Origin of the sequence: Salinivibrio proteolyticus, assembly GCF_027286365.1 — a bacterium.
In the GTDB taxonomy this organism is placed as follows: domain Bacteria; phylum Pseudomonadota; class Gammaproteobacteria; order Enterobacterales; family Vibrionaceae; genus Salinivibrio; species Salinivibrio proteolyticus.
This window is the reverse complement of the sequence record NZ_CP114585.1, coordinates 115343-230685: the sequence shown is the minus strand read 5'-3', so window position 1 is coordinate 230685 and position 115343 is coordinate 115343. Positions and strand designations below refer to the sequence as shown.

The window sequence follows — 115343 nt, the reverse complement described above, 5'->3', positions numbered from 1 at the left end:
CTACAGCTATGTGTCATGGACAGTCCACTATCGTTATTAATGGTTAACTGGCAGAGGCTTCTACGGCTTGTTTCACCACAGGTCGTGCGCCTCGATCAGACCATTTCATCCATACCAAGGAAGCAAGGATCAACCCAATACCGACCCACTGCATGGGCTGAAGTGTCTCATTAACCCACAAGACCCCAAGAGTGACAGCAGTCAGTGGGTTCAAAAACATAATGATCGACTGGCGATTGGGGCCTAACACGGTAATCGAGCGTATATAAGCCCAGTAACCTACCGCGGTATTCAACACAATTACCCAGATCAAACCCGGAACGGCATGGAGGCTGATTGCCTGTGGCGGTCCTGCCAGCAACCACGCAAACGGGATCAACATCACGCCACCAATGACTAACTGCCACGCGGTTAAACCAAAGATATCTTTGGCCTCCCAGCGCTTCATCCACAAGGTCGACTGCGCGACAAAAACGGTGGCGGCTAACATCGCCCCTGCACCAACCCAATCAATGTCGGTAGAAGGGTTAAGGAGTAGCCCCACCCCAGCCAAACCGAGCAGTGCCAACATCAACATCTTTAACTGAGGGCGTTTCCCTTCCGTTAACCACTGCAACAACATCAATACGAGCGGTAAGGTCGCTCCTAACGTCCCAGCGACAGCACCCGGTAAACGATAGGCGGCCACGAATAACAACAAAAAGAACGCGGCGATATTAAAAAAGCTCACCGCGAGCATGCGCGGCACGCTCAACGGTAAGCCTCGACGACTAATCAATAGCATCAGCAGGCCTGCTGGCAATGCGCGCCATACTGCCATCCAATAGGGAGACAGATCTGCCAAGAATAGTGCCACAGCGGAGTAGGTGCTCCCCCAAAAAATCGGTGCCAACACCGCAATCAAATAATGCATACCTTGCCCTCACTTATCTTAATGTGAAGATATATTAGTGCTCCAATTGATTTATATCAAGTATCTTTATGTAATGATAATAACTTGTGCGATGGACCTCGGCGAGAAAAAATCCGTCCTGCTACGCTTATTACTTCGTGAAAACAAAAGGATAGTGTGATGATTAATACAGAAAATGCTGTCGTCATTCTGATTGACGTACAAGGAAAACTGGCGCAAAAAGTGGTAAATAGCGATGCGCTACACCAAAAGACCGCGCAACTGCTTCGCGCCTGTCAGCATTTTGATGTGCCCGTTATTTGGATGGAGCAATTGCCAGATAAACTCGGCCCAACTTCTCCATCGCTCTCCGCGCTATTGCCTGATAACACTCCGATTGCGAAGCAAACCTTCAGCGCTTACGCCCACCCCGATGTGCAGCAACAACTAACAACGCTCAACCGTAAACAAGTGATTTTATGTGGCATCGAAACGCACATTTGTGTCTACCAAACCGCTTGCGACCTCTTACGTGCTCATTATCATGTTCACGTGGCAGTCGACGCGACGTCTTCGTGCCATGCCAACCACCATCAAGCAGGCCTGAGCATGATGCAACAACATGGTGCATGGATAACCGTGGTTGAGTCTTTATTGTTCGAGTGGCAACAACAAGCCGGTGGCGACGACTTCAAACGCTTTTTATCGTTGATCAAATAAGCGCAGGTCAGCGCCATGCGAAGCCTTCTACTGCTTTGACAGATGCTTGTGGTAATTTCGATCGAGCCCGCGGCACATCGTGATCCATCTGACGTGCCATGCACTAACAATTTGGTTAGTGGTCTAATATTATTGGGAATGCGTGTAAAAGAAGAAGGGAAGCACTATGTACAAGCGAATCATTGCCGCCAGCCTGTTAGCGGTAGGCGCGCTACCTGTGAATGCGGATGATCACACCTGTGGCAAAGTGACCATTGCCGATATGAACTGGAACTCTGCAAGCTTAATTGCCAATATCGACCGTTTTATTCTCGAGCATGGTTACGGATGTGATGCAGAGCTGGTGCCGGGTGACACCATGCCGACCGGTACCTCGATGGTCGAAAAAGGAGAGCCCGATATTGCGCCGGAATTTTGGAGCAACTCAATGCGTGAAGGGCTGCAACGTGGCATCGACGAGGGCCGGATTCGCTATGCAGGCAAAGCCTTGATTGACGGCGTTGAAGAAGGATTCTGGGTGCCGCAATATCTCGTCGATGACTACCCTGAGCTGAAAACCATTTCCGGGGTGAAGGCTAATGCCGAACTATTTACTCACCCTGAAGACCCCTCTAAATCTGCATTCTATGGCTGCCCCGCCGGTTGGAATTGCCAGATCACGTCAACCAACCTCTTTCGCGCCCTCAACCTTGCCGATAGCGGCTTTGAAATGGTTGACCCGGGCTCTGGCGCTGGTTTAGCGGGTTCGATCGCCAAAGCTTATGAACGCCAAGAGCCTTGGTTCGGGTATTACTGGGCGCCCACGGCCGTGCTCGGCAAATATGACATGGTCAAAATAGACTTTGAATCCGGCACCGATATTGATCACTACAAACAATGTGTGACCGCAAATGACTGTCTCAACCCAAGGGTCACTATGTATCCCGCAGCTGATGTTGATACCGTGATCACCGAACGATTCGCAAAGCGTGCACCAGACGCCGTGGCTTATCTAGAAACACGAGGCTTTACTAACGATCAAATGAATACACTGCTTGCCTGGATGGAAGAAAACCAGGCCGATGGCGAATATGCCATGACACACTTTTTAATTGAGCACCCTGAGATCTGGACATCATGGGTGTCCGACGATGTCGCCGATAAAATCAACAATGCACTTTAACCTCACTCAGCGCAGTCTTTGGCTGCGCTGCGCTTTCCCCGCAGTAAAGGAACCCCCTGAAAATGGCAAATTCATGGCTAACTGATGTGCCTGAAATGAGCAGACGAGATCTGCTTGAAATACGTAAAACCCTCGACGGTGCCTATCGCAGCTTCTCCCGTGAATACGGCGAATCTATCGAGTCTTTTTTCGACCCCTTACTTAACTTTCTGGTTTGGTTCGAAGATTTGTTGCTGTCGACACCGTGGTGGTTGGTGATCGCAATTCTGGCCGGCGTTGCCTATCTGGCCAGCCGCTCTTGGAAACTTCCCCTAGCTGTGGTGGTCGCATTCACTGCCATCGGGTATTTAGGGATGTGGGAAGATACCATGAGCACCATGAGTATTATTCTCGTCTGTACCCTGCTCGCTATTGGTGTCGGTGTACCGATTGGGATAGCCATGTCGAAGTCAGACCGTACCCAAGCGATTGTCACGCCACTTTTGGATGTGATGCAAACCATGCCGGCATTCGTCTATCTGATTCCGGTGGTCATGTTGCTTGGGATCGGGAAAATTCCCGGCGTCATTGCCGTGGTGATTTATGCCATTCCGCCGGTGATCCGATTGACCAATTTAGGCATCCGATTGGTCGATAAAGATGTTCTCGAAGCCGCTACCGCCTACGGTGCCAGCGGCATGCAGCGGCTTTTTCAAGTTCAGCTCCCCTTGGCAATGCCCACCATTATGGCCGGTATTAACCAAACCATCATGATGGCCTTGGCCATGGTTGTTATCGCATCCATGATTGGTGTGGCAGGCTTGGGACAACCCGTTCTCAAATCCATTACTAATCAATACTTTACCCTAGGTCTTCTGAACGGTTTAGCCATTGTCGCGCTCGCCATCATTTTTGACCGCGTTTCACAAAGCTACGCCAAACGTGCGCAGCAGCATTTAAAAGGAAGTGAGCATGACTGAGCCAACCCATGACACGCTGATTGAAATTGAAGGCCTGTACAAGGTGTTTGGTAAACACCCTCACAAAGTGATGGCCAGTGTGAAAGACGGAAAAAGCAAAGATGACTTGCTTCAGCAAACTGGGCATACCATTGGGTTAAGTGATATCAACCTCTCGATTCGACGCGGTGAAGTCTTCGTGATCATGGGCCTATCGGGGTCAGGGAAGTCGACCCTTATCCGTCACTTTAACCGTCTGATTGATCCTACCGAGGGCGCGATTCGCATTGAGGGCACGGATATTATGCAATTCTCTCAACAAGAGTTGCAGCAATTCCGCCGTCATAAAATGTCGATGGTCTTTCAACGATTTGGCCTATTACCGCACCGGACCGTTAAAGAAAATGTCGCGTTTGGATTACACATTCAAGGCGTGGCCAAAAAGGATCGTGATGCCACAGCCCAACAGTGGTTATCAACCGTTGGTTTGGAGGGTTACGCGGACCAATACCCTGCGCAATTGTCAGGGGGCCAACAGCAACGAGTAGGACTCGCGCGTGCTTTATGTACCGATGCCGATATATTGCTCATGGACGAAGCCTTCTCTGCGCTGGACCCGCTTATTCGCAGCGAGATGCAAGATCAATTGATTGAGTTACAAGAGAAGCTCCATAAGACCATTGTGTTTATTACGCATGATCTGGATGAAGCCTTACGCTTGGGCGATCGCATTGCGATTTTGCGCGATGGTAAACTCGTACAGGTTGGTGAGCCCGTCGATATTCTATTGCGTCCAGCAGATGACTATGTGGAAGCCTTTGTCAAAGATGTGAATCGCGCTCGCGCACTCACGGTGGAGACGGTGATGCAGCCGCAGATTTGTCGCATAAGCGCCAATACCATTGGCGATGCCATCATGCAAATGCGTCGACAGAAAGCCAGCTATGGCTATTATGTCACCGAGGATGGCTATCAGGGCACACTGAGCGAAAAAGCGCTCAGCAAAGCTGATCCCAGTACACAAATTGATGCCAGCATGATTGAAGATGTGCCTGCTATCGACCAAGACTCCTTGCTTGAACAAGTGATCCCAGACACGCTGGCATCGAAATGGCCGCTTCCTGTTTTTGATAAAGAAGGGGAGTTGATTGGCCACCTTTCGCGCCAAACGGTTGCCACGATTCTCAGCGAGAAAGCCGCTTCCACAAGGGATCCTGACTCGCCCGCGATTGCGAGTTGACCGGTGACAGCGGCTATTGGGTTAGCCGCTGTGTTCATTAAACTAAACAGTGACATCAGTCTCAAATCACACTATTGAGACAGGTGTCATTCCCCTGCAACAGTCGCTGCCTAACCTGCCCCTCATCCGAACATGAGTAGTTGGTAGGAAACAACATGAGTGTACGACAGCGACTGTTAATCGCATTTTCCCTCTTTATTGCATCCACGATTGGGCTAGGAAGCTTATCGCTGTGGATTTCATCCCGCTCTGCGCAAGCCTCTTCGGAGTATGTCAATCAGCAGCTGCCTGAAGTCTGGGCGTTGCTCGCGCTGGAACGCGATCACCGCAACTTGGTCAACTTATCGCAAAAAATCAAAGCACAGTTGCTGTTCTGGAATGAAATTCAGCCGCAGTTTGAACAACTTCATCAAGACTATCAGCAAAGCTGGCAAGCACTCTCTCACTCTCCGTCGCTCACAATCTGGCGCGCGCAGCATCAAGCCGATAAGCAGGCATTCGATGACTATCTCGCCCAGCTAGAAAAAACCATCGCGGCCAAAAGCTTCTATGATGCGGGGAGATTGGTCGACTTTGATATGTATCCGGCCGTTGATCCTATGCTGCTCGCTATCAACGAGAAGCTGACCGAAAGACAAGCTCATGCGAAACACTCTGCAAGCGGGCTGATCACCTTTCTAAACCAACAAGCCCATACCGTGTATATTGGTTGTGGCGCCACCTTACTCTTAGCATTGGTATTGATGACATGGTTGCGCAAAACTGTGGTGGTTCGCTTGGATCATATTGCTAATGCCTTAACAGATATTGACCAGCGCTCCGATCTGAGCACCCGCCTCACCGATAGGTACAGTGATGAGGTCAGTGCAGTGGCTCGGGCCTCGAATAACTTACTCGACAAGTTTTCGCATTTTGTCACTGACATTCAATCACGAACCGCCGAGTTAGATGGTCAATCTGACACGCTCGATACCCAAAGCAAACAAGTCGCAAAGATTAACCAGCAGACCCGTCGTCAAGTCGACGATGTCGCCCAATCTCTCAGCGTCATGGAAAGTGCCACCACAGAAATTGCCAGTGCCATTCATGATACGCGCGAGTACATTAGCAAAGTGTCTCACGATAACGACGAGATCCAGCAACAAATGCGGGCTACCGACGCCGCTATCGCACACAGTGTGGGTATCGTAGAGCAGGTGTCGTCGACCATGGCAACACTGAAACAAACCAGTGAACAAATTGCAGGGGTCATGGATGTGATTGAAGGGATTGCGGAGCAAACTAACCTACTGGCATTAAATGCAGCCATTGAAGCCGCGCGTGCCGGCGAGCATGGCCGAGGGTTTGCGGTCGTTGCCGATGAGGTCCGAGGCCTGTCACAGCGCACGGCGCAATCGACCGGTGATATTCGCAATTGGATTAACGATCTCTTAGGACAAGTTGATACCGCCAGTTCACTGCTCACAGAAACACAAACGGCCAGTGCCTCCAACCAGCAAGCCAGCATTCGTCTTCAAGGCTTTCTCAGTGATATGCATGCCACATTCCAAGGCTTGGAACAGTTGAGTGCCGAGGTAGAAGCCGCCCTGGCCTCACAGCATAAGGAGATAGAACATCTCACCGCCGGCCGTCGTGCGCTTAAGCAAGGCAGCCAGTCACTCACTGAAGCCATCAATACCACCAGCGACGTCAGTGGCCAACTGAGTCATCAATCGAGTGCACTCACCACGCTGACCGACCAGTTCCAGACTTAAACCGACATCAAAAAGCCACCTTCATCAACTTAAGGTGGCTTATCCGCTTTTACTGGGCCGCTTTAATGCGTTCAAAGCCTGCTGCTAAGTCAGTGATCAAATCCTCTACCGCTTCCAAACCAATGTGCACACGGACTAAGGTGCCACTGAAACTTACCTTACCGGCAGGACGAATACGGTTGAGTTGTTCAGGTTGATTGGTCAACAGCAACGACTCAAATCCACCCCATGAGTACGCCATGCTGAAATGCTGTAAATGATCACAGAACGCTTCCAGCTGTGCATCGGTAAGTCTTTGGTCAAAAACAAACGAAAACAAGCCATTACTACCAGAAAAGTCTCGCTCAAAAAAGACATGTCCGGGGCAATCAGAAAATGCAGGGTGAAGGACATGCGCAACTTCTGGCTGCTCTTTTAGCCATTGCGCAATTTGTAGAGCACTTTGTTGGTGTTGCTTTAAACGCACGCCTAGGGTACGCAACCCTCTTGCCGCTTGATATGCCGTCTCGGCATCAATGGTTTGCCCCATCAAATAAGCACGTTCTCGTAGCTGCGGCCAACAGCGACGATTCGCTACCGCGGTGCCGAGCATATGATCGGAGTGGCCAATAATGTACTTGGTGCCCGATTGGATCGAAATATCGACCCCATGTGTTAAAGGCTGATATAAAACGCCAGCAGCCCAGGTGTTATCAATCATAATGATCGCGTCTGGGACTTTGGCGCGAATCGCTTGCACCATGGCTGGCGTATCATGGACTTCCATGGTGTACGACCCAGGCGACTCGAGAAACACAATCCGAGTATTAGGCCGAATACGCTCAACGATTTGGGCTCCTTCAAGCGGATCGAAAAACTCAGTCTCAATCTGCATATCGGCAAGGATAGTTTGGCAAAAGTCTTGTGTGGGCTCGTAAGCCGAGCCAGTCACCAGAATATGGTCGCCCGTTTTCACAAATGCCAAGATACTGTTGGCAATGGCTGCGGCGCCACACGGAAACAACGCACACCCTTCACCTTGTTCGAGCTCTGTCATCGCATCTTGCAGGGCAAAATGCGTCTGGGTGCCACGGCGGCCATAAAACAAGGTGTGCTGGTGTCGATGCGCAATCGCATGTTTTTTGTCGGCGAGCGTGTCAAAAACAATGGAGGAAGCACGTTGGATCACAGGGTTCACACCTTGTTGGGTATAACGTTTGTCGCGCCCCGCGTGAATCAATTGTGTGCTCAGGTATTTTTTTTCCATAATTCCTTACCCAAATATTTGCTCCATGGATACCTTACCCTAAGCATTATTTCTTTAGCAGTAAAGACATTTAGCCATCTATTTAAACGGGTTCAACCACTCGTCTCCTTGTTATTTATGGCATGGATGACGAAGCCCCGCAGCTACAATGTCGAATTGTATGCAAATAACTGTTTAGATCACTAAACAGATCACAAATTAAGCACACTAGGTGGAAAAGCGAAGAAAGTGTATATACATTGTATATCCAAACGATAGGCAAATGCAGATGACAAAAAAAGAAAAAAGCAAAAAAGACAGTCAGTTACTCATTCGCATTAATAGTGAGCAACGCGATGCCTTCTTGTCAAAATGCGAGGATCTCGACACATCAGCCGCTAGAGAGATCCGTCGATTTATCAAACAATTTTTAAAAGAACACGAAGAAAAAAAGAGCTCATAATCACAGTTTTAGGTGCAACTTGCCGGCACCTGTCCACGGCATTGAAGCCGTATTGCGGTGGCGAAAACACCGGCAATGACATAGAAAGGAGAAAACCGATGGCTAAAGCATCAAAGAAAGATCTGAAAAAATCGATCAAAAAGACCAAAGCAAAAGTTGCTAAACAAGAAAGCAAACTGAAAAAGCTGAAAAAACAGCTGAAAAAAGCCTAAATACAGCGCCTCCACTTATCGAGGCACCCGGTTAGCTAGGCATAGCGCGTATCACGCGAAAAAGCTCGGGACATGATGCCCGAGCTTTTTATTTGGCTCAATTAAACCAGAATGGCAAACAACGCCTAGTGGCTCGACTCCGCTTCACCGGCCGGTTCTACCGTAAAGCGACCGACATCAACACCGATCACCCGCACTTTGTCACCTGCTTGCAAGCTCGCATCATGACAGCTGCCACTGAGCACCAACTGCCACGTGACACCCGAATACTTAATTGTCGCTGGATGTGCGGACGTTAACGGCTCAGTCAATGTCAGCGTCAAGCCAATAAAGTCACTGTGCGTATTGTCAGGACTACGTGCACCACGTTGTAGCCGCTTTAACGGCTGCCACAGCGCGGCGGTTAACAGCCCAGCCCCGATCCCGGTTGCGCTGAACATCACGGTCACAGTCTCCGGCAACACACCAAGCATCGCTAAAAGCCCCGCCAGTACCGCAGCAACCCCGGTCGCCAGTAATACGATGGTCGATAAGCCCAGCAACCACACTTCGACCACGAGCAGTAACAGCCCGATAATCATCGTCATCTCAGCTAGATGGGTGGTAAACCAGTTTTGCATATTAGCCTTTCACTTTGTTCAATGTTTGAATAATGGTCATCGCTTCAGCAACCGTACTCGCCGCGCCAGTCCCCGACTCTGGAAGCAATACGACAGAAGACTCTTTCGCGATCGCTTCTTTCGCACTGATGGCTTTTTCTGCCAAGTCTAACTGGATAGCTTTCTGACCTTCTTCCGTGATCGCTCTTGAACCGACAATTTCAAGCGCTTCAGCTTGTGCTTCCGCGACCGCGATAATCGCTTTCGCTTCACCTTCCGCTTTCAAGATCTGCTCAGACTTTTCCGCTTCCGCGGCAAGCACACGTGCTTGTTTTTGCCCTTCTGCAACGTTGATATCCGACTGACGTGCCCCTTCTGACTCAAGGATCACCGCACGTTTTTCACGTTCGGCTTTCATTTGACGCTCCATCGCATCCAATACTGAACGCGGCGGATCAATATCCTTAATTTCATAGCGGAGGACTTGTACGCCCCAAGGCTGAGCGGCTTCGTTAATCGCCGAGACGATTGCCGTGTTGAGGCTTTCACGCTCCTCGAAGGTCTTATCCAATTCCATCTTACCCACTTCACTACGCATTGTGGTTTGCGCCAGTTGAGTCACGGAGTAGATATAGTCATCGACGCCGTAGCAAGCTTTGTAAGGATCCAGCACTTTGATATAAAGCACACCATCTACGACTAGAGAGATGTTGTCTCGGGTAATGGCCGACTGACTCGGCACATCGAACGCTTGCTCTTTTAGCGTACGTTCATAGGCTAGACGGTCGATAAAAGGCACAATAAAGTTCAAGCCCGCTTCCATCGTTTTGTAATATTTACCAAAACGCTCAATCACATAGGCGGTGTTTTGCGGAACAAACTTTACCGAGCCACGCAAGAAAACAATCACTAGGATTGCGAGTACAATCCAAACGCTAAACGCGCTAGTAAGAGAGACCATTTCGTTCATTAGGGTTCCTATCAGTAGAGGATCGACAAACAGCAACGCGCTGCTACTCGTAGAAAGCATTAAGAGTACGTCAATGTCGATGAAAAAAGACAGCGTCCGATAGCATCTTTGACATCCGTCCCAATACAGGACGCGGTTTTCGCCATTGATTTGCTTAACCCTGACAAAAATCTCGGCGCTTGATCTCACTTTCAATCATTCACTCAAAATAAACCGGATATAAAGTGCGAAAAGAGATTTACCTCACATTCTTTTGCGTGTATTCTCGCTACTGTTCAACCGTGTTGGTTGACGTTACTGAAAGCTGAAAGGCGACCATCGTCACAGCCAACAGTAAACTGACGCGCAAATTACGCGTAGTCCTCTTGGAGCTGTTAAGCGGCTTCGCTAATCGGAAATTTATGCAGCAATTGAATATAGAAACATCGAAACACCCTACCGTTTGGCTGGAAAGTTAGTTGTCCTGAAGATATTCGCTACATTTGCCCATAGAACGATTAATGGCACTCGCGTCACTGCTACACCTAGTTAATATATTCAGGAGACATCATGTCTAAAGCTAATGGTACCGTTAAGTGGTTTAACGAAGAAAAAGGTTTCGGTTTTATCCAGCAAGAGAACGGTCCAGACGTATTCGTTCACTTCCGCGCCATCGTTGGTGAAGGCTTCCGCACTCTAGCTGAAGGCCAACAGGTTGAGTTCGATATCGAGCAAGGTCAAAAAGGCCCACAGGCAGCGAACGTAACTCGCCTGTAAGCTAAACCAGATTTAAGAAGAAAAGGCGCCTTTTAGGCGCCTTTTTTTATATGCGCAACCTCTCACCCCCCACAAAAACGCATAAAAACTCAACAAATCATTCAGCAGCAAAACTCGCCGTTTACTATGCTTTTAAAACAGTTAGCGCTTTGGCAGGAGGGAGTATGCTATCTCGGTGTTTAGTGGTAGATGATCATGAAATGATTCGAGATACCATAAGTTTGATGGCACAAGCGCTAGGGATCAAATCCGTTATCACGGCGGCCGATGGCGCTGAAGCCATATCACGAGCCTTTCACGAACAACCTAGCCTAATTATCACCGACCTACAGATGGAGCCTATCGATGGTTTGGAAATGCTAAGGCTTATCCGTAGCGGTCGCTACCACCTACAGCACGATGTACCGATCATCATTCTCACCGCAAATGCCTCTCAGTCAGTGATTAGCGAATGCATCCGTTATGATGTTGACGCATTCATGGTCAAGCCAGTTAGAAAACAAGACCTCGAAAATCGTGTTCAACAGCTAGCCAAAGATACCAAATCCAAAAAGCCACCAAAATACTACTTTGAGATGTATCAGGCCGATCCAGCTAAATCGACCGATTTTGAGCACAATGGGGCCATTGTCTTCACTGAAGAAGAGCAGGAGAAAATCGAAAAAATTTCGGACACAAGCCCGACAATTGATACAACAGCACCCCCTGTTACGCCTGAACAAGCGACAGCAAAGAGCAAAGACAGAAAGTTTATTCGTTGGCAGGACAAATACTCTGTGGGGCACTCAGAACTCGATGCCAGCAACAAGCAATTACTGGCTATCATCAATGACACCTATGAGGCTATCGCGTACCACCATGCCGATGGTGAAAAAGGAGATTTTGATGATCTCGCCCAGCGGTTTCGAGACTACATTGTGTCCCACTTCCAACTAGAAGAAGACATTCTTCACGATCTCGCCTATCCCAAATACAAACAACATGCGGTCATCCATGAGCGTTTATCACGGCAAGCGCATTATGTGTTGCTTCAGTGCCAGGCGGATCCTGAACTGTACTCTTCAGAGTTTTTCAAGTTTTTGCGTTACTGGTGGGTACACCACGTCGTAAAAGAAGACAGACAATATCGTGAATTCCTTAGCCAATCGCCTCAATCCGCCTAGTCACCCTATTAGATTCACAAGCAGCAAAGGTGACTAGGCTTTTTGTCTATTAAAATCTATTTTTAAAGCCAATCTTTTCACCTCATTCAACTCCAACTGAGACGAAGTCCAAGCCGCTCCTCCATCTTTGTGGCATGAGTCACACCAGATTGAAAATCGTCAATACATTTAGTCCAGTAAATGTTACGCATCAAAGTATTATGGTTAATAAAAATTTTAACATTAACAAATTTTATTAATATCAGTTACTTATTGAGTAGTGATAAACCGATTAGCGAAATCCGGGGTTGATAAACAAAATTCAGCACCTATTATATATAACGAATTCGTTAGAGCACAAAACAATTATGTGGCGATCAAAAACGACAGATACGGCAGTTCTTGAAAACGAAGTCCTTGACCGTAAACAGATAAAACCGAGCACGCGGTTTGTGTTTCGTAAGCCATCGATTCGTGATGGTGGCGACATCTATCGATTAATCACCCAGTGCCCTCCGTTGGATGTGAACTCCGCCTACTGCAACTTTTTACAGGCAACGCACTTCAAAGAGACCTGTGTTGTGGCAGAGCGTGACGGCGACATTCACGGCTTCGTCTCTGGCTACATTCGTCCAGAGCAACCAGACACATTTTTTGTGTGGCAGGTAGCCGTATCGCCCAAAGCACGTGGAGAAGGGCTTGCCCTATCAATGGTCGAAGCGTTACTAGCGCGCAAAGTGTCACAAGACATCCGATTCATTGAAACCACAATCACTGAAGACAACGCTGGCTCTTGGGCGTTGTTCAAAAAGGTAGACCGCCTCTACGGTACAGGTGGTCAGCGCTCAGTGTTCCTTGATGAACAAGAGCACTTTAACGGTGAACATGACACCGAATACCTTTTCCGAATTCCACTCAAAAAATAACAGGATGAGTTATGGATATCTTTAAATCGCAGGAGTCAAATGTTCAATGTTACGCCAACAACTTCCCCGTCGTGTTTGAAAGCGCGAAGGGCTGTTGGATCACTGGCGTTGACGGCAAGCGCTACCTCGATTTTCTTGCTGGCGCCGGTTCGCTTAACTATGGACACAACAACCCGACGCTAAAAAAAGCGCTGATTGAGTACATCGAGAAAGATGGCATTACCCACGGCTTGGATATGCACACCGGTGCAAAAGCACGCTTTCTCGAGGTATTTAAAGAGCACATCTTGGCACCACGTAACTTGGACTACAAACTCCAGTTCACCGGTCCAACCGGTACAAATGCTGTTGAAGCGGCGATGAAGCTGGCACGAAAAGTGACAGGTCGCCCGAACATCGTTTCATTTACGAACGGCTTCCACGGCTGTACCTATGGCGCACTCGCTGTGACCGGTAATCATCATCATCGCGGTGGTGGCGGTATGCCAGTGAATAACGCGGTAACACGTATTCCGTATGACGGCTATGCCGATGTTGACGGTCTCACACTGTTCGAAACCATGCTAAACGATGCCTCAAGCGGTCTAACAGGTGGAGATAAACCCGCCGCTGTCTTGCTTGAAGTCGTTCAAGGTGAAGGCGGTCTCAATGCGGCCTCTAATGAGTGGCTGCAACGCCTAGAAAGCATCTGTAGAGAACATGGCATCTTGATGATCGTCGATGATATTCAAGCTGGCTGTGGTCGTACTGGTACTTTCTTTAGCTTTGAACCATCAGGTATCAACCCAGATATCGTGACCTTGTCGAAGTCGATTGGTGGTTATGGCCTACCAATGGCACTGGTTCTGCTGAAACCTGAGCTGGATCAATGGGCACCTGGCGAACATAACGGTACATTCCGTGGTAACAGCCATGCATTTGTGACAGCCGCAGAAGCGATTGAAACTTACTGGCTAGATGGTCAGTTCCAAACCCATATCCAAGCGCGTGCTGATCAACTCAATAAAGTGTTGAAAGACGTCTTAGCGAAAAATGGTGACCTGTTCGACACCATCAAAGGTCGTGGCCTGATGCAGGGTATCGCATGTAAAAATGGTGATATCTCTGATGCCATTACAAGCCTTTGTTTCGAGCACGGTATGATCATCGAAACAGCTGGCCCTGATGATGAAGTGATCAAATTCTTCTCACCACTGACAGTTAGCGAAGCTGAAATGGAGAAAGGCCTGCAGATTTTTGTTAAGTCGGTTGAGCAATACAAAAAAGACAAATTGAAAAAAGCGTCTTAATTCAAAGCTCTCACCCATTAACAAACAGACGTATAAAGGATTGACATGATTGTTCGCACATTAGAAGAATGCCAAAACAGTGAACGCCGCGTAGTGGCTGAAAATTGGGAAAGTGTCCGTATGTTGTTGCGCGATGACAACATGGGCTTTTCGTTCCACATTACCACCATTTACGCCAATACTGACACGCATATCCATTACCAGAATCACTTAGAGTCTGTGTATTGCATGTCAGGTGAAGGTGAGATTGAAACGACCGACGACGGTAAAGTGTATCCAATCAAACCTGGCACACTGTACATTCTTGACAAACATGACGAGCACCAGCTTCGCGCAAATAAAGGTGTTGATATGGTCATGGCCTGTGTCTTCAACCCACCGATTACTGGGCAAGAGACACATGACGAAAACGGTGTTTACCCTCTGGTCGATTAACCGTCTTGGGGCAGCGGGATGCTGCCCCTGTAAACCCAATCGACGACTTCAATTCATAAAAGCCCACAAGGAGCTCACATGAATCATACCGTTGAAAAGATCGGCGGTACATCAATGTCAGCGTTCGACGCTGTCATGGATAATATCTTTTTGTACCCGTCTAACCCTTATAACCGAATTTTTGTGGTTTCTGCTTATGCTGGCATCACGGATGCATTGCTGGAGTGTAAGCGTTCTGGCAAGCCGGGTATCTATCGCCTACTCGCCGCCAATAATCCGAAGTGGCGCGATGCTATGGAAGAGCTGGAACAACGTATGCTGCTCATTAACAGCAACATGTTCCCAGACCCTGTTTACCGCGAGCGTGCAGACAACTTCATTCGTCAACGTATGGAGAAAGCACACAGCTGCATCGAAGGTATTCTCGAAACCTGTAACTATGGGCAGTTTTCTCTAGAAAGCTATTTGCCCCAAGTGCGCGAGTTCCTCTCGTCAATTGGAGAAGCTCACAGTGCGCACAACTCTTCTCTTTTGCTTGAGAGCGTGGGAATTAACTCACGGTTTGTTGACCTTTCTGGCTGGGACAACCCCGACGAAGCACAGGGTGATTTAAACACCGTGATTGCGCGCGCCATGGAAGATATCGATCTCAGCAATGAGCTGCCCATCGTTACCGGCTACGTATACTGCGATGAAGGTTTGATGAAAACATACGATCGCGGTTATAGCGAAATGACGTTTAGTCGTATTGCGGTATTAACCAAAGCAAGCAGCGCGGTGATCCACAAAGAGTATCATTTAAGCAGTGCTGATCCGCGTATCGTCGGTCCAGAACGCGTTCAGCCGATGGGCTTGAGCAACTACGACGTGGCTGATCAGCTTGCCAACTTGGGGATGGAAGCGATTCACCCTAATGCCGCATCAGGGATGCGCGCGGTCGGCATCGAACTTGTGGTGAAAAATACCTTCGAACCCGATCATCCAGGTACGGTGATTTCCCACAAATATCGTCCTAAAGACAATGAAATAGAGATCATTGCAGGTCGTGATAAAGTGCTAGCGCTGCATATCTTTGATCAATCAATGGTTGGCCATGTCGATCGCGTCAGCTACGACGTGATGGAAATTATTCGTGAGGAAAACGTTCAGCTAATCAGTAAAGAGATGAACGCCAACTCGATCACTTACTATTTGGATGGCAAGACAGCCAGCCAAGACAAAGTGATCAATCGCGTAGAGAAGCTATATCCTAAAGCGAAGATCACTGGCGAGATGGTTGCGTTGATTTCGGTCATTGGTAGCCGGATTGACTCCAACCAGACCATGAGCCGAGGTATGCTCGCGCTACTGGACGCAGAAATTAATCCAAAAGCCGCACACTCCTCGATGCGTGACGTGGATGTACAGTACGTGGTACTGGATAAATTCTATCATGCGGCGATTTGCGCACTACACGCATGCTTTATTGAGAAACCGGCCCCAAAGCCGACCATCAAAGCCGCGTAACCGCAGTGCTAAGCGATTAATTGCTCAGTCAATTTTTCTTCCATTAAACGCCTCTTTCGAGAGGCGTTTTTTTATGCTTATCACATTAATTTTCCACTCCTGTTTACACTAATTTTAGTACTAATGATCATCACAATAGATAAGTTCCGTTGATCCTTTTGCTTAACCGGGTAAAATGCCGCGTTTTATTTTGTCAGTGATACGCGCATTCTATGATTGATCCAACCTTGCTCCCTGTTTATTTAACGGCCGTTGTGGCACTGCTTCTTATCCCCGGTCCCGACATGCTACTGATCATTAGTGCAAGTCTTAGTTATGGAAAGCGAGTCGGTTTTGCAGCAAGTTTAGGGAATGCGACATCCGGATTGATTCTGACCCTCTTGGCAGCTACTGGCGTGTCGGCGATGATTGCAATGTCGCCTATGGCGCTCACTGTTTTAAAGTACGTAGGCGCCGCTTATCTGCTAAAAATGAGCATCGACACATGGCGAGCTTCGCCAACGGATAGTGAAGCGCTTGCTCATCGTCAAAAGATGGGCCGACACCTTTATAAACGCGCGGTGATGACCAACTTACTCAACCCCAAGGCTCTACTCTTTTTTGTTCTCTTTTTACCTCAGTTCATCTCGCAACAAATCCAAGCATCCTCAGGCATGCAGCTTTTGAGTCTTGGCCTATTGCTCAATATTCTCGGATTGGCGTTTAATGTCTTGCTTGTTGTGATAGTTGGTCGTCTAGGTAACGCTTTATTCACACGTCCTAGCGTTCAGAAATACCAGCATAAATTGATGGCGATGATTTTTGCGACTCTCGCTATTTGGCTATTTTTACAACAGAATAGTATTTAGTGGTTTGTCGAAAATACATTGAATAAAAAACCACCGAACCCTCGTGGTGCCATAAAACTTTCCCTCATTGTCTGGTATATTGTACGTAAGCTCGTCTTCAACGTGCGGGCTTTCCTTGCCTAGCATCACGAGTTTAGGCTGTTGTATCGGATGGATTCGAGTACGTGTTTGACCTTCATTTACCCACGCTAACACTAGCCTGTATCAGTATATTTTGGTTGCTAACGGTCGCTGTTTTATTGATTGGTTGGCAGTTTAATCAACACAGAGATATAAAGCTGTGGGGCGTAGCGTGCTTGTTGATCTCAGCAGGCACGTCCGTGTATAACCTCGGAAATAGTACAGAGATATCAGGGCTTGTTTGGCTCGGTGTCGTAGCAGCCATAAGCGCCCAAGTTTTCGTCTGGTGGGGGACCCAATCACTCGAAAAACAGCCACCTTGGTGGCGTGTCGGCGGGTTGGTCTTTACACTGGCTGTCGGGATATACTCATTACTCCTTGTCAATGATGCGCCCCTTGCCATACGCATCAGTTTTTATTGCCTATTCTATGCGGTTATACACCTGATGGTGCTTCGTATACTGCTCAAAAGCCCGTATCGCGCACGCACTGGCTATCGCTTATATGCTGGTATCGCTTCTATCTTGTTGGTTCTGTATGGCCTGCGCATCCAGTTTGCGTTTGATACACCATTCAACGAAACCACGCTGTCCCATCGCTATATCTTCGTCTACTACATGATTTTGATGGCCGAGTTCGTCAAATTTGTGACCTTTATTTATCTTTGCTTCGAACGGCTCGAATACACCTTATGCCAACTGGCTTTGCAAGACACGCTCACTCAACTCCCCAATCGTCGTGCCTTCGTGACCCAAACCACTCAACGTCTTGAAGACGATACCGCTCACGCCTTGTTATTGGCTGACTTGGATAACTTTAAAAGTATCAACGACGTCTATGGCCATCTCGCCGGTGACCAAGTCCTGATCGCCTTTAGCCAGCATTTACAACACATCGCGCAACAAGTAGGCGCCTTGTGTGCGAGAACGGGCGGAGAAGAATTTATCCTGTTACTCAGTGGTGATTCAGTTAAACGCGTTCAGCACATCGCATTGCAGCTTCGCCGACAAATTGAAGCCTGCCAAGTCAGAACAGAACAAGGACATATTATTCGCTTTACCGTCAGTGTGGGTGTCGCCACCCATCGCCGCCATCAGCCTGTGACAATAAACCAGCTATTCGAATGTGCCGATGGCGCGCTTTATGAGGCAAAAGCACGTGGCCGGAATCGGATCGAATTTGCCCTCACCGAGCATCAAGCCGCGCCGTCAAGTGTCGCCCCCATGCGAGCCACAACCTCTGTTCCTTGCGAAGAGTCGAACACAGATCTTCCTAAACGTTATCTCACACGACAATCTTTGACATAATGGGGAGTCAGACATCCTAAGGAGATCATGTAATGGACGAAAATGCCGACACGCTGCTGAACTTGCGTGTGATAGAGGTAGGTGATTACCAGCCACTTGCAGAACTGATGGATCTCGTTTTTCCCGATGTTGGGGGCGCGTGGCCCAAGAGTACTATCATGCAATTGGTGACCGCGTTTCCGGATGGACAAATCTGTATTGAAGACAATGGTAAGATTGTCGCCGCGGCACTCACGCTAAAAGTGGCTTATAACCGCTTTTCTATTCCTCATACTTACGCGGATATCATCACCGATGATGGGGTGGTATTTCATGATGCCAAAGGGGATGCGCTCTACGGCCTCGATGTCTTTGTTCACCCTGATTATCGTGGTCACCGCTTGGGACGTCGGCTTTACGAAGCACGTAAAGATCTCTGCCAAGCGCTTAACCTCAAAGCTATTCTTGCCGGTGGGCGGATTCCCGGTTATCACAAGCATAATGACCTGACGGTCACTGAATACATCAACAAAGTGCGTCGTAAAGAAATCCACGATCCGATTTTGTCGTTTCAACTATCAAATCATTTTGATGTGAAACGTTTGATGAACCGATATCTTCCAGAGGATGGTAAATCCGCAGGCTACGCCACCCTATTAGAGTGGGACAATTTCTTTTATGAAGAGGATGCCTCATCCGTCCACGATATAGAGAAGACTATTGTTCGTATTGGGGTGGTTCAATGGCAAATGCGTCATGTACTCTCCGTCGATGACCTGCTCAATCAAGCGGAGTTTTTTGTCTCATCGCTATCGAATTATCAATCGGACTTTGCCCTATTCCCTGAGTTTTTCTGTGCGCCTTTGATGGGGCTTGCCCCAGAAAAAGGCTCTGTAGAAGCAATCCGTTTTTTAAGTGAATTCACACAGACAATTAAGCAACGCTTCTCTCAACTCGCCGTTACTTACAACATCAATATCATTGCAGGCAGTATGCCTGTATTAGAAGATGAAAAGTTGTACAACGTGTCATACCTGATGCATCGAGACGGCAGCATCGATGAGCAATACAAAATACATATCACGCCGCATGAACAGCGAGACTGGGTGATTGATGGCGGCGAAACCGTCAAAGTCATTGAAACCGATGCCGGACGTGTGGGGATCCTCATCTGTTATGATGTCGAATTCCCTGAACTGGGACGCATCCTCGCGGAACAAGATGTGCAGATCCTCTTTGTTCCTTTCTGGACCGACACCAAAAACGGCTATTTACGCGTTCGTCTCTGCGCTCAAGCGCGTGCGATTGAGAACGAATGCTATGTCGCCATTGGAGGCAGCGTGGGCAACCTCCCTCGAGTAGATAACGTCGACATTCAGTATGCTGAGTCAGCAGTATTCTCGCCGTCTGATGTGTATTTCCCCCACGATGCAACACTCGCCGAAGCGAATGCCAATACAGAAATGATGATCTTTGCGGATGTCGATTTAGACAAACTTAAAATGCTGCACGAGCGAGGTTCAGTCACCAACCTCAAGCACCGTCGACCAAAACTGTATGCCAATCACCTGAGTCAGGAGTAAAGGCTTTTGCCCCGTAAATTGCGGGGCAAATCACTTCTATTTATTGGCCTTGCTCACACTGTGAACAAAAAAAAACACAACAAGCGCCCAATTTTTACGACACGCCTGCCAATCACTAACTACTATTGATTAAAAAGCAACCAATTCGGCTTGCCTATCCAATCGGCTAATTAATCATTGAGGTGAAAGGCCATGAAGCTCAAACATAGAATGCTCGTCAGCTTGCTTGGCGTGGGCATCGTGCCTGCGTTGGTGATCACATTGCTGTCGCTTAATACGGCATCTTCCTCGCTCGAGACCCAAACGTTTAACCAGTTAGAAGCACTGCGAGAGGTGAAAAAATCTGCGGTCGAGCGTTATTTTAAAACCGCAGAAGGGCAGATCATTACCACTGCGGAAATCCCTTCTATCGCTGATGCCATGGCTTCCATGACCCAAGCCTTTACCAACTTAGCCCGCCCAGAAAACGCCGCGTCATCATCGTTAGTCCGCTATTATCAGCAGAACCTAACCAGTAAACTACAAGCGACTGGCAACACTGGCTTACCGAGTGTACAGGAGCTCGTCGCACAGCTTTCTCCACAAACTATTGCCCTACAAAACGCGTATCTGGTGAATAACCCCAGTCCCATCGGCGAAAAAGGGAATTACCAAACCAGTCGCCAATTGCCCGCTTACGATCGCGCTCATCAAGCTATCCACCCCTTTTTAAGAGACGTCCAAGCGAAATTTGGCTATTACGACATTTTTCTCATTGAAGCGCAGCGGGGCACGGTGATTTACTCGGTCTCCAAAGAAGTCGACTTTGGCACCTCGCTACTCACCGGGCCTTTTCAACGCTCAGGGCTTGCCGAGGCTTTTAAACAAGGCCGTCAACTTAGCAATGGCGATGCCGTGATTGTCGATTTTTCGCCCTACTCCGCATCCGCCAATGCACCAGCAGGATTTATGGCCTCGCCTGTCTACCGTAATAATCAGTTACTGGGTGTGTTAGCGTACCAATTCCCCATTGATCGATTGAGTGAAATCATGACCGAGCGTGATGGCTTAGGCCAAACCGGTGAGACCTACCTGGTGGGCAGCGACGGCTTAATGCGCTCCAACTCATTTCTAGACCCAGAACACCGCACCGTGTTCGCTTCGTTTATGAACCCCGCTGAAGGTGCCGTCAACACGCAAGCCGTTCAACGTGCAATTAACGGCGAAAAAGGCATTGATGTCATTAGCGATTATAATGGTAATCCTGTTTTGTCTGCTTATGCACCGGTGACCGCTGGAGGGCTAACCTGGGCGATCATTGCAGAAATGGACGTTAAAGAAGCCTTTGCTGCTCTAAACGCGCTCGAGCTTTCTGTCGCGGTCATTTTTGTGATTGCCGTGATGGGTATCGTTGCAACCGCCATTATCTTTGCCCGCAAAATTACTCGTCCGATTGGCGGTGAACCTGAAGAAATGGAAAAAATTGTGCAAACCATTGCCGATGGCGATCTCACCGTCTCCTTTAATCAAGATCCGAACGCAACTGGTGTTTATCGCTCAATGCGAGAAATGACCAAAAACCTCACCGCAATGGTGTGTGATATTATCGGCGCTACCAGCCAACAAGCCGCAGCGGCAGAACAACTGTCAGCGTCAACCGTTGAAACCTTGACCAACTTCGAAGCGCAAAATGCACGTACTGAACAGGTTGCGGCAGCGATGGAGCAGATGACCGCGACCGCCAATCAAATCTCATCCAGTACCTCTTCCACGGCCGATGCCGCGGAGAAAGCGCGTGAGATGATCCACGATGGTGACAGTCAGGTCTCACTCGCCGTCGACTCAATGCGCGACTTAGTCGCGCGATTACAAAGTGCGCGCACCAAATCTGACTCGTTAGTCCGCAGTGCGGAAGACATTTCAGGCATTTTACAAACCATTGGACAAATTGCCGATCAAACCAATCTACTCGCGCTTAATGCGGCCATTGAAGCGGCACGTGCGGGTGAGCAAGGACGCGGATTTGCGGTAGTTGCCGACGAAGTGAGAACCCTCGCGCAAAGTACACAAGACGCGACGGGTGAAATTGCCCAATTGATTGAAAACTTGCAACGCGATTCCAGCGATACAACGCAAGCAATGGTCGACAGTGCGGATGCTGCGGGCAATGTCTCGGAACGGGCAGAGTCCAGTATTGCATCGCTAAAACAAGCGGTGATGGCCGTCGAAGAGATCGCCGATATGTCACTGCAGATGGCGAGCGCCTCTGAAGAGCAATCCTTGGTCGCGACAGAGATCAATCAAAACCTCGAGGAAATTAACACCATGACAGGTGAAAACCGTCAAGCCATGGACCAGATCACGCAAGCAACACAAGACTTAAGTGCCCTTTCCCAAGTGCTCAAAGGCCATACCAGTAAATTTCATTGCCAAGGCAAGCTTGCCTAACGCTCACGCTCGGCACCTTATGTGCCGAGCACCTCTCTTCTCCCAAACAATCGCCTGACCTCGCGCAAACTCTCAACATTCGCTAGCACATAGAATGGCTATCTTGATAGAATCACCGCATTTCTGCGTAAGCGTAACAAGAGAGATTCCGAATGGGACGTAGTTTTGAAGTTCGTAAAGCGTCGATGGCCAAAACCCAGGGCGCAAAAATCAAAGTGTATTCAAAGTACGGTAAAGAGATTTACGTGTGCGCCAAAAATGGCGGTAGTGACCCAGACAGCAACCTTTCACTACGCCGTTTGATTGAAAAAGCGAAAAAAGACCAAGTGCCTGGCCATGTGATCGATAAAGCCATTGATAAAGCCAATGGTGGTGGCGGCGAAAACTATGAAGTAGCTCGCTACGAAGGATTTGGTCCTGGCAATTGTGCCGTTATCGTCGATTGTCTGACTGATAACAACAATCGTACCTATATGGACGTGCGCCAATGCTTTGTGAAGAATGATGCCAAGATTGGCTCACCGGGCGCCGTGTCACACATGTTTGAGCATCAAGCGGTATTTCAGTTTGCGGGCGACGATGAAGAAGGCGTTCTCGAAGCGCTAGTAATGGCAGATGTCGACGTGACCGATATTGAAGCAGAAGATGGTGTGATGACCGTATTTGCGCCGCATACAGAGTTTTTCAAAGTGAAAAACGCACTCAGCGATCACCTTGGTGATACACCTCTGGATTTGGAAGAGATTACCTTTGTTCCTCAGACCAATACAGAAGTCAGTGGCGAAGACGTTGAACGTTTTGAAAAGTTCCTCGATATGCTAAACGACTGTGATGACGTACAAAACGTTTATCACAATGCTGAGCTCGTTTAAGCCGTTCACTCAAGGCGCCTTTGATAAGGCGCCTTATTTCTCACCAAGTTGCTTGAGCAGCATTTGAGAGAACAACGCCCAGTTTTGCCGGAACTTATCTTCCCCCTGTAATAAATAGCTTTGCAAGCCAACCCCTAGAAAAAAGGCATCTACAACACGGATTGCGGTATCAATTTGGTGCTGAGGAATTTTGCCTTGATAGAAGTAATCTATCGCCCGGGTGTACTCTGCGAGTCCATGCTGAGAAAAACGCTGTATTGACGCTCTGAACTGATCGTCAAATAACGCTTGCGCGGTGAAACTGTACATGGCTTTCATCGCATAAGGTTCGCATTTCATGGTGAGATACAAGGTATCACCCGTCACTTCGAGATAACTCTCAAAATCATCAAAATTCGCGGGCTCTGCCACCGCGAGAAACATTGAAATCAGCTCATCTACCGCAGCGTGTTTTACCGCATCTAGATTATCAAAATGATGATAAAGCGCCCCTTTGCTGATCCCCGCCTTCTTACCTAACTTTGTTGCAGTTAATGCTGCAAGCCCCTCATTTCCAACAATTTCTAAAGTCGTCGAGAGAATTCTTTGCCGCATCGCCTGAGAAGCAATTTCGTTCTTATTCATCGTTATTTGATCAAAAAATGAAAGACTAGTTGAAAAAATAAAACATACCGAATGTTCATTCAATTTTATTTGCATAAAATGTGACCAATAACCGAATGTTTTTTCGACAGATCTTGGTGGGCAATTTGGAAGTAATTGAAAGTTATAGCATTAAGGACAGATCAGTCAGTTAGGTGATCAAAAACAGCCTCCGAGTCCGTTTCTAGACGATCATTGTTCGGTGACACATTACGCATAACACTCAGATAAAAGGCGGGTTAGCGAGAGGAATAACACACATTGATCGCCAACAGGGCTAACCTGTAGTTAAATAACAGGATGACAAGAAAGACTTTCAGAATGAGGAAAGGAGCTGTGATCGCATTAAACAACAGCAATGGTATCTACATTGGGTGGCGACACATCGATTGTTAAGACTGCTGATCAGATTTAACAAGTTGATATACACGCGAATACGATGCCGCCCACAGACACTTCTAGAGCCAAGGTCTACAATAGTAATAGTGCAATGAGTCGGTGACGTACGAATGAAATGGCAATGGTGTTTACTACTGACAATACTCGCTACACTTCCTGTAGGTGCGAATCCCACCTACGTGATTGGCGTGCAAAATTTCTCGCAGTATTATCCGTATTCCTCCTATGCAAACCGTAATTACTCTGGCTTCAATCGGGAGTTGCTCGATATGTTTGCCAAAACCCAAAATTACCGTTTTATCTACAAGCCTCTTCCTTTAAAGCGCTTATATCACCGCTTTGTCGACGGAGCTGTCGATTTTAAATATCCCGATAGTCCAAAGTGGAGCCCAGAAATCAAGCGTAAGTCGAATATTATTTATAGCGAGCCTGTCGTCAACTATATTGATGGCGTCATGGTCATTGATGACAACTATGGCAAGTCTCTTAACCGGCTTAAATATTTAGGTGTTGTGGCAGGGTTTACGCCTTATCCCTACCAGTCTCGGATCAGCGCCGGTCAAATTCAGGTTGATGAGAGTTACAAATACGACTCACTGTTGATGAAAGTGGTGAGCGGTCGCGTTGATGGCGGATACGCAAACGTTGCCGTTGCGCAATTTTACTTAGAGCAAATGGGATTTCAAAAAGGCTCGGTACGGTTTGACGATACCCTGCCACACAGCAAGGGCACTCGCCACCTTTCAACCATCAAGTATCCCGAAGTGATCGCCGAATTCAATCGGTTTTTAGTTGATAACAAAGAGGATGTCGAGGCATTAAAAGCCCGCTACGGACTCGAGTAACGAGTTTATCGCCATCCATCTGTATTCCCACTTCATTTCGCGCTCGGGTGTTGTATACTCGTAATCCTTCAAGATGCTGGTTGTTACAGCGACCAGCTTTCTGACTGTGCCCAACAACATGGATAGATATCGCGAAGGAGCCCCTTGAGTAACCAACTGATTAGTCTGGACCTGTTTTACGCGATTGAGCATTTGATGCCAGGGAAACGTACTGTCGCCCTATTCCGTAAATCCGTCAAACACCTTCCAGTAACAACCTTGCCTTTAACTCATTATGATTCTGCGGCAGGCTTACAATTGGCATTGTTTCGGCACTGCCGCAACTATGTCGCATTTACACAAGGCCACCCTATCTCTCCGGATTTTGATTTTTCGGGCAGTGCGGAGCAGATCTTGGCAGCAGAATCCATCATGAAGGCCTTTATTCGAGGCGCTTACTGGTGGGTGGAGTATCACATGGCTCACTACCGTGACGATTGGAGCCACGAGCAAACCCAACGTTGGCTAAAAGACCTACGTTTACTCGTGCAAGTGGTTATCGGTATTGGCAATTGCACCAACGCGGAGTGGATCCTCACGCATAGAGGCCCCATTCAGGCTCTGACCTACGATACCCATTTAGAGCCATTTCTCGCGAGCTACGACTAGTTAGACTCGGCGCCTTGCGTCAGTGTGTTCACGCTGACGCTCTCCCACTCATTCGTTACGATAGTTTCGTTTTTTCGTCACCTTAGTTGCGTAACCTCGTTCCAAACAGGCAATTAATTGGGCGACTGTGAAACGATTAAAGCGATATCAATACGAGCGTTATGCCATTTTATGCCGCGCGTCCTATCCGAGCTATTTTGATCATACCCATTATGGATTTAGCCCAAACGGACGACGGGATATCTATGATCGCTGGGGACGGTGCATTATTCGCGTGCTCTGGCGCGATGATGACGATGTGGTGGTGGTATTTCGCGGCTCACAAACCGCGTGGGACTGGCTGGTTAATTGCGCGTGTGGACCTAAGCAAATACGAATGGGCAATGTCAGATGCTTTGTGCATTGGGGATTTCATTATCTCCTTACTCAAAAAAGCTTACCCTGGCAACAGCACAAGCGCCGCTATCAATCCATGACCACAAGCCAGTTTGCGGATGTAGCGCAAGCTGCCGACACCTGCTCATTGACCGGAAACACAGTGATGGATAAGCTAGAGGCAGCACTCGCGCCGCTGCTCAAAGCCAACAAAAAGGTCTCCTTTATTGGTCATTCATCAGGAGGCGCAATGGCCGTCATTGCCGCCGCAATGCTTTATCCCTCAATGGGACAGGCAATCAAACGCATTGTCACTTTTGGCCAGCCGGCTGCCGGTATGTGGCGTTTTAAGCGATATTATCCTTTTCACACCAAAACCTACCGTATTTGTTGTGATGTCGACATCATTACATTTCTACCCGGTATTCCCATGCTGTATTGGCATGTCGGACGACTACTTTGGCTACATGAGAACAAGATCTACACCGACACACCTTCCGTCGTTCGTGTACTACGCGTCTTGTTCAGCTGGCTAACCCGTCCGATTGCTTATCACTACATGGACAAATATATCCGACGCAAAGACTATTTTGATCAACACTGATCGTTTCATGACAGCCAAAACGTGACGCCGTCACTAAATGCTGTTTATCCAAACCAATCTGTGATCGGGTTAACGGACCACTTTCGTGTCCCAAGACTGTCACCCAACAGTCACCGCGGTTTCATATTGACTCGCCAGACTCTCGACCAACTTTGCGCCCGGTGGTGCAGAGCCTCGCTATCACTAAACCCATAAATACGATAACGAATAGAAAGGAAGTCATGTCGTGAGCAAGCATATTGATCAGCGTCCGCTGGATGCAGAACCCGAATTCAACCGTTTTATTGACGCCGCCGTGAGCCGTCGCCGCTTCTTACAAGGCGCAGGCGCGGCAAGTACCGTAGCTTTTTTCGCCGCTAACCCAGTTGCAAAAGCTGTGGCTGGCAGCTTGAGTAAAAGTGAGTTACTCGGTTTTAAAGCCATCCCAACCTCGACGGCTGACACCGTCACTGTGCCCAAAGGATACAAAGCGGAGGTACTGGTATCATGGGGCGATCCTATCTTTTCCAATGCCCCCGCCTTTTCGCAGCAAAACGATGCCAGTGCCCAAGCACAACAGTTTGGTGACAATAATGATGGCATGACATTTTTCCCGCTCGCCAATGATCGCGCCTTACTCGCCGTCAATAACGAGTACATCAACGATGAGTTTCTGTTTACGCACGGCGGTAAAAACATCTCAGCCGATGATGCGCGTAAATCACAAGCAGCACACGGCGTCTCTTTAGTCGAGCTAAAAAAAGTTGATGGCCGCTGGACGGTGAACCCGCAAGGGCGCTTAAACCGTCGTATTACCGCGTATACGGAGATGGCAATGACAGGCCCAGCCGCCGGCCATTCACTGCTTAAAACCGCAGCTGATCCCTCGGGTAAAAAGATCCTCGGCACCTTTAATAATTGTGCCAACGGCGAAACGCCTTGGGGCACCTATCTCACCTGCGAAGAAAACTTTAACGGCTATTTTGCCAGTGAAAAAGAACTCACCTTGGGCAAAACCTATCAGCGCTACGGCATCAGCGATAGTGACTGGGGTTACGACTGGTACAAGCACGACGAGCGCTTTGATGTCGCCAAACACCCCAACGAGCCCCATCGCTTTGGTTGGGTGGTCGAAATTGATCCTATGGATCCCAACTCAACCCCGAAAAAGCGCAGTGCACTGGGTCGCTTTAAGCACGAAAATGCCGCTCTCACGGTCAATAATGATGGCCACGTCGTGGTATATATGGGCGATGATGAACGTGGCGAGCACCTGTATAAATTTGTCTCTGACGGAAAATACGATCCGAGTAAAGGTAGTGCTAATCGCGATTTGCTCGAAAACGGCACCTTATATGTCGCGAAATTTACCGGCAGCGACGGCGAGCTAAAAGGCCAAGGCGAATGGTTAGAGCTCACCTTTGGTAAAAATGGTCTAACCCCAGAGAACGGCTTTCCTGACCAAGCCAGTGTGCTCATTTTTGCCCGCGAAGCCGCGACGCAAGCGGGTGCGACCACCATGGATCGTCCTGAGTGGGTCGCCGTGCACGCCGACAACAAGCATGTTTTCTGCACCCTCACCAATAACAAGTACCGCGGCGTGAAAGACAGCCAACCATTAAATGCGGCCAACCCACGCACCAAAAACCCGTATGGTCATATTATTCGTTGGGCACCGACCCAAGGCGATCATACTCAGCCTACCTTTGAGTGGGATATCTTCGTGATGGCCGGCCACCCTGAGAAGCAATCTGGGTTAATGGCGGGTACCGATAACATCAACAAAGACAACATGTTTAACAGCCCGGATGGTATCGGTTTTGACCGTGCCGGTCGCCTTTGGATTCAAACCGACGGTGATTACTCCAACGAAGGAGACTTTGCGGGTATGGGCAATAACCAAATGCTGTGTGCCGACACGCAAACAGGGGAAATTCGCCGCTTCCTTACCGGGCCAACGTCATGTGAGATCACGGGACTAACCTTTACCCCTGACTCACGCACTATGTTTGTGGGCGTGCAACATCCAGGCGCTCACTTCCCTACTGGTGGTGATGCCATTCCTCGCTCTTCAGTCATCATGATCACCAAAGACGATGGTGGCGTGATCGGGACCTAACAGCCCCGCCACGAAATATTCGCACTCGCGCGATTTAACCAACGCCATTCAGCCCTTGTCCTGACAAGGGCTTTTTTCTTTGCGCGACGATGACAGACACGCAAATTTTGCACTTATCTGCAAACTATCAACTATATTTACAGAGGGTATATGTATCGATAATGCGCCAAACTGCACCTAACAGGTTGACAAAAGAATGTAACTCATTCAAAAACAACACGTTGGCACAATGCAGTTACCGAAGGAGCCGACAGCATGGCGACAGAGACACAAGTCACCGAGACACAAGGAACGGTTGCTGCCGTTCAGCCTGACGGCCAAGTGCGTCAAATTGAGGCCAATCAAACGGTTTCGACGGGAGAGCTCGTCACCGCGGTAGGCAACGAGCCCGCCTCGGTGCGCCTTGAGAATGGTGTCGATGCCAACCTCGCCTTATCTGCCTTGCTTGTCGGCGAAGGTGAAGACGATACACTGGTACAAGATTTACCTGAGGATGTGCTTGAAATCATCGAGGCCATCCAACGGGGTGAAGATCCCAATGCGATTGAGGATGCTGCGACCGCAGCCGGTGCAGCGGCCTCAGGGTCTGCCATCACGGCTATGGCGATTATTGAAGCGAACGGCCGTATTGGTGAAATCATTGCGGGTTTCCAAACTGAGGGTATTACCAGCCCCGATGGAGGCATAACCGACGAACAGCTATTTGCTTTAACGGCGTTAAGATTGGCAAGCGCAGATGCAGTATTCCCCGCCGCAGAGACCAATGAAGCGCCGAGTGCCGAGTCGCTGACCTTTAGCACCGATGAAGATCAGCCATTAGTGCTGACGCCCAATCAAATACTGCAGCAAATCAACGATCCAGATGGTGACACTCTCACTATTGTTTCCATCACCAGTGGTAATCCAGATGTCGAAATCGACGAAGATGCGTCTGGCAATATCGTTATCACACCACCGCCCAATTTCAATGGTGACCTTGATCTCACCGTCATTGTTTCTGATGGCCAAGCAGAAACGCCGTCTGATATCACGGTCACTGTGAATCCCGTCAACGATGCTCCTACGCTGCAATTTTCAGCGACAACAGTCACCGAAGATGCGGTCGCGGCAGGCGATACCGTCGGCACCGTGACGGCGGCGGATATAGAGGGTGATGCCCTCACTCTGTCGTTGACTGATGACGGACAAGACTATGTCGAATTGCAGGGCAATAATGTCGTTCTCACTCAGGCAGGCGTAGATGCAATCAATAATGATGCGCTAGATATCGCCTCGCTGACATTTACGGTCACCGCCTCAGACGGCGAAACAAGCACCTCTCAAACCTTCACCTCAGCAGTGGAACGTATTGACGATCCCGCATCCATCACAGGTGATACCTCAGGCACCCTCTCGGAGGGTGAAATCGATGGCTCTGACGGAAGTTTGATAGCCAGAGACTCGGTTTCCGGAACCTTGTCAATTTCCGACTCCGACGATAACCCCACGTGGATCGATAGCGCAGAATCCGGCCAGTATGGTGAGCTTGTCTTCACCAATGGCAACTGGACCTACACCGCAGATAGCGATGCGTTGCAATCTCTTAGCGAAGGTGATGCGGTTTCAGATAATTTCACTGTGACCGCGTCAGACGGCAGTAGCCAAGTGATTTCGATAACTATCACAGGTACAAATGATGATCCTGTGATTAGCGGCCAAACCCTTGGCGATGTGGTCGAAGACAGCATTTTAGAAGCGACAGGATCTCTCAGTATTTCGGATGCAGATGGCAACAATGCGCCGAGCTTTTCCGATGGCGATGTGTCGGGTCAGTATGGTGAGTTATCACTAGTGAATGGTACTTGGACGTATACGCTCGATAATAACAGTAGCGTTATCCAAGGCTTGGATGCCGGCGATCAGGTCACCGACACCATCACCCTGACTGCCTCTGATGGCACCCAGCAAGATATTGTTATCACCATTACGGGGACCGACGATGTACCAGAAGTGAGTGGTGAGTTTGTTGGCTCAGTGACCGAAGGCAACGAAGGTGATGCACCTGTCACTGCCACCGGCACCCTTGCGATCAGTGATGTGGATGACGGCGATAGTCCAACCTTTGCCGATACCACAGAGACCGGCACCTATGGCTCACTAGAGCTGGTGAACGGCAACTGGACTTACACCCTTGATCAATTTGCGGTGCAGAGTTTAGATGCCGGCGATCAGATCACCGATACCATTACCCTGACTGCCTCTGATGGCACAGAGCAAGATATTGTTATCACTATTATGGGGACCGACGATGCGCCAGAAGTAAGCGGTAGCTTTGTTGGCTCGGTCACCGAAGGCAACGAAGGTGATGCACCTGTCACTGCCACCGGCACCCTTGCGATCAATGATGTCGATGACGACGATACACCGATCTTTTCCGATGTCACACAGGCAGGCACCTATGGCTCGCTAGAACTGGTGAACGGCAGTTGGACCTACACGCTAAATCAGAGCTCAGTACAGAATTTAGATGCCGGCGATCAGGTCACCGATACCATTACCCTGACTGCCTCTGATGGCACAGAGCAAGCCATTGTGATCACCATTACTGGTAGCGAAGATGCGCCAGAAGTCACTGGTAGCTTTACTGGATCAGTGACCGAAGGCAATGAAGGTGATGCACCTGTCACTGCGACGGGTACGATTGCAATCACTGATGTCGACGATGGCAATAATCCAACCTTTGCCAATACCACTGAGGCGGGCACCTATGGTTCGCTGGAACTGATCAATGGCAACTGGACGTATACGCTCAATCAAGCCAGCGTGCAGAATTTGGATGCTGGCGATCAGGTCACCGACACCATTACCCTGACGGCCTCTGATGGCACTGAACAAGCCATTGTGATCACCATTACTGGTAGCGAAGATGCGCCTGAAGTCAGTGGTGAGTTTGTTGGTTCGGTCACCGAAGGTGACGTAGGTGATGCGGCCGTGACTGCCACGGGCACCATTGCGATCAGCGATGTCGACGGTGACGATGCACCGACCTTTGCGGACACCACTGAGACTGGTGCTTATGGTTCGTTAGAGCTGGTCGGTGAGAACTGGACTTACACCCTCGATCAATCTGCGGTGCAGAATTTAGATGCCGGCGATCAAGTGACGGACACCATTACCCTGACTGCCTCTGATGGTACTGAGCAAGCTATTGTTATCACGATTACTGGTAGCGAGGATGCCCCAGAAGTGACCGGTAGCTTTGTCGGTTCAGTGACCGAAGGCAATGAAGGCGATGCACCTGTCACTGCAACAGGCACCATTGCGATCAGTGATGTGGATGGCGACGATACACCAACCTTTGCGGACACCACTGAAGCGGGCACCTATGGCTCATTAGAGCTAGTGAACGGCAATTGGACCTACACCCTTGATCAAGACAGCGTACAGAATTTAGACGCTGGCGATCAGGTTACCGACACCATTACCCTGACAGCAAGCGATAACACCCAACTAGATATTGTCATCACCATTACCGGGACAGATGATGACCCTGAAGTCACCGGTGAGTTTGTGGGTTCTGTGACCGAAGGCAATGAAGGCGATGCACCTGTCACTGCCACGGGCACGATTGCGATCAGTGATGTCGACGGCGACGATACACCCACCTTTGCGGACACCACTGAGACAGGCACCTATGGTTCGTTGGAATTGGTGAACGGCAATTGGACTTACACCCTTGTTCAAGCCAGCGTGCAGGATTTGGATGCTGACGAACAGGTTACCGATACCATCACCCTCACCGCCTCTGATGGTACTGAACAAGCCATTGTCATCACCATTACCGGTAGCGAGGACCTACCTGAAGTCACCGGTGAGTTTGTGGGTTCAGTCACCGAGGGCAACGTAGGTGATGCGGCCGTGACTGCCACGGGCACCATTGCGATCACTGATGTCGACGGCGACGATACGCCCACCTTTGCCGATACCATAGAGACCGGCACTTACGGTTCGCTCGAGCTGGTCGATGATGATTGGACGTATACGCTCGACCAGTCTGCGGTACAGAATTTAGATGCTGGCGATCAGGTCACCGACACCATCACTTTGACTGCCTCTGATGGTACTGAGCAAGCTATTGTTATCACGATTACTGGTAGCGAGGATGCACCAGAAGTGACCGGTAGCTTTGTCGGTTCAGTGACAGAAGGTAATGAAGGCGATGAGCCTGTCACCGCAACGGGCACCATTGCGATCAGTGATGTTGATGGCGACGATACGCCCACCTTTGCCGATATCACTGAGATAGGTACCTATGGTTCGCTGGAACTGGTGAACGGCAACTGGACCTACACCCTCGATCAGTCTGCGGTGCAGAATTTGGATGCTGGCGATCAGGTCACCGACACCATTACCCTGACCGCAAGCGATAACACGCAACAAGATATTGTCATCACCATTACCGGTAGCGAGGACCTACCTGAAGTCACCGGTGAGTTTGTGGGTTCCGTGACCGAAGGTAACGTAGGTGATGCGGCCGTGACTGCCACCGGCACCCTTGCGATCAGTGATGTGGATGGCGACGACAATCCAACCTTTGCCGATACCACTGCGTCCGGCACTTATGGCTCGCTCGAGCTGGTGAACGGCAACTGGACTTACACCCTCAACCAAACCAGCGTGCAGGATTTAGATGCTGGCGATCAGGTTACCGATACCATCACTCTCACGGCCTCTGATGGTACACCGCAAGATATTGTCATCACCATTACCGGGACGGATGACGACCCTGTAGTCAGTGGTGAGTTTGTTGGTTCAGTCACTGAGGGCAATGAAGGCGATGCACCTTTCACTGCGACGGGCACCATTGCGATCAATGATGTCGATGGCGACGACAATCCAAGCTTTGCCGATACCACAGCGTCTGGCACTTATGGTTCGCTGGAGCTGGTCGATGGTGATTGGACGTATACGCTCGATCAGTCTGCGGTGCAGAATTTGGATGCCGGCGATCAGGTCACCGATACCATTACTCTCACTGCCTCTGATGGTACTGAGCAAGATATTGTCATCTCTATTACCGGGACAGATGATGCCCCTGAGGTCACCGGTAACTTTACCGGCTCGGTCACCGAAGGCAATGAAGGCGATGCACCTGTCACTGCCACGGGAACCATTGCGATCAGTGATATCGATAGTGGCGATAATCCAACCTTTGGGGATACCACTGAAGCCGGCACCTATGGCTCATTAGAGCTGGTGAACGGCAATTGGACTTACACCCTCGATCAATCTGCGGTGCAGAATTTGGATGCTGGCGATCAGGTCACCGACACCATTACCCTGACAGCAAGCGATAACACCCAACAAGATATTGTCATCACCATTACCGGTAGCGATGACCTACCTGAAGTCAGCGGTGAATTTATTGGTTCCGTGACCGAAGGTAATGTCGGTGATGGCCCAGTCACTGCCACCGGTACCCTTGCGATCAGTGATGTGGATAGCAACGATGCGCCGACTTTTGCCAATACCACAGCGTCTGGCACTTATGGTTCGCTAGAGCTGGTCGATGGCAATTGGACCTATACGCTTGATCAGTCTGCGGTGCAGAACTTGGACGCTGGCGATCAAGTGACCGACACCATTACCCTCACTGCCTCTGATGGCACTGAACAAGCCATTGTGATCACTATTACTGGTAGCGAAGATGCGCCTGAAGTCAGTGGTGAGTTTGTTGGTTCGGTCACCGAAGGCAATGAAGGCGATGCGGCCGTGACTGCCACGGGCACCATTACGATCAGTGATATCGATAGTGGCGATAATCCAACCTTTGGGGATACCACTGCGTCCGGCACTTATGGCTCGCTCGAGCTAGTCGATGGCAGCTGGACCTATACCCTTGATCAGTCTGCCGTGCAGAATTTAGATGCCGGCGATCAGGTCACCGACACCATTACCCTGACAGCAAGCGATAACACCCAACAAGATATTGTCATCACCATTACCGGTAGCGAGGACCTACCTGAAGTCAGCGGTGAATTTATTGGTTCCGTGACCGAAGGTAATGAAGGAGATGCTCCTGTCACTGCCACGGGAACCATTGCGATCAGTGATATCGATAGTGGCGATAATCCAACCTTTGCCGATACCACTGAAACTGGTACTTATGGTTCGCTCGAGCTGGTCGATGGCAACTGGACGTATACGCTTGATCAGTCTGCGGTGCAGAATTTAGATGCCGGTGATCAGGTCACCGATACCATTACTCTCACTGCCTCTGATGGTACTGAGCAAGATATTGTCATCTCTATTACCGGGACAGATGATGCCCCTGAGGTCACCGGTAACTTTACCGGCTCGGTCACCGAAGGCAATGAAGGCGATGCACCTGTCACTGCAACGGGCACCATTACGATCAGTGATATCGATAGTGGCGATAATCCAACCTTTGGGGATACCACTGCGTCCGGCACTTATGGCTCGCTCGAGCTAGTCGATGGCAGCTGGACCTATACCCTTGATCAGTCTGCGGTGCAGAATTTAGATGCCGGCGATCAGGTCACCGACACCATTACCCTGACAGCAAGCGATAACACCCAACAAGATATTGTCATCACCATTACCGGTAGCGAGGACCTACCTGAAGTCAGCGGTGAATTTATTGGTTCCGTGACCGAAGGTAACGTGGGTGATGCTGCGGTCACTGCAAGTGGCACCATTGCGATCAGTGATGTGGATGTCGACGATGCACCCACCTTTGCGGATACCACTGAGACAGGCTCCTATGGCTCACTGGAACTAGTTGGTGAGAACTGGACTTACACCCTCGATCAATCTGCGGTGCAGAATTTAGATGCCGGTGATCAGGTCACCGACACCATCACCCTCACCGCCTCTGATGGCACCGAGCAAGCTATTGTTATCACGATTACTGGTAGCGAGGATGCCCCAGAAGTGACCGGTAGCTTTGTCGGTTCTGTGACCGAAGGCAATGTGGGCGACGCGCCTGTCACTGCCACAGGCACCATTGCGATCAGTGATGTGGATGTCGACGATGCACCCACCTTTGCGGATACCACTGAGACAGGCTCCTATGGCTCACTGGAACTAGTTGGTGAGAACTGGACCTACACCCTCGATCAGTCTGCGGTGCAGAATTTAGATGCCGGTGATCAGGTCACCGACACCATTACCCTCACCGCCTCTGATGGCACCGAGCAAGCTATTGTTATCACGATTACTGGTAGCGAGGATGCCCCAGAAGTGACCGGTAGCTTTGTCGGTTCTGTGACCGAAGGCAATGTGGGCGACGCGCCTGTCACTGCCACAGGCACCATTGCGATCAGTGATGTGGATGGCGACGATGCACCCACCTTTGCGGATACCACTGAGACAGGCTCCTATGGCTCACTGGAACTAGTTGGTGAGAACTGGACCTACACCCTCGATCAATCTGCCGTGCAGAATTTGGATGCCGGCGATCAAGTGACGGATACCATTACCCTGACTGCCTCTGATGGTACTGAGCAAGCTATTGTTATCACTATTACTGGTAGCGAGGATGCCCCAGAAGTGACCGGTAGCTTTGTTGGTTCCGTGACCGAAGGTAACGTGGGCGATGCGCCTGTCACTGCCTCAGGCACCATTGATATCACTGATGTCGACGGTAACGATACACCCACCTTTGCCGATACCACAGCGTCCGGCACTTATGGCTCGCTCGAGCTAGTCGATGGCAATTGGACCTATACGCTTGATCAGTCTGCGGTGCAGAATTTGGATGCCGGCGATCAGGTCACCGACACCATTACCCTGACAGCAAGCGATAACACCCAACAAGATATTGTCATCACCATTACCGGTAGCGAGGACCTACCTGAAGTCAGCGGTGAATTTATTGGTTCCGTGACCGAAGGCAATGAAGGCGACGCGCCTGTCACTGCAACGGGCACCATTGCGATCAGTGATATCGATAGTGGCGATAATCCAACCTTTGGGGATACCACTGCGTCCGGCACTTATGGCTCGCTCGAGCTAGTCGATGGCAGCTGGACCTATACCCTTGATCAGTCTGCCGTGCAGAATTTAGATGCCGGCGATCAGGTCACCGACACCATTACCCTGACAGCAAGCGATAACACCCAACAAGATATTGTCATCACCATTACCGGTAGCGAGGACCTACCTGAAGTCAGCGGTGAATTTATTGGTTCCGTGACCGAAGGTAACGTGGGTGATGCTGCGGTCACTGCAAGTGGCACCATTGCGATCAGTGATATCGACGGTGACGATGCACCGACCTTTGCGGACACCACTGAGACTGGTGCTTATGGTTCGTTAGAGCTGGTCGGTGAGAACTGGACTTACACCCTCGATCAATCTGCGGTGCAGAATTTAGATGCCGGTGATCAGGTCACCGACACCATTACCCTCACCGCCTCTGATGGCACCGAGCAAGCTATTGTTATCACGATTACTGGTAGCGAGGATGCCCCAGAAGTGACCGGTAGCTTTGTCGGTTCTGTGACCGAAGGCAATGTGGGCGACGCGCCTGTCACTGCCACAGGCACCATTGCGATCAGTGATGTGGATGTCGACGATGCACCCACCTTTGCGGATACCACTGAGACAGGCTCCTATGGCTCACTGGAACTAGTTGGTGAGAACTGGACCTACACCCTCGATCAGTCTGCGGTGCAGAATTTAGATGCCGGTGATCAGGTCACCGACACCATTACCCTCACCGCCTCTGATGGCACCGAGCAAGCTATTGTTATCACGATTACTGGTAGCGAGGATGCCCCAGAAGTGACCGGTAGCTTTGTCGGTTCTGTGACCGAAGGCAATGTGGGCGACGCGCCTGTCACTGCCACAGGCACCATTGCGATCAGTGATGTGGATGTCGACGATGCACCCACCTTTGCGGATACCACTGAGACAGGCTCCTATGGCTCACTGGAACTAGTTGGTGAGAACTGGACCTACACCCTCGATCAATCTGCCGTGCAGAATTTGGATGCCGGCGATCAAGTGACGGATACCATTACCCTCACTGCCTCTGATGGCACAGAGCAAGCCATTGTCATCACCATTACCGGTAGCGAGGATACGCCAGAAGTGACCGGTAACTTTGTAGGTTCAGTCACCGAAGGCAACGAAGGCGATGCTGCGGTCACTGCAAGTGGCACCATTGCGATCAATGATGTCGACAGCGACGATACCCCGGCCTTTGCCGATACCACAGAAACGGGGAATTATGGTTCGCTCGAACTGGTGAACGGCAATTGGACCTACACCCTCGATCAAGCCAGCGTGCAGAATTTGGACGCTGGCGATCAAGTTACCGACACCATTACCCTCACCGCCTCTGATGGCACTGAACAAGCTATTGTTATCACGATTACTGGTAGCGAGGACCTACCTGAAGTCACCGGTGAGTTTGTGGGTTCCGTGACCGAAGGTGACGTAGGTGATGCGGCCGTGACTGCCTCCGGTACCCTTGCGATCAGTGATGTCGACGATGGCGATAATCCAACCTTTGCGGATACCTCAGAGACAGGGACTTATGGTTCGCTAGAGCTGGTCGATGGCAATTGGACCTACACCCTCGATCAGTCTGCGGTGCAGAATTTAGATGCCGGCGATCAAGTCACCGATACCATTACCCTGACTGCGAGCGATAACACCCAACAAGATATTGTCATCACTATTACCGGTAGCGAGGACCTACCTGAAGTCACCGGTGAGTTTGTCGGTTCCGTGACCGAAGGCAACGAAGGCGATGCTGCGGTCACTGCAAGTGGCACCATTGCGATCAATGATGTCGACGGTGACGATACCCCGGCCTTTGCCAATACTACAGCGTCTGGCACTTATGGTTCACTCGAGCTGGTCGATGGCAGCTGGACGTATACCCTCGATCAGTCTGCGGTGCAGAACTTGGACGCTGGCGATCAAGTTACGGATACTATCACCCTCACCGCAAGCGATAACACGCAACAAGATATTGTCATCACCATTACCGGTAGCGAGGACCTACCTGAAGTCACCGGTGAGTTTGTGGGTTCCGTCACCGAAGGTAACGTAGGTGATGCGGCCGTGACTGCCACGGGCACCCTTGCGATCAGTGATGTGGATGGCGACGATAACCCTACCTTTGCCAATACCACAGAAACGGGTACTTATGGTTCGCTCGAGCTACTCGATGGCAACTGGACGTATACGCTTGATCAATCTGCGGTGCAAGATTTAGATGCCGGCGATCAGGTCACCGATACCATCACCCTCACTGCCTCTGATGGCACTGAACAAGCCATTGTCATCACTATTACCGGGACAGATGACGACCCTGAAGTCACCGGTGAGTTTGTGGGTTCCGTGACCGAAGGTGACGTAGGTGATGCGGCCGTGACTGCCTCCGGTACCCTTGCGATCAGTGATGTCGACGATGGCGATAATCCAACCTTTGCGGATACCTCAGAGACAGGGACTTATGGTTCGCTAGAGCTGGTCGATGGCAATTGGACCTACACCCTCGATCAGTCTGCGGTGCAGAATTTAGATGCCGGCGATCAGGTCACCGACACCATTACCCTGACAGCAAGCGATAACACGCAACAAGATATTGTTATCACCATTACAGGGGCGGATGACGACCCTGAAGTCACCGGTGAGTTTGTGGGTTCCGTGACCGAAGGTGACGTAGGTGATGCGGCCGTGACTGCCTCCGGCACCATTGCGATCACTGATGTCGACGGCGACGATACGCCCACCTTCGCCGATACCACAGAAACGGGTAGTTATGGTTCACTCGAGCTGGTCAATGGAAGCTGGACTTACACCCTTGATCAGTCTGCCGTGCAGAATTTAGATGCCGGCGATCAGATCACAGACACCATCACCCTCACCGCCTCTGATGGTACTGAGCAAGATATTGTTATCACCATTACCGGGACGGATGACGACCCTGTAGTCAGTGGTGAGTTTGTGGGTTCCGTCACCGAAGGTAACGTAGGTGATGCGGCCGTGACTGCCACGGGCACCCTTGCGATCAGTGATGTGGATGGCGACGATAACCCTACCTTTGCCAATACCACAGAAACGGGTACTTATGGTTCGCTCGAGCTACTCGATGGCAACTGGACGTATACGCTTGATCAATCTGCGGTGCAAGATTTAGATGCCGGCGATCAGGTCACCGACACCATCACTCTCACTGCCTCTGATGGCACCGAGCAAGATATTGTTATCACGATTACTGGTAGCGAGGATGCGCCAGAAGTCAGTGGTGAGTTTGTTGGTTCGGTCACCGAAGGCAATGTGGGCGATGCGGCTGTCACCGCGACGGGCACTATTGCGATCAGTGACATCGACGGCGACGATACACCCACCTTTACCGATACCACTGAGACTGGTGCTTATGGTTCGTTAGAGTTGGTCGATGGAAGCTGGACTTACACCCTTGATCAGTCTGCCGTGCAGCATTTAGATGCTGGCGATCAGGTTACCGATACTATCACCCTGACTGCGAGCGATAACACGCAACAAGATATTGTCATCACCATTACCGGGACGGATGACGACCCTGAAGTTATCGGTGAGTTTGTGGGTTCCGTCACCGAAGGTAATGAAGGTGATGCGCCTGTCACCGCGACGGGCACCATTGCGATCAGTGATGTTGACACCGACGATGCGCCTACCTTTGCCGATGTCACACAAGCGGGTACATATGGTTCGCTAGAGCTAGTCGATGGTGATTGGACGTATACGCTCGATCAGTCTGCGGTGCAGAATTTAGACGACGGTGATCAGGTCACCGATACCATCACCCTCATCGCAAGCGATAACACCCAACAAGATATTGTGATCACGATTACTGGTAGCGAGGATGCGCCAGAAGTCAGTGGTGAGTTTGTGGGTTCGGTCACCGAAGGTAATGTCGGTGATGCGCCTGTCACCGCGACGGGGACGATTGCGATCAGTGATGTTGATGGTGACGATGCTCCGAGCTTTGCCAATACCACAGAGACAGGTACCTATGGTTCGCTGGAATTGGTCAACGGCAATTGGACCTATACGCTTGATCAAGCAAGTGTGCAGAATTTAGACGACGGTGATCAGGTCACCGATACCATCACCCTCATCGCAAGCGATAACACCCAACAAGATATTGTGATCACGATTACTGGTAGCGAAGATGCGCCTGAAGTCAGTGGTGAGTTTGTCGGTTCCGTGACCGAAGGTAATGAAGGCGATGCACCTGTCACTGCCACAGGCACCATTGCAATCAGTGATGTTGATGGCGACGATACACCCACCTTTGCCGATACCACAGAGACAGGTACCTATGGTTCGCTGGAATTGGTCAACGGCAATTGGACCTACACCCTCGATCAGTCTGCCGTGCAGAATTTAGATGCCGGCGATCAGGTCACCGACACCATTACCCTGACAGCAAGCGATAACACCCAACAAGATATTGTCATCACCATTACTGGTAGTGAGGATACGCCAGAAGTGACCGGTAGCTTTATCGGTTCCGTGACCGAAGGCAATGTGGGCGATGCGCCTGTGACTGCAAGTGGCACACTTTCAATCAGTGACGTTGATGGCGACGATAATCCCACCTTTGCCAATACTACAGAGACCGGTACCTATGGCTCGCTAGAGCTGGTCGATGGTGATTGGACGTATACGCTTGATCAAGACAGCGTGCAGGATTTAGATGCTGGCGATCAAGTGACCGACACCATTACTCTCACCGCCTCTGATGGTACTGAACAAGCTATTGTCATAACCATTACTGGTAGCGAAGATGCGCCTGAAGTCAGTGGTGAGTTTGTCGGTTCCGTGACCGAAGGTAATGAAGGCGATGCACCTGTCACTGCCACAGGCACCATTGCAATCAGTGATGTTGATGGCGACGATACACCCACCTTTGCCGATACCACAGAGACAGGTACCTATGGTTCGCTGGAATTGGTCAACGGCAATTGGACCTATACGCTTGATCAAGACAGCGTGCAGGATTTAGATGCTGGCGATCAAGTGACCGACACCATTACTCTCACCGCCTCTGATGGTACTGAACAAGCTATTGTCATAACCATTACTGGTAGCGAAGATGCGCCTGAAGTCAGTGGTGAGTTTATCGGTTCAGTGACCGAAGGTGATGTGGGCGATGCGCCTGTCACCGCCACCGGCACCATTGCGATCAGTGATGTCGACGGCGACGATACGCCCACCTTTGCCGATACCACTGAGGCAGGGACTTATGGTTCGCTCGAGCTGGTCGATGGCAACTGGACGTATACGCTTGATCAATCTGCCGTGCAGAGTTTAGACGCTGGCGATCAAGTTACCGACACTATCACATTAACGGCTACTAACGGTGTACAACAGGATATTGATATCACCATTACCGGTACCAATGACGCCCCCATATTGACTCAAGCCGTTTCAACACAAACTCTGCAAGAGGATTTTGTTAGCTATGCCATTGATCTAAATACAGTATTTTCGGACGTCGACAGCAATGATACGTTAAGCTTTGATGTAGCGAATGTGCCTAGTGGGGTCTCTGTTTCTATTGATGCGAATGGTATCGCAACCATTTCATCGGTCGCTGATTGGAGTGGTACAGAGACGGTGAGCTTTCGTGCCACCGATACCCAAAATGCGAGCCTGACCCATGATGTCATCTTCAACATCGAAGGGGTCGCTACTGCGCCTACCCTCACAGTCAGCCGTGGCGATCAATCACTGACTTATATCGACAGCGCTGGACAAATCTCCGCCACTGATCCCGGAGCGGGCGGGTCTCGAGCCATTCTTTCGCCCTTAACAATCTCCGGCACCGCTAATGAAACGGGTGAAACACTCACCTATAGAATCGGCGGTTTACCGGATGATGCAGTATTATCAGCAGGAACCAAAGAGGCAAGCAGCGGCGATTGGCTGCTCACGGACGCGCAACTGAGTGGTCTTAGTCTCGCCTCTCCTGCCGATATTACTGGCATTACGCTATCGATTACCGCTATCAGTACCGACGGCACAGATCAGGCATCAACCACCGTGACGTTGAATTTAGAAAATGACAGCTTTGCGCTGACCGAAGGGCAAACCAGCAGCATTGCCAGTGTCGACGGATTGATTAGCAACGATACAGACACACAGGCCACTGTCACCCGCGTTGCCACCAATGCCAGCCAAGGAGAAAATGGTAACAGTGAAATTGTGATCGGCCCTGCCACCATCGCCACCGCATTGGGTGGCAGTGTGACCGTCAATGCCGATGGCAGTTTTACCTATACTGCACCGGCGGTGAATCATGCAGGCGGCGGTCAAGTCTATGACAGCTTCTCCTACCAGAGTAGCGAGAATAGCGAGTGGACAACCGTGACCTTTGATGTGAGCGACTCCGCGCCGGTTGCCCATGATGATAGTGATAGTGTGGCCTCTGGTGCCTCGACAGGCGGTAACGTTATTACTGCTGGCGATGGTGCTGATACCCTTGGGGCGGATACCACCACGGTGAGCGCGGTCAGCTTTAACGGCACCACCTATGCGGTTAACGGCAGTACTGTGATTGCCACATCGCAAGGGCAATTAACCATACAACCTGACGGCAGCTACCTATATCAATCATCCGTGCCATCGACGACCGATGCCAGCACCTTGGATGATGAGATATTCACCTATACCCTCACCGACAGCGATGGTGATACCAGTCAGGCGCAGCTCACACTTGGTCATGACAACAATACCCAGTTAAACGCCGATATCGCTTCAGTCAGCGAGCAAGGGTTGGTGAGAGACGATAATAGTCACACTACTCAAGGTAACCTGTTGGATAATGATACGGGGATTGGCGTCAATGTTAACCTCTATCAAGTTAATGGGCAGAGTTTTGGCAGTGATGGGGTTTTAACCCTCACCACAGCTAGTGGCACCCTGACTATTTATAACGAAAACAACAACCAAGGGTATCGTGCGGGTGACTATACCTATACACTCAATAATGCCACCAGTGGTGATAACGTGAGCGAAGCCTTCACCTACACCACCTATGATCCGACGGCGTCTACCACGTATCGCTCATCAACGTTAACCATCAACGTCCAAGATGATACGCCGACATCAGACAACATCGAAAGTGCCTTGTACGCCACGGCAGAGAGTAGTTCGACCTTTAACCTGATTCTTACCGTTGACCTTTCGGGCAGTATGGCCGATCCGGTCGATCCAAATGATCCAAACTCACCGACTCGAATGGAAGTAACCAAAGCCGCACTGAAATCTATGGTGGAGGAATACGACAAGCTCGGCGATCTCAACATCCAAATTGTGTCATTTTCGAGTGAAGCCCAGTCTTCAGGTTGGATGCTTAACGATATCGGCAGCGCATTAGACGCAATCGAGGGCCTGTATGCCGGTGGCGGGACCCGATACGATAATGCGCTTAACGAGATCATCAATACTGTCGATACCTCAGGGCTGACTGCGGATAAAACCATCTCTTATTTTATCTCGGATGGGATGCCCAATGATGACTTTGAAAACAACAGCAGTCTGCAAAACGCATGGCAAAACTATGTGAGTACGCAAGGTATTGACGAGTCCTTCAGTGTCGGGGTTGGAGACGGTATTACAACATCGCCACTAACTCCCATCGCGGCAAGTAGTTCGGGAAGTACCAGTGACAACGTATTGCTGGTCACCGATGAAAATGAACTCGCCTACTCGCTGCTACAAACCATTGAAAGCGGACAAGTGTCAGGCGGCCTCGTGCTGATGGATGATGACGGCAATACTGTTTCCTTATTCGGGGCTGACGGTGGTTATATCTCTGCGCTCACCCTAGATGGACAAACGTACAACTATGATCCGGCGACTGACAGCGCACAGCAGACCTTTGAAACCGAAAAAGGTGGTATCCTCACTATCAACTTTGATACCGGCGAGTACGACTATCGCGTGGCGGTCGACAGAGATATTCTCAACGAGCAAGAGCAAATCGCACTAACGCTTACCGACAACGATGGCGATACCAGTAACGTCAATGTCGCCATTAACCTCTACTACGAGGCGCGGCTTGATGCCAATCACGATATAGTGATTACCAATATTCACGATGGTAGTCCGATCGTCATTCCCGGTTTGGCCTTAACCCATAACGATATTCCATCGATGGGCAGCACAATTACAGCCACCGGTAACGCGGTACAAGGGTCGGTAGCTGGCACGGATGACATCATCTTCACGCCCGATAGTGCAATGAGTCCGCAAACCTTCCTTGATCCAATCGGTAACGATTCCGAGTTTATTGCTGAATCCGAACTGGGCGATTTCGCCAACTCGTTTGCACAGGCACAGAGCCTAGACCGTGGTAAGTTCGGGACCATGACACAGGAGGTATGGGCGCATATTGATGCCGGCAACTATGGTGCCAACGCAGCTCTGACAGGTACGGTCCAAAACGGCACCGACAGTGATATGACAAAAATGGATCTCTACCAAAACGAGACCTTACTTTTTGATGATGATCGGTGGTGGAATGACCTCAGCGTTAGGGTTTATGACCAAAACCAACAGCTGCTGGATACTCTCAATCCAGATACTGGCAGCAATAGCTTTACCGCCGGTCAACAAGGCACTTATTACTTTGAGATCGTTTCCAACAATACATTAAATACGACTGAGGACTACGAGATTTATCTTACTTTGGATAGCTCTAACGCGGTATTACCAGAGCCTGAACATCAATTTGAATACACCACCTCTAACGGCAGTTATGTGGACAGTGCATTGGTCGATATTATTGCCATTGATGACCAAACACTGGAAGGCGGCTATCAAAGTGAAATCCTCGCCGCCGGTACAGGTGACGATACCCTGATCGGTAACGAGGGAGATGATAGCTTACTCGGGAACCACGGCGATGATACCCTTGATGGCGGGCTTGGGGATGACCTGCTGATTGGCGGTAAAGGTGACGATACGCTGACTGGCGGGCTTGGGTCGGACACCTTCGCCTTTTTGAGCGGTGACCAAGGCTCTGTCGGCGCAGAAGCGGTCGATCGCATTACGGACTTTGATGTGCAAAAAGACACTCTCGATCTCTCCGAGCTGCTGATTGATGAAGACCAAGCCGGTGCAAGCCTTGAAGACTATCTAACCCTTGAGGACAACGATCAAGGTGAAGCCACCTTATACATTGCCTCTGCGGGCGATAATCAAATCGACCAGCACGTGGTGTTCGAGAACCTCAGTGTGGCAGATATGGCCGCAGCCTACGAGATTGATATTAGTGGCCTGAGTAGCCAAGAGCTCAGCGCTTCCGTGATTGATGCCATGATCCAACAAAGCAAATTGATGACAGATTAGCACCCACCTCACACGCCGATACCTCGTCCTGAGGTATCGACAACTTTACGTTTTATTTTTATCGCCAACGGGGCAGAATAGCGCCAAAGCTCGGGAAATAAACAATAGGGAGCAACTTTGTTATCTGAGTTAAAGAGTATTGCCCAACTGTTGGTCGACAACAAGCTACTGACCACCATCGGCGTCATTGTTGTTGTGAGCGTTATTCGCCGCCTGATCCTACGTCATATTCGCGGTGACAGTAACTTTCTCAGTGAAGATCAACGTAAGTGGATATCTCGCACTAAAAATGGGGCGTTTAGCTTACTGTTACTGTTTTTATTTTTATTCTGGAACACGGAAATTAGCGAGTTTGCCCTCTCACTGACTGCCATCGCAGTGGCCGTCGTGGTGGCATCGAAAGAAATTATCTTGTGCTTTACCGGCTCCATTCAACGCGCCAGCTCTCGATCATTTCGAATCGGGGATTGGATTGAGGTGGGTAACTCACGCGGCGAAGTGATCGAGCATAATTTGATGGCGACCAAAATTCAAGAAATTGACACCCACCATGGGCACTATTGCTACACCGGAAAAACCGCGACATTACCAAATAGTCTGTTTTTCTCTACCACAGTGAAAAATCTCAATTTTATGAAGCGCTATGTCTATCATCATTTTCACTTGGTGATCCGTGGCGATATTAATTTGTATCCCCATATTCCCGCGCTGCTGGCACGTATTGACGATCATAGCGAGGATTTTCTTGATGTCGCTCGACGTTATAACCATGTGATTGAACGTCATGCGGGTGTCGATTTACCTGGTCCAGAGCCCCACGTTTATTTGTCTCATGCCGACACCGGCGAACAGCATGTTCACGTCCGCCTGTTCTGTCCGACCGAACGCGCCGCCGAGCTCGAACAATTAATACGGGAAGACATTATGACGCTTTATTGCGAAAAACTGCTCCCTGCCGCTGACGGAAAACGGCCAGAGAGCGCCGACGCTGCTGCGTCAGATCCTCCCGCACCACCAGCAAACTCATAACAAAAAGCGCTCGTCGTTACGGCGAGCGCTTTTCAATCCCTGCTTTCTTGGTAAAGGTTTACAGCAAAAACAAGGTTCCTAACCCAAGGAAGGCAACAAAACCAACAATATCCGTCACCGTGGTTAGAATGACCGATCCTGAAAGCGCCGGATCAATTTTAAGCTTATCGAGAATGACCGGAAGAAAGATACCCGCCAAGGCGGCACTGATAATATTGGCAACAATAGCAGCACCAATCACCATACCTAGTCCCCAGCTGTTAAACCAGTAACCGGCGATCAAACCAATCACTATCGCCCAAAGCACACCATTTAGTAACCCCACTTGCAGCTCTTTGTTCAATAGCGGCCTTAAGTTACTTTTAGATATTTGTCCTAATGCTAAGCCTCGCACAATCAGGGTTAGCGTCTGGCTTCCGGCGATCCCACCCATTGACGCCACCACGGGCATTAATACCGCCAGCGCGACCACTTGTTGCAGTGTCGCTTCAAACAAACCAATAAACCAAGAAGCAAGAAAAGCCGTCATTAGATTAATGCCAAGCCACAGTGCACGATTGCGCGCGCTTCTCATCACCGGAGAGAATAAATCTTCATCTTCATCCAAACCCGCCGTCGCCATAATTTGTGCTTCAGCTCGCTCGGCTTGCATTTCATACGCAGTACCGAGATCAAGCCGGCCAATCAACATCCCACCATCGTCTAGCACCGGTAAGGCAACTTCCTCACTGCTAGCAACCTTATCGGCACTCACATAAATATCCTCGCGAGCATTGAGACTCGGGAATTGTTCGCGCACCAACTCACTGATTTTTAATACGCCATCGGCCCCAAAGAGTTTGTGAATCGGCACCGCACCGACCCATACGCCACGGCTATCAACCACGAACACATGATCACAGTATTTCGGCATCACACGGCGCAATAAACGCAACACGACATTCACTTTTGTTTTGGCGGGTACCACTAATGGTTGATGATCACACCAGTGCCCCACCTCGCTATCTGCATATTGCTGAGCGGAGGCATAACGTTGCTTTTGCTCCGTATCCATGCGCCCCAATGCTTCTTCCAGCAAAGGTTCGGTGAGCACATCTTGCAGCTCCAGCAAGGTGTCGGCATCCAGTTCCGCAAACAAGTCATGCAGGCGAACCTCATCCACTGCGCGAATAATCGCTTCACTCGCATCAGCACGCATTTCCGCCAACACCGGCAGCTGTATTGCAGGCGATAATTGCTCCCAAAAACTCACACGATCAGTAACGGGCAAAGACTCAAGTAATAGAGCGAGGTCATCAAGACTGTGGGCTTGCTCGATCTCTTGTGCCACTTCGGGCGTTCCCTCATCAACTTTTGAGAGCAAATCCTCAATTACTTCTTGTCTATCACTGTTTTGCATGGTATTTCCTTCATGAAACTTTTCGTGTGCTCTCTGACGCCATCACGGCGTATTTAGCGACTATTATTTCGTCGCCCTGCCCAGAGATGCCATGACGTTGCCACGACGAATCCCAGACTCTCTCGTATTGCCGCAAAGCGGTAAGTGCGCGCATCCGCGTGCACCTCATACTGCTGACACTACGATAAGATCTGCGTCAATGCGTAGTAAATGTATGCGATGGTTATCACACATCATCGCTTATTTTTCAGATTCTTACCACGAGTAATCGTAATCCCTTCTACGGTAGAGGAAGGGACTTTGTTATAGCGGATCAAAATGAACACTGTGCAACACAAAACACCTAAAGTCAGCGTCGGCTGGCGAGAGTGGGTCGCCCTCCCCGACCTAGGTATTGCTAGGGTGAAAGCCAAAATTGATACCGGAGCACGGACTTCTTGCCTGCATACGTTTAAGATCGAAGAATTCGACCAAAACGGAGAAGCTTGGGTTCGCTTTTGGGTTCACCCTCACCAAGGTGACGATGAAACACACGTCCAAGCTGAAGCCAAAGTGGTAGCCAGACGCGTTGTTCGCGACTCGGGAGGTCATGAACAGCTTAGGTATGTCATACAAACCACACTTCAAGCGGGTACATTACGCTACCCGATAGAAATGACACTAACGGCAAGAGACAACATGCGTTTTCGCATGCTACTCGGCCGCACAGCCATGGCGGGACAAATGACCGTCGATCCCATGCACTCTTTTTTGCTCGGTAAGTAGGAGCGGTTAAACCATGAAAATAGGCATTCTGTCGCGTAACAAAAATCTTTATTCTACGCGTCGCCTGATAGAAGCCTGCGAACAACGCGGTCACGAATATAAAATCATTGATGCGCTACGCTGCTACATGAGCATCAACTCAACGCAACCGATGATTCATTTAGCCGGTGAGGAGCTATCAGGATTCGACGCTATCGTACCTCGAATTGGTGCATCCGTTACTTTTTATGGCTGCGCGGTACTACGCCAATTCGAAATGATGGGCGTATTCCCCGTCAATGAGTCGGTTGCCATTAGTCGTTCTCGCGATAAATTACGCTCAATGCAATTGTTGTCACGTAAAGGGATCGGCATGCCTCATACTGGGTTTGCCAGTAAGCCCGGTGATATTGCTGACTTGCTGACTATGGTGGGTGGCACGCCCGTGGTGGTCAAGCTGTTGGAGGGAACCCAAGGTATTGGCGTCGTGCTCGCTGAAACTAAAAAAGCCGCAGAAAGTGTGATTGAAGCCTTTATGGGCTTAAAAGCGGATATTTTGGTACAAGAGTACATTAAAGAGTCTAGCGGCGCCGATATTCGCTGCTTTGTGATTGGTGATAAGGTGATTGCCGCGATGAAGCGTCAAGCACAACCGGGCGAGTTTCGCTCTAACCTGCACCGTGGCGGGACGGCAAGCCTTGTCCGTATTACGCCAGCCGAGCGTCGAACCGCGATCGCGGCCGCGAAAGCCATGGGACTTAACGTGGCAGGGGTTGATCTTCTTCGCTCCGAGCGCGGGCCCCTTGTGATGGAAGTCAACTCTTCTCCTGGGCTAGAAGGCATTGAAAAAGCAACAGGAAAAGATGTCGCGGGCATGATCGTCGAGTATATTGAAAAGACGGCTAAACCCCAAAGGACACGCACACGTGGCAAGGGCTAAAAAAAACAATGCCATCGATATCGGTGGCGAAACAATCCAAGCTGGCGAGCATGCCAGCTTGGAACTGGAAATGGCGCGCCTATACACTCACGCGCCATTAAATGTCAGCATTGAAGTGTTAAACGGCAAGTTAGAGGGTCCTATTCTGCTTGTTTGCGCCGCCATTCATGGCGACGAGCTCAATGGGATTGAAATTGTTCGTCAAATATTAGCCAAAGTCGATACCGAAAAGCTTCGTGGCACCTTGATTGCTATTCCCGTCGTCAATGTCTTTGGCTTTATTCACAAGTCCCGCTATCTACCCGATCGACGCGACTTAAACCGCTCTTTCCCCGGCTCCGAGCGTGGCTCCATTGCCGGGCGTATGGCATATCAATTATTTAATGAAGTGATCAGTCAGTGTACGCACGTCATTGATCTTCATACCGCAGCGATTCATCGCACCAATCTACCTCAAATCCGCGCCAATCTTGATAATGAAGGAGCGGCAGAGATGGCGAAAGCCTTTGCAGCTCCCGTAATGGTTGATGCCGCCTTACGTGATGGTTCTCTCCGTGCCGAAGCAGAAGCGATCGGTATTCCAGTCATTACCTACGAGGCAGGGGAAGCGCTGCGATTTGAACCTTACGCTATTAATGCAGGCGTGCGGGGTGTCATTCGAGTGATGCGTCATTTGGGGATGCTACGTCAATCTCGGCGCGCACTGCCCTATCAACCCGTCACAGCACGTGCAACGAGATGGGTGCGCGCTGAAGCTGATGGGATTTTTCGTAGTCATATTGCGCTGGGTGAACGAGTTACTAAGGGACAAATACTCGGTATCATCAGCGACCCTGCTGGCAGCACTGAAGTGGAAATCAAAGCCTCGCAAAGCGGTATTTTGATTGGCCAACAAACTCTCCCTGTTGTCAATGAAGGGGATGCGGTCTTTCATATTGCCTTTTTCTCGCAATCTGACGAACTGATTGAGCAACACTTAGAGGGCTATTTAGATCAAGTGCGAGACGATCAAGACGATGAATTACGATGGGGTATCGGCACACTTTAACTTTGATCTTAAAGGCGAATCATCACCGTACTACTTGCATCGCGCACTCAGATTCATAACACTACGCGTTTTTGTAGCACGGGCAGTTGCCCGCCACACAAGAGGATCGACATCATGCTGACATGGCAAGAGATCGTCACACGAAGCGAACAAGGTAATGTGGCGCCGCGCCAGCGGGTGGAAAAATCAGATCAACAATGGCAGTCACAGCTCAGCGACGAGCAATATCGCGTTACGCGTCAAAAGGGCACTGAACGTGCTTTTAGCTCGGGCATGTGTACCTTGTTTGAACCAGGCCTATACGGCTGCGTTTGTTGCGGCACACTGTTGTTTGATGCGAATGAGAAGTTTGACTCTGGTACCGGCTGGCCTTCATTCACACAACCGGCCGAAGATAGCGCCATCGCATACCATAAAGATACCAGTCACGGGATGACGCGCATTGAAACCACCTGTGCTAGCTGTGATGCTCATCTGGGACATGTGTTTCCCGATGGTCCCCCACCGACTGGATTACGTTTTTGTATGAACGCCGTCGCGTTAAAGAAATTAGATTAACCCACCTCTCTTCAGGTTGCCGAGCCGGTGCATGCTGGCTCTGCTATATTTACTCCATCACCATCAAGTGGTTTTATATCAAGCACTGAAAATGCTCATCATCGGCGACACCTTGTAGGAGACATATGGCATCCACTCTTTCATTCTCCTATTTAGCGCTCTGGGTCGCAGTTTACGCCGCCCTTATTTGGGTTGATATGCGATATATTGCTGTATTAGTGGATGTGCATACCTCGACACTGACTAATATTGCGAGTGGTCTCGCGGTCGTTTTGTTTTATCACTACGGTCGACAGCTATTCGTGCCATTTTTAATCACCAGTGCGCTTGGCTACTCTCTCGCCGCCACCGCTCGGATTGATGATTTACACGTCACAGTGTCGCTCTTATTTGGCGCCCTACTTACTGTTATCGCGTTTATCTCCGCAAGGTTATGGGTATCGCGGTGTCAGCAATGCTTAGATAACGTGAGTGTCTTGTTTCGCTTTATTCTTATCGCCTGCTTCATCCCTTCAGCCGCCATGATTTTGCTCGTGTCGGTGCCTCTTTATATAGATAACCAGCTTATCCCGGGAAGATTAAAGTTTCTATATATCGAGTTTTCAATGACCTATACGACATCTCTATTGATCTGGGTGAGTCTTTACATAACTTGGCGACGAGGTGGGTTTCAATTAGATAAGATAAACAAAAAAAATACGGGCATGGCCTTAAGCGCTCTGATGCTCACATTAGCGGGCTTTTCCTATTTCCCCGGTGCTATTTTTATTGTTCTCGCCCTGTTAGTTTATATTGCATCGTCTGGGTATTGGCGAACACTGCTCGTTTCTCTTGTGATCCTGATTGCTTCGATCTTAGTGATGGTGCCGCACAGTCTGGGCGCTTTTGCGATTCCAAATCTTGATGATGGCATTCTGGCTTTATTAATTTACGTATTCACGACAGTGCTCGTTAGTATCAGTATATCTACCCATGCCTCAGAACTAAGAAACGCTGTGGCAGCTCGGGATAGTTGGCAAAGAAAAGCTAGCCTTGATCCATTAACCGGTACCCTGAACCGCTACGGTCTACTGCCCGAATTAGCCATCGAGCACGAATTCGCTAAACGCGCATGTTACTTTTACACAGTGGCCGTTATCGATATTGACCACTTTAAACAGATCAATGACAACTATGGTCACCTTGCTGGCGATCAAGTATTGAAAGATGTCGCTGGCATCATCACAGACACAGTGCGCCAGAACGATTTAGTCGCTCGCTATGGCGGTGAGGAGTTCGTGGTCATCTTTCGCAACACGCGCGCAAGCGATGCCACTCATGTGGCAGAACGGATCCGAGAACGTATCGCCGCTAGTGTTTCTCACATTGATGACCAGTCACTGACCTATACCGTCAGCTGCGGTTTGGCTGAAAACCACACTGACGATGTTCACCCAGAGCGTGTTTTTGACCGAGCCGATGATTGCTTATATCAGGCCAAAAAGACGGGGCGCAACCGTGTTGTTGTGGCGCCCCCACCCTAATATTTATTCAGCGATACCGCCTTCGGTGAGCTTGGCTGGATCAAGCAATTGCGACAAATGCTCGCGGCCGAGATCCGTTTCTTCCTCCGCGACGTCCAAGATAGGCCGACCCTGTTGATACGCCTTCTTCGCAATTTCAGCGGCTTTAAGGTAACCCACAACTGGGTTAAGCGCCGTCACTAAAATAGGGTTACGGGCTAGCGCTGACTGTAAGTTATCTTCTCGCACTTTAAAGGTCGCCACCGCTTTATCTGCTAGCAGATGAGCTGCATTCGCCAATAGACGAATACTTTGCAGTAAGTTAGCAGCAATCACAGGCAACATCACGTTCAGCTCAAAATTCCCCGATTGCCCCGCCACCGTGATGGTAGTGTCGTTGCCCATCACTTGCGCTGCAACCATAGCAGCGGACTCTGGAATAACAGGATTCACTTTCCCCGGCATAATAGACGATCCCGGCTGTAACCCCTCTAGCTCAATTTCTCCGAGCCCGGCGAGTGGGCCCGAGTTCATCCAACGTAAATCGTTACTCAGTTTCATGACCGCAACCGCGGTTGTCTTCAACTGGCCGTGCAATGCCACCAGCGCATCTTGGCTACCAATCGCAAAAAAAGGATTCTCGCTCGCCGTGAATGAGGAGTGACTACACGCACAGACTGCGTTGGCAAAACGCTCGGCAAATAATGGGTGAGCATTGATTCCCGTCCCTACTGCCGTGCCACCCTGAGCCAGTGCGCGCACCGATGATAGACTTTGGGTAATTTGTACCATTGCGTGTTCGACCTGCTGAGTCCAAGCATCTAGCTCTTGACCAAGAGTCACAGGCATCGCATCCATCAAGTGAGTGCGACCCGTTTTCACGATATGACCGACTGTGCGTTTCTTTTCCTGTAACGCGTCACGTAAATGCGCTAACGCGGGAAGTAAGGCTTTTTCACAGCCCAATGTGGCACTGATCTGGATAGCCGTAGGAACAGAATCGTTACTACTTTGACTCATATTGACATGATCGTTGGGACTGACCGTTTCACCACACTTTTCAGAGGCCAACGTTGCCAGCACTTCATTCATATTCATGTTTGAGCTCGTGCCTGAGCCGGTCTGAAACACATCAACGGGAAACTGCGCTAAATGCTCACCATCCATGATGGCTTCGGCACTTTGGCGAATCGCATGTGCGATATTGCCATCCAGTAAGCCCAGCTCTTCGTTAGCCGTTGCCGCTGCATGCTTCACCATGGCTAACGCGCGAATAAAATCCTCAGGCATTGTCTGGTCACTGACCGCAAAGTTATTCACGGCTCGCTGCGTTTGTGCTTGATACAGCGCATCCGCGGGTACTTCAACATTACCCATACTGTCTTTTTCGATACGTGTTTTCGCCATGATTATATCCTTTTCATTCGCCACACCATTTCGATAATGGTTATCATTAACACATTGAGTTAGCTAAATGAAGTTAGTGACGTCATAGGCTGACAAAAAATCCGTGCCTCTCAGGCTTGCATCCCCTAGTATGACGTCACTGTCACCGATAACGAGCAATACCATGCAAGATGAAACCAGTACCAGTATCGCTAACTTGATTGAAGTGGTTGAGAACCAGATCGCCGACCAAGATCCTAAAAAGGTAGCAGAAACCTTGATGCGCCTGCGTATGACCGGCTATTCACGCGACGAAGCTATCGAGTACATTGCCTGTGCGTTAATGGTTGAGATCTATGATGTTAGCAATCACAACGGGCAATTTACCCTGTCCCGCTATGAAGCCAACTTAGACACCCTGCCAGACATGCCATGGGCCGATGAGATTAATTTGGATATCGGTGAGTAAACCTTGATCGGCTTAGTCGCGACAGTGCCCGCCTAAAAACGCAGTTCAGACCGATTTTGTCTGCCACCACCCAATGCACATCGCGACTATACTACTGACAGTCAAGCTTATCCCCAGAGCTTGCTCTGCTCCTACGCTAGCTAATCCAATACCAATTAACCCGTAATAGAGCATACCGAATAGGGCGCCAGCCGTACCGACACAATCAGCGTAGTGGCGAAGCGCATATGCGAGGATGTTAGGGATCGCAATCCCATACGCCATCCCAACGAATATCATAGGCATCACAAACCACGGACTGGTTTCTAGCCTCCAAACCGCAATACTTCCTAGGGTAGAGACGAGGCCAGACAATAAAAGTAACGGCTTATACACCCAGCCTCTTGCTAAAAGCTTCTTATTCATAATGGCTCCCATACCAATCCCTAGTGCTAAGATGCAACCTGAGTAGCCATACCATGAGGGCGGGATACGCAAAGCGCTAAAATAGAAAGGCCCAAGCTGATAGTAAGCAAATAAATTAATGTTAAATGCAGCCACCAAGACAGCACTGAACCAGACATCACTATCCATCATTAATCGTCGTAAAACCGGTACTATCGGAGGAAGAGAGTTATCAGCCCTTCGGGTCTCAGGTAAACACTGGTAGGCGTAGAGGAATAGTCCTACAGACGTAATAGCCAGCCCAATAAATACCCCTTGATAACCAAGAAAACCCACCAATAACGCTCCAGACAACACGCCAATCGCAGGGCTCAGTGCAATGGCAATCCCCATCACTGCGAACATTCGCGCCAATTGGGTACGACTATAGCAATCTCTAATCATCGTTTGCGTACCAACTGACCCAACCGCGGCACCAAAAGCCGCCATGACTCTGGCTATCAAAACAAGGCTAAAATCAGAACTAAACACGGCAAGCAAGCATGCCATCGCATAGACCCCCAAACCAGCGAGCATACTCAGCCGACGACCTATAACATCACAAGCTCTCCCCCAAAAAACAACGCCAAATGCAAAAGCAACAAAGTAGCTAGATAAGGTTTGCGAAGCGATATCGGGAGTAACCGAAAAGTGTAAAGCAAGTTCGGGGAGCGCCGGGCTGTAAATCGTTTCTGCAATTTGCGGAAACATCATTAAAGCCATAGCTAAAGTCAGGCTAAAAGTCCGTGTTTGCATAATGACCTCTGAAGAAAACAATGAGGTCTTAGACTACCAACATCAGCACTTTGTCTATTATAATATAAAAGACAATAAGTTTATAAAATAAGACAATTTGTAATGGCATGGCTCAACAGCGACGATAACTTTGATCCTGATATGCTCGATAATTCGGTGCTGGGGATCGGTGCTGACTTAACCTCGCACGACTCAGGCTTTCACTATCACCAAAAAGGCCAATTACTCTTTAGTCAGCATGGCTGTATGCGGATAACCCTCGCGAACTCAGTCAGTATCTTGCCTCCCACTCGAGTTGCCTGGATTCCGGGCCACTGCAAGCATAGGGTTGAGATGCAACACACGGTAGGCTACCGCTCGATCTATTTTGACCAAAGGGTAATCACCCAATTACCTACTCAGTTAATGATCCTGACGACAACACCATTACTGACAGAAGTTCTGGAGCGTATTGCTCTTTCTCCGTTTACGACGGATTGGCAATGTGGCGCACCAGCCAACCTTCTCGCGGTATGTATCGATGAGCTGGCAAACGCTAAAGAAGAAACAATGACGTTGCCTTTACCGGCGGATTATCGTTTATCACCACTCCTCGAAATGGATGTACTCCCACCGTTAAAAGAAGCAGCAACACAATGCGGCGCCTCTGAAAAAACGATCACGCGCTTGTTTAAGAAAGAAACAGGGATGAGCTATCAGCAATGGCGACAACAATGGCGGATCATTAAAGCGATAGAGCTACTCGCCGCGGGAAAAAAGCAAGGTGATATCGCCCATCGATTACACTTTGCCAGTGACAGTGCGTTTATCACATTTTTCAGAACCATGCTGGGAGAGTCACCTCGGACTTACATGAAGATGAATCACCATTAAAAAAGCCGCTCTACGCGGCTTTGATTTTTAGAGTGGATAGACTTTCTCAAACTCTTCAAGCACCACATCCGAGTGCTCATCAAAATGTAGGCCGTGTGTTTTGGCGTACTGGGAGAAGTACCCCCAATGCGCTTCGTGCCAACACTGGTAGGAGCCATCTCCCTCTCCTTCACGTTCCGCAAATTCCGCACTGACTTGGTTGAACGGGCAATAGCTCACCTGAGTGGTTTTGACGATACACACGGGTCGCTGGTGACCATTAAGAACAATCTTATAATGTCCTTTTTGCGGGATCACCGCACTTTTCTCTTCCAAAGAGCTGCGCAATCGGCAGTGGGCTTTCTTTTTATTCAAACTAACCAATGTCGCAACTTCGTTCGCTCTCACCGTGTGATGACTTAAGGTGTCCACCACCACTTGATCATCAGTTGGCCGTTGGTCCGCGGGAAGAGTCGCTAGATATTGGTGCCAAAAGGCGTTTTGTTCTTCAGTCATGGGTCTCGCCTTGATTATTATTGGTTTCGTTTTTTTAAATGATTTCTTTCTGAACAGGTTCTTGGACAGCAGTAACGATGTTGATCATAACGTGCAGGCGCACATTCGCCTATGCGCTAGCTAACGTTTCTAGATTGCATTGTGAATAAATTCACACTTAAACATCAACTGAAGCCAATTTTGATCAAAAAAAAGCGGCCTTTTTGGCCGCTTGAGAGATTGATTAACCTTAATCGCTAATAAATGGCAATAAGGCTTGGTGTAGTCGGTCAATTTCATCAATGGTGTTGTAATGCATCATACCGATGCGGATCACACCGCCTTTGTCTAAGATATCAAGCTGCTCACACAGGCCTTGCGCATAGAAGTGTCCATTCCAGACACACAAATTTTGCTCGCCAAGTGCTTGAGCAACCTCTGCCGGCTCTGTTCCCTCTATGCGGATCGCAAACGTTGGAGTGCGTTTGTCGAGCTGATTATCATCGGTAATACCATAAATACGTACTTTGGGGTAAGCGCGCATCAACTGGATAAAATGTGCCGACAATGCTTGCTCATGCGCTTGGTACTGCGCATAACTTGCCGCTAGCCTTTCTCGCAGTGAGGACGTCGGATTGCCCCATTGTGCAAGATAGTCGACCGCCGCAATAAAGCCCGCTATCGCCTCAAAGCTTTGGGTGCCCGTTTCAAATCGGCCGGGGCCTTGATTAGCCGCAGGTTCCACTTTGTACGGTTTTAACGTCTGTACCCACTCAGGCGCGACATAGGCAAAACCAACATGAGGCCCAAAAAACTTATACGCTGAGCAGGCAAGGAAGTCGCATCCGAGTGCTTGCACATCCACCAAGTGATGGGGCGCGTAATGCACCGCATCCACATACACTTTGGCGCCCACTTGTTTTGCCATCTCCACCACTTTTGCCACATCGACCAGACTGCCTGTGGTATTTGAGGCTAATGTCACCGCAACCAATTTGGTTTTATTGGTCATTAGGGTGGCAAGATGTGCCATATCGATAGAGTACGTCGATTCATCAACACGTACCTGTTTCACAACCGCACCCTTGTCGTGGGCCGCTTGCTGCCAGCTGGACACGTTTGAATAGTGGTCTAGCGCGGAGACAATCACCTCATCTCCCGCCTGCCAGTCTCGACTGATGGCGCGGCTCAACGAGAAGGTCAAGGTGGTCATATTAGGGCCAAATACCATGCCTCCTGACGATGAGGCATTCACAAAGGTGGCCGCCACATCCCGCGCGCGCTGCATAAGCTCGGTCGTGTAACGACCAGAAAAGAACTGGCCGCCCAGATTGGCGTTGTAGTGCCCTAAATAATCCACCATAGCGTCAAGCACTGCGCGGGGCACTTGCGCGCCCCCTGGGCCATCAAAAAATGCGACGGGTTCGCCTTCAATAATTTGGGAGAGCGCGGGAAAGTGGCCCCGAACAGCATGGGGTGAAAAACCTGCCGGTGTCATCGTTACTTCCTTGTTGCTGTGAGTACAAATACATCCATTGTGCCCGGCTTCTGATTATCAACGGGCGTAATCGGCTCAGCGTAATGCCACAACGTACGATCATCAAGTGCCGCCATTTGCCCCGGTTCCAGCGGTAAGCTAAACAATGGTGCACTCGTTTTGTGACGGAACACTTGAAAATCTCCGCCCTCAATATTATCGCGGCCAATGCTCACAATAGCGATATGATCAAAGCCATCTTGATGAACCCCTTCTGGGGCAACCTGCACGGATTGATTATCCGCCTGAATACGAATTTGGTGGATTTCGATGTCGTTGTCATCGCTAAGCTGGTAAAGGTCGCGGAATGTCCGACACATGGCATGGAAGCCCGGTGCCTGAATGGTCTGGGGCTCGATATCCTCAAAGGTTCTAGCCACATCCCCTTGGAATTCATTGATGTCAGATGTTTGCATAAATGGGCGAGTCGGTAACTTCTCGATGCCCCCATCGAAAGCATGCACGATTGAATAGCGACGCAAGCGATAACCGCCGTCTGCGTGAGATGTACCCGGAAGGTTATCAAACGAAGGCTGTAATTGTTTGATATGATTATCGTCCAGTTGATTAAGCTGCATGAGTAATGTTGACGTATTCATGGCTTCCTCCTGTTTCGCGACTGTGCCGCGCATTCAAACCAATACGTTTGAAATACATTTATTTAACAAACGTGATACATCCAATCATCAACCATATACACTGTTATTTCCAGATCGAGCACTATATTTATCGATCATAAACCACTCGTTTAGTTTTTTTGTCTAAAAAATTTCGCTAAGCCGTTGAAAGGCTCCACTACAAAGATTAACAATTATTAAACAAAAGAATTAATCACTGCATAGTTGGTCTATTGCCCTATTTTAGAAGGTGGAAATGGGACAAAAATGTCACGAAAAGTTGCCATTCTGCGTAATTCAGAGGAATTTCATGTTCAGATAGCGTTATAAATCAAACACTCTGCATCGGTTTTTTGCTCATCCTCTACACTATTAAGACACGCTTTGATGCGCGGGAGAGGATAGAATGACAAGGTTGAATATCCAGTGTGCTTGTGGCCAAGTGACGGGAGAAATTATCGATGCGCAACGCAGTCAGCGTTGCGTTTGTTACTGCAAAGACTGCCAAGCATTCGCTGAAAAACTGGGTTACCATACCGAGCTAAGGCCCGGTGGCGGCACAGAAATCCTACAAATCACGCCAGCGCAGTTACGCGTTTACCGAGGGCGAGATAAGCTTTCCTGCGCGAGATTATCCGAAAAAGGGCTTTATCGCTGGTACACGAGCTGTTGCCATACACCGATAGCAAATACAATTAGTGCAGCTATCCCTTTTATCGGCATTATTAGCAGTTGTTATCACATCGAAGGCGATAACGAAGAAGAAATTAGCCCTGTCCGTTGGTATGTACAAGGACAAGACGCACGTTCATCCATCCCAGAAAAAAATGTCCACCCTCGCTTTCCGCTTAGCTTAGTGATCAGAACCGCCCTCCGCATTGGCTGGGCACGTTTACTCGGTCACCATCGTCCCAACGCTTTCTTCGATCGCCAAGGTCAGCCACGTGGCGTTGTTTACTACCCACAAGACGCGATGATCGCCAAACCCGACAAACAGCCTCACCCTGAATAAAAAGGTTTCAGCGATGGCAGTTATCGGCCACACGATAGTAACTAAGCTTTAACTAAATCAATCTCGCATTTACAATAGTGCTGTAAAAACAAGCAATCCCCCGAGCGAGGTGTCCTTATCTACCTCGCTTCTACTCACAATAACGGACTTGGGGAGGCACCCGTGAGCAACACATCTCATTCCAATAGCCAAGACAGTTTCAACACGCGACGTACCCTACACGTCAATGGTGAAACCTACGATTACTTCCGTCTCGATGCATTGTCTGATCAATTTAATATCAGCCGCTTGCCCTACTGCCTAAAAGTGCTGCTTGAAAACTTGCTGCGCAAAGAAGACGGTAAGAATGTATCAGCAGAGGACATCAAAACCCTTTGCCAGTGGCAAGCTGATGCTGCCGGTAAAGATCAAGTAAACTTCACCCCTGCACGTGTCGTGCTTCAAGATTTCACTGGCGTACCTGCCGTGGTGGATCTCGCAGCCATGCGTGCCGCGATGCGCGATTTAAAAGGCGATCCAGCCAAAATTAACCCGCTTGGTGCGGTTGATCTTGTTATCGACCACTCGGTCATGGTGGATGACTACGGCAATCCTGACTCCCTGCAAAAAAATACCGAGATTGAGTTCGAGCGCAACAGCGAACGCTACCAATTTTTACGTTGGGGTCAGCAAGCCTTTTCGAATTTCCGCGTCGTCCCCCCCGGCACGGGGATCGTACACCAAGTGAACCTCGAGTATTTAGCCCCGGGAGTATTAGTGGAAGCGCAAGGTGGCAATAAGCTAGCCATGCCAGACACGCTAGTGGGCACTGACTCACATACCACTATGATCAACGGCTTAGGTGTGCTTGGCTGGGGCGTGGGTGGTATCGAAGCGGAAGCGGCGATGCTCGGCCAGCCTATCACCATGCTCATTCCTGAAGTGGTCGGCTTTGAGCTTAAAGGCGAGCTACCTGCGTCTGCCACTGCAACTGACTTGGTACTCACCGTCACTCAAATGCTACGCGTGCGCGGCGTGGTGGGTAAGTTTGTTGAATTTTATGGCCCGGGCCTCGCTAAACTCCCGTTGGCTGATCGCGCAACCATTGCCAATATGGCGCCCGAATACGGTGCAACCTGTGGCATCTTCCCGATTGATGAAGAAACGCTAAGCTACATGCGCCTAACAGGACGCACCGACGATCAAATCACGCTGGTCGAAACCTATGCCAAAGCACAAGGCTTGTGGCGAGATGACGATGCACCGGTGGCTGATTATAGTGACACACTCCATCTCGACCTCGGCGATGTGGTTCCAAGCCTTGCCGGCCCCAAACGCCCGCAGGATAGAATTGCATTAACCGATGCCAAAACCCAATTCGATCAGCTGTTGGAAAAAGAGCAAGCGGCAGCAAATAACCTGATCGCCAGTTTTGCCAGTGAAGGCGGGCAAACTGCGGTCGATAACCCCAGTGTACGCGAACAAGGTGATACTCAAGTCAAGTATAAGGGAGAAACATTTACGCTTGAGAACGGGGCCGTCGTCATCGCAGCAATCACGTCCTGCACCAACACCTCGAACCCTGCCGTGCTTGTCGCTGCTGGGCTGGTCGCTAAGAAAGCACGCGAGCTTGGCTTAAAAACAAAACCGTGGGTGAAAACCTCGCTTGCTCCCGGATCACAGGTTGTCCCTGCCTATTTAGAGAATGTGGGTTTACTCGAACCTCTGGCTGAGCTTGGCTTTAACATCGTCGGCTTTGGCTGTACTACCTGTATTGGTAACTCAGGGCCTCTACCAGAGCCTATCACTGAAGCCATTCGCGCTGGCGACTTATTGGTGACTAGCGTGCTGTCCGGTAACCGTAATTTTGAAGGCCGTATTCACCAAGATGTAAAAGCCAACTATTTAGCCTCGCCACCGCTTGTCGTGGCCTACGCACTGGCGGGTAATATGAACGTGGATGTTCTGAATGAGTCACTCGGACAGGATAAAAACGGTAAGCCAGTCTACCTCAACGACATTTGGCCAACGCCACAGGAAGTCGCGCAAACCATTCAGACAGCAATGACCGACGGGCTGTACCAAGACAAATACGCGGACGTGTTTGCCGGTACAGACGCTTGGCGTCAGCTGCCCGTGCCTGAAGATGAGATTTACTCATGGCCTGACTCTACCTACGTTAAGAAGCCAACGTACTTTGACGGCATGACCATGGCACTGCCTGAGATCAAACCAATCAAAGGCGCGCGCTGTGTGGTGAAAGTCGGTGATTCGATCACGACCGACCATATTTCACCTGCAGGGGCGATAAAACCAGATAGCCCTGCGGGCGAGTATTTGAAATCTAAAGGCGTTGAGCCAAAAGATTTCAACAGCTACGGCTCACGCCGAGGCAACCACGAGGTGATGGTACGTGGCACCTTTGCCAACGTGCGCTTGAAAAACCAAATGGCGCCGGGCACCGAGGGCGGTATGACTACCTACCTGCCCACCAATGAACAAATGAGTATTTACGATGCTGCGCAACGGTACCAAGCGGACGGCACGCCATTAGTTGTGCTTGCGGGTAAAGAGTATGGGACAGGGTCAAGCCGTGACTGGGCCGCCAAGGGCACCAACTTGCTGGGTATCAAAGCCGTCATTGCTGAAAGCTTCGAGCGTATTCACCGCTCTAACTTAGTGGGCTTTGGCGTGTTGCCACTGCAATTTAAAGAGGGTGATTCCGTTGAATCACTTGGATTGGATGGCACAGAAGTGTTCGACTTTGAGGAGATCAACGGCGAACCCTCTACCCTCAAGGTGCGTGCAGTTCGGGATGATAAAACCATCGAGTTTGACGTCAACGTCCGCATCGACACTGCAGTTGAATGGGATTACTACCGCCATGGCGGTATTCTCCACTACGTGCTGCGCCAACTCGCCAGCTAGTACTAGCATCGCCACCACAAAGGCCCCGCGGGGCCTTTTTTGTTATCTACCCCACAGCTTAAAGGCGTCTCAGGCAACCCAATCATGACAGCGGGCTAAACAGTGTTATAGTGCGCAAAAATCATAAATTATAAGTACAAGGTATGTATCAATATCGCTTTCGTTTTTTATTTATAATGAGTCTTCGCTATATATTGCCAGGGCTTGCCATTCTGACTCTTGGGCGGCTGGCATTATTGTGGTTTGTGAATACTGACATCGAACTGGACACACGCGTTCAAGATTTACTTAGGGCACTATGGGTTGGTTTCAGGTTTGATGCAAAAGTAGTGGCTATAGGCTTTTCTCCATTGATACTCGCTGGCTTATTAAGCCTCACCTCAGCACGTCTTTTCCAAAAAATAACAAATATCTCGAGCTGGTATGCCACTGTCATCTATGCCTTAATGATTTTAGCCTCTGCGATAAATGTTTACTACTTTTTAGCATATGGTAACCATCTTGATGTATTCCTATTTGGTTTGTTTGACGATGATAGTCAAGCAATCATGGATACGCTTTGGCAAAGCTACCCATTATTTTCAGGCGTTATGGCCACAATTATTATCGCATTTTTTCTCGGGCATACTTTTTGTGTAAAATACAACTCATACAACTCATACAACTCAAATGAACGTTACCAATCCCTGTCAATAAGATCACATATCATGTATTGCATGGCGATAGCAGCGTTTGTTGTTGCTTATTTTATCGTCGCTCGCGGTTCGATAGGATCACTACCACTTAAGCGCTATCATGCTAGTGTATCCGAGCTGCCATTACTAAATGCAGCAGTTCCCAATGCTTTTATGGCTCTTGATTGGGCACGGAGTGATTATCAAAAACAAGAGATCCTCTCCTCGATAGAAGAAAAAGAATTAAGAGAACAAATGCTTGCTGTACTTGGCAAATCCACTCCCTTTGAAAGAACATTAAATAACGACTATTTAAAAAATAACCCGCCTCATGTCGTTATAACTTTGATGGAGGGAATGGGGATGAATATGTTGGTTGAGGATGATAAAGAGACTAATGACTTGTTGGGAAGACTACGCCCTTACTTCCAAAAAGAGTTCGTTTTTACGCGTTTCTTGGCTGGTACTTCTGCCACCATTGATAGCATAGTCATGATGCTCTTTCACAGTGATGTCCCCACAATTAGCCATTCAACTTATAGTGCTAAGTCTCTGTCAGATAGTGCCGTAGAACCTTATGAGCGTGCAGGATACCAAACCATTTTTGTCTATGGTGGCAATGCAATGTGGAGAAATCTATCACGTTACCTTCCGTTGCAAGGCTTTGACCACGTTTATGACGAAAATACAATCATCGACACATTCCCCGAAGCGAAAAAAAGTGCCGGAACATGGGGGGTCGCAGATGAATATACTTTCAAGTTAGCACAAAAAATTCTTGAAGAAGCATCCAAACCAACCTTTATCTATATAATGACGGTGACTAACCACTCTCCTTTTTATGTACCAGATAACTATCAAGCGAAACCAGTCGCTGCAAGCCCACGATTAAAAAGTCGAGTCCATGGTGAAACAGTTGAAGTAAGTACTATGTTAAAAGCCTACCAATATGCTAGCGATGCTTTAGGCGGTTTCATAGAGGCCATTGATGACTCAGCACTTTCTGAGCGCACTATTATTGCTGCAACAGGGGATCATCATTTACGGTTTTTATCAAAAGGTGCGCAGAATGAAATCGCACTCAATCATGCTGTCCCATTTTTTCTTAAAGTACCAAAACTAATTCTAACTCAAACACCTTATTATTACGATCCAACGCGTATCGGCTCACACCGCGATATTTTCCCTACGCTCTATCACTTTAGCTTATCAAACTCGCCGTACTCGAGTTTAGGCGGAGAAAACTTGCTGCAAAAACAGCCTATCTCTAATTATGGCTACAATAACTCTGTAGTTATCAACTCGCAGGGGGTATATCGTCTCTCGTCCCCTAAAAAACTCTACCCTTGGCGTTCATTACTAACCAACGAACGCGAGGCGATCACAAATTCAGAGCCAAACTGGGGTAGAAACTATCAAAAGCTTCAACATAGCTTTCTAAGGTTTAGGGTTAACGGCAACAGTGAAAAACATGCGCTGATACGTCCCACTACGACAAATAGGTAAAACAGAAGCGCGTAGGTGGCGCCTTGTCATCGACCTACGCGCTAACCTCAGTGATATTGCTTCGCCATCATGGTTTCAAACGCGTCGATCACCTGCTGTGTATCAATGGCAGCCATCACATGATCGCCTTTCACCCTAGTGCTCCATGCCAATTGATTAACGGGCTTGCCATGTTGCTGTTCAGCAAAGGTTTCATAGACACTAACTACATCCGCGAGGTTGTTATAAGGGCCGGTCCGCTTCGGATTGCTATGCCCGTAAAGACCTAAGACGGGCGTGCCTTGCGTGGTTGCCATGTGCGCAGGGCCGGAATCGGGGGCTAGCACCGCATCGGCACGTGCGAGCACCGCGGCTAATTGCTTAAGGCTGGTTTGTCCCACTAAATTAACCAGTGGCGCGTTAGCAGCGGCAATAATGCGGGCGGCCAGCGTTTTTTCACGCGCGGCCGGTGAACCACAGAGTACCACCTGATACCCTTTACCGACCGCGTAGTCGGCAAATTGGGCGTAGCGCTCTGGCAGCCAGTTACGCTCATCTTTACTCGCGGCAGGACTGATCACGACAGTGGGCTTGTCACCCAGTTGCGCTTTGGCAAAGGCATGATCGTCTTCAGAAAGTGGTAGTTGCCACTGCGGTGGCGTAACCGGCACGCCCAAATATTGAGTGAAGGCGAAAAAGCTATCTAACACATGGCAAGATTGGGTGTCGGGGATCCGTTTATTGGTAAACAGCCACTGTCCCTCTTTCGCTCGGTGGCGGTGAAATCCCACGCGATGGCGCGCACCGATCCCCACAGTCAATAAGCTCGCGCGCAAAGCAAGCTGCATATGCACTAACGCATCAAACCGGCGCCCTTTCAGCTGCCGCCAAACGTGACGCATGCCTGCTAAGCCCGCTTTTTTATCAAACACCACCAGCTCCACCCCATCAAGCCCAGCTAAAAGCTGTGCTTCAACTTTACCAACCACCCAAGTGATCTGCGTCTGCGGCCAATGGCGCTGCACGGCTTGAATCGCCGCGACCGCATGACAAACATCGCCAATCGCAGATAGGCGCAAAATACACAGGGAGCGTGGGGCGTGAGTAAACAGAGGCATAACAAATTCCAATTAAGTTATCGCGCCGATTATGCAGTTGGCTCGGTTAAATGTAAAATGCCAGCCTATCGATCAAATTGTTACGAGAATGTATTTATGGGCGCTAATACATCCCCCTCAGAAAAGCCGCGAGGGCTGATACGGATCATTAAAGCCACTGGCTATTCTTGGGCAGGATTAAAAGCGGCATATCACCATGAAGCCGCGATCCGTCAAGAAGTCGTATTATTGGCAACGGCGTTAGCCGTATTACTCTGGCTACAATTGCCGGTGATGGAATCTTTGATGATGTTCGGCGTCATTGTGTTAGTGATTATTGTCGAACTGCTTAACTCCGCCATTGAAGCCGTGGTAGACAGAGTGGGTGAAGAGCGTCATGAGCTCAGTGGCAGAGCAAAGGACATCGGCTCTGCGGCGGTGTTTGTCAGTTTGCTTTTAGCAGGTGTGGTCTGGCTTACCATTCTATGGCATCACTTTGGTGTCCCACTTATTCAATAACACACGTCGTCATACAACCCGGCAACGCGCCCGTTACGTTGCCAATTGATTAACTCAACTGTGATGAGAAACCATGTCTTTTAAATCGCGACTTCAAACCCATAGCTGGTTCATCGCTATTAACGCCCTTGTGTTGATGGCAATAGCCAGCCGCTACTTTGCGTTTCTACCTAGCTTTCCCACTGAGCCACTTGGCATCACCTTTATCGTGGTCAGTACCTTTAGCCAGATGGCCTTACTTGCCGCCATTGTTGGCTTAGTAACACTCCCGCTGTTACTGCTGCCAACCAAGGTGCGCCAACCATTGCTCGCCTTGATAGCGTCGGTGGGTGTGATCACCCTTTTCATCGATACCATCGTGTTTGCCCAGTACCGATTCCATATCAATGCCATGGTGCTGGATTTGATCCTCGCCGGGCAGATTGTTAGCTTCCCGCTGATCACTTGGCTGATGGTGACAGGTGGCGTGGTTGCCTGCCTCGCGGCACAATGGGCACTTCTGGCTGCGTTGTCACGGACACGGTTTTCTTCCCAGCACAAAGTCGGCAAAAAATTTGCGCTGCTCACGTTTCTGGCCTTGCTCGCCACCCACGGGATTCATATTTGGGCCGCGGCCTACGCGTACCAACCCGTGACAACGGTGAAACGTTATTTGCCACTTTTCTATCCAGCCACCGCCAACAGCATGATGCGCAAAAACGGCTGGATTGATGAACAAGCTCTAGCGCGCCAAAAAGCCATGGATGTAGATCGCGAAGCCGACCTGAACTATCCCCTTTCGCCGCTGAGCACGACCGAGGTTGAGCAGCCGGTGAACATCATGTTTTTGGTGGTTGACTCATGGCGCGCGGATACCTTCAATGCCGACAACACCCCTAACCTTTGGGCGTTGGCGCAAGGTGGCCGTACCTATTCACATCATCTTGCGACGGGGAACGCGACCCGCACCGGCATTTTTGGCCTGTTTTATGGCATGCCCGGCACCTATTGGCATAGCTTTCTTGCCAATCAGCAATCTCCGGTATTGATGGATCGTCTGCAGGCACTCGATTATCAACTGGGTATTTTTACCGCCGCGCAATTGGAAAAGCCGGAATTTAACCAAACCGTGTTTGCCAAGGTGTCCGATTTACGTAACGGTTCTGAGGGCGACTCTCCCGCCGAGCTAGACGCAGATCTGACCCAAGATTGGATCCGTTGGCACCAAAAGCGTGAGTCCAATCGTCCCACCTTCTCGTTTTTGTTTTACGATGCGCCACATGGCTATGATTTTCCTGCGGACTTTACCCCCAAGTATCAACCGATGTTGGACGAAATTAACTATCTCAAGCTAAATAACGAGACCGATCCGACACCGTTTTTCAATCGCTATAAGACCAGCGTACGCTACGTTGATAGCTTGGTGGCCAAGGTCATTGAGGAGCTAAAACAAAGCGGAGAGTTCGATAATACCTTGATTGTCGTTACCGGCGATCACGGCCAAGAAATGAATGACAACCAGCTAAATTTTTGGGGACACAACAGTAACTTTACTGACCCACAAATTCACGTGCCTTTCGCGATGATAGGCCCCGGCATCGATGTAAAACAGGTGGATACCGGCAAGCAGCTAACCAGCCACCAAGATGTTGCGCCCACCCTGATGAAGCATTATTTGGGCGTAACGTCCGATCCGGCCAGCTACGCGATTGGTCATGACTTGCTTGCACCCAAGCCCGGGCAAGATTGGGTGTTATCGTCAAACTACAGCGGCTATGCGTTGGTCACCGACGACACCATTTTAGAAGTGGGTGCGGGGGGGCAATATCAATACATGGATAACACTAACCGACCGATAGAAAACGCGTCACCTGACTTTGCGCAAATGGAAAAAGCCCTCGAGCAAATTAGCCGTTTCCGCTAGTCCGTCGCTTGCACGTTAAAGCCTATCCATTTATGAGCCTCTGTCTTCCAGAGGCTCATCTATCCATTTTTCTGCAAGTTAGATCCAGTCAAAAAACTGCACAAACGCCTGCCATTGCACTGATGCATCCGCCAGCCGCGCTGGATAAAAATGCACGGTCTGACCGGGTCGCGTTTGCGCCAACATGCTTAAGCTGGCACGGGTTAAGCAGCCAAGCTTAGGATAGCCACCGAGTGTTTGCCGATCGTTAAGTAGTACAATCGGCTGACCGTCAGGGGGCACTTGCACGGCCCCGAGCGCAATGCCTTCGGAAACAATACCCGGTTGCTTGCTCACGACGCTTGGTCCATTGAGCCGCACGCCCATACGATCACTGTGCTGATCGATCGTGTATTCGCCATCAAAAAATGCCGTTAGCGCCTCGGCGCTGAAGCTATCAAACTGATACCCCGGCACAAGCGCCAGTGGAGTCAGGGCATTGTAGTCAGGAATAAAACGTGTCGGCACACCGCGCACCTTTGGCAACAGCGCATGCGGTCGACAAGGCAACACATCTCCTTTCGCGAGCGCCATGCCTCCCGCCTGTTCACCTAATCCGGAATGCAGGCCGCCGAGTTGATTGCGCATTACCGTCGCGGCACTGCCAAATGCGCCATCTACTACCCACCCACCACGCACCGCGAGATAGGCGCGCAAGCCATGGCGTGCGTAGCGTAAACGCAATTCATCACCCGCATTTAGCGTCAAGGTCTGCCACATACCCACGCGCTGACCATTAATACAAGGTTGCATGTCTGCGCCGGTGATGGCAATCGACATCGCATGGTCAGCACGAAAACGTGCTTGGCCCATGGTTATCTCGACAAGCGGCGTCTTTGCGGGGTTATCGAGTAAATAATTCGCCCAAGCAAATGCGTGGCAATCGACCGGCCCGCCTTGGCTTAAACCAAGCTGGCCCACCCCATAACGCCCTGTGTCTTGCACCAAGCTCAATACGCCGGGGGCGAGCACCGTTAATCCTGCCACCATTGACCTCCTGCCGCACGGTAATCAGACTCTGACATCGGCTCAAAACGGACGGTATCACCTACATCAAACGGCATCATGGGCGATTGACGGGGATTAAATAGCACTTTGGGGCAGTTGCCAATAATTTGCCAGCCTGCGGGCGAAGCCGCCGGATACACCGCGGTTTGCTGTTGTGCAATGCCCACACTGCCGGCGGGGATCTGATGACGAGGCGTGGTATGACGTGGCATGGCTATTGTCTCATCCACCGACGCAAGAAAGGCAAAGCCGGGCGCGAAACCAATCGCACAGACGGTGTAAGTTCGTTGGCTGTGTCGCGCAATCACCTCTTGCTCACTTACGCCGGCAAACTCGGCGACCGCAGCTAAATCGGGCCCAACCGAGGGGTGATAATACACCGGCAACGTCACCTGTTTTCCGCTCCCAGCGTCACGGGTGACTCGCAATGAGTCGCCTTGATTCATCACCCACGTTTTCAACGTTTCTGGCGAGAGTAAGCGAACATTCACTTCCACCAGAACGCTGGTGTAGGCAGGAATTAACTCAACCACACCACGGCCAAAGTGTTGCTGGATTCGCTCACACAGCGCAGATAACTGTGGGACTAAGGCAAGATCGATCTTATTGCCCAACCGGATCATTACCGTGGTTTCACTGACCTGCTCAACCTTGAGTGTCATGGTGTTAAGGCCTTTCTGAGTTGTTTTATCGCCTCGACCGATTGTGGGTTATCTCCATGCACACACACCGTATCCGGCGATAGGGTGAGCGTTTGCCCCTCTAGGGTTGTCACCGCGCCATGTTGAGATAACTGCAACACCTGCGCAATCATCGCGTTGGCGTCATCTAACACGGCGCCCGGTTGACTGCGCGGCGCCAATTGCCCTGACGCCAGATAGGCTCTATCAGCAAAGGCCTCAAAAATCAGCGGCACACCGGCTTGTTGGGCAAGCTGGCGATGCCGACGGTTATCTGGCAGTGCCAGCACCATTAAAGGTGTATTAGGCAGCGTATCAGCCACCGCAGCCAATACCGCTTCAAAGCAATCATTGTCCACCATCATGGTGTTATACAGCGCACCATGGGGCTTCACATAATCAAGGCTCGCATTAAAGCGTGCACAGATCCCTTGTAATGCGCCGATTTGATAGCGAACGAGGTGACTAATTTGTGCCGGGGTATGATCAATATGACGACGGCCAAAGCCCTGCTTATCGGCGTAGCCGGGATGAGCACCAATACTCACATTGTGCTTTACTGCGAGTGCTACCGTGGCCGCCATTACATCAGGATCAGAGGCATGAAAGCCACACGCAATATTGGCCATATCAATCCACGGCATCAGCGCGCTATCCATTCCCATCGTCCACGCACCAAAGCTCTCACCCATGTCTGCGTTTAGTTTCATCATTCCCTCGATTTCACTGACTTTGCTCTACCTTACGGCTTTTTAAGCCGCGGATAAACCAACAAAATAGTCAGTATGTGAGTCTTGTGTCGTACTCATAAGACTGATAGTTTAAACCACTATGAAAACGGTATTTGATACACACACTCTATTGATTTTTCGCACCCAGTGGTGGCGCGCGCTTTAGCGTGCCATTGAGTCTGGGTATTCATTGGCCGCCGGTAGGCAGTCAATGAATCGTTTTCAACTTCCCTGTCTCCGTCGGCCTTTACCCTCAAGGAGACACCAATGCATACCCCCTACGCTATCGATAAAAACGCTATCGACAAAAACGACGTTATTCTGACCGGCGATCGCGCCACTGGCCGCTTACATCTTGGTCATTACAGTGGCTCACTTAGCCAACGACTTGCCTTACAAGGACAATGTGCTCAAACCATTCTGGTCGCAGATATGCAGGGATTAACCGACAATGGCCATCAACCGGATCACGTCGCCACGCATATTTTAGGCTTGGTCGCGGACTATCTCGCGGTTGGGCTTGACCCTGATAAGGTCACAATTTGTCAGCAATCTCAACTTCCTGCGCTCGCAGAACTCACCATGTTTTATAGTAATTTAGTGAGTTACGCACGACTGATCCGCAACCCCACGGTAAAACAAGAAATCAACGACAAACAGTTTGGACAGCAAGTTCCCGTCGGTTTTTTAACCTACCCAATCAGTCAAGCTGCCGACATCACCGCATTTGGCGCTAACCTCGTGCCAGTAGGCGATGATCAACTTCCTATGATCGAGCAAACCAACGACATTGTGCGCAAATTTAATCACGTTGTCGGCGAGCCTGTATTACGCGAATGTCGTGCACTCACCAGCAAAGCATCGCGCTTGCCGGGTGTTGATGGTAAAAGCAAAATGTCAAAATCTTTGGGTAATGCCATCTATCTTAGCGATGACAATGACACCATACGTGACGCGGTACGATCCATGTACACAGACCCTCAACACTTGCGCGTCTCAGATCCCGGCCGAGTCGAAGGCAATGTCGTTTTTACCTATTTGGACGCTTTCCATCCTGACGCTCAACACGTCGCCGAACTCAAAGCCCATTATCAGCGCGGCGGTCTAGGGGATATGACAGTGAAAAACGTGCTAACCGATAGCTTAACCTCCCTGATATCGCCCATTCGAGAACGGCGAAAAGCACTCATGAACGCCCCTGATTACTTGTCTGACGTCCTAAAAGATGGGCAAAAAAAGGCGCGTATACAGACAGACCAAACATGCCAGAATGTTAAGCGTGCGTTGGGCTTGCTTGTGGGATAAAGAGGTAAGAGGAGTGAGTGAAAAATGGCTTATATTTACTTACCAGTGATGAATCAGATAGTTATCGCAATCTCTTGTGCATAACGAGTTAGACAGATGTAAAAGATTGCAAGATGTTTCCCAATCCACATCAAATAAAAGGGCTTTTTGCGCGGCAAACGGAAAAAATGTCTTCCATACTTTAGCGAAATCGAAACCATCATTAACACAAGGTATCCGGTATGTTGACGTTAATGCTGCGCGGAAAGCTCTTAGTGCTTGCCATCGTACCCTTGGTATTATCCATTCTCGTTACGTTGTTTATCACTACCTACTACGAGCGTGAGCTGGTCGACGAGAACATTGCCACTTTTCGAACCAAATTAATTGATGAGCGAAAAATGCAGCTTCGCGAAGCCACAGAAATTGCCGCGACTGTAGTAAAAAACGCACAACAAGCGGGCGGTGATGCCACGCAAAATGTCAAAGACGCACTTCGCGAAGTGACCTTTGGTAAGGCGGGCTACTTTTATATTTACGATCGTCAGGGAACCAATATCTTTCACGCGCTGAAACCTGAAGTCGAAGGACAATCGTTAATTAACCTTACTGATCCCAAGGGCAACAAAATTATCGTGGGTCTGCTCGAAGCGGCGCAAAGCGGTGATGGCACCTTCACCTACTTCTACCAAAAGCCGGGCACCGATGAACTGATCGAAAAGATTGGCTATGCCGATATGGTCAACAACGGCCAATGGATGTTGGGAACGGGGGCGTACATTGACGACATTGAGGCACGTGTTACCGATTTCCGTGAAAATGCAGAAGAGGCTTTAGCGGCACAAACGGCACGAATGGTCATTGCAGGCATTCTTATTTTGATTGTTACCTTTATCGCGGTTGCCTTTGTTGCCCAACGGATGTCAACGCCGGTGAAAGACATGCTGGACAACCTCAATGATATTGCCGACGGTGATGGCGACCTGACTCAGCGCCTGAAAATTAAAGGCAGTGACGAGATTGCGCTGCTTGGGGATGCGTTTAACCGCTTTATCGATAAGCTACAAACCACCATACGTAGCGTGGTGGATGTCACGGAAAAAGTGAGCCACACCGCACGCACGATTGACGAGCAAACCCAGATGGTTGCCACGCAATTACAGACTCACGATAACGAGACCGAGCAAGTGGTCACTGCTGTTACCCAGATGAGCTCGGCCGCGCAAGAGGTGTCACAGAACGCCACCCAAGTAGCTGATGCCACCAGTGCAGCTACTGACGACGCGCGTCACGCCCAAGAGAAAGTGCAATTCTCGATCACCTCGATGCAAGCGCTGGTCGAGCAAATGAATACCTCGAGTACACATGTGGATTCGCTAAATGAGCAGTCCCATAAGATTACCGGCGTGCTTTCTGTGATTGGCGATATTGCTGAACAAACCAACTTGCTGGCGCTAAACGCTGCCATTGAGGCCGCACGTGCAGGTGAACAAGGTCGCGGGTTTGCGGTGGTCGCTGATGAGGTGAGAACCCTCGCAAGCCGCACGCAAAAGAGCACTCACGAAATTCGCGAAATGCTGGATGAGCTACAGTCGTACGTCAATCAGGCTGTAGAGGGAATGAAGCAAAGTAACGATACCTGCCAGCAAACCTCGGAGGCATCCAACGAAATTGGTAGTGGCATTGATTCGGTGAGTAACGCCATTACTCAAATCAATGACATGACCAGCTATATTGCCTCGGCAGCCTCGGAACAAACCACGGTGACAGAGGACATCCACCGTAATCTGGTATCGATTCGCGACATTGTGAGCCAACTACTCAACGCCAGTAATGACTCGGCACAAGCGGCGACTGACTTAAACCAGACAGGCGAAGAGCTCAAACGTCTGGTGAGCCAATTTAAAGTTTGATTCGTCAAACCAAACGAAAAAGGCGCTGATATTTCAGCGCCTTTTTGCTGCTGGACAATCGGCTTACCGTTCCACCTCAGGCAAGGCGCGCGCCATCAATGCCCCCAGCAAGCCAAGCGCCGATAACACCGCAATCACCACCATTAACCCCCACTGGCTCAACCATGCCGTGACGCCGCCCATGAATAAGAGCATGAAGCCAATCAAAGTATTGCTGACCGAGACATAATCAGTGCGCTGATTGCCCTCAGCCATATTCACGATGTAGGTTTTACGCCCAAGCCGCACACCCTCGTGAGCAATGGTCAGGACAAAATAGACGCCAGGCAGTACCCATTGCGAAGCAAACAACGCGGGATACCAGTGGCTGATACTCACGACCACCAGGCCCAGTAACGCCGTCACCACGGCAGCCATTATCATCACTTGGCGACTAGATCGATCGGCAAACAGCCCCCAAAAAGGGGCCGATAACAAACTTGCGATGCCGCTAATTGCGACAAAGCTTGCGGTAGTGATCGCTAACGCTTGGCTATGCTGACTGGCTAACAGCACATAATAGGGCGCGGATAGGGCCGAACAGAGTAACAGTGAACGGGTGATCACAAAGTGGCGTAGACGTCTATCATCCACCAATAAGCGCAGTTTAGAAATCGCATGCGTGAGGGCATTGGCACCACCTTCAGTGGCCCCTTCGTATTCATCCACTTGGCTGTAAACCGCCGCGGCAATCCACCAAAGCACTGCGCCGAACGCCAATAGCGCGCAATAGACCCACACATGCTGCTGAGCCGAGACACTGAATAATCCGACACCAGCGGCAATCGTTACCGCTCCCGCCAAGCTCGACGACCACCCATTCAAGCGTCCTCGTTGCGGCTTAGGAATGGTTTTCCCTAACACATCTTTCGAAGCGACCGAGCACAAGCCTCGCGCCAGACTAAATACCACCAGCAAGCCAACAATGCTCCAGCCGGCTACTTGACCGGTTAAAAGCAACGCTGCGATCGCCATTGCTAGGATACACGCTCCTTGAATAACAGAGCCTGCCACCCATGCCCACTTACGTACCGCAAATTGGCGGACATAACCGGCGATACCTAACTGAGGCACTAGCGACCCCGCCTCTCGTATTGGCACCAATAAGCCAATTAACGCCAAGGGAGCGCCAACCGCGGTGAGAAGCGCTGGCAAGACAATTTTCGGGTTAGATACCGCGTCGCCAATTTTGGTGAGTCCTTGGCTAACGATGATGCGGAAAAAGTTGCCCGGAACCTCACGACACGCACTGCCATCAATGTCTTTACAGGCACGCGCATCTTCTTCATTAAATAGTTTTTGGTGTAAGTCATCCGCTAGTTTGTGCACGCTTTCTCCCAGTCTTTTTTGTTTTTATTCTGCCCTTATTGGCAAGGCACAGCAAAATCAACGTGATAATGTTCATCATGGCGAACCCAAGACCGCCGCGTTGAAAACTGAATATGTTGCTTTAAATACTGCCCATACGGGGTATCGTACTGGCGATTAATCAGCATGGTCTGCCTGCCAAGTGGGTTTCGATATGGCGTATAAAACATGCGTGGCGAGCGGATGGTCTGCCGCCAAATGAGGATGCGAAAAGGTAAAGGGAGCAGCCGGTGTCATCCCGAGTTTTTTCATCACCGCTTGTGAGGGCAGGTTACTCTCGGTGGTAAACGCATAAATTGCCGGAAGCTCAACGTCCTCAAAGCCGATGGCAAGTGCTTTTTGTGCTGCTTCAGTGGCATAGCCTCGCCCCCAATGTGCCGACGCTAAACGCCAACCAATTTCAACAAACGGCTGATGACCGAGGTCGAAGGTGGGCCGGTTTAACCCCACAAAGCCAATGAATTCCCGAGTCTCCGTCAGTTCTACCGCCCAAAATCCAAACCCGTTATCCGCCAGTTTGGATTGAATATGTGCCGCCATCGCATCACTTTGGGCGCGTGAGAGCACACTGGGAAAATACCGCATGACGTCTGAGTCTTTATTGAGCGCGGCAAAAGGGGGCAAATCGGACGCTTGCCATGCGCGTAGCGTCAGTCGCTCCGTCGAGTACATTGCCAATACCACTCCTCTCTAGATACAAGGCTGAACACCATCGAGCCTGCTACTGTAAATCTTTGTGGCGCAAGCGCGTAAGCCAATATTCACGATAGCGAAAATAGCAATAGGTCGAGGCAAACAAGAAAAACAAATACGAAAGCGAAAATACCAAAGGTGAGGTGATCAACGCATGTTTTAACCCGAGCAATACACCCGCCGCCGTCACCGCAATCTTAGCGACCACCCCGAGCAACAACAAAAACAACGCAAACTGGGGGTAATGGCTGCTACGAAACGTGATCCAATAGCAAGCACCCACCGCTGTACTAGCGACGCCCAGCCCAAGAAGATAAGAATGGAAGTGCTCACCCGCCAACACACCACCGATTATGGTCAGCACGAGAAGAAGAATAAATGCCATGTTTCCTGCCTTTTTCTCTATTATGCCACTGGTTGGCTAAGGGTGAGAGTGAAGGCTTAAGAGAGTGCGACGCCGCTTACAGGTTGAGTGCACGTAGATGAAAGGGTGCGGGATTTTACCGTCATGATGGCGCCGTAGCGTTGTGTCAGCGCATCCACGGTGATCACTTGCCCTTGGCGTTTTACACTAACACGCGTGCCATAGTCAGCCCCAATGTGTCCAGCGCCCTCATCCGCGCTACCCACATAGGTGAAGCACTCAATCGCTAAATCCACAATCCGAAACTCTCGACGACGCGCACTTAAAAGCGCTACCCAACATTTTGCCGCCAGCACTTGTTGGGGCGTTTCTGCCCGTACCGCAAAGCGCCAACCCTCGCCGTCACCGTAAAAATCCATTGGGAAATGACGCTTTATTCTCTTTTTATCGTTATAGGTTTTCATTGTTCAATTGTCGTTTTTTTCGTCACTATCAATGACAATCATCGCCATAATTACTGCATTATCATGCCCTATCGTCCAACGCTTGCCTAATCAAATTTACGCGACAATGCCCAAACGTCTAGCAATTAAACATGTAAATTATGAATAGCCTCGCAACCTTGCTTAGTGCAAAGCAATGATCATAGTTTTGTCGTGAAAATACTGAACTACACCCTCATTCTTATAATATCTAGCTAAACTATTATTTGTATTGGGAGATTTTCATCAACGAGGCCGCGAGAGAGGATGAGAAATAGAATAATCCGTTGTCTGGGGATGTTTATCAGTCTTGTCAGCATTATGCTGAGTGCATCTGCATACTCAGAGCAGCCAATCCGAGTATTATTCATCAATCCTGGGCATGCGTCGGAAAGCTTCTGGCAGGAAGTCGATCAGTACAGTATCGCCGCGGCGGACGCGCTTGGGATCGAGTTAGACATCCGCCACGCCTCCCGTAATCACTTTGCGATGCGTCAGATACTGTCGGCAAGACTGAATAAACGCCCGCTCCCCAATTACGTAATCATTGTGAATGAAAAGCTAGCAGCCAATCACCTTTTTCCGATTTTACGTCAACACCCGATTTACGTTCAGGTCATCTTAAATGACATCGATGCAGACGTGCGCGCAAACCTGTTAAGCGATCCTCACTGGCAGCAATATTTGTTACCCAGCGTTATCCCCGATAATCGCTATATTGGAGGGAAAATCGCTGAAGCTATGGTAAAAGCTGGTCACCAACGACCCGGCGAAGCGGTTATGATATCGGGCGATCTCACCACCCCCGCCTCTGTTGCCCGCGAAGCTGGCGCTCGCGACTATTTCAAAAGCCATCAGCAGATTGAATTAATGCAAGTCGTTCATGGGCAATGGGATGAAGCAATAAGCTATGAACAAATGGGCACGTTGCTGCAACGTTATCCAGCGCTGAGGTACGTTTGGACCGCGAATGATCATATGGCATTTGGCGCCATCAAAGCGGCGCAAGAAATGGGGAAAAAGCCGGGTGAAGATATTTTTTTCGCGACAGTGAATACGTCAGCAAAGGTTCTATCGCTGAGACAGCAAGGTATTATCTCGGCACTGGGCGGCGGACATTTCTCTGCGGGAGGCATAGCACTTACCCGTATTTATGCCCATGCAAATGGCCTTTCATTACCATTGTTATGCGCTGACCAGTTGTTCCAGTTGATAGAGCCCAACACACCCTATTTTTCTTTTTTACAGGCCGATGCTTGGGACCATATCTCTTTCGAAGAAATGGCTCGTCAACAACGCTCGCACTGCGGTGCTGATAAAATGGAACGGATAATTCAGTGACCAAACTCGACATCAACTTTAAAGGTCTCCAAGCTCGTATCGCGTTTGTGGTACTGGCGCTCAGTTTGCTGTTTTCTATCGGAAGCACGCTATCTCAGATGTATCTCAACTACCAACGTGCGGTAGCCACCTCGACCACACTGATCGAAAGTCGCAGCACGGACGCCGCGCGTGTGATTAGTCATGCGCTCTGGGTGGTCGATTTAGAACTCGTACGTCGCAGTGTCAAAGGGTTATCGATGATCCCAACCGTGTGCCGCATTGAGGTAAAAGGCTTTGATGGCACCCAGATCAGCGAAGTTAATAGCACGAGTAGCCATTGTGATGCCAATCATCAAGTTCTTTTAAGCGTGCAGGGGAATAACATCGGTACGCTGAATATGGTACTCAATCGCTACGAGGTAAAACGGGAGGCGCTCGATAGTGCGACCCCTCTCGCGCTCGTCCATTTTACTGAAGCATTCATCATCACTATCATCGTACTTTGGGTGGTCAACCGACTATGTTCTCGACCACTCAAGCAGTTAACAAATTCTTTGGACCGGTATCAATCAGACAAAGCCAATCAAAGCTGTGTACCTGTAAGCTTGATCCAACGCGGTGATGAGATTGGTAAGGTGGCACGTTCCATCAATGCCATGCAATCGCGTATCCGCGATGACTTTCTGCAAAAGCGCATAACCGAGCGAGAGCTACGACAACACCAAACCTTACTGGAGGAGCAGGTCGAACAGCGCACCAAAGCACTCAATTGGCAATCAAACGCAAGCTCTTTGCTCGCAGATATTTCCATCCAGTTTTTAAGCTCTGACTCCCACAACATCACGCAAGATGTTAAACAAGTGCTCCCCAGCATGGCAAAGCTTTTGGGGGGGGAAGCAATTAGCTGGTATGCCTTCGATGCCTATCGCGCTGAGCGCCGTTGCTATTGGCCACAGGACATTACCTTCGCCCCAGATGTGGTCGACCTAAGTGAAATGCACATGATAAAGCGTTGGCTTGCGGATACAGAAGCGCTGGTGGTTCCCCATGTCGGACAGTTAGGCGAAGACGCTATCAACGAACGAACTTGGTTGCGCCATCGCGGCATTCTCTCTATTGCCGCATTTCCGCTAACTGACGGTCGAAAAAGCTTTGGCATGATCACGGTGGCGAACCGTCACTTACCCTTTATTTGGGATAACAACAAAACACTGTTGCTCAAACGCTTTGCGACTGCAATCAGTGAGGTCATGATCCGAGAACGCAATCATGTTGCCATGGAGCAGTTGCAAGAAGAATTGATCATTGCCAATGAGCGCCTCAAAGTACAAGCAGAAACCGACGATTTAACCCGACTCATGAACCGTCGCCCGTTCAAACGTGAACTCAGCAATCATATTTACGAAGGCATCAAAAAAAACCACCCAGTCGCGGTCATGATGATCGATGTCGACCATTTTAAAGCCTACAACGATGAGTATGGGCACTTACAAGGCGATGACGTACTTACTCAAATCGCACGTATTTTACTCACCCGAACCCAAGAGTATGAAGGCACAGTCGCACGGTTCGGGGGAGAAGAATTTGCCATCACACTACCCCCTAAGCATGCCGCACAGCTCGACGACTTAGCCAATGCGATTCGCGATGATATCGCTGAATTAGCGATGGCGCATGAGAAAAACCCTGATGGCGATTATGTCACTGTCAGTATCGGCGGGATCATCACGATACCGGATGATGATACATCAGACTCCTATCTGTTAGAGGCCGCCGATCAGCAACTCTATCAAGCCAAAGACGGCGGCCGCGATTGCATTAACATTCTCGACCAGCTAGAGAAAAAATAGCGAGCCAGCTCACGACCGTTTATGACTAGCCATCGACATTCATGACAGGACGATGACGGTATGCTACAACGCCAACATCATGGTGTGGCAGCTGCCTTTGCAATGCCCATCGATAAGCGCATCCGCGCAACAGAATAATAAATTGTTATCGACTCAAGAAAAGGAAGCCCTATGAAAGTCGTTTTTATCCGTCATGGAAAAACCGATTACTCACTGGCAGACGCGCGCCAAATGAGCCAGTTGGAAAAAGACTATGCCCCCTTGCAGCGTGCGTGTATCCCTAACATTCAGGCCTTGGCCAGTCATCCTAGCTTACAGCAAGCAGAGATTATTCTGTCTTCGCCCTACACTCGTGCATTACAAACCGCTGAAATCCTTAATCGTCAGCTACAAAACCCGTTGTTTGTGGAACATGACCTACGCGAGTGGCAAGCGGATGTCAAAGGTAGCTATATCCCCCTTTCAGAGCGTGATAGACGCTGGCTTGAGTATCGCGAGCTATTTGCCAATGGCAACGAAGTCACCAACGCTGGCTATGAATCAGCAACCAACTTGCTCCGCCGTGTCAGTGCCGTGCTCGATAGCTATCAAACCTACTCAACCATCGCCGTTGTCGCCCACTTTAATGTGATAGAAGCGATTGTGGGGTATCGCGAACAAGGCATTGAATACGGCGAAATTATCGAATTTGATTATCAGCCCAGTCAATAACAACTTTCTCACGCAGAGATAGACGCCTCGAGTACAGTAAAAAGGGACGCCGCATGTGTCCCTTTGCCGTCGCTACTATTTTGTCAGGCCATTATTGGCAATCACGCTTTGATACCAGTAAAAGCTCTTTTTGCGATGACGTGAAAAGTCACCACTGCCATCGTCATGACGGTCAACATAAATAAACCCATAACGCTTGCGATACTCTCCAGTGGTAAACGAAACACAATCAATACAGCCCCACGGGGTATAACCAATGACATCCACCCCATCTTGCGAAATTGCCTCTCCCAAGGCCTCGATGTGTTGTGATAAGTAGCTGATACGATAATCATCATTAATCTCGCCCGATGCCTCCTTCGTATCCAGCGCACCTAAACCATTTTCCACCACAAAAATCGGTTTCTCGTAACGTTCGTAAAGCTCCGACAGCGCGTAGCGCAAACCCTTAGGGTCAATCTGCCAGCCCCAATCCGAAGCCGGTAAGTGCGGATTCAAACGACTGGCGCTGAACAATGCATTTTCATCTTCCTCGGGTGGGTTGGCATCGACAATGTTGGTCATGTAGTAACTGATCGCCAGAAAATCCGCGCGGCCATTTTCTAGAATCTGCACGTCATCGTCGTCCATTGCGACCTGAATCCCTTTTGCAGCCCATTGTGGCCAGATGTAATGAGGATAGTGACCCCTAACCTGCACGTCGCTGCATAAATATTTATCTCGCATCGCACGTTGAGATGCCAGTAGATCATCAGGATGGCACGTTGCCGGGTACAGCGGCATCATATGGATCATGCTGCCAATTTGAAAATCTGGATTAATGACGTGGCCCAGCGCGACCACTTTGGCACTCGCCACGAATTGATGGTGCAGCACCTGATAAAGCATCTGCTCGGGGTGATCGTGTTCGGTAAAAATGACCCCTGAATTACAATAGCCAAACAGCGGATAGTCCCAATTCAGCTGATTGTTAATCTCGTTAAAGGTAATCCAGTAGGTGACTTTATCGCGATAACGCGTGAATACCGTTTCACAAAAACGGACAAAGCAGTCCACCACTTTGCGGTTGGCCCAGCCCCCATACGCTTTCACAAGGTGATAAGGCATTTCAAAATGCGACAGAGTTATCACCGGCTCGATTCCCTGTGATAACAAGTTATCAATCAAGCGGTCATAAAACGCTAATCCGGCTTCATTCGGTGTGGATTCGTCACCGTTTGGGAAGATCCGCGACCATGCAATCGAGGTTCGGAAACACTTAAACCCCATTTCCGCGAACAGAGCAATGTCTTGCGGATATCGGTGGTAAAAATCAACCGCTTGATGATTCGGATACATCTCACCAGCCTCAACGTTATCGGTCATCTTTCTTGGAACACCGTGCTCACCTTTGGTCAACACATCGACAATGCTTATCCCCTTGCCATCGGCGTTCCAACCGCCTTCCACTTGATGCGCAGCCACAGCGCCACCCCAAAGGAAGTTCTCAGGAAATTTACTCATGTATCACCTCTTATCCGTCTTCGTCGCTAGCCTAACCCGTTCAACACTGCTGAAGTGTGAACTGAATCTAAGATTAATTGATAGTTAATATAGTTGCTGGAAACAGCCATGTCAGAGTGAATAAAAACGCAAAATAAAAGACAATTTATTCTGTTAACTTATTTCGCTGGCAGTGATACGCTTAAGTGATATACAACGGATACCGTTTGATCAGCCCACAAGGAGTATCAATGAGCATTTTTAGTCAGGTCGCGATTGTTGGTGGCACCCATGGCAATGAATTCAGTGGCATCTACGCACTTAAACAGTGGCAGCAGAATAGCGAGACGGTCACACGAAGCAGTTTTTCTACTGAGTTATTTTTCGCAAATCCCTGCGCATATCAAGCCAACAAGCGCTATCTCGATTGTGACCTTAATCGGCAATTTGATCCCAAGTTACTCGCTGATCAATCACTTGCTAACTATGAGCAGAGCAGAGCCAAGGTACTCAACCAGCAACTCGGCCCCAAAGGCGATCCGCGAGTAGATTTAATTATTGATTTGCACAATACCACCAGCAATATGGGCCCGACGCTAATTTTATTGACCCTAGATACCTTCAATACCCAGTTAGCCGCCTATGTCAGCGAACGCATGCCCGATGCGGTTATCTTAGTCGAAGATCATATTGAGCCCATTCAGCAAGCCTTCTTGTGCTCGGTAGCCAAACAAGGTGTGATCGTTGAAATTGGCCCCCAACCTCAATCGGTGCTGCGCCATGATGTGATGGAATCGATGCATGAAATGACCACGCATATTCTTGACTTTGTTCATTTATTTAATATCGACCAAGTGCCTGAATTGCCGGAAAAGATCACTGGGTTCCGTTACACAGAAACACTGCACTTGCCTCAGGATGCATCTGGGGAACGCATTGGTATGGTGCATCAACATGTGCAAGACAAAGACTTTGTTCCGGTGAATCCGGGGGATCCACTCTTTATCTTGTTTGATGGCAGTGAGCAAACATGGCAAGGCGACTATGTAGCGTACCCACATTTCATTAATGAAGCCGCGTATTACGACAATAACATCGCCATGTCGATGGCAGAACGTATTGAGATCAACACCAAGTAATAAATCCATCAATAACACGAACAAGCACTGGGTTTTGTACTACGCTTAAGCTATTTCCGGCAGACGTATAGAGCCAGTTGTGAACAAGGCAATTGAACATCATAAAGACGTTGAGACGATACTGCCCTCGCTGTTTCGTAATCTAGATACCGCCGTTGTAATAGCCGACACGCAACGGCGCATCCAGTTTTTAAACCCCGAAGCAGAAGCCCTGTTTGGTTGTACACTGGAAAGTGTGAAAAATACCAGCACGCGAGTGCTATACGCCGAGCAAGAAGACTTCGATGCTAAGGGGCGTGAACGCTTTAATCCCGAGGCGGAGCCCTATTATCACAATGCTTACGTAGTAAGATACAAAACCGCCGATGGCCATGTGTTTCTGGGGGAAACTCACGGTGGTCCAGTGTGCGATGATAACCAAGACGTTATTATGTACGTGGCCTTTATCCAAGATATCAGCACACGCGTTGAAGTAGAATCAGCTCTCAGCCAACTGCATTCCATTACGTCAGCGCGTAATCTCGACTTTAGCAAACGTGTGGAGCGCATTTTATCGCTGGGCTGCAAACACTTCGGGCTACCCATTGGCATTCTTAGCCAAATCGTCGGTCAACGCTATACCGTCCAACAAGCCATTCATCCCGAATGTGCGCTCCAAGCCGGTCAGGTATTTGATTTACAAACCACCTATTGTAGTCATGTCTATCAAGCCAATGAGGTCAAAGGCTTTCATCATGTTGGCGCCAGTGACATCCGCTCACATCCCTGTTACCAACATTTTGGTTTAGAAGCTTATATTGGCGCCCCCATTTTTATTGATGGTGAGCGCTATGGCACCCTGAATTTTTCTAGCCCAGAGCCTACTCGACCCTTTATTCCACAAGATTTCGAACTATTGCGACTATTTGCTGAATGGGTGGGTCATGAGCTGGCGCGACTACGTGATTGGGAAGCGTTAGAACATGCACAGCAACTGCTTGAGATCCAAGCCAATACTGACTCGCTCACCCAGCTCTACAATCGCCACTATCTGACTAATGCACTGACCAAGGAACTGGCGCGATGTGAACGTTACAAAAATCCATTAACATTGGCAGTCGTCGACTTTGACCATTTCAAGAATCTCAATGACACCTATGGCCACCGAGCTGGCGATATCGCGCTACAGCGCTTTGGGAATATTGTCAGGGAAGAATCACGAACCAACGACATATATGGTCGCTGGGGCGGGGAAGAGTTTTTGTGTGTGCTACCGGAGACCGATATAGACGGCGCGAAAGTGGTACTCCAACGTCTCGTCGAGCGCGTTCACGCCGAAGTCATCCATGTGGATGGGCAAACTATACGTTGCACCATCAGTATCGGTTACACCCATTTTGTGTCACACGATACACAAGACACTATCATTCAACGCGCGGATACCGCACTTTATAAAGCAAAGAGAAATGGCCGGAACCGAATCGAGCAGGCGTGACCCGCTCCCAACCATATTGTCCCTTATCGACTAGCTTGCAGGCTTATCCGCTACAACGTTGGCAGCAGTTCTCTGCCAGTAACAGTCATAATGGTAAAACGTGTTTGCCTTTCTCAGCGCCGCTGCTTTTTCCTCAATATCTTGGATTTGCTCTGCCGACACACGAGACGATGCCAACTCAAACTGATCCATAGCTTGCTGACGGAGCTCTTTAAATTTACCTTGCCCGACAACATCAAGATACGCAGATAAATAGACCAAACCCTCGATGTATTCCTCGTCAGCGGGCTCATAATAGGTGGTGTAATAACGCCCCAGCGCCGCTAACGACATCAAGTCACCTTGCTCGATGGCTTTTTTTCTCCATTCAACCGCTTTGGAGCTCTCACCGCGACGGATAAAATCACGATATAAGCTTTTGGTACCAGGAATGCCGCCCGCATTGGCAATCTGCTTTTTCACTTCAGCGGCAGCATCAAGTCGAGAGCTTGGAAACAGGAAAAAGCCTCGTTGCCCCAGCTCGATTTGCGACGCTTTGTGAAGCAAAGCGTCGACATCATTCGCGGCGATCGCTTCATCTAAATAGGCTTCTGCTTTGTCTTTATCGGTAGGATGTAAATATTCATACAGACTAAAAGCGGCTTCTTCTGGCGCCTCGTCATACCAAGCGTGCAAGACTTCTTCGTACTTGTGCCGCCAAATAATCCGGTGAGTGGCCGACAACCAAGTTCCTTCTTCGACCAGTAACTTCATGGCTGGAATGTAATTCGCTTTCGCCGCTTGAGTCAGGTAGTCCTGTGCTTCCTGAGAATACTCAAGCTTTTGCGCATCATCACTCAGCAACACAGCATATAAGTACGCGGCAGGGGCAATCCCCTCATCCGCTGCGGCTTTGAGATATTTTTCCGCACGCTGGTAATGAAATTGCGCACGCGATAAGCGTCCATGTTCAAATAGCGCCTGCGGCTTCATAGCCTCAATGTCATAATCGTCAGCGATTTTCTCAACCGGTTCGATGGTGGCAAAAGGCGTCGCTTCTACTTCAACCTGTTCAGCCCAGCTATGACTACTAACCGCAAGAAAGCAGCCCAGCAGACTCGCTCTAAGTATTGATTTATTAACCAATATTGACACTTGAACCTCCTGCAATCACCCCACCACAACTTACCGCATCGCCAATACGTGCGGCCGGCTTGCCGTCAATCATGACACTACCGGATCCCCCATTAACGGCACGCCCATGTGGCGGGTGTTTGGGTTTACTGTGAGGGGCCAACGGATCACCTTTACGCACCGCGGGAATACCATCGATTTTAACTGTCGATGATCCTTCGGTAATCGGTGTCGGCGGGAAACCATCATGGGCTGTCCCAATATGGCCGACAAGTGCAGCTTTTGGCATACGAATCCTCAACTCTTTCTTTCGTTAACTATTCTGGCTTATACGCGGGGCGAGGCGATGTTGGCGACTTACCTTGATAGCCTGAGCCGCTCCCTGCACTGCCTCCAGCATTTAAGTTGATTGCTGGACCAATCAGGTGGACGCCCGCTGCGTCGACTTTCATCACACTACCACCGGCGGATACGGTAATCTCAGTACCGGCATCAAGCACGACGTTTGTCCCTGCTTTGAGATGAACCTCACGTCCTGCCGCCGCGGCAAAGCGATTGTTAATTTTTTCATGAATACTGCCACCAACTTCTAGGGTCGCATCTTTTTTGATGCGCGAGCGGTGCTGTTTCTCGACGGTCAAATGGCTATCGCCACCCACTTTTGAGAACGCATCATTATCAATTTTTTTGTGCTGATCGTGGCGCACCTGTGTGATCGCATCATTCTCAACCCGTGTTTCCCAATCTTTCTGAGCGTGTAAATACACTTGCTCACTGCCCGATTGGTCTTCGAACGTGAGCTCGTTGTAGCCATCGCCTTGGTGGCTCTCACTGCGCCAAACCGTCTTGGTTTTGTGTGCCGGTAAGGTATAAGGCGGCACATTGGTCGCATGATACGTGCGGCCGGTGATAATCGGTTGGTCCGGGTCACCGTGTAAGAAGGACACAATCACTTCATGGCCAATGCGGGGAATGGCCATCATGCCGTATTGGCTACCCGCCCAGCCCTGAGCAACACGAATCCAGCAACTGCTTTTGTCATCGCCGTTGGAATAACGGTCCCACGGGAAGTGGACTTTCACCCGCCCGTGTTCATCACAGAAGATTTCTTCGCCTTCTGGGCCCACAATCATACCAATAAGAGGGCCATCCACCTGAGGCTTGGGCTGCGGGGTCGCCCGCCAAGGGGTGGTGGCCGGAATAACCATAAACTGGTTCGCGTAGGTGGTCGCGCCCTGTCCACCCTCTTCTTCAAGAGCTTGTGGCTGCGTACCACGGTGCTGAATACGCACCACTTGCCACCATTGATTCATCTCGCGATTAAGATGATCCTGCAGCTCAAACCCATAGCCCGCTTGCAAGTGCATATGGTTACTTTTACCTATCGCTGTCACTTGTTCGCGAACCAAAAACTCTTTGCGGACCTGACTTAAGTGCTGCCCTTGCGCATCGTCTTTAAAACGTCCGGGAAAGTCGTACACCTCATAATCTTGGCGCTGATAGTCTATTCCCGATACCGCGTTATGCTGCAGGAAACTATAAGCCGGCTTTTTGAAGCTATAGTCCTTCATCACGGACGAGGAAGGAACAACGCGCGTGTGCTTTTCAATATGACTGATAAATGGCGCATCAATCACCGCCCCCGAGAGTGCATTATGGGCGATAGGCGTTTCTAGCGAGGGCAGTGCAGAAGGTGCATCTGTGATATACAAGTGCTGTTTATCGTCCTGCCAAACAAAGCAATAGATTAAGCCTTCCTCTGCCGCGATACGCTCTAAAAAGACGAGATCGGTCTCGCGATATTGCACACAGAACTCACGCTCTGCGTAGTCTTTTGTTAATCCAAAGCCAACATCCGAGATATCCATTTCTTGGAGCAAGATGGATATAATTTGCGGCACCGTTTGGTGTTGAAAAATACGACTGTTTTGACGCAAAGAAAGGCGTGCCAACTCGGGAACCATCTGCACATCATAGTATGTGTGATGATGGCCGATATCGCCTTGCGAAAACTGGTTGATCACACCGCAAATTTTGCGTTCACAAACCCCATTGCGGTACAACAGCAAGGTGCCTTTACAATCTACCAATTGTTCCGGTGTTAGGGAGGAGTCACGGCTTGCTAAAGCAATATTATAACGAAAACCGTTACAGGTTTGTTGGTCGAACTCGGCACTAGAAAGGGACTCATGGCCTTGAAATTCTCTTACGACGAACGTTTCAGGATCGAGCCCCTCAACGTTAAATTCAAACCGCAACCTAGCCATGATGTCTCCTAAATCTTGTTTCAACCAAAGTGAACACTTGTGTAGCAATCCTTAACCAGTGAAAGCGTGCTACACAAGTGATAAAGCGCTAGCTCCAAGCCAGCGCTTCAACTCTATGCCCTTAGGCTTCGATAGGCTTGCGCCAGTCGTCTGAGCCTGAAGTGCCTGCGTTGACGTGGTCCCACGTGATTTTGCGGTAAGACATCGACACGGTCAGGTTCTGCGTAAAGTCTGACTTCGCCGGGTCTTGGCAATGAGGCATCTCGCAGTGAATGTCCACAATCGAGGCGCTTTCCAGCTTGGTGGTAAAGAAGTTTTCTTGTTTACCTTCAATCGACGTGCGGTACCACTTCAGCTCAACCGTTGACATCTTCTCGCCTGACGCCAGTGCGTTATAAAGCAACGGCACCGCTTTGTTGAGTGCAACGGTGAATTTAAATGGCTTGTGCACACGTTGGCCTGATGGCTGACCTGACTGAGGGTCAGTCGGTACCGTTACATTGTGGTCAAACTGTTGCACCAGCATCTCGTCTTCGTGGCCTTCAACAAAAGCATCACCGATAGAATCCGCGGTGCAGGCACCGGCTGTAATCAAACCCTGAGTTTCACCTTCAATCGAGATATAACATGGCGTTGGCATAATCGCTCCTTTCTAATTAATGGAAGAGGCTTTCCAGTCGGTGCCTCTGTTCGCCATCCCATATAGCGAAATGCATGCCAGATTTTTTAGCCATATAATTCAGCACGTTACTCTCTCACTGACCAATTTTTTGCACGCCACAAGCAAGTTTTTGCTCGGCGAGGCAAGAAGTTGCTTCGAGTTATCCACTTTTACTGCTCACTGAGTAACTCGACTGTATTTTTGCTATAAACTTTGCCAACTTTCTCCCATGGGATTGGGATAGTCGATACACCAGCATCTATTCCACGCTGTCGAACTCTTTGTGGTGTGGGTGTGGGTGTGGGGCCCTGTCTATACTCATCGGCCGTTGTACCATTTTGGTCACGGTCTTTCTCTCGTACAGGATCCAGCTCTGCCAAATAGATAAATTTCCCACAACCCCACAGCCATACTTTGGCCTTTCCATTAGGTAACATACCAAAGAATAATTCGGTTCGATAACAAGGAAGTCCTTTAGAGCCATCACTTCGTGTATAATGCAACTTTTTCGCCATTAACTCCTTAACCTTCGGAGAAAGATCATATTTGGTTACAAAAAAACGCATATTAATGAGTGATGTCCAATATATATAAATACTATCCGGTAAGTGTTTATTTGCTGAGCCTAATTGACTTCCACTTACACCGGCCAATATCGACAAAGGAAAAGGTAGTGTTCAAAAGTCTGTGTCACTCCTATAGTTAACCCTCAACAGGGAGTGATACATCAATGTCCGACAAATACGAAATTGATATTCAAGCTTTTGCTAAGGCACTGCAATCTGGACAGGGCCTCAACGGGAAAGATGGACTGCTAACGCCGTTGATTAAACAGATCACCGAAGCTGCTTTGGCTGCTGAGATGGATGAGCACCTGACCAAAGAGGGTCAGCCTAACCGCAAAAACGGTGTCTCTCAGAAAACCATCAAAACCGCTTCTGGCTCGTTCGAACTAGACACGCCCCGTGATCGCAACGGCTCTTTCGAGCCGCAGACCGTTAAGAAGTATCAGACTCGGTTAACCGATGAGATGGAGCGTAATATCATCTCATTATTTGCACTTGGGAATAGCTACAAAAGCATTCGTGAGTACCTTCTTGAGATGTATGGGACTGAAGTGTCCAATGGCACGATAAACGCCATTACAGACCGTTTGGTGCCTGAGCTACGCGCCTGGCAAGAACGCGAATTAGAGGCGGTTTACCCCTTCGTCTGGTTAGATGCTATCCATTACAAAATCAAAGAAAATGGCCGCTTTGTCTCTAAAGCCCTGTACACAATCTTAGGGCTGAATATCGAGGGTAAAAAGGAATTACTTGGCCTTTATCTCTCAGAAAGTGAAGGTGCCCGTTACTGGTTAAATGTACTGACAGACCTACAAAACCGTGGCGTCAAAGACATCCTTATTGCCTCGGTCGATGGATTAAAGGGCTTCCCTGAAGCCATCGAAACCGTCTATCCCAAGACGGAGGTTCAACTTTGCATCATCCATCAGATCCGCAACAGCGTGAAGTACGTGGCCAGCAAAAATCAGAAAGCCTTTATGTCCGATCTGAAGTGTGTTTACCGCGCGACGACCCAAAACGCCGCAGAGCAAGCGTTAGATGAACTGGAAAGTAAATGGGGTGCTCAATATCCACTGGTCATAAAGTCGTGGCGCAGCAAATGGGAAAATCTATCGGTGTACTTCAAGTACCCAGAACAGGTCCGCAAAGCGATTTACACGACCAATGCCGTTGAGGCTGTTCATCGCCAATTCCGCAAACTGACGAAGACCAAGGGTGGCTTTGCCAACGAGAACGCATTGCTCAAGTTACTGTATGCAGGTATGTTGAAGGCGTCAGAGAAGTGGACGCATCCGGTGCAGAATTGGAACCTGACATTGTCCCAACTGAGCATCCACTTCGAAGGGCGGCTCGACGACTACGTAGATCTTTAAACGTTGGGTGACACAGAACTATGAACACCCTCTCCTAGTGAAGTAATCGATATAAATCATTGGCTTCATCTCAGCGATTTCTTTTTCTATATTACAGATACTTTCATCATAGTCGTCTTTTTCTGGCCACTCATCGTCAAATCCAAAATATCGTTTACTCTTGAATGTTTTTTCATACAATAGTGCATGACAGTATTTTTCTTCTCCGCTCAACTCATTACTTTTATCTAGAGCAGTAGCCAAAAAGTAATACCGATCTCCTGACCTCTTCATTCGTTCAAAAAGCTGATTGTTATCTTCTTCATACACGGTTGATTCTGCCATTGCAGGAATATAATAGTTATTACTAGCAATATTGAAGAGTTTCACTCCTAACTTCTCTAGCTCTTTAGATCGAAATTTACGACCTCTATGACTTGGTTCCATAAGTGTAGATGTGTAATCCATTAATGGCTTGTAGTAATGAGCCTCTGCAAATCGAATAACTTCTTTAATATACTTTTCACGCTTTTCTACTGATTCATCAAGGCCTTTTTCTTTTAGCAAAAAGTACTGAGCGCGAAGGTCGCCTTCCGCTGCGAGTTTTTTAAATCCCTCGACTGCTTTTTGGTAAATTTCCTCGGTACAGTATTTATTTTCATAAGAAGTATCTAAGCCAAGTTCTTTTGCTACTTTGTTGCCAAAATGTTCTGATGAAAGATAAGAAAGGCATAAGTTACTTTTACTAGATAACCAGTAAGTCGCATAAGGGTTCCCTTTTCTCATCAATTCAGTCAGTATCGCAGTGGCTTCACTTCGTTTATAAATCTCATCTATTTTTGTACGTGCATAGATTATTTTGGCATTCTCTACGCCCTTTTTCATCAAAGAGTCCATCTCATTCCAAGTTGTTTGACTCCAATCACCACGCTGCAGCATTAGCATCAAGTCATACATCTCATCATCAGGCTTTACTGTACTCGATATATAAGGACCATCGGCAACTTTATTAACGTTCTTCTCAATGAAATCTTTAAATAAAGGAATGTCATCTTCAGGGTTGATCGCCTTTTCTTTGCAACCGGTGAGGATACCCATCGATAAGCTTAACAGTATAACTTGGATAATCGTTTTATGACGCATCATAGGGCTGTTTCCAACAGATAGTGATATTTAGATCGACAGATAGCATAACTCTTTAAACGTAAGGAATACTACCGCCCAGCGAGTGTTATAACACTCACTGAGTGGTAAATATCTAGTATATCAAATCAGTAAGAGAGGCCTTTCAACTTAAGAAAGTGCTATCTTTAGCTAAAAAGAAAATTACCCTCGCCCCCAATTTGCTATACGGGTGAAATAATCTATATAAATCATTGGCTTCATCTCAGCGATTTCCTTATCTATCTCACAGATACTCTCATCGTAATCATTTTTATCAGGCCAGTCATCATAATAAATAAAATAACGACTATCCTTAAATATCTTTTCGTACAATAACGCATGGCAATATTTTTCTTGTTTATTTAGTTCATCACTTCGATCTAATGCCATTGATAAAAAGTAGTAACTACCTCCTACTTTTTTCATTCTTTCGAATAATTCATCATTATTCTCTTCGTAGTACATTACTGTCCCCATAGCTGGGATATAATTATTGTTACTCGCAACCTTTAAAAGATCAAAAGCTATTTTTTCCAGATTTTCTGAGCGGAAAACAACCCCATCATTGGTTTGCTTTTGTAATGAATCAATATAATCCATTAACGGCTTATAGTAATGAGCCTCTGCGAATCGGATCACCTCTTTAATATACTCTTCACGCTTTTCTACGGACTTATCAAGGCCTTGGTCTTTTAACAAAAAATACTGAGCACGCAGATCGCCTTGTGCTGCGAGTTTTTTAAACCCCTCGACCGCTTTTTGGTAGATTTCCTCGGTGCAATATTTATTTTCGTAAGAGGTGTCTAAGCCAAGATCTTTCGCTACTTTATTACCAAGGCTACTCGAGCCTAGATGTGCTCGACAACGATAACTTCTATTAGAAAGCCAATACGCTGCATAAGGATTCCCATCACTCATTAGCTTCGCTAGACGAGACACTGCGATACTTTTTTTTGAAATGTCATTCATTCTTAGGCGAGAGAGTAAAATTGTTGCGTGAGCATTCCCTTTTTCTATTAGACGGTTAAATCTATTTTCTTCTTCTTTGCTCCAAGGCGTTCCTCGCTGTAGATCAAGCAACACATCATACATTTCACTTTCAGGACGAACTGTGCTGGATATATAAGGATCATCGGCTACTTTATCGATGTTTCTTTCAATAAAGTCTTTGAATAAAGGGATGTCATCTTCAGGGTTGATCGCCTTTTCTTTTTCTTTACAGGCACTAATAGCTATCACTACAAATAGCAAAAAAGCGATTTTTCTAATGTTTTTATAAACCGACATCTTTCAGGCTCCAATTAATGATCTTTTCGTTTTCTTCGGGCACTAACTTAATGTAGTTATTGTCTTCATCATTTTTAAGTTTAATTTCTTCGCCTCTGCTACTAGCATTGGCCACCACTGAACGCGCATAGGAACGATATTCTGCATTGGTAACTGGACCGAGTCGTCGAGTATTAATCGTGTTTGTATAACTAGTGAGTACCATTCTACCACAGAGAATTTTTGAAGCTTGATCGAAGTCATTTCTAACTTTTTTCAATAAGTCAATCTGTTGAACTGTTCCAGCAACCAAAAGAGTTCTATGAATAAACCTTGCTATTTTATACCAGCTCTCTCTGAATGCTTCCCACTGTTGAGGTTTATCCGCTCCTGCGTGGAGGTCAGCCATCTCAATCAAGGCTTCTTTCCACTGTCGTTGACTGGCACAAGGACCATGTTCATCTTGGTTCGTTTTATCGTGACTTAACCATTCCATGATGTTTAGTATTGCTTGCGCTTGGAGACGATTGGTAAACTCGGCACTTCCCTGTGAAGTGGTGTTAACTTGTCTTTTCAATAACGTATTAAGTAGATTAGCTAATGTTTGAGGCGGAATGCTCAGTACCCAAGGTTTCGCCTTCTTGGCCTTTTCCTTTTCTGTTAACTGTTCAGCCAAGAACGGCGCATATTCTTTACTTGTAACATCCTTCTTATATGCCTCAATTAAGTTGGGAGGCAACAATAATACCTTGGAAAACGATAACCCTAAACCCACTGCGAGGGTTGCCAGATCATTTAGTATATTAAAGGTGTCATTCACACCGTTTTCATCCACCTCACCAAACACAGACAAGCGGCGGAAGTTACTACGCTTAAGTACCCCCAGCAAACAGTCGATAAAATCATCGGCATTGGCAGAATGAACCTCGATAGCAAAGGTGCCTCGGCAGCCTGGTCCCATTACAACACCGCCAGACGCTTTTAGTATCAGCACACCACCTTGAAAAACGATGCTGAAGTCTCGGTGCGCGCCAAGCCCATAAGCCGCAGACAGTTGCCCGTTAATTTTACCTAACGGCTTGGCTTTTTTCTGCTTAGGAGGGATCCAATAGATGTCCGAGCCGAGCGATCCGCCAACTTCTACGCCCATAAAGGCGTCAACTGTTGCCTCGGCCTGAGTCGCCACTAGGCTACTTTGGAGCTTTTTCTCCGTTTTTTCGGTCAGATTTTCGGTGGCGTTTCGGTAGATATTAGGATCGTCATGCTTGATAACACTGCCACGAATGCCAAAGCCTTTTCCATAGTCCGCTGGCCCTACGGTAATGCTGGTCCCCAGTTGGCATGTCACCCCGACAAGCCCATATAGCGCACCACTGATGCGAGCCATTAGTTTCCCAGCATCATAGTGGAATGTGCGTCCACTCTCATCGACATAATCTAACATCACAGGATGCCCTGTCACTTCGGAAGCTGTCGATTTTTCGTCGAGTGCTTTGTTGTTATCGTTTTGGGGCAACCAAAGACAAACACTCACTTGACCTTGCAACACGCCTAATGATGCAGAGATATTTCCTGACGCCCCCATTTTTTGCGGGTTTTCAAGCTGCCCTTTGTAGCTTGCTAAGGGCTGATTTAGAGCAACATCGCCTTGGGCCGCAGACGTAAAACGTAAAAATTGTGCGCCGGCGTCGGCAGAATAGGCGGGTTCGTTTATCCCCTCCACTTGGCCACCCTGTATATGGTAACTGTCTTGCCAAAAGACAGTATCAAATTTAGATTCGGCTTTTAGGGGGAGGAGGTTAATCGTAAATTTTTTATTTTTTATGCCGTCGAGCACGTCATCTAAGCTATTCGCCTCGATAATATTCGAGCTTTCGGTTTGTTGAGAGATAAAGGTGATGCGACGAGTGATGGGCTCCACATGCCTACATGCCTTGGCGTAGAAGTCATCTTGTTCATCCTTAGGCATATACCATTCAGGACCACGCAGATAAAAAACCTTACCTGTGGAGAGAAGGCTACATTCTACTGGCTGTATATCGTTGTAACCGGCATCGTTAGCAAACGCGCTAGTACTCTTGTTTTTGGGGCGATATTTATCCTCATCCCACACCATCGTCAAAGTGGGAGGCAGCGCCTCACTCTTCTCGTCAGCAAAAAAGAAAGGCAATGCGCTCGGCCCTTGGTTAACGTTCGCCAGTGCTAGCTTTCTTAATAGCGCAATTCGCGCTTTAGCCACAGATTTGATAGTGAGAAGCTTGTTAAATAATTCATCAAGTGGCGTGCCTGCGCTTTGTCCTAGAATTTGGTTAAGTGCGTTTTTGTGCGACTCTAGGGTAATATCCATAAGGTGGATAACGGCTTTAGCGGGATAATACGCCCATGCCGCTTTGGTGATATCGTTAGCGAGGCTTTCTTCATCAAGGCTGTTGTTAAGGACAGCAGAGCCGGTTATCTCTTCGTAGAGTTTGTTAATGATATCGATTTGATCGATTGATATCGGCTCAGGCGACGTCCGCCATGACTCTCCCAGACGACACAATACTTGCGGCCCTGCTGAAATATCGCCGTCTTCACCCACAAGCTGTTGCTGGGTCAAGCATTGTTCTTTACAGGCAAAGCCATGATTATTCAGTTGTTTAATCGTCCACGATAAACCAGCGTTAATACGGTTGTCTTTACTCGGATCTTCGCTGACGCTCTGTAAGACATAGCTCGCTCGACTAGGTGGGGATTGGTAGAGATCTTGCCGTGTCAACGAATATTGGTAGTCACTAATATAACGCTCTATTGTTTCTTCTCGTCTCGACGTGAAATACTTAAGATCGTGTCGATAGACAAATCGCGTGCCATCATCAGTATTTACTTTACCCGCCCGCTTCTCTGCCGCGCCCTCGAGCTCTTTTGTACGCTCATCAATCGCATTTAGTACAGCAGCCTTTAGGCGCGCCATAATAGCGTTAGAGAGTGTGGTGTGGTGATTGCTCGCCATCGACGCGGCTGCATGATATTCACTGCCGTAATAACTGTGACTATGCCGGTCAGCACGCATAGTTAGTATGTCCGGATTGAGCCCTAAATCTTTAGCCGCATCCACTAAAAACATCTTAGGATCATCAGTACGTTTGTAAACATCACGCTCTACCACTAAACGTAAATAAAGCAGTCTCTTATAGTCTTCCCGTTCGTCCTCAGCCATAAACGCTTCATGAGGACGTGTAGCAAACTTGGACAAGATACCGAGCTTGTTGATGTTTGCCAGTGTTGCCTCGTTGTCACCTTCCACAACCGCATCTCGCATCAGACCGCTTTCTTCTTCGATAAGGTCCTTGGCTTCTTGTGTGATGGCATACCAGCATCTCTCACCCGTTTCAGGATGAGCGGGGACGTATAAAACATCGACAAAATCGGCGATCTGGCACTCTTCTTCCGTTGCCGGCTGCGTGGGGGGCGGTGTGAGTGGTGTACGAGACGTATCCGTATTGGCAGGTTCCGGCAGCTCTATCTTTAGCGTATCTCCAGCATAGATAAAGTCGGGATCTTTGATTTGCGTGCTGTTCAGCTTGAGAAGCTCCTCTTCGGAGACGTCAAACTTTTCAGCAATCAGACTTAAGCAGTCACCTTTCGTTATTTTGTATTCTTTCATGTCACACCCACTGCTTAAAAACGGAATCTTGTTGTTCGCCCTCCACGGGCGTAAATGGATTTGGCTTGTATAGGCACACAGGCACATCGTCTGAGTTAAACCAACACACCCCTTTGCTAGGCCCCAAGCATTGCGCGATATCGTCCGTATTGGCTTGTGCTAAAACGGCATCCCAAAGTCGTTGGCTTTGAAAGCGCAAACATAGAACTTGGCCAGCAACGTCTATCTTCAACATCGCTTGTAAGTGCACAATAAAGTCATCTGCACAGATGTTGTCATCCACTGCAAATATTACCGAGCTGGTATCAAAATAAGGCAGTGTGCGCCATGTCTCGACGTTAGCGATATCCGGTCCCATATTCACCAAATAAGGGCTTTGCTCAAGCAGATAATCAAAGGGAGTGCCTGCATATAAGGGCAGTATTTGCACGACACTAAAGTGTTCTTGAATCAGTTGCGCGGCATCACTGATCCTGACTGCATCAACGAGAAGCCAATAATGCGTTGCCATACTCTTATCCCTCCTCCTGCAAACACGGACAATCTTGACGAGGGCATGAACCATCGAATTGTCGTTGACACAATTTCAGCACAGGAAGGTTTGACACCGATGCCACTTTTAAGGTCGCTGGCGAAAGCTGCAGGGGTAAAGGATCGGGACTCTCTGGCGACTCCACCCCAAACGGGAGAGCAGCGACTTTGCCGGCATAGCCACTGCCTGCACCGGGGCTGCCGCCTGAGTTGAGGTTAATCGCAGGGCCTACAAGGTGGACACCGCCGCCATTAATGCTGACAAAACTGCCGCCGGCTTTGACGGTGATGCTACTCCCCGCCTCAATCACCGCTTTTTGACCGGCTTTGATATGAATTTCATTGCTGGCGTCATTCACCCACACTTGGCCAGCTTTAACATGCAGCGAGCCGTCGACAATCAGGGTTTGGTCTTGTTGAGTGTACTGGCGACTCTCTCCCTCCACGGTATGATGCGCATTGCCCATCACACGATGAAATTGGTCGTTGTGTACCTGATGGTGATTGTCATGACCAATCTCGGTCACGCGGTCATTTTCTACCTCGGTGTGCCAGTCTTTTTGCGCGTGTAAATACACTTGCTCACTGCCCGATTGGTCTTCGAACGTGAGCTCGTTGTACCCCTCGCCTTGATGACTCTCACTGCGCCAAACCGTCTTGGTTTTGTTAGCGGGCAAGGTATAGGGCGGCACATTGGTCGCATGATAGGTGCGGCCGGTGATAATCGGTTGGTCCGGGTCACCGTGTAAGAAGGACACAATCACTTCATGGCCAATGCGGGGAATGGCCATCATGCCATATTGGCTGCCTGCCCAGCCTTGGGCCACCCGTATCCAACAGCTGCTTTTGTCATCGCCGTTGGAATAACGGTCCCACGGGAAGTGGACTTTCACTCGCCCGTGTTCATCACAAAAGATTTCTTCGCCACCCGGTCCCACCACGGTGCCTATCATAGGGCCATCCACTTGAGGTTTGGGCGTCGGGGTTGCACGCCACGGGGTAGTGGCAGGAATAAGCATAAACTGGTTGTTGTAGGTGGTGGCGCCTTGGCCGCCCTCTTCTTCCAGTGCTTGTGGTTGGCTGCCTTGATGATGCACCCGCACCACTTGCCACGCTTGGTTCACGCTCTCATCCAGATAGTCGCTGATGGTAAAGCGATAGCCCGCGCGTAATGCCGGCTCATTGCTTTGCCCGTTGGCATGCTCGGCCTCGCGGCGCAAGTATTCTAAGCGGGTTTGGTTAAACGCCTGTCCAGTCGCGTCGTCTTTAAAACGGCCCGGGAAATCAAAGTGCTCGTAGCTGTCGGTACGCTGGTAATCAATGCCATCGGCTTGCGCCGCTTGTTGGAAGCTATAGCTTGGCTTTTTAAAGCTGTAGTCCTTTAAGGCCGTGTGACTAGGGCGTGCCGCGGTGTGGCGTGTCAGGCCATAGATGTACGGGGTATCGGTACGACCGCCGCTGACAGCATTATAGGGCACAGGACTGTCAAGCTGGGGCAAGCTATCTGGCGCATCGGTCACTATCAGGGTATGGGTGTTGGCATCGTGCTCATGGTGATACACCAAGCCTTCTTCTGCCGCTAAGCGGTGGAAGAACGCCAAGTCACTTTCACGGTACTGTACACAGTATTCGCGCTCGGCATAGTCACGGGTTAGCGAGAAGTTAACCTCCGTCACCCCCATTTCCGTGAGCAGGGTTTCTAGAATAGTCGGCACGGTTTGGTGCTGGAAGGTACGACTGTTTTGGCGAAGCGACAGGCGATACAGGGCGGGCACCAAGGTTAAGCGGTAGCGGGTAAAGTGATGACCAATGTCACCTTGGCTAAAGGCACTGGCGATACCCTGCACCCGTTTGACCAGCTCGCCATTACGCCACAGTGTCAGCTGCACCGGCTTATCGACCACTTGCTCTGGCGTGATGTCGGTATGGCGGCTCGCCAAGGCCACCTCATACTGGAACCCATACACCGGATTGCCATTCAGGCCAGCTTGGTGAGAGAGGCACTCGTCCCCTTGGTAGTCCACCACCACGAACGGTTGCGGGTCCAGCCCCGCCACGGTTAACGCTATTTGCAATGTCGCCATCTGTGTATCCTTCGCCCTGCTTGTTTACCCTGATACGTTCAGCCAGACCCTGCCGTCTGGCTCAACGCACCACAGCCCGCCCGTAAAGGCAGGCTGTTTGTGTCTTCATGTCGCCATGAAAGATTAGGCTTCGATAGGCTTGCGCCAGTCGTCCGAGCCTGAGGTGCCTGCGTTGACGTGGTCCCAGGTCACTTTGCGGTAAGACATCGACACGGTCAGGTTTTGGGTGAAGTCTGACTTCGCCGGGTCTTGGCAATGGGGCATCTCGCAGTGAATGTCCACAATCGAGGCACTTTCCAGCTTGGTGGTAAAGAAGTTTTCTTGTTTACCTTCAATCGAGGTGCGGTACCACTTCAGCTCAACCGTTGACATCTTCTCGCCTGACGCCAGTGCGTTATAAAGCAACGGCACCGCTTTGTTGAGTGCAACGGTGAATTTAAATGGCTTGTGCACACGTTGGCCTGATGGCTGACCTGACTGAGGGTCAGTCGGTACCGTCACGTTGTGGTCAAACTGTTGTACCAGCATCTCGTCTTCGTGGCCTTCAACAAAAGCATCACCGATAGAATCCGCAGTGCAGGCACCGGCAGTAATCAAACCCTGAGTTTCACCTTCAATCGAGATATAACATGGCGTTGGCATAATCGCTCCTTTCTTATTAATGGAAGAGGCTGTCCAGTCGGTGCCTCTGTTCGCCATCCCATATAGCGAAATGCATGCCAGCTTTTTTAGCCCTAAAATTCAACACGTTACTCTCTCACTGACCAATTTTTTGCACGCCACAAGCAAGTTTTTGCTCGGCGAGGCAAGAAGTTGCTTTACGGTCAGATTAACGATGAGTCAACATGGTTGTCATATCTAAATCGGCATTTTTGAAGCCAGATTGTATTGTCGAGAAACACTATATTGTCGACAAACGACTAGAGGAGATTGTCAGGAAATCATCAAGATCGCTGTTTTCGAGCCCAAGTCACATAATCTTGGATAACAGGTTCTGCGAGCAACAGATCAAGTGTGTGGTAGGAGCGGCCTAACTGCTTTTCACTGAATTGACGATGGATAAAGGCGTGGCAACGTCGGCATACCCAGAGACCATGCTCGCGCATGTAGGCGCGGGAAAAGCGTTTGGTAAACCACTTATTGTTATGGCAGGTTTTCGGGATCAGGTGATGGAACGTCAGCGGGCGTTGATGCTGACAAATCACACAGGGTGTTGAAGAAGGTGGAGGCATTGGCATCGAGTGATTGCACAACGAATGAAGGGGACATCACCCAAGCGATGTCCCTTTCAGTATCAAGCCAGCAACTTACGCGAAGTTGTCGCGCAAGTACTCAATGATATCGTCTGACTCATACATCCAGTGCGTCTCACCGCCTTGGTCGATACGCAGACAAGGTACCATGCCTTTGCCGCCTTCGGTTTGTAGGCGCTGCCACTCTTGTGCATTCGAATTCATATCCACCAGCGGGATATCGAGCTTTAACTCCGCCATCACCGCACGAACTTTATGACAAAATGGGCAGTGTTCTTTGTGATACAAGCTTAGTGCGTTCAAATCAGCCATCATGTTTCCTTTTTGAAAAAGCGGCCATGGGTGTGCCGCTGTTTACTGTCATTGTTTATCCCTAATGATGGCATTGAAGACGGTATTGATGCTAGTCATCAACTCGCTTTGTTGGCACTAAATTGCGACAACCGCTCGACGAGTGTACGGGTTTCATCAATGAGGCCACTGATTTCTGACGCCGATGCGGTGGTTTTTTGTGCCAGCGCACGTACCTCATCCGCTACCACAGCAAATCCTCGGCCCGCATCCCCAGCTCGAGCAGATGCAATCTGCCGCATTGAGGACGAGTAAGTACGGTTAAAATCAATCCAGCGCCTTTTGGTAACAGACACCATCGATATTGTGCCCAGCGACACGGGCGATATTCGATACCGTGCCACACTCAACAAAGCCATTGCGTGTTAGTACGGTTTGAGAAGCAATATTGGTGGTCGCAGCCAGCGCATGCAGTGTATTTAGCCCATACTCACGTGCAACATCTAACGCATATTTGACCGCACGAGAGGCCACACCTTTCCCAGTTTGCTCCTCAGCAATGCGATAGCCTAACGACCCTGTCCCTGATACCGCATCAATTTGGCTGATATTAACGCGACCAATAATGGCTTGGCTCGCATCAGTAATCAGCATGGGGATATGTTCGTTTTGCGCGTGAAGCATAAGCAGTGACTCAATATGCTCAGCAACTCCGTCAAGACTATAAAAAGCGTCACCGCGACTATCAACGAAGGTTTCAAAATAGGTTCGATTAACCTGTTCAAACGCGAGCAACGCCTCTCGATCGTGGCTCGTCAGTGGACGCACTAACAGTTGCATAGTCTCTCCCATCAGTCAGGTCCATGTTCGAATTGTTTCAACGCTTCATTGGGCGAGTGCCAAGGCGCTTTGGACGCGATATGAATGTGAAAGTCCGGGGCATGGCGCGGTGCCGTATCGAGGATGCCAAGCCGAATATTGAAAAGCCCTTTCTTCACTTTGTGTGAAAACAAACTCGCCCCACAGTGCGCGCAAAAAGCGAGTTCGGTTTCGTCACTTTTGGGGTAATAGCGGATATCTGACGCGCCCGACACAATAGCCACTTTACTCTTTTCAATGCCACCCACGGATGAATAATCAGCGCCAGTAAATTTGCGGCACTCAGAGCAATGGCAATTCCCCATATAAAGAAACTCATCCGGGAAAGAGAGGTGTATTTTTCCGCACAGGCAACTCGCTTTAAGCGTTTTCATCAGCTTTATCCTTGTCCAACGAATTTAACGCCAGTGTATAAAAACACTAGAAACAAAGCGATCGTTATTCCTGATAATGCTGATATAAAACAATTATTTAATGTCCTCCTTACTCTTTTCTCGCGAGTGAGCCTTGGCAACATAACACTATTTACACTGTAAATAACGCTCATCACCTGTCTACACCCTGAACAAAAAGTGACTTTGATCACATAATTATTGCGATTTTATGAATCCCGCCGTAATATCCGTTGCGACGGACAAATTAATGAGACTAACGTCACAGTTGTGCCGCTAGCGTTCCCCATCGGACGGACTATTTGTATTCGAGCATCTGAGGTTGATATGAAATTGGCACAGGTTTCATCCCCCGTTCGGACCGTGTTTTATGGTGCCGGGCAATTCCTAGCCATTGCGCTTTATTTTGCGGCTATCGCTGGCATTATTCATTACAGTGTCGCCGCCCATAACGTTGCCTCTGAGGCGTCACTGATTGAGCTTTCCCAGCTTATATTACTCGCCGCGTCCGTATTTACTTTTCGACGAATCGCCCATGTACATTGCGCATACAGCTCGGCAGCGTCGCTAATGAGCGCCTTTTTCTTAGTCCTGATGATCCGTGAGCTTGATGCAACATTAGACATGGTTTTCCACGGTTTTTGGAAAATCCCGGCGCTCACCGTCACGGCACTCGCTCTCTGGCCAGCAGCCAAAAACTGGCGTGAAACAGCTGAGAGTCTGGCAAGGATCGTCACATCTAAATTCGCTCCCGTACTGATGGTCGCCTTAGCGCTGTTACTCGTTTACTCGCGTTTGTTTGGCATGGGCGTGCTTTGGGAGCAAGCGATGGGCGCCAACTACGTGCGTGATGTGAAAAGCATTGCGGAAGAAAGCACTGAGCTGATGGCGTATGCCATGATTTGGCTCGCGGCACTCGGCTATTGGTTTGAAGCACGTCGCGCCCAAACGATTGGCGAGACGCAATTATCTCACCCTGTATCTGAGAACGACCTTTCGCTGTAACCGCAATAAACCTAAGCGGAATACGCGACACAAAATGTAAGCGGCCAACGGGTCGCTTTTTTTATGTTTGCTTAAACACCAAACTGATGAGCTAGCTAGACGACCATGTCGGCGATAGTCGACATCCCGGCTTAATGCTATTATTAGTGTGAATAGATTGAGGAACTCATATATGGCTAAGTCGTTTTTCGCCTTGTTGGCGTTGTTATCATTTTGTGTGTATGCCCAACCCGAGTCCGATACCCCAGCTAACACGGGCCAAGTAGTGACCGAAAAAAACGAGTCTATTTGTAAAACCACTTTTAGTCGCGAGATGTTCAATCAGCAGATGACATTTAGCGATCAGGACAACGACAAAAAAGTGCGCCGTATTGCTGAGCGAAAAATTGCGGCGGCACGAGAGGCCTTTGCGGAAACCGGTAGCTACTGTAACGCGGCTGATGTGCTCCTCACCTTTGAACCCAAATCGCTATCCAGTAAAGATGGTGACGCACAATTTCGAGAGTAAGTCATCATTTCCCACCTTATTCATTTGGCGTAAAAACACACAGAAACCAGACTGTGTTAGACTATTTGCCAACATTTATTCAGGCAAAACACAAAACAGTTATGAAAAAAGTACTTTGCCTCGTGGCATTTAGTGTGATGTTATCCGGCTGTGATAACAGCGAGGTGGGCGATGTGAGTTTAGGCATGTTCACCATGAAAGATATCAAACTCAATCACTTGGTTGATCCTATCGTTACCGGCGTCACCTGCCATGTCGCCTCGGTAGAAGCCGACCTCAGCTTTGCTGATCCCAGCGACAGTGCGATCTCTTGTCGACAAACCGGTGAGATTACGCCCGAGATGATCGCAAAAATTGATAAAAGCGACTCTGGTGAAGTGGTGTTCCGTAAATCAAAAAGTATCTTCTTTAAGTCTATGAAGATCCGTCGTATTTACGATGCCAAAAACCAAACTTTGATGTACCTGTCCTATTCCACCAAAGAAACCTCTGGCAGCTTTAAGCATAGCTTGTCGACCGTCCCATTATGGGGAACCAAGGCGTATCAGTTATCGCCTCAAAAAAGCTAACAATTCACTGAATAAGCGGCTACCATAGCGGGCCAATAGACTAAAGATGCTCGCGATGAAAACGGTAGAATCTCGTATCGCGGCGTGGTTAGATGAAGTGGTTATCGGGTTAAACCTGTGTCCCTTTGCTGCCAAACCGCGCCGAAATCAACAAATCAAAATAGATATCTGCACCGCGTGTGACGATGCAGATATTCTCGAGGCCGTATACCAAGCACTCACCGACTTGGCACAGACGGATCCGGCGATCACAGACACGACCGTTCTCGTCGTCCCGAACGCACTCCATGATTTTGAACATTATCTTGATGTGCTGTCGATGGCCGAGAATCTTATCGACCATTTTGGTTGGCGAGGGACTTTCCAGCTCGCCAGCTTTCATCCGCAATATTGCTTTGATGGTTGTGAACCTGATGATGCAGAGAACCTCACCAATCGTGCGCCTTATCCGTGCTTTCACTTGATCCGTGAAGACAGTATGTCGCGAGCACTTGCACATTACGGTCAGGATCCAGAGGCGATTCCGGCGCGCAATATCGCCTGTGTCTCTGCACTCACTGCCTCTCAGCGAGCCGCGTTGTTTCCGTGGTTATCCACTGACGAAGACGCATAAACGACGCGCGTTTCACCCAAATCGCACTCCCCTAAACGCAAGGTTAACTCGTCCCCATTAGCAAGGGGACCAACCCCTTCAGGGGTGCCAGTAAACACCACATCCCCAGGACGTAGCGGGAAGGTATCACTTATATGTGCAATAAGTAGCACTACTGATGTCAGCATGTTTGCCGTATGGCCTTGCTGTCGGATTTCGCCATTAATCGCCAGTGAAAAGAAAACATCGTCCCAGTTCTCTGGGGTTGCCACAAAGGGGGTTATCAGCGCGCTGCCCGCAAATGCCTTTGCCCTCTCCCAAGGCAGCCCCTTTGCTTTTAGGTAACTTTGTTGGTCACGTCGTGTTAAATCCAGTCCCAACGCCATGGCCCCCAGACCTGATTGTACCTCCGACGGTGTTGCCTCATATAACGGCTGGGTGATCAGAACTGCCAGCTCGGTTTCAAAATGCACCGGCGCAAACTTCTCTGCCAACGTCAGTAAGTGACCGAGCGGTTGGATCGTGCTTGGCGGCTTGATAAAAATCACCGGTTGTTCTGGAAGCGGATTATTGAGCTCTGCCGCATGCGCCACGTAATTTCGCCCGACACAATAAACCTGTCCGACTGGGAGTGTAATCACATTCCCGTTTATCCATTGGTGTTGATAGTCCATGTCCTTGTGGTTCCTTGTCGATTAAAAGTCGATCCCTGACCAATTTTGATAACGAATTAATACAGATTGCAAGACAGAGTTAGCATTTCAAGGGACGCTGACTTGTTGATTTTCAACTCAGCGCTAACGATAAAGCGAGGCACACAAGGGAGCCACTATGGAGCACTTTAGTTTAGATGAACCAATTGCCTGCGTTATTTTTGACTGCGATGGCACCTTGGTTGATTCAGAGCAACTGTCTCACCAAGCCTTAGTCGCTACATTTGCGTCTTTCGGCGTGGCAATTGACTTGCAAGAATCATTGGATCATTTTGAGGGTGGCAAACTCACCGACGTGTTGCGCCAAACCTGTGAGCGCTACGCCGTGCAACTCCCTATCGACCAATTAGAACCCAGGTACCGTACCTTATGCCACCAGCTGTTTGAACAATCTTTACAGCCCACTGCAGGCATTGAAGAAGTGCTAAAAACACTGGCCTCCCAAGGCATCGAGATGTGTGTTGCCTCCAATGGGCCAACCGAAAAGATGGCGCATGCCTTAACCCTCACCGGCTTAATGCCTTATTTTGAAAACCGACTCTTTAGCGCCTTTGATACCAACAGCTGGAAACCTGCACCAGACTTGCTTCATTATGCAGCCATGAATATGGCATGCCCGTCTCAACAGTGCATTTTTATTGATGATACCAATCGCGGCATTCAAGCGGGTATTAACGCCAACATGCGCACCATACACTTTAACGCCAACCCAAACGCGCTCACCACAACCCACCCATTGGTGCACCGTGAATATTCAGCCGAAGGGCTTAGGCAATTGTTTTCAAAGGCGTATGTGGCGATCTCACCGTGAATGGCTGCTCAGCGCAATTGCATGTTGGCGCCACCATTCTTCGTCGACACGAATGGCCTGTAATTGACCCGCGCGCTCAATCAACCAATGCCGCTCCAATTTCAATGCGGGTGTACCAACCGCTACATTGAGTGCCGCCATCGGCGCCCCTTCTAAGGCTTCCCAACGGCTGGTCCAGTGACATTGATGAATGGTTACATTGGCAGACAATTTCTCACTCATCGTCTGCTGCTGATGTTGTGGGTAATAGTCAGGTTGTAAGTAAGTGCGAACATACCCCACAGGTACGCCCACTGAAGAGACAACGCCTTCTGCTTGATAGATCGCACTAAAGGGTGGCAAGTGCATCTGTTGGCTCATTTCTGCACTGGCTAGCGTCGTCGTTTCTTTTTGAATAGCAAACTGTCCGCCTTGTGCGGCGAAATCAGTCGTCCAGTCTATCAAGTCACTGGGGTTATACCGCCAAGGATTCGGCGCAATAAACCAACCTCGCCGATCAAGCCGGTAGATACGCCCTTCTGCTTCTAAAACCGCGAGTGCTTCACGCAAAGTGACGCGCGTCGTGTGGAAGGCTTCCGCTAACTGCCGCTCTGACGGCAGCTTTTGCCCGGGGTCGAGTTGACCACTGTTGATTTGCTCTAAGAGTTGCTGGCGGATCGCCATAAACTGCATCATTGAATTAATACGCCTAGCCAAGGTTTGCGTTTCTTATGTGATCTTTCTCAACTTGCCTATTAAAACCTGACCTCAAGGTGCCAGAACTAGACACAGGTTAAGATAGAATCGCCAGTCTACTTGGAATTGCAAACAAGAACAAAAGATGTGCCAACGGATTAAGCAGGCTTTATCAAGGATTAGACCATGCCATACATTCACACTTTTCGTGTGTAGTTGGCTATTCGTTTCTCTCGGCTTGATGACCCCAAGTCACGCCGATGATAACCAGCTATCCGATTATTTTATCGAAACGTGGACCTCTGCAAGTGGCCTGCCTCACAATAGCATTAACGCGATTGAACAAACCACAGATGGCTACCTGTGGTTCGCAACGTGGGAAGGTATTGCCCGTTATAACGGGCTAGAGTTTGTTCTTTTCGATCGTGGCCCCAAAACCCAAATGCAAGATTCCGGCACCCGCGCACTCGCGGTTGGTCCCAAAAATGAACTCTACGCGGGTGGCGCACGCGGCAGTGTGGTGATGCGACAAGGGTTTTCATGGCACGCTTTACCGACTGCACCCAGTTTAGTGAACGATATTCTGCGTGACCCTGACGGCGGCCTCTGGCTCGCTATCGAAGGCATGGGCGTTGTCTATTACTCGTCTGAACAGTTGCAAATGCCTACTCCCCAACCCACACACTTTATCGAGACAATCAGTAGTTATCGTCTCGCGTTAGCGCCCAACAAGCACATCTATGCCGCCACAGAGAAAGGGGTTTATCTCTTGTCGGCGCAGCAGGGTGCCACGCCCATCTCTCATCATAACCTGTTCGAAAAAGTATTCTACGTCGCCACGGCTAACGATGGTGCTCTTCTCGTCGGCTCTGAGCATGGCGCTTGGCGCTATCAACAACAGCGGTGGACACCTCTCGATGGCGCCTTGCTTAACCAAGCCGTCACTCTGGTAGAACAAGACAGTCAGGGGGCTTATTGGTTTGGCACGCTGAGCCGTGGCGTCGCCCACCTGAGCGATGGCGAACTCGACTTTCTCGACAATCATCGAGGGCTGCCGAACAATCGCATTTTATCTTGGTTTGAAGACAGCGAAGGCAGTATTTGGATTGGCACTAACGGCGGGGTCATGCGTTTACGCTATGCCCCCTTTGTCACCCTGACCGCAGACCAAGGGTTGGCAGGAAATTACGTGCGTACCGTCTTAGCAGGCCAAGACCATCACGTTTGGGTAGGCGCGAGTGAGGGGCTTAGCCAGATAGATACACAGCATGGTAGTGCTCGAATACTAACAGATAATGTGTCGGTGCTCAGTCTTGCCCATCGCCGTCAAGGTGGACTCTGGGTGGGAACCTATCAGCATGGACTTCAGGTTTGGCAAAACGGCTCACTGCATACGCCGCGCGGCATCAATGGCCACTTGCCCGATGATGAAGTCCGAGCGATTTTAGAAAGGCCTGATAACACCTTATGGGTTGGTACTCCTCGCGGATTGGCAAAGCTCAATCAGGGGACCCTAGCCCAGCTTTATGATAGTCAGAATAGCGATATGCGCGGCAGTTATGTCATGGCACTGGCGAGCGACGAACAAGGTAAAGTCTGGGTAGGAACCGGACGTGGGGTCAGCTATATCGAAGCGGGTCAACTCCACACACTTGATCTCTCACAACAAGAGCAAGCTCAGTATGTCTTTGGCTTTTATATTGAGCCGGGATTTGTTTGGATGGCAACCGACCGAGGCGTAATTCGTTACTCGCAAGCCGATGGAAGCCTTGCGCTTGTTGGTCGTCCACAGGGACTACCGATCGATAAATTTTTCCAAATCATCAAAGATGATAGCGATAATTTTTGGTTGTCGAGTAACCGTGGTATTTGGCGCATTAACTATCAACAAGCGCATCAAGTGGCCGACGGTACGCGCCAACGCATCGATTTTGAGCATTATGATCAAAGCGATGGCATGGCGAATAACCAAGCCAATGGCGGCTCGTCACCCGCAGCGACGATAACACCAGACGGCACCTTACTGTTTGCAACCGCCAAAGGCGTGGCCAGTGTGAGTCCAGATAGAATTGCGCGATTGCTCAGTCGCCCACTGCCTATTGTGATGCAGCAAGTCCAATTTGATGGTAAAGATATTAACCCCGAAGCCAATGATATCGCGCCAGCGGGTACCAATCGCGTCCTCTTTTCTTACGCTGCGCTCGGCTACTCGATGCCAGAACAAATCCAATATCGCACCCAGTTGGAGGGGTTTGAGCTTGATTGGGCCTACCGGCACGAGAGTCATGATGCGGAATACACTAACCTGTCACCGGGGATTTATACCTTTAAAGTGAGTGCTCGCTACCCTTATGGGAAATGGAGTGACGATGTATTGCGTTACCAGTTCACCTTAGAGCCTTCGTTGTGGCAACGTTCGGACATACGCGCACTTGGCTTTTTTCTTTTTGTGAGCGCAGCGTACGGCATCTTTTTATGGCGTATTCAACGCTTACAACAAAAGCAATTGCAGCTGAAAGCCCTGGTCAAAGAGAAAACGCAGGCGCTGCAAGCGCAAGCCGATGACTTTGAGCGGTTATCCAAAGAAGACCCTCTCACCGGGCTGGCGAATCGTCGTGCGTTTGATGAATATTGGCACCGTGCCTTTGACCAAGCACGTAAATCGGGCGAGACATTGCAGGTCGCGATTCTGGATATTGACCACTTCAAACGGATTAATGATCATTACTCCCACTTAGTGGGCGATCTGATTATTCAGCGTGTTGGCGCGTTTTTAAGTCAAGAACAAAAACACTTACGCCATGTGGCACGCTGGGGAGGCGAGGAGTTTACTCTGCTGTTTGCTGGCAGCGTTGCCGACGGATTCAGCTATTTTGACCACCTGCGTCGCCAAATCGCAACGTTAGACCTGTCTGATATTGACACCACGCTCTCGATTACGGTCAGCATTGGCATGGCGGGTAATCAGCAAGCCAGTGACTATGTCGATGGGCTCAAACGCGCCGATCAGGCGCTGTACAAAGCGAAACGCGATGGCCGCAACTGTGTCCGCCAAAGCAAGAGTGAGTCGACTGCTCTGTAAAGCGATGAGATCAAAAAAGGGAGCGTTTGACGCTCCCTGGTTCATGATTCATTACAGTCTCATGCCGTCAACGATTACGCCATGGTATCTAGGCTTTTCTCGTATCCTTCAAATTGCTTAGAGACAGACTCGCTCGGACCACCGGTCAGTTTACTGATGATGATCGCACCTAGACCGGCCAAGAAGAAACCTGGGACGATTTCATACAAATCATAGATGCCACCCGACATCTGCTTCCAAACAACCACGGTGATACCACCAATCAAGATGGCTGCAAGTGCACCGTTACGGTTCATTCCACGCCAGAAAAGGCTCAGGAGCAAGGCCGGACCGAAGGCAGCACCAAAGCCTGCCCACGCATAAGAGACCAAGCCGAGTACCGAACTGTCTGGATCCATCGCAAGCCCCAGTGCAATCGCAGAAAGCAAGATCACAGCACCACGACCTACCATCACCACTTCTTGTGTGGACGCGTCAGGACGGAATACTTGCTTGTAGAAATCCTCTGCCAATGCCGATGAAGAAACCAGTAGCTGTGAATCGGCGGTACTCATGATCGCAGCCAAAATAGCAGCTAACAGAATACCCGCAATGACGGGATGGAAAGCAGCATTCACCAACAGCATGAAAATTTTCTCGCCGTCTTTCAGATCACCGGTCATGTCATTTTGTACGTACAAAATCCCGACCAAACCGATCAACACCGCACCAAACATCGACAACGCAGACCAACCCACCGCAATGCGACGCGCTGTGGTGATGTCTTTGTTTGAACGCGTCGCTTGGAAACGGGCCAAGATATGAGGCTGACCAAAGTAGCCCAAGCCCCAAGCAGCTAATGAGATGATGCTAATCCACGTCAGCGGCTCACCGTTAACATCGCGCCAGAGTGTCATCAGCTCAGGATTGATCGCGGCCACATCATTGCCCAGTTTGAAGACACTGCCATCCATAATAACAAAGGGCACAATCAGTAGGGCTGCCGCCATTAATAGACCTTGAACCAAGTCGGTCCAAGAGACGGCTAAGAAACCACCAAACAAGGTATAGGACACAACGCAAATCGTGCCAATCACAACCGCGGTGGTGTAATCAAAGCCAAAGACGGTAGTAAAGAGTTTACCACCCGCCACCAAGCCTGAACTGGTGTAGAAAAGGAAGAAAAGTAAAATGAAGAAGGCCGATATCGTTTGCAGAAGCTTTGACTTATCTTCAAAGCGACGCGAGAAGAACTCAGGCAATGTTAATGCATTGTCGACTTCAATACTGTACGTACGCAGGCGCTTGGCACAAATCAGCCAGTTGAGGTAGGTCCCCAACAGCAAACCGCCTGCTAACCAAAGTGATTCCATTCCAGCCGCATAGGCATAGCCAGGAAGGCCAAGCAGCAACCAACCACTCATATCTGACGCACCGGCCGACAGTGCCGCAGGCCAAGGACCTAATGAGCGGCCACCGAGAAAATAATCCTCGGAGTCGGAGGTACGTTTATACGCATATATACCAATGACAAGCATCAGTATGAGATATGCAAGAAACGTGGCACTGATGGCATAGCTATTGTCTATCATATCTGTCCCTCAATTACATGGCCCCTTCCGGGGCCATCTCTGGAAAGTTAATGTTCACCACTGCCGAGTTCCAGAAGCGTGGCATTACCACCTACAGCAGTGATATTAATTGTGCGGGTGCGCTCGGTCACAAAGCGCAGCACATAGTCAGGCGCGCCGATAACCGGATACAGCTGGGTATCGGACTCTGCGACCAGTGCTGCAATCACACCCTGTCGTTGTGCAAGTTGACGATTGACATCACGTACGTGTGTAAGCGTGCCTGTCGTCGCTAAACCCACAATATTGGGATGCGCCAAGAGCGGCGCGTTGGTATCAAGGTCAACACGAATGGCCACCCTGTCCGGACACCCTGCTTTGACCAAATCGGCCAACACGGCATCCGCCATATCGGTGTGAGTGCCCTCTACACTCACCACCACACAATTACCTGCCACCAACGCAGCCGCTAACTGCCCACACAGTGCGACATGCGTCAACGACGCATCACCTGTGATAGCAAACGTCCCGCGACCAACGGTATACAGCTCGTTGGTTTCCCCGGTTGGGCCAGGTAACTCGTGTACTTTATCGAGCAAACGCTCGGCACTATCACACTGAAATCGAATCATTTTTGCTGCGTCTGCAAAGGCTTCACCTCGTGCTGACACTGTGTCAGACCAGCGCTGCAATAGCGCGACACGGCCTGCGACACCTTGATCGTTCCAGTCTTCCCATACCGCTTCACATTGCTCAATGATGCTATTTAATTGGTTCATTTTTCTCTCCTGGTCCTTTCAACCGACTTATTGGGCATTCACCGTCGCTTGAGTGAAGCGATACAAGTAATGCGGGCCACCGGCTTTCGGGCCAGTGCCTGATAAACCACGACCGCCGAATGGCTGAACGCCAACCACAGCACCAACTTGGTCACGATTGACGTAACAGTTGCCAACACGTGCACGGTGTTCAATGTGCGCACAGGTGGTTTCATTGCGGCTATGTACGCCCATCGTCAGGCCAAAGCCCGTACGGTTAATGTCATCAATCACCTTGTCCAACTCTTCAGCGCGATAGCGCACAATGTGAAGAATGGGACCAAAGTGCTCTTCACTGAGCTGATCGATGCTCCGGATCTCAAAGGCCGTTGGCGGCACAAAGGTTCCTTGGTCACACTCAGGAGAGAGCGCAACTTGCGTGACTAACTTGCCACTGCGTTTCATTTGTTCGATATGCGCGAATAACTTGTCTTTCGCAGTCTGGTCAATGACTGGACCAACATCCGTCGACAGCAATTCTGGGCGTCCAACAGACAGTTCAGCCATTGCGCCTTTGATCAAGCTAATCACGCGATCGGCGATATCTTCTTGGATATAAAGCACGCGAAGTGCCGAACAACGCTGACCCGCCGACGCAAATGCTGAACGCAATACATCACGAACGACTTGCTCGGGTAAGGCGGTGCTGTCGACGATCATGGCATTTTGACCGCCGGTCTCTGCCACCACAGGCACAGGGTCGGCATCTCGCTCTGCCAAGGTACGCGTAATACGCTGCGCCGTTGGCGTCGAGCCCGTAAAGGCCACACCCGCGATACGCGCATCTTGCGTCAAGGGGGCGCCCACCACAGGTCCACTACCCGGCAAGAGTTGAATAACGCCCGCAGGGATCCCGGTTTCAAGCAACAACTCGATAGCGCGGTAAGCAATGATCGAGGTTTGCTCCGCAGGCTTAGCAACCACTGTATTTCCTGCAACCAGAGCGGCACTCACTTGCCCCAAGAAAATCGCTAATGGGAAGTTCCATGGGCTGATACAAGTGAAGACACCGCGTCCGTGGTAGCTCACCGATTGTTGGGTACCATCAAAGCCTTGGTAACTAAACGGAGCCGCCTGGAGTTCCATCGCTTGCTGCGGGTAGTAACGCAAGAAGTCAACCGCCTCGCGCACTTCATCGATACTGTCGTGAATAGTCTTCCCTGCTTCTCGGTGACATATAGCCACCAACTCGCCTAAATTCGCTTCTAGTTTATCAGCAAGGTCAAGTAAGTACTTACCACGCTCGCTCACATCGGTTTTTTGCCATTCAGGGAAAGCGTTCG

The 115343-nt window shown here is 49.4% G+C and carries 90 protein-coding genes and 2 pseudogenes (2 of these 92 running past the window's edge); 51 read left to right on the top strand and 41 right to left on the bottom strand.

Annotated features, from left to right (window positions below):
• Nucleotides 1-40: the 3' end of a lipid A deacylase LpxR family protein gene (locus tag N7E60_RS14980; RefSeq protein ID WP_269598931.1), read on the top strand. Its footprint begins 935 nt before the window's first position; 40 of the gene's 975 nt are visible here — the last part of the coding sequence; its start codon lies off the left edge, out of view; the stop codon is at nt 38-40.
• 3 nt (nt 41-43) lie between these two features.
• Here N7E60_RS14980 and N7E60_RS14975 read toward each other — a convergent pair whose 3' ends face one another.
• Nucleotides 44-913, bottom strand: a complete 870-nt coding sequence (locus N7E60_RS14975; RefSeq protein WP_269598930.1) for a DMT family transporter — start codon at nt 911-913, stop codon at nt 44-46.
• A gap of 159 nt (nt 914-1072) precedes the next feature.
• On the opposite strand from N7E60_RS14975, the gene N7E60_RS14970 reads away from it, so the two are divergent.
• The 5 genes from N7E60_RS14970 (at nt 1073) to N7E60_RS14950 (ending at nt 6706) form a co-directional block, all read left to right on the top strand.
• Complete coding sequence (locus N7E60_RS14970; protein WP_069589827.1) at nt 1073-1612, top strand: hydrolase; 540 nt, start codon at nt 1073-1075, stop codon at nt 1610-1612.
• Between the two features lie 166 nt (nt 1613-1778).
• Nucleotides 1779-2774, top strand: coding sequence for an ABC transporter substrate-binding protein (locus tag N7E60_RS14965; protein ID WP_269598929.1), 996 nt, complete (start codon nt 1779-1781; stop codon nt 2772-2774).
• Between the two features lie 62 nt (nt 2775-2836).
• Entirely contained in the window at nt 2837-3733 is an 897-nt protein-coding gene (locus N7E60_RS14960) for an ABC transporter permease (protein WP_269598928.1), read from the top strand.
• Nucleotides 3726-4952 carry a quaternary amine ABC transporter ATP-binding protein gene (locus N7E60_RS14955; protein ID WP_269598927.1) on the top strand — a complete coding sequence of 409 codons (1227 nt, stop codon included), beginning with the start codon at nt 3726-3728 and terminating at the stop codon, nt 4950-4952. The genes N7E60_RS14960 and N7E60_RS14955 overlap by 8 nt, the downstream gene beginning before the upstream one ends.
• A 155-nt stretch (nt 4953-5107) precedes the next feature.
• The gene (locus N7E60_RS14950; protein WP_269598926.1) at nt 5108-6706 is read left to right on the top strand and encodes a methyl-accepting chemotaxis protein; all 1599 of its coding nucleotides are present in this window, start codon (nt 5108-5110) and stop codon (nt 6704-6706) included.
• Between the two features lie 49 nt (nt 6707-6755).
• On the opposite strand, the gene metC is transcribed toward N7E60_RS14950, so the two are convergent.
• Nucleotides 6756-7952: a cystathionine beta-lyase gene (metC, locus tag N7E60_RS14945; protein WP_269598925.1), complete on the bottom strand. Its 1197-nt coding sequence runs from the start codon at nt 7950-7952 to the stop codon at nt 6756-6758.
• 268 nt (nt 7953-8220) lie between these two features.
• Here metC and N7E60_RS14940 point away from each other — a divergent pair, with 268 nt between their 5' ends.
• Nucleotides 8221-8394, top strand: a complete 174-nt coding sequence (locus N7E60_RS14940) for a hypothetical protein (RefSeq protein WP_167370411.1) — start codon at nt 8221-8223, stop codon at nt 8392-8394.
• Nucleotides 8395-8731: 337 nt separating this feature from the next.
• On the opposite strand, the gene N7E60_RS14935 is transcribed toward N7E60_RS14940, so the two are convergent.
• Complete coding sequence (locus N7E60_RS14935) at nt 8732-9226, bottom strand: NfeD family protein (RefSeq protein WP_269598924.1); 495 nt, start codon at nt 9224-9226, stop codon at nt 8732-8734.
• A gap of 1 nt (nt 9227) precedes the next feature.
• A complete protein-coding gene (locus N7E60_RS14930) occupies nt 9228-10175 on the bottom strand; it encodes a slipin family protein (protein WP_069589812.1) in 948 nt (315 codons plus the stop codon).
• 549 nt (nt 10176-10724) lie between these two features.
• Here N7E60_RS14930 and cspE point away from each other — a divergent pair.
• The 11 genes from cspE to N7E60_RS14875 all read left to right on the top strand — a co-directional run bounded on the left by cspE (nt 10725) and on the right by N7E60_RS14875 (nt 23365).
• Nucleotides 10725-10931 (top strand): transcription antiterminator/RNA stability regulator CspE, encoded by a 207-nt coding sequence (gene cspE, locus N7E60_RS14925; RefSeq protein WP_069589811.1) that lies wholly within the window; start codon nt 10725-10727, stop codon nt 10929-10931.
• Nucleotides 10932-11131: 200 nt separating this feature from the next.
• The gene (locus tag N7E60_RS14920; RefSeq protein ID WP_269598923.1) at nt 11132-12094 is read left to right on the top strand and encodes a bacteriohemerythrin; all 963 of its coding nucleotides are present in this window, start codon (nt 11132-11134) and stop codon (nt 12092-12094) included.
• A gap of 347 nt (nt 12095-12441) precedes the next feature.
• Nucleotides 12442-12999, top strand: a complete 558-nt coding sequence (gene ectA / locus N7E60_RS14915) for a diaminobutyrate acetyltransferase (protein WP_077457896.1) — start codon at nt 12442-12444, stop codon at nt 12997-12999.
• Between the two features lie 11 nt (nt 13000-13010).
• Nucleotides 13011-14288, top strand: coding sequence for a diaminobutyrate--2-oxoglutarate transaminase (gene ectB / locus N7E60_RS14910; RefSeq protein WP_269598922.1), 1278 nt, complete (start codon nt 13011-13013; stop codon nt 14286-14288).
• Nucleotides 14289-14333: 45 nt separating this feature from the next.
• Entirely contained in the window at nt 14334-14723 is a 390-nt protein-coding gene (locus N7E60_RS14905; protein WP_077457892.1) for an ectoine synthase, read from the top strand.
• A 78-nt stretch (nt 14724-14801) separates the two neighbouring features.
• Nucleotides 14802-16229: an aspartate kinase gene (locus N7E60_RS14900; protein WP_069589806.1), complete on the top strand. Its 1428-nt coding sequence runs from the start codon at nt 14802-14804 to the stop codon at nt 16227-16229.
• Between the two features lie 212 nt (nt 16230-16441).
• A complete protein-coding gene (locus N7E60_RS14895) occupies nt 16442-17077 on the top strand; it encodes a LysE family translocator (RefSeq protein WP_269598921.1) in 636 nt (211 codons plus the stop codon).
• 566 nt (nt 17078-17643) lie between these two features.
• Nucleotides 17644-18504 (top strand): GGDEF domain-containing protein, encoded by an 861-nt coding sequence (locus tag N7E60_RS14890; RefSeq protein WP_269598920.1) that lies wholly within the window; start codon nt 17644-17646, stop codon nt 18502-18504.
• A gap of 32 nt (nt 18505-18536) precedes the next feature.
• Nucleotides 18537-20066 (top strand): bifunctional GNAT family N-acetyltransferase/carbon-nitrogen hydrolase family protein, encoded by a 1530-nt coding sequence (locus N7E60_RS14885; protein ID WP_069589802.1) that lies wholly within the window; start codon nt 18537-18539, stop codon nt 20064-20066.
• A gap of 192 nt (nt 20067-20258) precedes the next feature.
• A complete protein-coding gene (locus N7E60_RS14880) occupies nt 20259-22493 on the top strand; it encodes a methyl-accepting chemotaxis protein (RefSeq protein WP_069589801.1) in 2235 nt (744 codons plus the stop codon).
• Nucleotides 22494-22645: 152 nt separating this feature from the next.
• The gene (locus tag N7E60_RS14875) at nt 22646-23365 is read left to right on the top strand and encodes a YebC/PmpR family DNA-binding transcriptional regulator (RefSeq protein WP_269598919.1); all 720 of its coding nucleotides are present in this window, start codon (nt 22646-22648) and stop codon (nt 23363-23365) included.
• A 33-nt stretch (nt 23366-23398) separates the two neighbouring features.
• On the opposite strand, the gene N7E60_RS14870 is transcribed toward N7E60_RS14875, so the two are convergent.
• Complete coding sequence (locus tag N7E60_RS14870; RefSeq protein ID WP_077481052.1) at nt 23399-24064, bottom strand: TetR/AcrR family transcriptional regulator; 666 nt, start codon at nt 24062-24064, stop codon at nt 23399-23401.
• Between the two features lie 452 nt (nt 24065-24516).
• Between N7E60_RS14870 and N7E60_RS14865 the strand changes: the two genes are divergently transcribed.
• The 6 genes from N7E60_RS14865 (at nt 24517) to N7E60_RS14840 (ending at nt 47369) form a co-directional block, all read left to right on the top strand.
• Nucleotides 24517-25251 carry a substrate-binding periplasmic protein gene (locus N7E60_RS14865; protein WP_269598918.1) on the top strand — a complete coding sequence of 245 codons (735 nt, stop codon included), beginning with the start codon at nt 24517-24519 and terminating at the stop codon, nt 25249-25251.
• Between the two features lie 144 nt (nt 25252-25395).
• On the top strand, nt 25396-25899 hold the full coding sequence (locus N7E60_RS14860; protein ID WP_077457878.1) for a hypothetical protein: 504 nt from the start codon (nt 25396-25398) through the stop codon (nt 25897-25899).
• Nucleotides 25900-26026: 127 nt separating this feature from the next.
• A complete protein-coding gene (locus N7E60_RS14855) occupies nt 26027-26878 on the top strand; it encodes a lipase family protein (protein WP_269598917.1) in 852 nt (283 codons plus the stop codon).
• Between the two features lie 226 nt (nt 26879-27104).
• Entirely contained in the window at nt 27105-28976 is a 1872-nt protein-coding gene (locus N7E60_RS14850; RefSeq protein ID WP_269598916.1) for a PhoX family protein, read from the top strand.
• A 255-nt stretch (nt 28977-29231) separates the two neighbouring features.
• On the top strand, nt 29232-46340 hold the full coding sequence (locus N7E60_RS14845) for a VCBS domain-containing protein (protein ID WP_269598915.1): 17109 nt from the start codon (nt 29232-29234) through the stop codon (nt 46338-46340).
• Nucleotides 46341-46457: 117 nt separating this feature from the next.
• Nucleotides 46458-47369, top strand: a complete 912-nt coding sequence (locus N7E60_RS14840; protein ID WP_269598914.1) for a mechanosensitive ion channel family protein — start codon at nt 46458-46460, stop codon at nt 47367-47369.
• A 58-nt stretch (nt 47370-47427) separates the two neighbouring features.
• Here the strand turns inward: N7E60_RS14840 and N7E60_RS14835 are convergent, their stop codons facing one another.
• A complete protein-coding gene (locus tag N7E60_RS14835; protein WP_269598913.1) occupies nt 47428-48768 on the bottom strand; it encodes a magnesium transporter in 1341 nt (446 codons plus the stop codon).
• Nucleotides 48769-49086: 318 nt separating this feature from the next.
• On the opposite strand from N7E60_RS14835, the gene N7E60_RS14830 reads away from it, so the two are divergent.
• From N7E60_RS14830 to N7E60_RS14810, 5 genes are all read left to right on the top strand, one after another.
• Complete coding sequence (locus tag N7E60_RS14830) at nt 49087-49533, top strand: ATP-dependent zinc protease family protein (RefSeq protein ID WP_077641337.1); 447 nt, start codon at nt 49087-49089, stop codon at nt 49531-49533.
• A 13-nt stretch (nt 49534-49546) separates the two neighbouring features.
• Entirely contained in the window at nt 49547-50452 is a 906-nt protein-coding gene (rimK, locus tag N7E60_RS14825; RefSeq protein ID WP_069590396.1) for a 30S ribosomal protein S6--L-glutamate ligase, read from the top strand.
• Nucleotides 50439-51500: a succinylglutamate desuccinylase/aspartoacylase family protein gene (locus N7E60_RS14820; protein WP_269598911.1), complete on the top strand. Its 1062-nt coding sequence runs from the start codon at nt 50439-50441 to the stop codon at nt 51498-51500. The genes rimK and N7E60_RS14820 overlap by 14 nt, the downstream gene beginning before the upstream one ends.
• Before the next feature lie 114 nt (nt 51501-51614).
• Nucleotides 51615-52058, top strand: a complete 444-nt coding sequence (gene msrB / locus N7E60_RS14815; protein WP_069590400.1) for a peptide-methionine (R)-S-oxide reductase MsrB — start codon at nt 51615-51617, stop codon at nt 52056-52058.
• A 125-nt stretch (nt 52059-52183) separates the two neighbouring features.
• Nucleotides 52184-53581 carry a diguanylate cyclase gene (locus tag N7E60_RS14810; protein ID WP_269598910.1) on the top strand — a complete coding sequence of 466 codons (1398 nt, stop codon included), beginning with the start codon at nt 52184-52186 and terminating at the stop codon, nt 53579-53581.
• 3 nt (nt 53582-53584) lie between these two features.
• Here N7E60_RS14810 and N7E60_RS14805 read toward each other — a convergent pair whose 3' ends face one another.
• Nucleotides 53585-54970: a class II fumarate hydratase gene (locus tag N7E60_RS14805; protein ID WP_208759407.1), complete on the bottom strand. Its 1386-nt coding sequence runs from the start codon at nt 54968-54970 to the stop codon at nt 53585-53587.
• Between the two features lie 160 nt (nt 54971-55130).
• Here N7E60_RS14805 and N7E60_RS14800 point away from each other — a divergent pair, with 160 nt between their 5' ends.
• Nucleotides 55131-55415: a hypothetical protein gene (locus N7E60_RS14800; RefSeq protein ID WP_077641331.1), complete on the top strand. Its 285-nt coding sequence runs from the start codon at nt 55131-55133 to the stop codon at nt 55413-55415.
• Between the two features lie 45 nt (nt 55416-55460).
• Here N7E60_RS14800 and N7E60_RS14795 read toward each other — a convergent pair whose 3' ends face one another.
• Complete coding sequence (locus N7E60_RS14795) at nt 55461-56594, bottom strand: Bcr/CflA family efflux MFS transporter (protein WP_269599018.1); 1134 nt, start codon at nt 56592-56594, stop codon at nt 55461-55463.
• Nucleotides 56595-56696: 102 nt separating this feature from the next.
• On the opposite strand from N7E60_RS14795, the gene N7E60_RS14790 reads away from it, so the two are divergent.
• Nucleotides 56697-57467: an AraC family transcriptional regulator gene (locus N7E60_RS14790; RefSeq protein WP_269598909.1), complete on the top strand. Its 771-nt coding sequence runs from the start codon at nt 56697-56699 to the stop codon at nt 57465-57467.
• A gap of 27 nt (nt 57468-57494) precedes the next feature.
• On the opposite strand, the gene N7E60_RS14785 is transcribed toward N7E60_RS14790, so the two are convergent.
• The 3 genes from N7E60_RS14785 to N7E60_RS14775 all read right to left on the bottom strand — a co-directional run bounded on the left by N7E60_RS14785 (nt 57495) and on the right by N7E60_RS14775 (nt 60077).
• Nucleotides 57495-57962 (bottom strand): ASCH domain-containing protein, encoded by a 468-nt coding sequence (locus N7E60_RS14785; RefSeq protein ID WP_269598908.1) that lies wholly within the window; start codon nt 57960-57962, stop codon nt 57495-57497.
• Nucleotides 57963-58191: 229 nt separating this feature from the next.
• Nucleotides 58192-59439, bottom strand: a complete 1248-nt coding sequence (locus N7E60_RS14780; RefSeq protein WP_269598907.1) for a cysteine desulfurase-like protein — start codon at nt 59437-59439, stop codon at nt 58192-58194.
• Between the two features lie 2 nt (nt 59440-59441).
• Nucleotides 59442-60077: a 2OG-Fe dioxygenase family protein gene (locus N7E60_RS14775; protein WP_069590414.1), complete on the bottom strand. Its 636-nt coding sequence runs from the start codon at nt 60075-60077 to the stop codon at nt 59442-59444.
• A gap of 424 nt (nt 60078-60501) precedes the next feature.
• Here N7E60_RS14775 and N7E60_RS14770 point away from each other — a divergent pair, with 424 nt between their 5' ends.
• From N7E60_RS14770 to N7E60_RS14760, 3 genes are all read left to right on the top strand, one after another.
• A complete protein-coding gene (locus N7E60_RS14770; protein ID WP_269598906.1) occupies nt 60502-61107 on the top strand; it encodes a DUF6151 family protein in 606 nt (201 codons plus the stop codon).
• 162 nt (nt 61108-61269) lie between these two features.
• Entirely contained in the window at nt 61270-64014 is a 2745-nt protein-coding gene (acnA, locus tag N7E60_RS14765) for an aconitate hydratase AcnA (protein WP_269598905.1), read from the top strand.
• Between the two features lie 143 nt (nt 64015-64157).
• Nucleotides 64158-66194: an LTA synthase family protein gene (locus tag N7E60_RS14760; protein WP_269598904.1), complete on the top strand. Its 2037-nt coding sequence runs from the start codon at nt 64158-64160 to the stop codon at nt 66192-66194.
• Nucleotides 66195-66241: 47 nt separating this feature from the next.
• Here N7E60_RS14760 and N7E60_RS14755 read toward each other — a convergent pair whose 3' ends face one another.
• On the bottom strand, nt 66242-67291 hold the full coding sequence (locus N7E60_RS14755; protein WP_269598903.1) for a glycosyltransferase family 9 protein: 1050 nt from the start codon (nt 67289-67291) through the stop codon (nt 66242-66244).
• A 96-nt stretch (nt 67292-67387) separates the two neighbouring features.
• Between N7E60_RS14755 and N7E60_RS14750 the strand changes: the two genes are divergently transcribed.
• Entirely contained in the window at nt 67388-67789 is a 402-nt protein-coding gene (locus tag N7E60_RS14750; protein ID WP_069590422.1) for a diacylglycerol kinase, read from the top strand.
• A 73-nt stretch (nt 67790-67862) separates the two neighbouring features.
• The gene (locus tag N7E60_RS14745) at nt 67863-69692 is read left to right on the top strand and encodes a DUF3413 domain-containing protein (RefSeq protein ID WP_269598902.1); all 1830 of its coding nucleotides are present in this window, start codon (nt 67863-67865) and stop codon (nt 69690-69692) included.
• A 78-nt stretch (nt 69693-69770) separates the two neighbouring features.
• On the opposite strand, the gene N7E60_RS14740 is transcribed toward N7E60_RS14745, so the two are convergent.
• From N7E60_RS14740 to N7E60_RS14730, 3 genes are read right to left on the bottom strand one after another with little or no spacing between them, the layout of a single operon-like run.
• Nucleotides 69771-70721: a 5-oxoprolinase subunit C family protein gene (locus tag N7E60_RS14740; RefSeq protein ID WP_269598901.1), complete on the bottom strand. Its 951-nt coding sequence runs from the start codon at nt 70719-70721 to the stop codon at nt 69771-69773.
• Entirely contained in the window at nt 70706-71401 is a 696-nt protein-coding gene (gene pxpB, locus N7E60_RS14735; RefSeq protein ID WP_269598900.1) for a 5-oxoprolinase subunit PxpB, read from the bottom strand. Before pxpB ends, N7E60_RS14740 begins: the two co-directional genes overlap by 16 nt.
• Nucleotides 71398-72129: a 5-oxoprolinase subunit PxpA gene (locus N7E60_RS14730; protein ID WP_408642358.1), complete on the bottom strand. Its 732-nt coding sequence runs from the start codon at nt 72127-72129 to the stop codon at nt 71398-71400. Before N7E60_RS14730 ends, pxpB begins: the two co-directional genes overlap by 4 nt.
• Nucleotides 72130-72417: 288 nt before the next feature.
• On the opposite strand from N7E60_RS14730, the gene trpS reads away from it, so the two are divergent.
• Nucleotides 72418-73455, top strand: coding sequence for a tryptophan--tRNA ligase (trpS, locus tag N7E60_RS14725; RefSeq protein WP_269598899.1), 1038 nt, complete (start codon nt 72418-72420; stop codon nt 73453-73455).
• A gap of 221 nt (nt 73456-73676) precedes the next feature.
• Complete coding sequence (locus tag N7E60_RS14720) at nt 73677-75347, top strand: methyl-accepting chemotaxis protein (RefSeq protein ID WP_269598898.1); 1671 nt, start codon at nt 73677-73679, stop codon at nt 75345-75347.
• A 63-nt stretch (nt 75348-75410) separates the two neighbouring features.
• Here the strand turns inward: N7E60_RS14720 and N7E60_RS14715 are convergent, their stop codons facing one another.
• From N7E60_RS14715 to N7E60_RS14695, 5 genes and pseudogenes are all read right to left on the bottom strand, one after another.
• Nucleotides 75411-76715 (bottom strand): MFS transporter, encoded by a 1305-nt coding sequence (locus tag N7E60_RS14715; RefSeq protein WP_269598897.1) that lies wholly within the window; start codon nt 76713-76715, stop codon nt 75411-75413.
• A gap of 35 nt (nt 76716-76750) precedes the next feature.
• A pseudogene (locus N7E60_RS14710) lies at nt 76751-76864 on the bottom strand (penicillin-insensitive murein endopeptidase); the annotation flags it as partial.
• A gap of 7 nt (nt 76865-76871) precedes the next feature.
• Nucleotides 76872-77426: a GNAT family N-acetyltransferase gene (locus N7E60_RS14705; RefSeq protein WP_269599016.1), complete on the bottom strand. Its 555-nt coding sequence runs from the start codon at nt 77424-77426 to the stop codon at nt 76872-76874.
• A 49-nt stretch (nt 77427-77475) separates the two neighbouring features.
• Nucleotides 77476-77832 carry an NADH:ubiquinone oxidoreductase gene (locus N7E60_RS14700; RefSeq protein WP_077456575.1) on the bottom strand — a complete coding sequence of 119 codons (357 nt, stop codon included), beginning with the start codon at nt 77830-77832 and terminating at the stop codon, nt 77476-77478.
• 56 nt (nt 77833-77888) lie between these two features.
• The gene (locus N7E60_RS14695; protein ID WP_269598896.1) at nt 77889-78275 is read right to left on the bottom strand and encodes a hypothetical protein; all 387 of its coding nucleotides are present in this window, start codon (nt 78273-78275) and stop codon (nt 77889-77891) included.
• Nucleotides 78276-78560: 285 nt separating this feature from the next.
• On the opposite strand from N7E60_RS14695, the gene N7E60_RS14690 reads away from it, so the two are divergent.
• From N7E60_RS14690 to N7E60_RS14680, 3 genes are all read left to right on the top strand, one after another.
• Nucleotides 78561-79634 carry an ABC transporter substrate-binding protein gene (locus N7E60_RS14690; protein ID WP_269598895.1) on the top strand — a complete coding sequence of 358 codons (1074 nt, stop codon included), beginning with the start codon at nt 78561-78563 and terminating at the stop codon, nt 79632-79634.
• On the top strand, nt 79631-81466 hold the full coding sequence (locus N7E60_RS14685) for a diguanylate cyclase domain-containing protein (protein ID WP_269598894.1): 1836 nt from the start codon (nt 79631-79633) through the stop codon (nt 81464-81466). Before N7E60_RS14690 ends, N7E60_RS14685 begins: the two co-directional genes overlap by 4 nt.
• Nucleotides 81467-81637: 171 nt before the next feature.
• Complete coding sequence (locus N7E60_RS14680; protein ID WP_269598893.1) at nt 81638-82177, top strand: histidine phosphatase family protein; 540 nt, start codon at nt 81638-81640, stop codon at nt 82175-82177.
• Between the two features lie 75 nt (nt 82178-82252).
• Here N7E60_RS14680 and N7E60_RS14675 read toward each other — a convergent pair whose 3' ends face one another.
• The gene (locus tag N7E60_RS14675) at nt 82253-83680 is read right to left on the bottom strand and encodes a 6-phospho-beta-glucosidase (RefSeq protein WP_269598892.1); all 1428 of its coding nucleotides are present in this window, start codon (nt 83678-83680) and stop codon (nt 82253-82255) included.
• Between the two features lie 230 nt (nt 83681-83910).
• On the opposite strand from N7E60_RS14675, the gene N7E60_RS14670 reads away from it, so the two are divergent.
• Both N7E60_RS14670 and N7E60_RS14665 read left to right on the top strand, forming a co-directional pair.
• Nucleotides 83911-84798: an aspartoacylase gene (locus tag N7E60_RS14670; RefSeq protein WP_069590448.1), complete on the top strand. Its 888-nt coding sequence runs from the start codon at nt 83911-83913 to the stop codon at nt 84796-84798.
• Nucleotides 84799-84877: 79 nt separating this feature from the next.
• Complete coding sequence (locus N7E60_RS14665) at nt 84878-86272, top strand: sensor domain-containing diguanylate cyclase (protein ID WP_269598891.1); 1395 nt, start codon at nt 84878-84880, stop codon at nt 86270-86272.
• A gap of 30 nt (nt 86273-86302) precedes the next feature.
• On the opposite strand, the gene N7E60_RS14660 is transcribed toward N7E60_RS14665, so the two are convergent.
• From N7E60_RS14660 to N7E60_RS14640, 5 genes are all read right to left on the bottom strand, one after another.
• Nucleotides 86303-87406 carry a hypothetical protein gene (locus tag N7E60_RS14660; protein WP_269598890.1) on the bottom strand — a complete coding sequence of 368 codons (1104 nt, stop codon included), beginning with the start codon at nt 87404-87406 and terminating at the stop codon, nt 86303-86305.
• On the bottom strand, nt 87390-87674 hold the full coding sequence (locus N7E60_RS14655) for a type VI secretion system PAAR protein (protein WP_269598889.1): 285 nt from the start codon (nt 87672-87674) through the stop codon (nt 87390-87392). Before N7E60_RS14655 ends, N7E60_RS14660 begins: the two co-directional genes overlap by 17 nt.
• 28 nt (nt 87675-87702) lie before the next feature.
• Nucleotides 87703-89652: a type VI secretion system Vgr family protein gene (locus N7E60_RS14650; protein ID WP_269598888.1), complete on the bottom strand. Its 1950-nt coding sequence runs from the start codon at nt 89650-89652 to the stop codon at nt 87703-87705.
• A gap of 121 nt (nt 89653-89773) precedes the next feature.
• A complete protein-coding gene (gene hcp-2, locus N7E60_RS14645) occupies nt 89774-90292 on the bottom strand; it encodes a type VI secretion system effector Hcp-2 (RefSeq protein ID WP_069590456.1) in 519 nt (172 codons plus the stop codon).
• A 191-nt stretch (nt 90293-90483) separates the two neighbouring features.
• Nucleotides 90484-90966 (bottom strand): DUF2931 family protein, encoded by a 483-nt coding sequence (locus N7E60_RS14640; protein WP_269599015.1) that lies wholly within the window; start codon nt 90964-90966, stop codon nt 90484-90486.
• A 77-nt stretch (nt 90967-91043) separates the two neighbouring features.
• Between N7E60_RS14640 and N7E60_RS14635 the strand changes: the two genes are divergently transcribed.
• Entirely contained in the window at nt 91044-92252 is a 1209-nt protein-coding gene (locus N7E60_RS14635; protein ID WP_077605338.1) for an IS256 family transposase, read from the top strand.
• Between the two features lie 18 nt (nt 92253-92270).
• Here N7E60_RS14635 and N7E60_RS14630 read toward each other — a convergent pair whose 3' ends face one another.
• The 6 genes from N7E60_RS14630 to hcp-2 (N7E60_RS14605) form a co-directional block, all read right to left on the bottom strand.
• On the bottom strand, nt 92271-93377 hold the full coding sequence (locus tag N7E60_RS14630; protein ID WP_269598887.1) for a sel1 repeat family protein: 1107 nt from the start codon (nt 93375-93377) through the stop codon (nt 92271-92273).
• Nucleotides 93378-93557: 180 nt separating this feature from the next.
• The gene (locus tag N7E60_RS14625) at nt 93558-94682 is read right to left on the bottom strand and encodes a sel1 repeat family protein (RefSeq protein WP_269598886.1); all 1125 of its coding nucleotides are present in this window, start codon (nt 94680-94682) and stop codon (nt 93558-93560) included.
• Nucleotides 94669-98307, bottom strand: a complete 3639-nt coding sequence (locus N7E60_RS14620) for a LysM peptidoglycan-binding domain-containing protein (RefSeq protein WP_269598885.1) — start codon at nt 98305-98307, stop codon at nt 94669-94671. The genes N7E60_RS14625 and N7E60_RS14620 overlap by 14 nt, the downstream gene beginning before the upstream one ends.
• A gap of 1 nt (nt 98308) precedes the next feature.
• Entirely contained in the window at nt 98309-98818 is a 510-nt protein-coding gene (locus N7E60_RS14615; RefSeq protein WP_269598884.1) for a DUF4123 domain-containing protein, read from the bottom strand.
• Nucleotides 98819-98822: 4 nt separating this feature from the next.
• Nucleotides 98823-100922, bottom strand: a complete 2100-nt coding sequence (tssI, locus tag N7E60_RS14610) for a type VI secretion system Vgr family protein (RefSeq protein WP_269598883.1) — start codon at nt 100920-100922, stop codon at nt 98823-98825.
• A gap of 123 nt (nt 100923-101045) precedes the next feature.
• Nucleotides 101046-101564, bottom strand: a complete 519-nt coding sequence (hcp-2, locus tag N7E60_RS14605) for a type VI secretion system effector Hcp-2 (RefSeq protein WP_077579355.1) — start codon at nt 101562-101564, stop codon at nt 101046-101048.
• 413 nt (nt 101565-101977) lie between these two features.
• On the opposite strand from hcp-2 (N7E60_RS14605), the gene N7E60_RS14600 reads away from it, so the two are divergent.
• Nucleotides 101978-102139, top strand: a complete 162-nt coding sequence (locus tag N7E60_RS14600) for a hypothetical protein (protein ID WP_269598882.1) — start codon at nt 101978-101980, stop codon at nt 102137-102139.
• A 90-nt stretch (nt 102140-102229) separates the two neighbouring features.
• On the opposite strand, the gene N7E60_RS14595 is transcribed toward N7E60_RS14600, so the two are convergent.
• From N7E60_RS14595 to N7E60_RS14580, 4 genes and pseudogenes are all read right to left on the bottom strand, one after another.
• Nucleotides 102230-102490 carry a glutathione S-transferase N-terminal domain-containing protein gene (locus N7E60_RS14595; RefSeq protein WP_269598881.1) on the bottom strand — a complete coding sequence of 87 codons (261 nt, stop codon included), beginning with the start codon at nt 102488-102490 and terminating at the stop codon, nt 102230-102232.
• A 95-nt stretch (nt 102491-102585) separates the two neighbouring features.
• Nucleotides 102586-102781 (bottom strand): annotated as a pseudogene (locus N7E60_RS14590) (methyl-accepting chemotaxis protein); the annotation flags it as partial.
• A gap of 12 nt (nt 102782-102793) precedes the next feature.
• Nucleotides 102794-103306 carry a GNAT family N-acetyltransferase gene (locus N7E60_RS14585; RefSeq protein WP_069586790.1) on the bottom strand — a complete coding sequence of 171 codons (513 nt, stop codon included), beginning with the start codon at nt 103304-103306 and terminating at the stop codon, nt 102794-102796.
• A gap of 11 nt (nt 103307-103317) precedes the next feature.
• Nucleotides 103318-103719, bottom strand: a complete 402-nt coding sequence (locus N7E60_RS14580; protein ID WP_069586789.1) for a GFA family protein — start codon at nt 103717-103719, stop codon at nt 103318-103320.
• A gap of 345 nt (nt 103720-104064) precedes the next feature.
• On the opposite strand from N7E60_RS14580, the gene N7E60_RS14575 reads away from it, so the two are divergent.
• The 4 genes from N7E60_RS14575 to N7E60_RS14560 all read left to right on the top strand — a co-directional run bounded on the left by N7E60_RS14575 (nt 104065) and on the right by N7E60_RS14560 (nt 106432).
• A complete protein-coding gene (locus N7E60_RS14575; RefSeq protein WP_269598880.1) occupies nt 104065-104742 on the top strand; it encodes a hypothetical protein in 678 nt (225 codons plus the stop codon).
• A 172-nt stretch (nt 104743-104914) separates the two neighbouring features.
• Nucleotides 104915-105250 (top strand): hypothetical protein, encoded by a 336-nt coding sequence (locus N7E60_RS14570; RefSeq protein ID WP_069586787.1) that lies wholly within the window; start codon nt 104915-104917, stop codon nt 105248-105250.
• Nucleotides 105251-105351: 101 nt separating this feature from the next.
• Nucleotides 105352-105819, top strand: a complete 468-nt coding sequence (locus N7E60_RS14565) for a CreA family protein (RefSeq protein ID WP_269598879.1) — start codon at nt 105352-105354, stop codon at nt 105817-105819.
• Nucleotides 105820-105865: 46 nt separating this feature from the next.
• Nucleotides 105866-106432 carry a DUF1415 domain-containing protein gene (locus N7E60_RS14560; protein ID WP_254659639.1) on the top strand — a complete coding sequence of 189 codons (567 nt, stop codon included), beginning with the start codon at nt 105866-105868 and terminating at the stop codon, nt 106430-106432.
• Here the strand turns inward: N7E60_RS14560 and N7E60_RS14555 are convergent.
• The gene (locus tag N7E60_RS14555) at nt 106384-107085 is read right to left on the bottom strand and encodes a fumarylacetoacetate hydrolase family protein (RefSeq protein WP_269598878.1); all 702 of its coding nucleotides are present in this window, start codon (nt 107083-107085) and stop codon (nt 106384-106386) included. The two genes, N7E60_RS14560 and N7E60_RS14555, sit on opposite strands and share 49 nt — an antisense overlap.
• A gap of 157 nt (nt 107086-107242) precedes the next feature.
• Here N7E60_RS14555 and N7E60_RS14550 point away from each other — a divergent pair, with 157 nt between their 5' ends.
• A complete protein-coding gene (locus N7E60_RS14550) occupies nt 107243-107935 on the top strand; it encodes an HAD-IA family hydrolase (RefSeq protein WP_269598877.1) in 693 nt (230 codons plus the stop codon).
• Here N7E60_RS14550 and N7E60_RS14545 read toward each other — a convergent pair.
• Nucleotides 107927-108610 carry a GntR family transcriptional regulator gene (locus N7E60_RS14545; protein WP_077454836.1) on the bottom strand — a complete coding sequence of 228 codons (684 nt, stop codon included), beginning with the start codon at nt 108608-108610 and terminating at the stop codon, nt 107927-107929. The two genes, N7E60_RS14550 and N7E60_RS14545, sit on opposite strands and share 9 nt — an antisense overlap.
• A gap of 208 nt (nt 108611-108818) precedes the next feature.
• On the opposite strand from N7E60_RS14545, the gene N7E60_RS14540 reads away from it, so the two are divergent.
• Nucleotides 108819-111692 carry a ligand-binding sensor domain-containing protein gene (locus tag N7E60_RS14540; protein ID WP_269598876.1) on the top strand — a complete coding sequence of 958 codons (2874 nt, stop codon included), beginning with the start codon at nt 108819-108821 and terminating at the stop codon, nt 111690-111692.
• A gap of 74 nt (nt 111693-111766) precedes the next feature.
• Here the strand turns inward: N7E60_RS14540 and putP are convergent, their stop codons facing one another.
• The 3 genes in view from putP to putA are tightly spaced (at most 47 nt apart) and all read right to left on the bottom strand, a layout consistent with a single transcriptional unit that may run on beyond the window.
• Nucleotides 111767-113263, bottom strand: coding sequence for a sodium/proline symporter PutP (gene putP, locus N7E60_RS14535; protein WP_077454837.1), 1497 nt, complete (start codon nt 113261-113263; stop codon nt 111767-111769).
• A gap of 47 nt (nt 113264-113310) precedes the next feature.
• Nucleotides 113311-114021, bottom strand: coding sequence for an aldehyde dehydrogenase family protein (locus N7E60_RS14530; protein WP_269598875.1), 711 nt, complete (start codon nt 114019-114021; stop codon nt 113311-113313).
• 27 nt (nt 114022-114048) lie between these two features.
• A protein-coding gene (gene putA, locus N7E60_RS14525; RefSeq protein WP_269598874.1) for a bifunctional proline dehydrogenase/L-glutamate gamma-semialdehyde dehydrogenase PutA crosses the window boundary here: on the bottom strand, nt 114049-115343 show its end. Its footprint extends 1819 nt past the window's final position; only the last 1295 of its 3114 coding nucleotides appear in the window; its start codon lies off the right edge, out of view; it ends in the stop codon at nt 114049-114051.

Bases quoted from the DNA above. Each gene is read 5' to 3' on its own strand.
- N7E60_RS14975 (WP_269598930.1), bottom strand. From the start codon at position 913: ATGCATTATTTGATTGCGGTGTTGGCACCGATTTTTTGGGGGAGCACC.
- N7E60_RS14970 (WP_069589827.1), top strand. From the start codon at position 1,073: ATGATTAATACAGAAAATGCTGTCGTCATTCTGATTGACGTACAAGGA.
- N7E60_RS14965 (WP_269598929.1), top strand. From the start codon at position 1,779: ATGTACAAGCGAATCATTGCCGCCAGCCTGTTAGCGGTAGGCGCGCTA.
- N7E60_RS14960 (WP_269598928.1), top strand. From the start codon at position 2,837: ATGGCAAATTCATGGCTAACTGATGTGCCTGAAATGAGCAGACGAGAT.
- N7E60_RS14955 (WP_269598927.1), top strand. From the start codon at position 3,726: ATGACTGAGCCAACCCATGACACGCTGATTGAAATTGAAGGCCTGTAC.
- N7E60_RS14950 (WP_269598926.1), top strand. From the start codon at position 5,108: ATGAGTGTACGACAGCGACTGTTAATCGCATTTTCCCTCTTTATTGCA.
- metC (WP_269598925.1), bottom strand. From the start codon at position 7,952: ATGGAAAAAAAATACCTGAGCACACAATTGATTCACGCGGGGCGCGAC.
- N7E60_RS14940 (WP_167370411.1), top strand. From the start codon at position 8,221: ATGACAAAAAAAGAAAAAAGCAAAAAAGACAGTCAGTTACTCATTCGC.
- N7E60_RS14935 (WP_269598924.1), bottom strand. From the start codon at position 9,226: ATGCAAAACTGGTTTACCACCCATCTAGCTGAGATGACGATGATTATC.
- N7E60_RS14930 (WP_069589812.1), bottom strand. From the start codon at position 10,175: ATGAACGAAATGGTCTCTCTTACTAGCGCGTTTAGCGTTTGGATTGTA.
- cspE (WP_069589811.1), top strand. From the start codon at position 10,725: ATGTCTAAAGCTAATGGTACCGTTAAGTGGTTTAACGAAGAAAAAGGT.
- N7E60_RS14920 (WP_269598923.1), top strand. From the start codon at position 11,132: ATGATTCGAGATACCATAAGTTTGATGGCACAAGCGCTAGGGATCAAA.
- ectA (WP_077457896.1), top strand. From the start codon at position 12,442: ATGTGGCGATCAAAAACGACAGATACGGCAGTTCTTGAAAACGAAGTC.
- ectB (WP_269598922.1), top strand. From the start codon at position 13,011: ATGGATATCTTTAAATCGCAGGAGTCAAATGTTCAATGTTACGCCAAC.
- N7E60_RS14905 (WP_077457892.1), top strand. From the start codon at position 14,334: ATGATTGTTCGCACATTAGAAGAATGCCAAAACAGTGAACGCCGCGTA.
- N7E60_RS14900 (WP_069589806.1), top strand. From the start codon at position 14,802: ATGAATCATACCGTTGAAAAGATCGGCGGTACATCAATGTCAGCGTTC.
- N7E60_RS14895 (WP_269598921.1), top strand. From the start codon at position 16,442: ATGATTGATCCAACCTTGCTCCCTGTTTATTTAACGGCCGTTGTGGCA.
- N7E60_RS14890 (WP_269598920.1), top strand. From the start codon at position 17,644: ATGGTGCTTCGTATACTGCTCAAAAGCCCGTATCGCGCACGCACTGGC.
- N7E60_RS14885 (WP_069589802.1), top strand. From the start codon at position 18,537: ATGGACGAAAATGCCGACACGCTGCTGAACTTGCGTGTGATAGAGGTA.
- N7E60_RS14880 (WP_069589801.1), top strand. From the start codon at position 20,259: ATGAAGCTCAAACATAGAATGCTCGTCAGCTTGCTTGGCGTGGGCATC.
- N7E60_RS14875 (WP_269598919.1), top strand. From the start codon at position 22,646: ATGGGACGTAGTTTTGAAGTTCGTAAAGCGTCGATGGCCAAAACCCAG.
- N7E60_RS14870 (WP_077481052.1), bottom strand. From the start codon at position 24,064: ATGCAAATAAAATTGAATGAACATTCGGTATGTTTTATTTTTTCAACT.
- N7E60_RS14865 (WP_269598918.1), top strand. From the start codon at position 24,517: ATGAAATGGCAATGGTGTTTACTACTGACAATACTCGCTACACTTCCT.
- N7E60_RS14845 (WP_269598915.1), top strand. From the start codon at position 29,232: ATGGCGACAGAGACACAAGTCACCGAGACACAAGGAACGGTTGCTGCC.
- N7E60_RS14835 (WP_269598913.1), bottom strand. From the start codon at position 48,768: ATGCAAAACAGTGATAGACAAGAAGTAATTGAGGATTTGCTCTCAAAA.
- N7E60_RS14830 (WP_077641337.1), top strand. From the start codon at position 49,087: ATGAACACTGTGCAACACAAAACACCTAAAGTCAGCGTCGGCTGGCGA.
- rimK (WP_069590396.1), top strand. From the start codon at position 49,547: ATGAAAATAGGCATTCTGTCGCGTAACAAAAATCTTTATTCTACGCGT.
- msrB (WP_069590400.1), top strand. From the start codon at position 51,615: ATGCTGACATGGCAAGAGATCGTCACACGAAGCGAACAAGGTAATGTG.
- N7E60_RS14810 (WP_269598910.1), top strand. From the start codon at position 52,184: ATGGCATCCACTCTTTCATTCTCCTATTTAGCGCTCTGGGTCGCAGTT.
- N7E60_RS14800 (WP_077641331.1), top strand. From the start codon at position 55,131: ATGCAAGATGAAACCAGTACCAGTATCGCTAACTTGATTGAAGTGGTT.
- N7E60_RS14795 (WP_269599018.1), bottom strand. From the start codon at position 56,594: ATGCAAACACGGACTTTTAGCCTGACTTTAGCTATGGCTTTAATGATG.
- N7E60_RS14790 (WP_269598909.1), top strand. From the start codon at position 56,697: ATGGCATGGCTCAACAGCGACGATAACTTTGATCCTGATATGCTCGAT.
- N7E60_RS14785 (WP_269598908.1), bottom strand. From the start codon at position 57,962: ATGACTGAAGAACAAAACGCCTTTTGGCACCAATATCTAGCGACTCTT.
- N7E60_RS14780 (WP_269598907.1), bottom strand. From the start codon at position 59,439: ATGACACCGGCAGGTTTTTCACCCCATGCTGTTCGGGGCCACTTTCCC.
- N7E60_RS14775 (WP_069590414.1), bottom strand. From the start codon at position 60,077: ATGAATACGTCAACATTACTCATGCAGCTTAATCAACTGGACGATAAT.
- N7E60_RS14770 (WP_269598906.1), top strand. From the start codon at position 60,502: ATGACAAGGTTGAATATCCAGTGTGCTTGTGGCCAAGTGACGGGAGAA.
- N7E60_RS14760 (WP_269598904.1), top strand. From the start codon at position 64,158: ATGTATCAATATCGCTTTCGTTTTTTATTTATAATGAGTCTTCGCTAT.
- N7E60_RS14755 (WP_269598903.1), bottom strand. From the start codon at position 67,291: ATGCCTCTGTTTACTCACGCCCCACGCTCCCTGTGTATTTTGCGCCTA.
- N7E60_RS14750 (WP_069590422.1), top strand. From the start codon at position 67,388: ATGGGCGCTAATACATCCCCCTCAGAAAAGCCGCGAGGGCTGATACGG.
- N7E60_RS14745 (WP_269598902.1), top strand. From the start codon at position 67,863: ATGTCTTTTAAATCGCGACTTCAAACCCATAGCTGGTTCATCGCTATT.
- N7E60_RS14740 (WP_269598901.1), bottom strand. From the start codon at position 70,721: ATGGTGGCAGGATTAACGGTGCTCGCCCCCGGCGTATTGAGCTTGGTG.
- pxpB (WP_269598900.1), bottom strand. From the start codon at position 71,401: ATGACACTCAAGGTTGAGCAGGTCAGTGAAACCACGGTAATGATCCGG.
- N7E60_RS14730 (WP_408642358.1), bottom strand. From the start codon at position 72,129: ATGAAACTAAACGCAGACATGGGTGAGAGCTTTGGTGCGTGGACGATG.
- trpS (WP_269598899.1), top strand. From the start codon at position 72,418: ATGCATACCCCCTACGCTATCGATAAAAACGCTATCGACAAAAACGAC.
- N7E60_RS14720 (WP_269598898.1), top strand. From the start codon at position 73,677: ATGTTGACGTTAATGCTGCGCGGAAAGCTCTTAGTGCTTGCCATCGTA.
- N7E60_RS14705 (WP_269599016.1), bottom strand. From the start codon at position 77,426: ATGTACTCGACGGAGCGACTGACGCTACGCGCATGGCAAGCGTCCGAT.
- N7E60_RS14700 (WP_077456575.1), bottom strand. From the start codon at position 77,832: ATGGCATTTATTCTTCTTCTCGTGCTGACCATAATCGGTGGTGTGTTG.
- N7E60_RS14695 (WP_269598896.1), bottom strand. From the start codon at position 78,275: ATGAAAACCTATAACGATAAAAAGAGAATAAAGCGTCATTTCCCAATG.
- N7E60_RS14690 (WP_269598895.1), top strand. From the start codon at position 78,561: ATGAGAAATAGAATAATCCGTTGTCTGGGGATGTTTATCAGTCTTGTC.
- N7E60_RS14680 (WP_269598893.1), top strand. From the start codon at position 81,638: ATGAAAGTCGTTTTTATCCGTCATGGAAAAACCGATTACTCACTGGCA.
- N7E60_RS14675 (WP_269598892.1), bottom strand. From the start codon at position 83,680: ATGAGTAAATTTCCTGAGAACTTCCTTTGGGGTGGCGCTGTGGCTGCG.
- N7E60_RS14670 (WP_069590448.1), top strand. From the start codon at position 83,911: ATGAGCATTTTTAGTCAGGTCGCGATTGTTGGTGGCACCCATGGCAAT.
- N7E60_RS14655 (WP_269598889.1), bottom strand. From the start codon at position 87,674: ATGCCAAAAGCTGCACTTGTCGGCCATATTGGGACAGCCCATGATGGT.
- N7E60_RS14650 (WP_269598888.1), bottom strand. From the start codon at position 89,652: ATGGCTAGGTTGCGGTTTGAATTTAACGTTGAGGGGCTCGATCCTGAA.
- hcp-2 (WP_069590456.1), bottom strand. From the start codon at position 90,292: ATGCCAACGCCATGTTATATCTCGATTGAAGGTGAAACTCAGGGTTTG.
- N7E60_RS14635 (WP_077605338.1), top strand. From the start codon at position 91,044: ATGTCCGACAAATACGAAATTGATATTCAAGCTTTTGCTAAGGCACTG.
- N7E60_RS14630 (WP_269598887.1), bottom strand. From the start codon at position 93,377: ATGATGCGTCATAAAACGATTATCCAAGTTATACTGTTAAGCTTATCG.
- N7E60_RS14625 (WP_269598886.1), bottom strand. From the start codon at position 94,682: ATGTCGGTTTATAAAAACATTAGAAAAATCGCTTTTTTGCTATTTGTA.
- N7E60_RS14620 (WP_269598885.1), bottom strand. From the start codon at position 98,307: ATGAAAGAATACAAAATAACGAAAGGTGACTGCTTAAGTCTGATTGCT.
- N7E60_RS14615 (WP_269598884.1), bottom strand. From the start codon at position 98,818: ATGGCAACGCATTATTGGCTTCTCGTTGATGCAGTCAGGATCAGTGAT.
- tssI (WP_269598883.1), bottom strand. From the start codon at position 100,922: ATGGCGACATTGCAAATAGCGTTAACCGTGGCGGGGCTGGACCCGCAA.
- hcp-2 (WP_077579355.1), bottom strand. From the start codon at position 101,564: ATGCCAACGCCATGTTATATCTCGATTGAAGGTGAAACTCAGGGTTTG.
- N7E60_RS14600 (WP_269598882.1), top strand. From the start codon at position 101,978: ATGGATAAAGGCGTGGCAACGTCGGCATACCCAGAGACCATGCTCGCG.
- N7E60_RS14595 (WP_269598881.1), bottom strand. From the start codon at position 102,490: ATGATGGCTGATTTGAACGCACTAAGCTTGTATCACAAAGAACACTGC.
- N7E60_RS14585 (WP_069586790.1), bottom strand. From the start codon at position 103,306: ATGCAACTGTTAGTGCGTCCACTGACGAGCCACGATCGAGAGGCGTTG.
- N7E60_RS14580 (WP_069586789.1), bottom strand. From the start codon at position 103,719: ATGAAAACGCTTAAAGCGAGTTGCCTGTGCGGAAAAATACACCTCTCT.
- N7E60_RS14575 (WP_269598880.1), top strand. From the start codon at position 104,065: ATGAAATTGGCACAGGTTTCATCCCCCGTTCGGACCGTGTTTTATGGT.
- N7E60_RS14570 (WP_069586787.1), top strand. From the start codon at position 104,915: ATGGCTAAGTCGTTTTTCGCCTTGTTGGCGTTGTTATCATTTTGTGTG.
- N7E60_RS14565 (WP_269598879.1), top strand. From the start codon at position 105,352: ATGAAAAAAGTACTTTGCCTCGTGGCATTTAGTGTGATGTTATCCGGC.
- N7E60_RS14560 (WP_254659639.1), top strand. From the start codon at position 105,866: ATGCTCGCGATGAAAACGGTAGAATCTCGTATCGCGGCGTGGTTAGAT.
- N7E60_RS14555 (WP_269598878.1), bottom strand. From the start codon at position 107,085: ATGGACTATCAACACCAATGGATAAACGGGAATGTGATTACACTCCCA.
- N7E60_RS14550 (WP_269598877.1), top strand. From the start codon at position 107,243: ATGGAGCACTTTAGTTTAGATGAACCAATTGCCTGCGTTATTTTTGAC.
- N7E60_RS14545 (WP_077454836.1), bottom strand. From the start codon at position 108,610: ATGATGCAGTTTATGGCGATCCGCCAGCAACTCTTAGAGCAAATCAAC.
- putP (WP_077454837.1), bottom strand. From the start codon at position 113,263: ATGATAGACAATAGCTATGCCATCAGTGCCACGTTTCTTGCATATCTC.
- N7E60_RS14530 (WP_269598875.1), bottom strand. From the start codon at position 114,021: ATGAACCAATTAAATAGCATCATTGAGCAATGTGAAGCGGTATGGGAA.